Raw genomic sequence first — 108,202 nt, forward strand, 5'->3', positions numbered from 1 at the left:
TACGTGGCGACGCCCCGCCGAGGCGGGCGTCGCCTCTGGTGGTGGCCTTTCGAGGAGTTCATCGATATGGTAACCCGAGCAGCGTGGACGGCCCTCGCGGTGCGTCGGGCCGTCCCCGCAAATCGGCCACCTGATGATCGGTTCCACCGGTAATCAGTGACGGAGTTAGCCCCCCGCTCGGAGTGGCAACGCTGTCGAGTCGGCGGCTGACCGCCGCCGACAGCGACAGCTCTCTATTGGTTCGTCCAAGATTCTCACATCGAGACCGCCGGTGCAACCGCTCCGCCACAGAATTCAGGCTTCAGAAACAGCTAGCCGAGGATGCTTTGTGAGGTACTGAGTGTGAATTCGAGGTCGTCGCCTCCGTCGAACCGCGTGAGATCCGCCGGCGGTTGTTCGAGAAAGCCAACGAGCGCTATCCGATCGTCCGGCAGCCGACGCTCGGCGAGGACACTCAGAAACTGGAGGTGTACAGCGCGGTCGCTGACGACCTTGGGGTGTCGCTCGAGGAGTGCTATCGAGGGATGTACGCCGATCTCGAAGACAACAAGCGACTCGTCCGAATCGGCACGCGGACGGCCGACCAGTACGCCAGTGATGAAGATGCGTCGACGTCGACGACCAACCTGACCGGCAGCAGCGACGCGGCGTACGAACACACGGACCTCACCGTGGACTGGCTGTTGACGCGCTACAACCTCGCGCTCGCTCAGGCGGTGCTCTACGACGCCACAGAAATGCGGATTCGGGTGTGGGACCACTTCGGGACGGTGTTCAGCTACGTGAAGCTGTTCGGGTTGATGCATCGCATCTATCCGATCGACGCCGACGGTGAGCGCGTCGCGAGCACGGACCAGGCCGTAGGATATGAGGCCGTACTGGACGGCCCGGCGTCGCTGTTCTCGAAGTCGCAGAAGTACGGGATCCGGATGGCGAACTTCCTGCCGGCGCTGCCCCTCTGTGACCGGTGGGGGATGACGGCGAAGATTCTCGTCGACGAAACGGCCGGCGCGACGCGACAGTTCGCACTCGATCACACAGAGGGCCTCGATTCGCACTACAGTGTTGGCAAGCGGTTCGATAGCGACGTGGAGCGGACGCTCGCCGATAAATGGGAGCGAGCGAATACGGACTGGGAGTTGGTGCGGGAAGACGACGTCTTCGATCTGGGTGCTGAGGTGATGATTCCCGACTTCGCGATCGAGCATCCCGATGGCAGGCGTGCGATTCTCGAGATCGTCGGCTTCTGGACACCCGAGTATCTAGACGCGAAGCTGGAGAAGATTCGAAAGGTGGAGGCCGACAATTTCGTGCTGGCTGTCTCAGAGCGGCTGGATTGTGCAAGCGAGGAGTTCGGGAGCGCCGCCGATCGAGTGCTGTGGTTCAAAACTGGAATTCACGTCTACGACGTAGTCGATTTAGCTGAACAATACGCGACAGAGATGCCACAGAGTCAAGAGCAGGCTTGAAAGGGCTGTGTTGAATCGCTGTAAGGCGGAGAGATTCACTGTTTGACGAAGCGTTTGATGTTATAGACGACACACATCAGCGCGATTTCGCGGAATTCACGGAACCATGACCGCGCTCGCACGGCGAAGCCGAGCGAGCGCTTCACAGCCGAGTTCACGGTTTCGGTCATAGAGCGTTGATTGTAGCGGTTATCGTCGATTCTGGCGTTGTGTGCGTGGTCGTACGGAGCGAAGATGCGGTGCTTGATCAGCGGTCTGATCCCGAGGTCGCGCAATCCTTCACGAAGCGATTGCTTGTCATAGCCTTTATCGGCCGCGAGAGACCGCAGATCGCCCGCGTTCCGGCGGGCGATCTGCTCAGCGAGGTCTGCGTCGCTTCCTTCCCGATTCGTTGAGCAGTGAACGTCAAGGACAGCCTGAGACGCTGTATCGACGAGCTTCGTGACTTTCAGCTTCTGAACGCGGTAGCTGATTCGCTGGCAGTAGTGGCGGCTGGCTGGTGAGCGGTCGTAGAACGTAGCGTCGATGGCAGCGTGTTCAGAGAGACCGTGCAGCTGCGCCGACTGGCGCAGCAGCACTCGACAGACGCTCATGCTGATCCGGTCGAACGCCTTACACAACGTGGAGGACGCGGGGAGATCGGCCGCGTCGAGGCCGATCTCCCCAGTTATTTGTGGCATCTCTTTGAGCAGGTCGATCGTCATGCGGTACGATGTATCGAGGTAAATCCGCAGACAGTGGAGGGAAACGAGTGCGTAGTCGGCGAATCCACCGCCACCGTCCGGGGCGGCGGATTCGCCTCCATCGCCAGTAACTCTTTGAGCAACCGGCACAACTTCCCCGATGAAGCGGGAGATTTGCGTCATAGACAACCGCACTCTCCCGCTTCAACTCCTTTGGTTTAGCGGCCTACCTCGCTGCTGTATGGCGATTCAACACGGCCGATCGAACCGATATTCGACGAGAACTCGATGAAACTCAGGTACGTGGTATCACGGTCTGGACCTGACCAGCCCCCGTTTTTCGAGTTGTAAATGGGATAGGGGTGCGGTGGACACCCCTATTTCGTGTTGTAAGACACCCCTATTTCGAGATGTAAATATGCCGCCTACGCCCTCTACAGCCCATCTATCCGGTATTCCAGCTTCAGGGACGATGTCCACAGTTGCCTACTCGAAATGAAGGCAGCTGCGGATCGCGATGAGCATCCACTTGTGAGTACATCGCAAAAACACACCCCCTATTTCGAGTTGTAACGCGAACGGCCGCTCCCGTATCGAAGATCGATATCCGAGACACACCCCTATTTCGAGTTGTAAACGAAAGGGGGGGTCAAATCGGAAGCCTCAGTCGGGACTCTAGTTCAGAAACCCGTTCATTTTCGATTTCGCGATAGAGCGCATCATCTCTTCTTCTTGTTCCAGGTTAGCAAAACGATCGTCCTCCAGGATTCGTTCCATAATCGACTCAGGGTCTTCAGCGAGGTCGAAGTGCATGTGGATGCCTTTTCCCCGTCCTCGACCACGACGGTCGAACTCAAGGATGCCATAGGTCGCCTGTTCAGTAACATGGTTCACGAAGGTTTCTCGGCCATAGGAATCAGCTCCGAGAGTGTCACAGACGAACTGGTAGAGGCTGTAGGAGGGTCCGGCGGGAATCCAGTCCACACTGGCATTTGAGTAGTGGTCTGTCGCAGCAACGGCGAAGATACAGAGCTTCTTTTGCGTCGAGAGTCCACCGATATGCCGTAATTTCCGATCGGAGTCATATCGGTCCTGGGCAGTCCGGACGTGTGATTCTTCGACACGCTCGTCTCCTTGTTTATCGGCTAATTCCCCGGACCACCGAAGCAGATCGATAGCCTTCCGTGCATCACCGTGTGTCTGAGAGCCGAACGCGGCGACGAGTGGGACGACGTCATCCGCGAGAGCCTCAGGCTTGAAGGCGTCTTCACGATTGCGGAGGATATGTCGAAGCTGCGTTGCGTCGTAATCCTCGAAGAAGATCTCGTCTGGATTGAATGAGCTATTCGCGCGGCTATTGAGATCAGACATGAAATCGACGTAGTTGGTTATCGCAGTGACGGAAACGGGGCCATCAAACCGGCCGAGGTCTCGAGCCCGCGAGAGTTGGTAAAGGAGTGAATTATATTCTGGTTCCGAGTATGGGCCGTCGAGCATGTCGACCTCGTCTAAGACGAAAATTACGCCGTCATAGTGTTCGCGCATGATTTCCCACAGGCGCTCGAGTTTCTGATCTGTCGAGACCCCACTCTCGGGAACACCCGGTTCTTCATCGATATTTGCCGTCGCTTCTTGAATGAGACGATAGACTGCACGACTGGTCGTACCTGGGCCCTCGCAGTTTATTGAAAACACACCGAACCGCATTCCCTGAGCCTCACTCAGCTCGACGATTTTCTTACAGACAGCATGGATAATCAGGGATTTCCCCGTTCCAGACGGCCCAGTCAGCAACATCTCCGGAATGCCGTGGTTCTGGAGAGCGGGTTTGAGATTTGTGATGACGGTCTTCAACTGCTCATCGCGACCAACGATCCGATCTTCGTCGATTATCGTATCCGGACGAACCAAATCCTTGTTTTCGAAGACAGTCTCAACAGATTCAGATTGGAGCTCGTCCATAATCGAGATCCCGCTACCAGAATCGTCGAGCGTAGTTTGACTGCTGGTAGACTCCTCGGAGTTACTCTCTCCGTGCTCTCCGGGAACCTCCGTTATAGATTCAGACTGTTCCGTCTGGTTATCTGTAACCGGCGATTCATCACCCATACCCAATCCTCTGTGGGCCTACTATAAATAGGTAAAGGCAACCTATTTCGATTTGTAATCTCGAAGATTCACCCGGTGGAGTTACTGAGTCGGCAGTCTCCTCATTCTAAGTGTCGAACCGGTTTCGATACAGAGACGCACCCCTATTTCGAGTTGTATAGTCGTGTCAAAGATTAAATTGAATCTAGCCACACACCCCTTTTTCGAGTTGTAACGGATTGGGAGCCTCTAACACGGTTTCGAGATATTCTTGACGCCCGGTCGTGTCATATCAATAGTATTGGTCGGAAGTAGTTCAGCCCACCCGTTGAGAACCCACCCAAGAGAAGTCACGAACCATCCTCGAAGACCAGCTTGACCACTACTCCACGGGAGAGTCCTCACACCCCCACCCCTTTTTCGAGTTGTAACGCACAACAGCGGGAGGGACAGATGAGCTGTTAGACGAGATCGAAACACCACGAAACTGCGGTAGAGAGCTTCAAACAGCGATTCTCACGGTGTTCCTCGAACAAACCCATGTCGATCCTACTACTCACGGATACGTAAGCTTCCTTACGTATCGTTCGTGAGAACCACCTAGTGCGGATGTTGTTTGCTACCATGGGACATAAAGGTTCCCATCTTATAGTCCTATGTAGAATTTCGGGGTAAGGAGGCGTGATACCTCTAAAAACCGGTTATTCGAGTTGTTTGAGCCTTCTTCGGCTTTCTCTCCCCACCCCACCCTTGTTCTGTTACAACTCGAAAAAGGGGTGGGGGTGTCACCCACCTCTCGAGGCAGGACCTCGCTCGAGAATCCATTACCTACCTACGGCCTACACTCCAAGGGGATCGTCCACCAAATATGCTTCTACAGCCCGTTAGGGACGGGGCAGTCACTCATCATCAACGCAGTTTGTCAGCAGGTTCTCGAACCCGCGAATCCACAGAGTGACCGATCTACTACGAGATGTCGGCAGAGTTCGTCTTATTCGTCGGGATTGACTGGCGATTTATATTTTGACTTGATTTTTTCTCCCTCCCGCCACTGCCAGTAGTAGTACCGGTTGTCGTTGATCTCCTTGATCGTGATTGTGGCTTTCGACGGGACGTCGTCCGGGAGGTCATTCGGCCGATCCTCGACTTCGTCGTCATCTGATTGCTCCTCGAGGCGGGCCTCGCGAGCTTTGTGCTCTGCTAGCTCCTCGGCGTAGCGTGCGACCTGCTGGAGCTGATCTGGAGCGTACCCGTTGAGGGAATTGACGATGTCTGTCGGGAGTTCTGCCGGTGGCGTCGGTGGCTCGTAGGGCATTGGCTGTCGCCTCGTGTTAACCAACAGAAGCCATCAATTCATAGCTCTGTTGGTTAATTACGCCTGGTTCGATTCAGTCGGGAGTCGACCGTCCGGGCGAGGAACCCGTCTTTGCTTGATTTCGTGGTCTACCCGGCGGATGTGTTTGCAGCCGCCCTCGGGCTCTCGTTGCTGCCAGTCCGGACAGGTGCAGGATTCGCTAATTACGTCGACCTCGTACCACCTCCCCGAGGCTGACTGCACCTCGTACCGGCCACCCTTTTTGAGCAGCGAGACTGCCATTGTTTCGTCGACGGCCCGTCGAGTTCGCGGTTCGAGGTCTGCACACTGGTTCGAGTGCTTCGTGACGACCATCCGGTCGCGAACATCGCCAGTTCGTCCACCGTCCGACGCCACGGCGCCGGGAGGAGTCTGGAGCTGATCCTGCAGCAGGTCTTCAATCGGATGACCCTCCGGCCACAGATAGTGGACTTCCCGCCGATCGCGATGGTCGTAGGAGCCACAGGCGGCAGCGCTCCCAGTCCAGACACACCACGCCCCGAGTGCTGCCATCACGTCGACGATGACTCGCGGAACAGCGTCGTATTCGTCGGGGTAGAATACCCGGAAGCGAGTACATGCCTCCTGCGGCGGAACCGTCTCCCACCACTCGACGTCGTCGTCCCAGCTGTTGCACATCGCGTCGTCCTCTCCGTAGCCGACAGTCACGCCGTCAATCTGCGGTACCTCCACCGATGTGTCGTCAGCCTCGTCTTCGAGCAGCCGAAGGACGGCGTACCGGAGATACTCGTGTTCCGGATGGTCTGATGATTGGGCGACCTGCTCGTGGTGCTCTGCGACTCGCTCTGCCTCGTCGAGAACGGTCGTTAGATATCGGTCGGTCATAGTTCGTGGAGACGGGACTGCGCCTCCGCCCCTCGGCGGGCGCTGATAGACTTAACCAACAAATAGCGATCAGTCGTATCCTCTGTTGGTTAATTCATTTCTGCTCGAATGCTGCGCCGGATCGGACTACCGGAGCCAAGAATTATATATCTGTATAGAGATAACTCTATAGGAAATACGGGGGACAAGACTAATACCGTTAGATGCGATACCGATAACTAGCAATGATGGAGTACGTCGACGAGACCGCGGCGAAGATCATGGTCGCGGCCCGGCCGGGCGACTCGATCCGTCGAATCGCCCAGAAGATCGACGGCTCCTACTCCTGGGTCTACGACTGGATCGAGCGGTTGGAGGACGCAGGCTTCATCCGGCGTGAGGACGGCGTCTACATCGAGAATTACGCTGTCAGGGATCGCTACTACGATCTCGTCGCCGCTATTTCTCGCGCTGTTCCCCCCTCGATCGACGACGGCTACGTCATTCCGCACTTCGCCGGGATGCCCTTTGCGTACACGAAAATCGACGGCGTCTACGTCTGGACCCACGGCGGCTATCAGATCGCCCGGGGCCACGACGATTATCCGATCTTCATCCAGGTCGCCGACCGGGATGTTGAGCAGTGGACGGCATTCTTTGATGAGTTCGGGATTCCGAGCCGGATCGAAGAGCGGCCGGATGCGAGCGACTACGACGCGACCGTCTCGTACGTGTTGTTCCCGACGAGTGGGGGCATCACTCGCGAGTGGGTCGACGGCAATCCGGTCATTCCGTTGGACGATGCAATCGAGCACATGTTGGAGTACCGGGTGAACTACGAGCCGGCGTTGGAGATGATCGCTGACGAGTACGACCGCGATATTGACGCGTCCCACGAGGATCCGCGTTTGAACGCATGAGTCTCGGTGAACGCGAAGACGAGCTGCTGGATACGCTGGAGGCCGTCATTGACGCTGACCTGCCATACGTCCTCGTCGGTGGGTGGGCGATCGCGGCGTTCAATCAGCGCTTCACCACGGACGTCGACGTCGTCATTCCGGCCCAAGCGGTCGACGACTACACGGACCTTCTCACCGACCGCGGCTACGAGAAAACGGCCGATGTCGAGCGAAACGAGCTCTACGAGGGCCGTACCATCCGGTTTGAGAAGGACATCGGGAATCCGGTTCGGTTCGACGCGATGGTCGACGCGTTGGGCTGTCGCCAGACGGAAGCTGAATGGTCGTATCGCTATCTGACCCAGCACTCCGTCACCCAGGAACTGCGAACCGGGCGCCCGGTAACAGCCAGGATTCCGGAACGGGAGTTGCTGTTTGCCGTGAAACTTCACAGTGGCCGCAAGGCAGACTCCCGGGATCTGGTGGTGCTGGCTGCTGGCGCGGATTTCGACCGGATCGCGACTCATCTGCATCGCGGAGAATCCGAGAAGCTCGCTGGTCGCATCGAGACTGTCCTCAACCGCCTCACGTCGGAGGATTTCGCAGATGCATTCAAAGGAGTCTTCGAACAGCAAACGGTTCCCGAACAGGATATCGATGCCGTCGTTGAGTTCCTTCGTGACCAGCAGCGCCGAATCGATTCTGAACGATAACATCGACTGTCGATGGGTATGTCTCGGGACCGATCGAAACACACGGGGTCGGGATGCCGAACGAATTAACCAACAATGTCGACAGAGTACCCTCCGGCGTTGGTTAACAGCCGGGAAGGGGGTGTTCAGCCCTCTACAACTGTGTCGATGATTTCCTGAGCGGTCGAACTGATCCGGCCGAGACGCTCCTGAATACTCTCCGCATCGTCGTCCTGCCACGCGGCAAGATAGAACGCTGACCCGCTCGTATCCAGGTTGAAATACCGCCCGACGATGTACGCAACGGCTTCCGCTTCGACCTCGCGTTTTGCGCGCTCGGGCTCGTCGTCGCCATCGAAATGAAGCAGCGCGTGGGCGTACTCGTGAACCAATGTCACCGCGAGATCGGCCTGATTTGAGCGGGCTTTCGCTTCGACGACGGGCTGGCCCTCGTGGAGAGTCCGGTGTTTGCAGACGCCTTTCGCGTCGCCATGCTCCCACTCGGCAGCGTCGACGACACGGACGTCGATATCGAGAGTAGTTGCCGCATGGAGGAGCGCTGGCACCAGGTCGTCGGCGTCACCAGCTGCCTCGGTTTCCAGCTCGGGTAGCGGTTCGCCCTCGGTTTGAGACACGTCGAAGACTGCCGTTGGTTTGAATCCAACCAGTCCTTTCGACCACTCCTCGGGCGATGTCTCGTCATAGTCACAGTCGCTTTGCTCGTGGTAGCTCGGTGAGTTCTCGCACTCGGGGCACTGCTTCGTAATAATGGGTGCCCAGATCCAGATCGCCTGTTCGCCCTCTTGGACGTGCCGGTCGAACTCCGATCTCCACGTATTGTAGCCCGCCACGCGGGTCGCCTCGGGACACTGGAGTTTGATCAGGAGGGTGTTACGATGAGAATAGTCGTGGAATCGGGACTGGACATCGAGCCACTCCTGGAACTGTTGGCTGGCTTTTGCCTCGTCGACGTCTGCGACGAGATCGTCGATCCAGTCTTCGATCGTACTGTGCATCTTGTCGTGTCGGGTGTCGGTCTCCTCGAACGAGACCCCCGACTCACTGGCTGTCATCATGGATTGCATCACATCGAGTACGACGACGTCTCCGAGAAGTCAGGACGCGCCGCACCCCTCGGGGGCGCACGATAAACATCGGCGCGACTTCGGGGGGTTTAGATCGGAGCTGCTATCGGAGCGCTGCTTTCTCGTCAGCGAAGCCGACCGTGACGAGGTACTCAAGGAACGCGTCGAACTGGTCGACATCGCTCGGCGTGTCCGTCGCGAGGTGTCGTGCCCACTCGATGGCCCACTGGAACGCAGGATCGGTCCCGCCCTTACCATGTATATACCACCAGCGGGCGGCCTTCAGGACGACGAGCGGATTCGTCGGCGGTTGCTCGCTTGCGAGTCCACGAGTGATCGACCGAATCTCCTCGGGTACCTCGGCGGGGTCGACCTCGCCTGATTGGGTGTTCGATACGTCGACTGGAATGTCGTCAATCGAGACATCGTTCGGACGCTGTTGTTGACTCACGGAAAATCACCTTCTCGGAGGACTTTTTGGATCGAGCCCTCGCCCCCTCCGGGGCGCGAAAAACCACTCGTAGCGTCACGCCGGTGGAATGTACACGCTCTGCTCGCTGGCGATCTCCTCCAGGTTGTTCCGATGGCGATGTGAGAAGTAGCACTCGTAGCTGCAGTAGCCACAGAGCACGCCGGTATCATACTCAGCGATGAAGGGACCGCGTCGAGTCGTCCAGACGTTCGCTTCGCATTCGGTACACACAGCGCTATCGAGATTGGTCGGTGACGGACCCTCGTACTCGATTTCGAGGATGTCGCTATGTGGCGTTGAGTCGGGCCAGACGCCGTGAGACTGCCAGAAGGCCTTGATGCGGGCGAGACTGTGTCGGACTGTCTTCCGAACTGTGACGTGGGAGGCGTCACGACCGCTATCATCCCAGCCGTCAGCCGTCCAGAACTCCCCGAACTGCGCGCCGCGATGCAGCCCGTTCCAGTCGAGGCCGACGATGTCGGCCGGTGGGTCGTCCGTGAGTGTCGGTCGGGTCAACTGCTGGATGACGTCCCACTGTTTCGGTGGGCTGCCCCCCAAGATGTGAACACGACGGCCACGCCAGTCGGTCGGCTCGGAGAACTCGTGGGCCAATCGGTCGGCGTACCCCCGCGAGTAGCCGAGCACGAGGTCGTTCGGGATCGTGTCGATCACCTCGCGGCACTTTGGGACGATGACGAGTTCTGCGTCGGGATAGCTCGCCTGGATTTCGCGAGCCGCGGCCACGTACTCGTAGACGTCGTCGGGCTCGTATGCATCCCCAATCACGCCGACTCGGGGCTCGTGTTCGAAAAATCGGGAGACGTACCGGTCAAGATCGGGATTCCGAAAATCGTTATCGAGCATCCCGACGGGGATGTTCAAGTGCTGAAACTGCGTCTGCTGATAACTACAATCTTCCCGAAAGCCGGGCAAGAAGCCGAGTTTGAAGGCGTCAAACACAAACGGAGCGCGATGCAGGAACGCCACGACGTCGGCTTGTCTGGCAGCTGCAATCTCTCGTGCAGTGCTGCTGCTAGTGCTGGTATCAAGCGACATGAGTAGGGCCTGGCGCGACCGTCTCTGGCCGCCCCGCACCCTCTCCGGGGGAGAAAAAACGACCGGCGGTCAGCTGTTAACCAACGATAACTAACGATACAGTGCTGTGTTGGTTAACGGGGCACTCATTCAAGTCTTCTCGTAACTCGGCCGCCTTCCACTCGAATCGTTTCAGTATCTGTGTCCGATTCTGGTGGGCGTTCTCATAGGCGACACACTCTCGGGGCATCACCATGTCTGGGATAGTGGCGATGGCTGCGTTGATAAGTGGGTATTCGGTGCTTTGAGCCGTTTTCTCCGGTAGACCCTCATCTGCTGATTCGGATTGGCTTGACGAGTCACCCATTGTGGGCGCCTCACCGTTTGATGGAGCAAAAAAGGGACGCGATCCAGACACTTACTGGTCTTGAGATGCAGCTACGACCATATCCATAGTTGGATAGAAGAGGCGGCGTTGAAGAACTTCAATCGGCCCTCGATCTCTGGTTTCTTCAAATAATTCGTGCCGGCGGCGAAACTCCTCAGTGCCTAACTCGTGAACAACGTTCAGCTCCGCGTGTAGCTCTTCGTTCCGAATAACGCGAAGATATCCTTTTCCGGTTAGCGTGGCGAAAACGATGCCGATTAAGACTGCAATGGCACCCTGAACCAATGAATAAATCGGATCCAGTACGCCGATCACACCGACGGCGATGGTGAGACAGATGAAACCTACAGTGAGCGACGCGAGGCTGACTGTGAGGACTATGAATTTGAGTCGGGCGGTAGGGCTTCGGCTGGCGTGGCCGTGTTCGTGGAGGAATAGATACTCAACAAGCTCGGTCGACAGGTCGCATTTAACCCGCTCGTTTAGCCAAATTGTATTGAATATTGTCGTTTTCCCGGGGGCGCCGATAACTTCGTCTGGCATCCAGCAAACAGTCGCCGATGTTCCACCAACGCTGTATTCATCGGTGTCGCCGACAGACTGTCCTGGAACCGGAAACAGCCTTATGAGGGACCTTGTAACAAGATTCACGGACTTATGGGGTTGGAGGCAGGCCGGTGGAATAAATCAGATGGTAGCAGGTGCGGTATCGTTGTGTCCAGCCTAGCGCAAGGTCCTTGAATCCCATACTAACGCACTTGTGAACCTCTTGGCGAGGTGCACTCGTAACAGTTCAAATATCTTAATCGAATCGGTATCGGACTCGTCCGCCGTCACTTACCCACGACCTCTGGCTGGCTTGATTAGGAAGTTGAATTGCCCCGTTTCGACCCACTTGCCGGTGTCGAAAGTTTGGCTCTTTCATTGTGATTACCTCGAATTGGATTCATCATCGACTTTATGCTCTCATCACGTTCCTTGCGCTCCTTTTACAGACTCAAAAATAGCTTACGCTCATCTCGATAGGTCGTAACATCTGGTTTTGCGATGGATTTTCGTTCCAGAGGACGGCTCTCACGGCTATCGAGTTGCTTCAGCGGTCGCAGAGAATCTCATCGTCTCCCGTGTTACGAAGTATTGGGATAAGCCAATAGCTTATTGGGAGACCTGGAATCACTCCCTATTTTTCAATTTGACCTCTGGGAGGTATAGCTCCATCATGTCCTTATGTTGCTCGATTTTTTCTTCTGGGTAATTTGTAATATGGGAGTTCCTCTTGCTATATTCAAAGTAGGACTCCAGTTTCTTACGGAGCTCGTTCGCCAATTCCCTATTGCTTGGATTGAACCATTTGTACCACTGGTATTGGAAATCATTAGGGGTGAAAGAACGGGCAGAATCATGGATTGCAATTCCAAATGGTGGCGCATCTTCTTCAACACCATATGCTTCCACCATTGGCGGACCAATTAGGAGAGACTCAATATTTTGGCTGTACTCCTCGTCGTCAAATTCAATCGGAAAATCTTTACCCTCAACTATCGGACCAAATGAGATTCCTCCACGGATAATGAACATACCCTCTGTGTCCCTTTCAAGTACCTGATGTGCTGCATTTTCGAAAGCAACCTCGATAAATTCAGTTAGATCTTGAATGTCCTCTGAAACTATATAAACTCCGTCCATCATTGGGTATATCGTGAGCCCATCGCTCTCAACCTCTTTAGCTAAAATTTGGAAATTCAAAATCTTCTGTGCGGCTACAGAGATATTCTGATACATATTATTACCAGTACCCATGATATCCATCCAACAAACATAGGAATATTTGGGCTCAGGTGACGGTAAACTGTCGTCGTAGCTATTGGTCATAAGTTCTCCCCATTAACTGGGTCTCGTTGAGTTGTACAGGTGTGCATAGCTTGTATTGTCATCCAAAGTTTCTTATTCCCTCCTAAAGTTACTCTAGATAGGGCGGTGCCCCACAGGGGCGCTTCCTGGTTCCTATTCATACTCCATTTCCTCCAAGAAGTCATCGCTACTCAGTATGTGAATATCCTTGGAGGGATTAAGATCCCTGAGCAGTTTTGGGACGTCGGCATCGGTTCCCCTAGTATAGACAATATGGTCACCGCTCCTAACGACAGAGGGCAACCGATGTGGTTCCATTTTCACCACACAGCCTGCATTGTCTTGAGCCCATTTTCGGGCGTAAGCATGGAAATCTGTTTGAGGCAGTACACGTTGATCAAAGCCTGAGAAAATATCGTCATATATGAACATAGCTGGATGAGGGAAATGAAGTTCGCTCTGGATCGAATAACGATGGGTAGGGACAATATGATCTGAGTTTTCATGATTTTCGCTAACAGACTCCGCATTTACCCTTGGCCCTGAACTGTCGATATATTCGCCAGTGACTGTACCATGTGCGGCCGAGGGCAATTCATCGTAATCTTTGTTCTTAGGCAGAGTTCTAGCTAAGTTGTTAGAAATGAGATCAGCTGTAGACAATGATGGGTAGGTTGAGTCGCCATGAGGCACGATTTTCAGATCAAATTGGTTTCCAACATATTTCCACGCCTTCGTAATCTTCCCTTGAACATTGTCTAACCAAGCCTCATCAGGGACATCATCCCAATCAGCAGTATTTCGGTGGAAATCCCATAACGTAATTATGGGGAAAAATTGGCTTAGATAATCGTCGGTATAACGAATACCCGATATTTCTTTTCCACCTTCTCCAATAACCACATCATCTTTGAACCATCCGACGGTAATGTGGATATTCTTTATTGCTGGATTGTTCGCTAACCGTTCTATAATATCATCTACGGCTTTAGTAATCTCGAAAGTGGGCACTCTGTTTTGAACATCACTTGATTTAATAGTATTATGACCTAGCTCTATATCATATTCATCTACGAAATCAGAGACTTGTTCAAAATAATACTCGTCGAAATTAGAACCGCTACTTACCTCTAATGCAACGCCAACGAGATAGACTCCATCATCATCTTGATGTTTTGAGGCATCGACTGCCACGAACTCCGCCATTGTTGAAAGTCGTATTTTTATCCCGCAGCATTATACTTTCCGTTATATTGAGTTTGAGCACCGCGAAAACGTCGCCTACTCCTGATCCCGATCTATCTGACATCCCCCTCTTTGGGATCAACGAGGTCGTTGCTCTCAGCCACGAGTTCCTGAACAGCGGGCGCAGGGTCATCCTCGACCGGGAGCGTTCGCACGTCGAGCGGGGCGGGATACGCTCGGTCGCCCTGAGCGCAGAGTAGAATGAGCCATTCCTCGCTCCCGTCGCCGAGAACGACGTAGTGGTCGATGTCCCGGCGTTGGAAGACCGTCTGGACTGACCGGCTCACGGCGCTCCAATTCGCCGGCAGCGATGGCGACGGTTCCCCACCATCTGGAGTGAGGGGATGGTTGTCCTGGAACTCGGCACGTGCGGCTTCAATGTCGTCGCCGGTGAGATGCCAGCAGTCAGCCGGGCCATCGCACGCTAGTTGGCTCACCACCGCGTTGCGGAACTGGATGTAGTGCTGGTGGGCGCCGCTCTCGTAGTAGTAGTAGTAGTAGTAGTCGAGCAGGAGCGCGCAGGCGAGTTGCGCCGGACCGCTCCCTGTGTAGCCCCAGTCGAATCCTGATGGGCTATGTCGCGCGAGCTCGAGGCTTCGGTCGGGGGAGAGGCGCTCGTGCTCTGTGAGCTTCAGCACCACCGGAGTTCCGTCGACGCGCATGCCTACGTACTCGACGTGGTCTGCGTTTGCCTGGCACCGTTCACTATCATCCTGTACTGCCGCTCGTGGGTGGTTGGTCGAATTCGTCTTCATAGGTCGAACGCGGGTCTTCGAATTCCCCGCACCCCTCTGTGGGGTCGAAAAACCCATGCCAGACGAGCGTACTCGAGGAGACTAATGCGCTCTCGCTGAATGTTCAGTGGATATAGAAGATTATCTTGTCCGGGCTCTCACCCATACTGAGGCCTGTACCGACGCAGTAGCTATCCGCATCTTCGATGGCTTTGATGATGGGCAAGAGGTCTTCGGTGCCGTTCTTCGCCTCGACGTGTTCCTTAATCTCATCCGCGTACTGATCCAACTGGGTGACCTTGGACTTTGATGGGTCAACCTTCGCTGTTCCGTGCTCAAGGATTGTTTCAGGAACATCGAGATCCTTTGTTTCGTCGACCGGTTCACCGCACTCTGTACAATCCATGGTGGATCTCACGACGCCGGTTTTCTAAGGCTTTGTCTGTTCTACTAGGGGAATTAGCGCTCGGCGCCGTAGACGATTGCTGAGCGGCTTTCGTAGCCGCAGTCTCGACACTCGAACCACCGTTGTACCTTCGCGCCGTCAGCACTCTTCTGGACGACGACGACGTCTTCGTTAGGACACTCTGGACAGGGTAGTTCAGGCTGAGGGCGCTTTCGGAGTTCGTCACGAAGTGATGTGGCTTCCTTCGTCGCGAATCCGCGCGACCATACGGGATAGCCGTCGACGAGAATCGCGGCCCGCCACTTATGCACGTACGAGTCCGGCGCTCGGTGCAGGGCTGCTCGAACGTTGATCTCTGTATTTCGGTACGCCAGGATTGGAGTACGGCTCTCTCGCGTCCAATTGGTGAGTCGTGTCATCGTTGTTCCTCGAAAAGACAGCGAGCGGCCGCATCGTCGCCGGCGAGCGTCTGCTGGTCCTCGGCTGTATCGGCGAAGAGACTGGACTGTTCACCCTCGGATGGTTGCTCAACTTCAGGCCGGTCGTCGACGCCGAACTCACTCGACTCGGGCCGATCGAGACGTGAATCCCGGTCGCGATGATCCACGTCAGCGCCGAAGTCCTCGAGTGAGGTTTCGACGCTCGTCTCTGTGACTTCGAGCTGGCCATCATCACCGAACGCGGTCTGCTGTTGAATCTCGATTTCGGGTCGCTCGCTCATTTGGATTGAGCCTCCACCCACCGAGGCTCCGACAGACACCTCCGAGTGTCGCGTCAGTCGCCCTGGGAGCGGATCTCGGTAGCCCGCTGTTTGAGTCGGCGGAGGATCTGGACCCGTTGCTGATTCGCGTTCTCGTAGGCGACGCAGGCTCGCAGCGTCTCCATGTCGTTGATCGTCACGATACCGGCGTTGATGAGTCGCGTGCTTGGTGGGTCGAGCCGTTGCTCCGGTGTGAGACCATCTGGTTCTGCAGCTTGGTCTGACGAGTCACTCACGTATGTTCGCCTCCGCCTTTTCAAGGCGGCAACAAACCGCTCTAACTCGCTTTCCGTCTTCCGTAGCTACGGGAACGGATTCGCAGCTACCGGTACTGCTGCTGTCGCGGTGACCGCTGTCTCACTTCTGTTGTCGCTTGAGAAACTCGAGGAGGATCTCGATGTCCTCAGCCGATGCCGACGATTGGCCGAACAAGCTCTTGAATCGGTGATCGAGTCCGCCCTCTTCGATGAACGCTTGTGCGTCACTGAGCTGTTCCCGAAGGGCATCAGCATCGCCGCGATGCAGATGTGTCTCGACTAGATCTAAGTCGATCGAGGGGATCGCAGCAAGGACATCTGCGAGATCCGTTTTCCGGCCACTATGGAGCTTGGCGGCAACGAGCACTTCCCCATCAGCGGCTCGTGCAGTCGTCGACCGAGTCCCGCCTGAAATCGTCGTCGGGGAGCTGTGCGTGCATAGATAGTCGAACGACCACTCTGCTTCGGTTTGTCGACACCCAAGTCCGTTCACGAGAATGTCCACACCGACCGGATGGGGCAGTCCTTCGGTTCGTTCGAAGCAGTCGATTTCCCGGTTGTAGATTGTCTCTTCTGCTGGGACTTCGAACTCGGTTGTCCGTTCGAAGCCATGTTGTTCCAGAAACGCCACGACGTCCTTGTAGTCATCTGGTGCAATGACGAGGTCGAGGTCGGTCGAGAACCGCGTCTCGAACTGACTGATCGCGTATCCACCAACGAGGACGAATCCAATGTTTGACTGCTCCAGTTCATCGAGGACTTGGATGAGCGCGTCACTGCGGTCTTCCTGGCTCATGCTCAGGCGGGCTCTCGGCGATAATTCGCATCGGTGTCGACGTCGTCGTACATTCGGCCGAGCATGTCGAGGGCAGACTGAAAGGTTGCGTAGTACTCGTTCGCGAATGCCACGGTTTCCTGAAGCGGAATGACAGGCCGTCCGTCGACCATCTCGGCATCGATCTGTGGCCGGGGCTCGAGGACAACCTGAATGGCGCAATCAAGGTCTTCAGCGGGCTGGCGTTCTTCCGCAGTCGGGATTCCGAACCGATCGAAGAATGTCTCCCAGGCGTCGACGTCCTGCTCGCGAACAGCGATGAACAGGGGATAATCCTCCGGGTCGCGAGCGACTTGGTAGCCGCCCTGGGTCCAGACGTATACTGCATCGATGGATGTGAATGCATAGTCCAGGCCGGCGAACTGCGGGATGACGTACGCCTCCGAGATGGATGGTGGTGAGATGTCTGCTGCCGTCGTCAGGAACTCGAGACCGGCGTCTCGGAGCGTCTGATCGACGAGCTGGAGGCCATCATCGTACGCGACGTATCCCGCTTCTTCGATGCGGTTCATGACGCGCCGAATCGTCTCTCGGTTCTCGTCGATCTTTCGCGCGACGCCGGAGATGGAATCGCCTTGGTCAAGCGCGAGGATGACCTTGAGTTCCTTCTCACCGCATACTTCGTACATCCTATGGTTACACAATTCTGTGCAACACCTAAAAGAATTACTCTTCGTGTGGGGCTGCTGGCTGGATCTGGCGAGCGTCCTCAGCGAGATCGTGAATGTACTCCCGGAGGATTTCCATGTCCTCGCGGGCATCTTCGAGCGTCTTGCCTTTCGCTTTGGCCACGATTTTGTCCTGATCGCGGGTGCCAGTGCCGCGAGTGAGCTTCACGGTGAGTGAGACGCCGACGTCGCTTCGCTCGACGTACTCGGTTGGTGCCTGTCGCTCAGTGTTCTCCGTCGATTCGGCGGACATGTGCGACTGCTGAGTGGGTTCTGCCATGGATTGCTCTCTAGAATGGATTTCAGGCGGACAGCGCAACCGGTTCGTCGGCGAGCTCGCGACGGGCTGCGTCGATCTCGCGTCCAGTGAGCCGCCAGCACCCATCGGGTCCTGTACACTCTAGCTGGCTCACGACGTCTGTCTTGAATTCCATGTATTCAGCGAGGGCGACGTCCTCGTCGTCGGTGTAATCGAGCAGGAGTGCAAGCGCGAGTTGGGCCGGTCCACTGCCACAATACCCAACCTCGAATCCGCTTGGACTGTGATTTACTAGTTCAAGACTTCGCTCCGGTGTCAGCTGTTCTTCGCCGGGTCGTTTCTCGACGATAACGCGGCCTTGACGACGGTAACCGACGTAGACGACATCGGAATTATCCGAGATCCGTGACTGTTCGTGCGAGTGTGGGTTGCTTATTCCACTCATCGGTTGGTCCGCGGAGGCTCCTTCGAACACCCCCCGCACCCCTCGGGGGGCGACAAACAACAACTGCGGACGAAGTACCAGTTCACCGGCGTCGAACCGTCTCGCCGTCGCGCTCGAGAATCTGCTTGGTGACCAGTCGGTCAATTGCGTCATCGACGGCATTTTCCTGGTGGTCCGACAGCGCCCGCACATTCGCGAGGACGCGCTCTCGGATCGTGTCGACGTCGTCGATCCCATCGTCCACTGCTCCAAGAACGGTGTATTCGATTTCGAATTCTGTCGCAAATTCTTCGATACGGGCGGTGAACGTGTTTGGGAGTCCCGAGAGGGAGTTCACCGCCATCTCGATTGCGAACAGCGGATGCGAGCGGTCGCGGATCTGCTGTGCTTCAGTCGCGCCGGTGTTGAACGGTCGCTGCTCGTTGATCTCGTTCAGAATCACCTCGTAGTTTACCCCTCGCTGGGCGTACGTCCGTATATCCTCGATGTCGCGTCGCCGGCCACTTGCTAGGTCACCACCGGAAACCGCTTTGAGCAAGAACATATCCTCATCGGAGAGGACGAATGCTGTCGCGTGGGTCCCGACCCAGAACTCCGCGGCCCGGTCGTGCATCCGGTCGGTGATCCAGACTTTTCCGACGATCTGCCGTTCGAAGAGATCGATCCGAAACCCGCGATCTTCGTGATGTAGTTCGACGGTTTTTCCGACGCCCTCGAACGACTCCGTCGGTTCATCGACAACCGTGAATCCCTGCGACGTGAGCGTCTGGTGGACGTGCTCGAACTCGGACACCACACCCACTGCGAGATCGATATCTTCGGTCTGGTCTTTCAATCCCCGCACTGTCATCGCAGATCCGCCGAGGAGATACACCGTCACGGACTCCGAGAGCCAACTGTCGAACTCCTCGAGGAACGCTTTGATCGCCTCGCCACCCTTGAATACAGTCATACGACTCCGTACTGCTCTTTGAGCGCCATAAATTCTGATTCACTTGGAAGGACGACAGGGAGCTCGTCCGCGTCCTCAACCCCTTCCTGCAGTGCCTGGTACATCGCAGCGATCGTGGATTCCAGATCGTACCACGCTGCAGTGTCTGTGAGCGTCTCTTGGTCGATGTCCAACTTTTCGATCAACAGCATTGCATAGCTAACGCGACGGGAGCCGCTATCGAGAACGAGCGTGTGACACACTACGTCGGCGGGCGTGAGTTCCTCGTCGGGTGCATACCAGAACGCGGGTTCGCCCGCGAGGAAGAACTGTAGCCCGTATTCCTCGAATCGACCGAGTCCAGTAACCTGCCACTCAGGGGCGTCCAGGAGCGTGTCCGCATCCTCGGTGGTCTGCACGCGGACGAGTGCGCGTTTCGGGTCGCACCACTCGACGGTTGCACTCGGCGCGAGCTCCCGGGCTCGTGTTCGGTGCTCGTGGGTCACGACGGCCTGCGCGAACGCCAGCAGCGGTGCGAGGTCCTCGCTCACCGCATACTCGGGGCCGGACGGGGACAGCATCACCCGATGTTTGAGCGGCGACAGCGCCTTATGAACGCCTTGTCGAGTAATCTCGAGTCGCTCTGCAATCTCGGATACTCGGCGGGGCTCGTCGAGAAACCAGCACACCTGGAGGGTAGCAGGCGAGAGGAGGTCGGCCCATTCAACGTGGCTGAGTTCCGACTGCAACGTCCGGTATGCTTCAATGACCGGGTGGTCCGCGACACGGACTTGCCGCTGGTTGTTGGGCCCGCGGCGTTCGACCAAGAGCCCCGCGTCCAGCAAGTCATCGAGCACCTCGTAGATGTGTGCCTGTGAATACCCGGTTTCCGTTGCGAGGTCTACTGGCGTCGCCTCGCGACCGGTACTCAGCGCGTCAATCACGGCGAGTCCGGCCTTTGAAATCATCTGTGTATACCCTAACACCCACTCGTATAAATACGCTTCTGGATTTAGGTTGACGAACTAGCTATCCAGTAACCAGGTTTGTGAGTGCATCCTCGAGCGACCCGTGGAACTGCCAGCTCGCCCGCTCGAAGGCCTCGTCGGTCGGACCGTCCCAGCGGGGGAACGCGGAGTGACCGCTCACTTTGACGGTCCACTCGGTCGGCTCGTCGAACGGGTTCTCTGTCGGGAGTTCCACGACGTAGAGGTATTCCTCGTCGCCGTGGATGCCGTCGGCCGGATTCTCGACGCCGTGGCCCAGCAGGAACAGCGGCTGGTCCAAGTGCTCCATATTGGACGGCTCAAGGAGATCCGCTGGCTGAGCCGCGTCGATCGTTCGCTCTGGGTCGCCATCCAGATAGAGGTCGACCGTCGAGAGCTTGTCGAGGAACACGAACGTCGCCGCCGTGTAGCCCGGTCCCCGCTCTGCGCGGGTCGCATCGAGAAGCTCTTTCAGCTGTACGAGCTCCCGGAGGACGCTCCCCGGGTAGCCGTCCGAATGCCGGTACACCTGCGCGACGCGGTCGGCGCTGCCATCTGTCTCACCGGTCTGTTCGACTCGTTGGACGAATCGGAGTTGGCTCCGTGTCGACATCGGTACTCGCCGGCGCGTGTGCGCCGGCACCCATCGCCGGCGCTGAAACAACACCACACAGTCGTAGCGGGATTGCAATCCGCTACGCGAGATGTGACACCTCGTCTGGTTCCTCCATGTCGTCGAATTCACCACGCTCGACCGGCTCCCAATCCTCCCCAGGTGCTGGACTCCACCAGTCGGTTTTGTAGGCCCCCGGTGCACCGAGGATTTTCACCCGTGCCGAGCCGTCAGGCAGGTCGCGACGGAGCTTCTCGTCGACGTGGAGGTTCCACGTCGAGTGGGTGTCGAAGCAGGCGAGGACGGCCTCCTCGTAGCCGCGTGTCTCCCGTGACTCTTGCAGTTTGACCTGCGTATTGCAATTCTTGCAGAACACCCCCTCAAAGGGAATGTGACTGAATACCTCGTGCCCGCAGACGGGGCACCAGAGGAACTCGAACAGTGCTTCGCTGTGACGGTCGATGCCTTCCAGACTCATCTGTGGATCTGGCCCGATTGAGACGGGCCACCCATCCCGGCCCAAAATAAACGTCACCGCAGATACGTTCCAATCAATCAGCGCTCGGCGCCGTACACGATTCTCGAGGATGCTTCGTACCCACAGCTCCGACACTCGAACCAGCGCTGAACCTTCGCGCCGTCAGCCGTTTTTCCACCGATTGCTATATCGCTGTTCGGACACTCGGGACAACTCAGTTCGGGCGCTGGCCGGTCACGGAGCTCGTCACGGAACGATTTCGCGTCCTTCGTCTCGTACCCCCGCGACCACACTGGGTAGCCGTCGACGAGGATTACGCCACGCCACTTGTAGCGGTATGAATCCGGCGCTCGGTGTAAGACCGCCCGAGCGCCGGTCTCGGTATTCCGGTATGCGAGTGTGGGCGTGCGGCTCTCGCGCTTCCAGTTTGTGATCCGGGACATCTGTTAGAAGTGGACGTCGGCGGGCACGATCCAGAGCTCCTCGCTCTCCTCCAGCACTCGATCCAGCTGCTCACGGTGACGGATCCCGTTCGCATATTCGTTGTACAGGAAGATCGTTGGCCCGTCGTAGGCGCCAACCTGGTGGAAGGCGTGCCGAGCGAGATCTTCGTCGCGCATGATCTCCTCATCGGAGAGCTCGTCGATGGCCTCTTTCACCCGGTCGAGATTCCGCTCGAACTCCTCTTTCGTCGCCTCCCAGCCACGCTCAAGCAGGTCTTGGCCGGCATCGGAGTCGACGGGGGCTGCAGTCGGCAATTCACCCCATCGCGCCTTCCCCGCAACGGACGTGTCCTCCTCATCGAACGTCACGTGGTAGTCGAAGACTGCGCCGGCGTGTGGGTCCGCGCCGACCAGGCGGTCGAACACCGACTTTCCGCTGGCCAGTGCGTCGTCGTGGGTCGATTCTTCTACCAGAGCGTAAATTACCATGTGCATCTCGAACACCTCGAAACGCCGACGCACCGGGAGTGGTTGATCGTTCGCTCCTGCTGCGCCGGCACCCATCGCCGGCGCTCGAAAAACCCTGATCTAGCGGTCGATTCTTAGGACTCGTTCGTTCGATCGACTGTGATGGTCAGGTTTCCGGACTCGTAGTCAGCTTCGAAGTCGACGGTGAACGCATCCGAGTCATATGCGGCGTGGTAGGCGCGGTGACGCCTTAGCGAGCCCGTCGCCTTGAAGTGGAAGAACGCAGCCGACGTGTAGGGCTTACTCTGCGTCTCGATTTGCGTCTCAACTGACGCCGGAAGTGCAATCTGTGGCGTGTCGGTGTCAATACTCGCAGCGAACTCCTTCGCTTCCTCGACGGTCGCCTGTGAATGTGCGGGCGTCTCGCCAGTGAGCACGTTCACCGGTGTCTCCGTCTCATCGGTGAACAGGACATCGTGGAAGGTGCGCGTCCCGAGGACTGCGTCGGGATCTAACTCGCAATCGTGGAATGGATCGTCGTCTGAATTCTCGGGCATCAAATCACGAGCCAACGGTGGGGCTCAGTCCTTTCTGCCCCAGACAAACCACAACTAGTCTCGATGTAGCGGAGGTAAGTCCCGAAAGAAGAGCGTCCTGCCCGCACTTCCCGCCGCAGAATCAGGCGTCGATGATTCGATCGGGCTCGATTCGTGACAACCGCATCGCGTTCCCGGTGACGCCGAGGCTCATCCCCATATCTCCGACAACGACTGCCAGCGCAACGCTGACCAGGCCCAGCGGCACGCCTAACGCGAGCAGAAGCTTCACGCCGAGGCTCGCCCAGATGTTCTGCCGGATCACGCCGTTGGCCGTATGCGACAGGTCGTACAGGTACGGGAGTTTCCCGATGTCGTCGCCCATCAACGCAATATCAGCCGTTTCGAGGGCGGTGTCGGTGCCCGCCGCGCCCATCGCGATGCCGACCTCCGCAGTGGCCAGCGCGGGGGCGTCATTGATGCCGTCGCCGACCATCGCGACCTCCCCGTACTCCGCCTGTAACTCCTCGACTGCGTCGACCTTCTCGTCGGGTAGGAGTTCGGCGCGATATTCATCGACACCGACCTGCTCGGCGATGGCGCGGGCGGTGCCCTCGTTGTCCCCGGTCAGCATCACCACGCGCTCGACGCCCAGCTCGTGCAGGCGTTCGACAGCCCGCTTCGAGGCCGGGCGCACCTCGTCGGCGATGGCGATTGCACCCAGCAGTTCCGACTCCGTCCCGACGATAACGACCGTCTTGCCCTCCCGCTCCAGTGAGGTGAGCGCGTCCTCGGCGAACGCCCCGTCGTCGGCCTCGGTCGCCTCTTCCGCCACGACGCCGCCGTCTGTCTCGCGGCGTGCTCGAGCGAGGTCGAAGCCCAGCTCCTCGAAGAGCGCGGGCTTGCCCGCATAGTACGTCTCGCCGTCGATCTCGCCCCGGATGCCCTTCCCCGTGAGGCTCTCGAAGCCACTCGGGTCGGGCAGGTCGCCCACGCCCGCCTCCTCAGCACGGGCGAGAATCGCCGCAGCGATGGGGTGCTCACTGCGCCGCTCCAGCCCGGCGGCGCGACGGAGCAGATCATCCTCAGTGGTGTCGCCGACCGGGACGACATCGGTGACGGCGAGTTCGCCCTTCGTGAGCGTCCCCGTCTTGTCGAGCGCGACGGCATCGACTTCGCCCATCGCTTCGAGGTAGTTGCCGCCCTTGATCAGGACGCCGTTCTTCGCGGCGCTGGTGATGCCCGACACCACCGAGACGGGTGTGGAGATGACGAACGCACAGGGGCAGGCGATTACCAGCAGGGTGAGCCCGCGGATGAACCAGGTCTGCCAGTCGCCGGCGAAAGTGAACCCGTACCCGGCCACGTCCACCGAGATGGGGTCGGCGATAACCAGCGGCGGGATAGCGGCGGTCAGGATTGCCAGCACGACGACGAGGGGTGTGTAGTAGCCGGAGAAGCGGTCGACGAACTGCTCAGACTCGGTCTTCTTCGCCTGTGCGCCCTGTACCATCTCGATGATGCGCGAGAGCGTCGAATCGCCAGCGGTCGAGGTGACCTCTACCTCGAGGTACCCCTCTTCGTTGATCGCGCCGGCGTAGACCTCGTCGCCGGCAGTCTTGTCGACGGGGACGCTCTCGCCCGTGATCGGCGACTGGTCGACTGCACTCTCGCCGTCGATGACCGTTCCGTCGAGCGGAATCTTGTCGCCGGGGCGGACGACGACGGTCTCGCCAACGTCGACCTCCTCGGCGGGAACGGTCACTTCCTCACCATCGCGAAGGACGGTCGCCTCGTCGGGCGAGAGTTCCATCAGCTCGCGCAGGGAGTCCCGTGCCCTGTCCATCGCGTAGTCCTCGAGCAGCTCGGCGATGCTGAATAGGACGGCCAGCGTGGCGGCCTCGACGAAGTAGCCGATACCGGTCGCCGCGATGATCGCCGTCCCCATCAGCAGGTCGATGTCGAGGCTTCGGTTCTTCGCGGAGTAGTACCCGCTACGGACGACGGGGATGCCGCTGGCGGCGACGGCGCCGAGGAACAGGACATCTGCGATGTGGAGCGGGTACTCGAGGACGCTCGCCACCGTGACGTTCTGTCCGGTGAGGAGGAATTCGAAGAGGAGGCCGAGCGTGACGAACGCCGCGCCGAGCCACGTCTTCTTCGCGCGAGGACTCGTCCAGACCTCCGATGGTGGCGCGATGTCGACGCCGTCGGTCGCCTGGTTGTCCTCATCATCGCCCTCAGCGTCCGAGCCCCCGACGACCTCGTAGCCGGCGCCTTCAATCGCCTTGATTACGTCGGCTTCGCTAGTCCGATCAGGGTCGTACGTGACGTTGGCCGTGCCGGTGGTCGGCTGGAGCGTGGCGTCAGTAATGCCGTCGACACGCTGGAGGCTCTTGTCCACCTTTTGGGCGCAAGAGGGACAGTCCATCTCGGGAACGGCGAGGCGGGCGGTCAGCTCACGTCGCTGTCCGCCGCCGCTCGTTCCTCCTGCTGCGTCCGGATTCTCTGTCATCACGTCACGGTAGGAGCGGGAGTTCGATATGTCTTTGTTGGAATATTCCAACTACGGCCCTCAGTGGGATGCCAGCCGTTCTTCCGCTACCCGCTCGCCGGCGACATGTTGCTTCGCCAAATGTTCTTCCGCCCGACGGAGTCGGTAGGTGAGTGTTGACCGTGGCACGTCGAGATGCTCTGCGAGTTCTCCAACATCGACCTCGCGGGGTGATTCGTAGTAGCCGTGTTCGACGGCGGCCTGGAGAGCAGCCTCTTGGGCTGGAGGCAATCCACTTGGTGTTCCGTCGCTTCCCCTAGCTGATGTTGTGTCCGCTGTGCGGAGCATCTCCATCTGGGCGCACTCCCCGACGGCGACTTTGAGAGCGTCGAAGAACGCCGCCACGTCGCCATCGCCGGAGTGGATGAGTCGCCACGTGTAGTGGCGGCCCTCGTGACGAGTCTCGAACAGCACGCCGTCGCCGAGGTGGTCGCGAGCGATGTGGGGGACTGAGGCGCAGGTCGGAGTGCGCTCCCAATCTGAGTAGAGGATGAGCGCGTCGTCCGTGCGGTCGAGGACGCGGGTGGTCTGTGTGGCGTTGCAGTCCTCGGTGGCGAGACAGTCAGCGTAGTAGTCGCCGTTGAGAAAGGCGTCCTCGATGGCGTTGAGCGCCTCAGGCGTACCGGTGGCATGGTCGACCCGCCAGAGACGCTCGGCAGTGGCGTGCAGCGAGAGCGAGCGAACGCGAGCGTCGGGGTGGTCGGCGAGGGCGTCCGCCACCCTGTTGCAGCCGGGCTCGTATTCGAGAGCGAAGACGAGTTCGCGCATACCCCGTCTAAGGCCTGCTACGACATAACCCATGGCCTGCAGCGTTGTCGACCAGTAGATCTCAGATTACGTCGTCAGGGTCGTGAACTTCCTGCATTCGCTGTGCTTCGGCCGCGTATTGCTCCTGGAGGTCGGGGTCATCGACCATGCCAAGATTGCCGGGTTCAGCATCGACTGCTGCTGTCGTATCTCGGACGTCGGTGAAGGACGTGAGTGCGCGTTCCTTCCGATAGTACTGTTCTCCATCGGGTGTTGCGTAGGTGAGGATGATCAGGTTCTGCTCGTCATCGGAGTACGTCCGTTCGACAAGCCAAACACGAACGTCATCTTCAGACTGATTTGACATACTTAGACATCCCCCGATATCCACTAAGGGATTGGTGTTACGGCTTGCCGAGACTCGCTGTCTCGAAGGGTGATTCTCCGGTCGGAATGAGCAGCTCCTGTCGGTCTCCGACCCGCTCAGCGAGCTTCCGTTTCAGATACTGTATCGCCGTTGACGGCGTGAAGACGCCCTTATCGAGCATGTCGCCGACGACGTCTTTGAGGGCCGCGAACTGTCCCTGTAGGTGGCCGTCGCCGACCGGCTTGCCGTCGTACCAGCGCACCGTCGCGAGCGCGCCGTTCCCGACCGTCTCTCCCTGTTCGACCGTCTCCGAGTCGTACTGCAGCCCGAACCACAGCGTCCGATAGGCGGTCACCTCGAAGGTGGGTGACACCACGAAGATCGCCTCGTGGTGGAGATAGTCGAGGTGGTCCGCGACGATCTCGTCGAGGGTGAGCCCGGTGGCACGGGGCTTCGGCTTGACGACCGACGACGGACGATCCTCGCCGGCGAGGTAGCCGTCGACGCCATCTGCTTCGAGGCCATCGGCCAGTTCCGCCAGCAGCTGTTTCGCCCACTTCGAGTCGGTGTCGTCGCCACCGAACGGTGTTTCGGCCGAGATTCGGTGCTTGAGCTTGAGATTCGCTGCACCCCAATGGCTGTAGTGGAGCGTGTACTGTCCGTCTGTGCGTTCGTACGCAACGAGTGCGCGGTGGCCCATTGAACAATCTCCTTGCAGGACGACCCACGACTGGATCGCCCCGCACCCCTCCCGGGGGACGAACAACGCTACTCGTCGATCGGGTCGGGGGAACTGAGGTCCGCGTGGAGGACTTCGCCGTCGCGAACGACGTACCGTTTCGCCAGCACGGGAAACCGGCACTTGGTAAATCCGGCTGTCTGGATGTCGAATTCTTCGTTCGGTTCGAGATACTCCGCGAGCGACCGGAGGAACTCGTGAGTGACGATGCCACCGTCGTAGTCAGGAAGACCGTTCTCACGGGCCTCGTACACTTCGAAGCTGTCGTAGCCCCAGATAACGAGTTCGCCGTCGTCGTCCACTTCCCAGTTGAGCGTCCCGAAGCAGTGGTTCTCACAGAGCTCGCGGACTGCCTGTGGATCCGATACGAGCGCGCCGGTCGATGTCGTTGCGGCTTGCAATGTTGCCATGGATTGTTCTCGGGAGCGGTCTCGCGCCCCCGCACCCTTTCAGGGGGCGAGCAACTGCTCACGCTGTGACGGCCACATGACGTTGCGCTGCCGATGCGTCGAGCTGTCAGGATTCTCTGTTGATGTCACCGTCCCTCGTCGTATTCGGTTGGGTGAGAAAATCTACCTGCTCGAGGAGCGTCGTCGCGGTGCTAATTCGCTCTCGATCAGCGGGCTCCAATTGGTCGCTGTCGATACTGGTGAGGCTACTGAGCGCGCGGTGGAGTCGATAGCCGGGGGTGTCTCGTGGATCCATGTGTGCGCCTCCGCCAATTCTCGGCGCCGAAAAACACCGGCGGGCAGTCAGCAGGTGTGGTATCGTCGGGTGGTCGCGAGCTGGCTTCTGTTAACCAACAACTCCGAGCCGACACCAGAATTGTTGGTTAATTTGACGTCGTCTTTACTGATCGGCTTCGGGTTCGGGCCCGTAGCGTGGCGTGCCGCACCGCTGACAGCCCCACATTGGCTGCCCGGTCCACTCGTCATCGGGGACAGCCTCGAATTCGCGGAATCGATGCTTAGTCTCCCGATCACACTCTCGACACTCGAGGTGAGTTCTGTTTGGGCGCTCGCGTCGTGGCTGTTCGGTATCGGTCTTGTCAACGGATTTCTGGAGCGCAATCGCTGGCACCAGCCAGAGGTCGTTGTCTGCGTCCTCACGTAGGCTTGCAAGACGAGCTTCGGTGCGAACCTCGCTCCCGGTTTCGTCGTAGAGGAACGTCGTGTGCTCGCCGTCGTGACAGGACTGCGTCGTCTCTGTCCACGCCGTCCGCTCACGAGCAGCCGCGAGCAGCTGATTACCACATTCAGACGTGACCCGTGTCGCCGAGGGGAGCGAGGGCCACTGATCGACAAGCTGTGGGGCCGGTTCCTCGTCGAGATCATAGATTAGCTTGCAGTCATCGACTACTGGGTCATCGTCTGCCTTCGCGAGGAGGGTGGCCGCAGCAGATCCCTTCCCGACGGCGCCGTAGAACGTCGACGCCTCAACGAGCAGCTGGATGACGTGGCGGTGAGTCCGTTCGGCAGTCGATGTGTCCTGATCGTCGGCTGCTTCGAGATGGTTCGTGAGACAGAACCGGCACTTCGACTGGCCAGCGGGGATCGACGCTCCACAGGAATCGCACTCGGTCTCACCTTCTGTCGGGTCGTCTGGATAGCCCGCGTCGACGCCACCAGAGCGTTGCCGCCGGGGCTCGCCACTACTACTGGCGAGTTGATCGTCGGGAACGTGGGTCGCTTCGCCGAGCGGTCGGAGGGCTTCGTAGTCGGCGTACTGGTCGGTCATAGAGTGATCTGGCCGTATCATGCTTCGTCTTCGGGTTTAAATAATGGCTCTCACATCAATCAGCCTACAGACATACAATCGAAAATCAGCAGTGTGGGCGTTAGACAGCCAGTTCGTCCAGTGTGTCGCGGTGGGTCCGCACGGTGACCACCGAGACGTTCGCAACGTCAGCGACGTCCGACTGGGTGAGCCATTGCCCGTCTTCGCGTCCGGCTTTGTACAGACAGGCTGCAGCGAACCCGGACGGCCGAACCCCGGTGGTTGCCCCAGTCGATTCGGATGCTTCCGCCAACTGCCGAGCCCGCTGCCGGATTTGATCGGAGACGTCGAGCTCCGAGGCCAACCGCGGAACGAACGCACTGGGCGTCACGGGTTGGGCTGGCAGGCCAAGTTCCGTATTCAGCGTCGTGTATGCGTTCGTCACCCGCGATTGCTCGACGCGCGCCGACTCGGTGATGTCGTCGAGCGTTCGTGGTCGCCCGTTACACCGACACGCTCCGTAGACACTCGCGGCGGCCATCGCCTCAATCGACCGGCCCTGCAGGAGTTCCTCGTTCTGAGCGCTGCGGAAGAGCTGGCAGGCCTGGTCACGGATCGTCTCGGATAGTTCGAGCGTACTACTGATCCGGCGGACTTCACTAAGCCCGTGTGCGAGGTTGCGTTCGGCTTTCGACTGAAACCGCCCACGCGTCTGTTCACGGCGCATCCGAGCGAGCCGCCGTCGCTTCTGTCCTGAGAGTTCGTTCCCGTTCGCATCGGTCCCGTGGCCGATCTCCGTCGACAACCCACGATCGTGCCGCGCCGCTGTCAACGGAGCACCCGTGCGCTCCCGTTCGTCTTCGTCGAACCCTCGCCACTCTGGCCCGTGGTCGATCCGCTGCTCGTCGACGACGAGTCCACAGTCCTCGCAGACGGTTTCAACCGCGTTGGTTGTAACTTGCCCGTTACACTCGGGACACTGCGTAGCATTCGAGTCGGTCTGGACGTCTTCGTCGAACGTCGTTTCGTAGATCTCTCTGGTTGCCATGGATACTCACGAGGGGACTCACGCGGATCGCGTCTCTCGGAGTGCCCCTCACCCATCAGGGGCACATACACACCACACGGAACAGCGCTGACACTGGAGGGCTGCGGTGGCGAAAGCCCGGCCGCGAAACGGCGCGTGAGCGCCGTGAGCAGCCCGGACCGTGGAGGTGGTGGGAGGTGGCGGTGACCGCGTACACACCAGCAAAAAAGGGGTGCGCCGACCGGCTATTCCCACCACCGACCGCGCTCAGGGAACATAATGGTGCTCCACCCAGTGACAGCCAGTGAGACGCGCCCCTCGTACCAGTTCCGGGCTACCTTGTGAATACGCACCTGCTCGCCCTCTTCAATCCACGGCGCATCTGATTTCTCCCAGATCGTCACCTTCGTTTTTCCACTGTCGTCTGCGATCAGCCCGACTTGAGCGATGGCCGGCGAGTCCGCATCCCAGAGTACTTCGACTCGACCCTCGATGCTCACCTCTTTGCGATTGACGTCCTCGAGCTTCCCAATGGGGATCACCGTCCCAGGCGCCGTCTGCAACTCCTCGAACACCCCGACGACTGCACTCGTTAGGTCTTTCCCACCGACGACGGCTTCACCCAACCGCCGGCCAATCGCTGCTCGCGACCAGCCATCCAGTTTTTCCGCCAACCGCATCGACTGCTTGTTCACCGCCGCCAACTGCTCCTGCGTGAGCTCTGCACGAGGATCGTCTCGCTCCGGGTCAGCCATCGGATTCACGCTCGCTGCCCGCTTCTGGAACTTCACACGCCGCTCAGCGCTTCGCTTCGCTGCGATGTCTCGCGTCCGCTTCGCACGCCCCTCCTGCTGACTGAGTTCTGCCTGGGCACTGATGTGTTCCAACTCGGCCTCTCGTGCCTTGATGCGCTCTTCCTGTTCGAGGGTCTTCCCGAACAGGTGATCCGGGCCTTCCTCGACGCGCGCGTCTGGGTGGTTGGAATCGACTTTGGCCTGGACTTCCATGTCGACCGTCGCCCGGAACTCCGGGGTCTCGTCGACGACTTCGAAGCCATCCTCGTCGACCTCGCCTTCATCGTGTTTCTCGAAAGCCTGTTCATCGACCGAAACTACATCCGTGGTGACGTTGTTACTAGACATTGGAATCTACCCTGATTCCTGAAGGCGCTCAGCGCCCGACACCGCGATGCTACAACATCGCGGATTTCCTCGACGACAACGACCGACAGACTCGTCTGCGCGCTCTCGCTCGCGCCTTCGCGAGCGCCCCTTGGGGCGCGAGCGAGAGCGCGCCATAGGGAGGCCACTCAACCAGCACCGCGCGCCGACCCGCCCGGAGCGAGCGGCCAGCGGGATATGCCCGCTCGTGTCCGGCCCGATGTGCGGGTCCGTGTCCAGGGCGACTGTCGCCGAGAACGCGCGCCGCGGTGTGGCGCGCGACAGCGCAGGCGGCACCAAGCGCTGGAACGCGAAAGCCCGCAAGGGGCGCAACCGACGGGGATACCCGCTGGCGCCGAGGGCACATGCATTTTAGCCCGGAACGGGCGCGGGCGGTGCGGAGAGCGCCCGCACGCCCGGAATGGTCGGTCGCGAGCGACGCGGAGGGCGGAACGCGGCGAGCGGTGCGGGCCATAACGGACACACCTGTCCACCCAGCCGCGACACTCAGCGACCCAACTACTGCCCTGGCGGACTCAGAAAGGGCGAGGCCGTCTCGGTCACCGGGAAAGCAGGCTCTCCCGAGCTAACGGGCGGCGCGCCGCCCGTGAACGGCCGAGGGCCTTCATCGTGTTGCTCACCCAGCAACCTCAGCTGAGTCAGTCATACTCGTTGCGAGATAGCGAAGTTATTTAAATATCGGTTCGTATCTACGCAACAGATGCTTACCGAAGGCGAGGTTCGCGCGCTCACCGTCCTTCACGGTGAGCAGACAGTCTCCGAATTTGCGACCCAGCTGGACCGCAGTCTCAGCTACACGTCTGAACTTGTCGATCGTCTCGAAGCGACCGGACTCGTCGAGACGCGTCGACAAGGGAAAACAAAGCAGATCCGGCCATCGGACGCGAAAGCACTCGAACTCCTCGCAGACATCACCCAAGAGTATTCGCACATCGACTGGCCTGAACTGTTGTCGGGTGCGACGCTCCGCGTTCTCTACTATCTTGAAACACCGCGGGTCGTAATGGAGCTCGCACGCCGGGCCAACATTCACAGGAGTACCGTCCATCGCGCCCTCGATCCACTTCAGCATCGAGGGATCATCTACGAAACTGACGAGGATGCATATGTGCTGAACGAGGGATTCGAACAACTGAGTACGCTTGCTCGGGAACTCGTTCACCACGACCATCGCCAGACCGTCGAACAACACACCGACACCTACACGATTCTCTGGGAGTCACTCGACGAGTTCCTCGTCCAGACCGCAGATGAGATTACCGCCGAGGACTTCCTTTCGACGGGGCCAGAGCGTTTCCAGACCTACGACCTGCCCCTTCTGGCCCGCGACCGTCGGTACTATTTCCATTCAGAGACGATGAATGATCTCTCGCCGGCGATGCTGTGCTGTCATATGCTCGTAATCGATTCGGGCGCACGTACCCAGTCATACTGTCTGCTCCTGCTCAGCCACGTTGACGTCGACCGTGACGAACTGCGTGACCAGGCCACAAAGTACGGCGTCGACGATCTCGTCGAGGACTTGCTCACGTATCTCGACACGAGTGGCGAGGAGCGGGCATCTCGACTTCCCGAGTGGGAAGAGTTCCAAGAATTGGCTGCGGACTACGGGGTGTCAGCATGAGGGCGCGATTCGACAGTTCGTACATTCGGTCGGAACTCGAGCGCATCGGCGAGCAGCTAGACGACCCACTCACTGTCTTCTTGATCGGCGGTGGGGCAATGGCGTTCCAGGATCTCAAGACCACTACCAAGGATATCGATCTCATCGTCGCATCCGGTGATGACCTCGGGCAGCTCCAAGCAGTACTGCTCGAACTTGGTTACGATATCGTTCGGGAACCGGACGAAGAATACGAAGCGCTCGGTGCTCAGCGAATCCTCGAGAACGATGATGGGTGTCGAATCGACATCTTTCACCAGCAGGTAATCGATAAACTGGTTCTTTCTGACGGGATTCGGAAGCGTAGCGAGCGGTACCTCAACCCCAGCAACTTGGTGGTCGAACTCGTGAGCCCAGAGGACATCTTCCTATTCAAGGCGGTCGCCGGACGGGTGGACGATATCGAAGATATGTTTTCGCTGCTGCAGACTGACCTCGATTTCGACGTCGTCGAAGCAGAACTCGCCGCGCAGATCGACCTCTTGGATCAAGAGCTATTCGTAACATACGTGAACGAGGCGTTGGCCGATCTCACCGAGCAACACAACGTGAGGACACCCCTGCATGAGCCGGTCGCGGAGATTACAGAGCGCGTATACGAGGAACTCGAAGTGCTTCACGCCCTCGACGAACCGAAATCTATGCCTGCCCTCCAGCAGGAACTCGATTACACCACGGTTGAATTACAGGATATCGTGAGTCGTCTCGAGGAGAAAGACGCAGTCAAGGAAACCGCTGATCGCATCGAGCGTCTTTCGACGACGATCTGACGGCGAGGGATACCGGAATCTATGGCGTAATGCCAAGCGGTGCGGCTTATTGGATACTTTCCCTATCCATGGATAGGGAGACTCCCCATTAGTCGCGGTCAAGCGCGACGTCGACTTCGTCAACGAGGTCCTCCATGGAAACGGTGTAAGCGTCGGCAACATGTCTCACTCAACGAGATGCTCATCGAGGTCGTGCGTCCAGTACGTCGCGGGCCCGCCAGGACTACATCGCGCACACAGCTGCAGCGGCCCCTCGAGATGGCCGAGTTCCACACGGAAGCGCGTGAGCGCCGCGAGAGCGTCGACGACGAGCCCACAGCCATCGCAGGCGTCGCGATCGCGCTCGTCGGGATCCGGCTCCATCTGGATCGCGCAGTCGACGCAGATAGGGTGGGTGACCCGCTCATCTTCCCCCCAGGTGTGGGCGTCGCCAGTCTCGGTGCTGGGCGGAGCGTCGCAGAACGCACACCCTGTAAGCGTCTGCTGCATTACTCCGCCTCCGCGTCGGCGTCGCGGCCGGCCGTCCAGCCACGGTGGAAGACGGCCAATTGCGTCGTCGAGTCGAAGGTAGTAACACTCGGCTCGTGAACGAGAACGCGATCCTCGGGAACGGGTGTGACGACGTCCGCGTCGATGAGGTCGTCGACTAGGCTGCGGGCCGTTGCGTCGTCGACGTCCGCGGTCGCGACGCTCGCGGCGTCACGGTCCTGTGCGAGGAGTTCGGTTTCGAGCTGTTCGTGGTCGGCACTCGTGTCGTCGTGAGGATCGGGACCAGCCATGGTGAATCACGCCGCGCACGCTCTCGCGCGCTGCACGCCTCCCGGCGCCGATAAACAGCCCAGTCGGAGGGCGTCAGTCCGACCCTGGGTCGCGATACTCGAAAACGGCAACGTCGCGGAGGGATAGGGCGGTGGGCGGGGGTTGAGGGCATGAATTCTGGCAACGTCGTTAACCAACACTTCGACAGAACTGGTCCCGAGTGTTGGTTAAGAGTGTGGCCTATGGAGTCCGGAGTTCCTGAACCGGCTTCACGTTGAACGTGTCCGGCTCGCTGGCTGCTGCTTCTCGTGTGCGTTCCGCTTGTGAGGCTGCCGACCGGGTGAGCTGGGTGACGAGTTCGTCGCGAACGATCTCCCGAGGAACGGTTGTCTCGTGCCAGCCCAGCCGGGCGTCGAAGTGCCGCTTTTGGAACTGCTCGCTGACGTCGTCGACGGCGACGTACTGCGTGCGGTTTGTCCCCCGGACCTGGTGGGTGACGACGACTGCCCCCACGTGCTCGTGCGTCAGCTCGATTAGGGCACACTCCACGAGCGCGACGAGCGACGCGTGATCGCGGTCGTTCGGGATCGCCACCTCGAGGTCTGCCCACGGAGCCTCCCCGTCGGAGTTGGTTGCTGCTTGCTGTACCGTCTGCGTTTGGGTCGTACGTTCCGAAGCCATCGTCTATCGGGGGCACGTGATGTACCCCGCCGCCCCCTGGCGGGGGTGACAGACGTGCCGCTGCGGTCGCAACGCTACTTGGACCGACCGCCGAATAACCGACCCAACAGTGAGGATGACTCTGACTCACTACTGTTCTCACTCGTAGTAGCGGCGTGCTCGCCCTGGCACTCCTCCTCCTGGCCACGGGTGGCGAGTTCGTCAGTGAGTCGCTTGACCTCCGCTTCGAGAGCGTCGATGCGCTCGGTTTTCTCCGTGAGTGTCGCCTCGAGCTCGTCGACGCGGTCGCTCAAGATCTGGTTCTTCTCGGCGAGATACGCGCGACTCCGCTCCGAGTCAGCAGCGCCGACGTCTGGCGACGATGTGGCGGGGATCTCGTCCGCGGTATCGTCGCCGGCGTCCGGGTCGTAGAACTCCGAAGTAGTCGCAATTGCTCGCTCGATGGTCTTCTCCCCATACGTCGACCCATCAGCGTAGTGGACCTCGTCCCACTTCTCCCGAAGCAATCCTGACTGGCGAAACAGGTGATCCATCTGCGTCCGGTCGCCGCCGGTCCAGAACGCCAGCAGACAGCACAGCGCCATGTCGGCCTCGGACTGGCTGTCGTAGCCGGCTGTGTTCCCGTTCCAGAGCCGCTCGAACTTCTCGCCGTTCGATGCATTCCGCGCTTTCTCGAGGAGGTCCTCGTCTTCGAGGTCGACGTCAACGCCGGCTGCACCGGTCGTCGGTGACTCGTCGTCAGCGCTACCACGCTGTTCGGACTCTGCTGCCGTGTCACGCTCTGTCTCCTGAACGTACTCACGGTGAATCGCTCTGAGCGCGTCCTGTCGACGTGCGACGCACGTTGGTGTCCGCTCGACGTGATCGCCAGTGACGGTGAAAAATCGTGCCGTGTCGTACAGTTCGATGCTCCCGCGACGGTTCCGCCCCTCGGGAAGTTCGCCCCTGATGAGGACGTGATAGCCGGTGCCGGACGGTGACACCTCCGTATAGGAGTCGAGGCGCTCGATGATGTCTAGTGCCGCGTCGTCGACGTCGCCGGTTTCAGGATCACGGCAGTCGTCCAGGTCGACACCGACGATGGGATCGTCGTCGGTAAACACGAACCCAACGCCATCGGCGTGTGCCGTCTCGGTGTAGTCGAGCGCTGTCTCGAAGCTCGCCCAGGTCTCCGACTCTGTTGATGACGCGAACCCCCCACCTCCCGGCGTCACCGGAATCTTCGTCGACTTGCCGTCCCGCTCCTCTTCGCGCCAGCACACCCACTGGTCCCGTTCGCGTAGCGTCTCCGGAATCGCCTCCGATTCGTCGATACTACTCTCACTCATCCTCACATAGCACCTCGCATGGCTCTCACTGGCTCTGAGCCAGCACAGACTTCACGCTGCTCTGCGTGTCGATCCAATCCCTTGGTCCCAACGGGGAACCCCCGTTCTATCCTAGTTGGTTTTTGCCGTAACAGATCATTCAAATCAGTGAAATCCTGGGTCTGAGGCTCCCGATACGTGCATACAGCAAAATCTCTCCAGAATGCTTGTGTTACGGCATTTCGGTTGGTTGCCGTAACCCCTCTCCGTCTGCTGATTTCGGTGCTGCGGAGACGATATGCCTCGATGTTTCCGTAACGCGAGAGGCATTTCCTGTTATGCAAACTCAAATTTACATTTACGATATATTTGGCGCTGAGTGTGGATTGCATTGTATTCCCCTCCAGATCTATTCTGATTTGAGTGCAAGCCCCTCGTAGTATCGAACAGAGTCGCCGTTCTCATTGTCTGTGTTCCGCTCGAACGTGACATAGTTCCCGAGGCGACGGCCGAACCAGGGTTTGCTATCTGTATCAATCCCGTGAGCCTCAGCCCACTGCTCGTAGATTTCGTAGACATCTCCGGCGGCTACTCTGCTTTCCGGATCTTCGACGAGGTGTGTCTCTGCGAATCGCTCAACAACCGCCTCTGGATCCTCAGCAATATCGTCAATCGATGGCTGAGGCGCCTGCTGAATATGGTCTGCCTGTTCTCCTGTCGTTTCTTCGCACCCACTTGTGGTGACGGTATCGAGTAAGGTGTCCATCGAGTACGTACCGTCAGTATCGTACACGACCGGGTTGCCTTCTTCAGGGAGAATGACGATAGCGTACGACGTGGGGCTATAATCGGGTGTCTGGAGTTCGGCTTCGGGGACGAATGGCTTCTTGATACGCACCCAGTCGCCCTCGAACGCCGATTTCGTCTCGTAGATGTGTTGCTCACCGTGCTCGTATACGACGTACTCGTCGGCAGCGTGGTCGTAGCTGTAGATGGCCGGAACACGATCTTTCGAGAGTTTTCCAAGCGACGGGAGGCGGATGTGTTCCGTCCCGCTGGCATCACGAAGGATGATCTCATCGCCATCACGCTGCCAGATGTTCTGAGTCCCGTTCTCGTCGTCGGTCGCCGGTCGGACGGCCGTCACTCCACCTTCTTCGGTCGCTCCACCGTTGAACGTGAGATTCGAGTCAGTCGTGTAGAACCGTGTCTCACCATTCTGGAGTGTGCGAACGGGTGGTGTGAGAATGCCGTCGACACGCTCGGCCCACTCAGTTTCGTCGTTTCCTGGTCGAACGACAAACAGCGGGATATCCCCTGCTTCTTGGGCTTTCCGGAGATTCGTGAGCACCTTCGCGGGATTCTCGGGTGTCGTCGTTTCGACTTCGATGGCGAATCGGTCGGAAACGTCGGGGTGGCTCGCCCTCGCGTCAGGTTTCTCGCTGCCATCCTGTGCGAGGATCGAGACGGTGAAACCGAGTGCAGTGAGTTCTTCTTCGATCTGAAGGAGTGCTGCGTCGTGGGCACTCCCACCGGCGGCCTGCACGCCACCAGTATCGGGTGTCGCGACCTTTTCTCCGGCGTCAGTGAGCCGGATGCGGAGCTCGTCGGCGTCGATATCGACGGTCGTATCGAGGTATCGTGATCGTTCGCGAATGTCCGCGAGTGCATCATACGATGGCGGCTCGGCGTCGACGTCGTCAAAGAGGCGTCTGAGTTCGTCGTCAACCGCTTCAACGGCCACCCAACCGTTCTCCTCACGGCATCCTTCTCGAAGCTGGAGACTCCGGACCACCGTCGCAATCGCGACGTCCAGGTCGTCGCTCGCGATATCGAGCACTCCGTGTCCGTCGGTCGGTGTTCTCGTTGTTGAGGCGTCTGTTGCAGCCGGCACGCCGTGTTCCTCGCTGATGTTCTCGTGCATCGAGGAGAGTGTCTCAGTGAACTGCTCCTCTTCACGCTCTGTGAGCGGAGATTCGCTCTCGGGGTGGCCCGGTGGAATCGGGAGTGGTTCGAGACTGAACGGATACGGCCCCGTTTCACCGAACGTCGGGCTTGGCAGGCTGGCGATCCACTCCCCTCGTGGCAACGAACGAATCCGATTGGCGAAATCCGCGGGGTCCATCTCTTCGTGGGCCATCGCTCGCGCCAGTTCCCGGTCGACGTTGATTTTCCCGATGAGTGAACTGCCGATGTTGTTCAGAGCATTCAGGTAGATCTTCCGCCCACCTTCAGCCTCCATCTGTTCGGGGAACTGCATCGACAGGCCAACAGAGAGCCGGAATCCCCGGCCTTTCTCGAGGAGATCATTCATGATGTCGGAGACTACGACCGACGCTGCCTCGTCGACGAGCAAGTTCACGACGTAGTCGTCCGAGTGCTGGGAGAGGGCCTGTTTGCGGTCCTTGAGAGCTGCATCGAGATTGGTCAGGATCACACCAGTCATGATCCGGGCAGCGTCGTCGCGGAGATCTCCGAGGTCGAAGAGGATGACCGTATCCTCGTCGAGGACATCCCGAAAGTCGAACTGGTTCTCGGTATTGTTGAAGATCTGCCGCAGGTGCGTATCCTGTGAGATGTAGGCGAGACGGTTTCCGACACCCCCCATCACGTTCGCGAAGGTGTTCGAATCTAACTGGAGTTGCCGTCGAATCGTCCGCGTGACTTCCTCGTCGCTCGACCGTGGGGCGTCGCCGATGTTCTCGTTCGGTGGCCCGGCCTCCCAGAGCTGGTCGACGACGTGTTCGAGCTGTCGGTGGGCAAAGTAATCCGTCGACGCTCGGTAGAGCCCGTTCTCACGCCCGTATTCCTCGTCGAACAGTGTCTTGATGAGTGTCTTGATGAGAGTTGGGGCCACAGTCGCCCGCTCGTAGCGGTCGGTTCCCATCACGAGCTTCAAAATCTCTTCGTAGTGGTCGGCCTTCCGTTGGACGGCGTCTTCGCGGCGCCGTCCGCTCTCCATCGACGGTTCGAGATCGAAAAACGAGAACCCGGGGAGGACGTCCGGGATCGGGAAGTGGACGACGTTCTCTTGGAGGTCGGTCATTCCGAACCGACGCGCGTGAGCCCGCATATAATTCTGGGCCATGTCGTCGTTCTTCGGGATGATGAGGATCGTCGGCCCCTCGGTGTTGGCGTACAGCGACAGCATATCGTTGATGAGGGCTTTCGACTTCCCAGAGCCGGTTGTTCCGAACCGGCCGTAATGAGTGGGCAGCAGTCCGGGTGGAATGTGTGTCGGCTCGTCTTCGGCCTCGCCGGTGTCGTCGAGGGCATACCCGATTGCCATCCCGTCGCGGAATTCACTCATGAGGTCCTGGTGGGGGCGTGGCAATGGATTCCGACTCTGCTGTTCCGCACGCGTCCCACGTGCCCCCTCGACAGTCAGCTGTTCCGAGGAGGGCACGAGTACGAAATTCGCGAGTTCTCGGCCACTCAGGACGAACTCGGGTCGGGTCGTCCCACGGCCGGTCGTGATCTCACGATCCAAGAGCCGCTGCAGCGCCGCTCGTGCGTTCCGTTCTTTCGTGGCTGCCCGGAAGCCGCTGTCGCGTACCCGTTCGGCCGCAACCTCGTAGTACGGTCCGTCAAGCGGGTCGAATACCGGGACAAGTGATTGCATCCGATCATCGAGATCATCGCGACCGTCGTCCCCGGACGGAATCCCGATCGCTCGGATGTTCGCGGTGAACGACCGCTTCGGATTTTTCGCCTCGATTGCCGCGACACGTTTTGCAACGGCGTCGCTCAGCTGGTTTCTGTCCCGGCTCTCCGACTGATCGTCGAGTTCGAAAAGGGAGCCAATAATCTCCTGAGCGAGTGTGTCTCGGCCGTCGATGACGTCCTCCTTGCGAAGGTCGGCATCGGACTGCCAGCTCTCGCGTCGCTGGAAGACGGCCTGGAACGCTACTGGTGCTGTCGCCTCCATCAGGTGGTCGACAAGCGACGCGAGCGCACCACCTGGCTGATCGACGGCTGGGAGTTCTGCTTCGTCGTCGGCAGTGAATGGCGAGAGTGAGGTCATCCAGTCCTGTTTCCGAGTGGCCGACCCCTGCCACCGCACGCCGAGTGGGGAGACGGTCTTGGTCGCTGGCCGGGCGAGTATCGTCCCCTCTGTTGTCACCGTTGGTTTGGCAAGCGTCGTGAGTGGCTCATCCTCGGGAATCGCATCTGGTGGGGCGAGTTCGAGGGCGGTGTCTCCGATCTCGATGATGTGGTCGGCAGACAGGTCGCCGACCGTCCCTCCTTCCGCGACTGATTGGGCGTCTGCTTGCCTCGCTTGACTGTCTTCGTCAGTCCCACGTTCGTATTGCTCGTCAGGACCGAACTCGTACGTGAGATCGCCCGACTCATAGTGATCGACGAATGTCTCTCGGTCGAATTCCACAGGCTGCACGAGTCGGGATGCGACGTCGACTTTGGTACGCTCGATGTCGAACGTCTCGGGATAGATCGACCGGAGACGTTTCTCAAGCGTATCCAGATGGTCGTCAGCACCGTAGTAGAATTCGACGGGGTCGTCTGCACCCTCGCTGAGCGCGAGGAATTCGAATCGTAGCGGTGTTTTGCTGTGTAGCGGATTGAGTTTGTCAGCTAGCCCTGTCGAGTTCGTTAAGGTCAGTTTGTGGAGACTCTCCAGTGCCTGCGGCAGCCGCTCCGGATTGAGGCGTTCGGAGGTAGGCGTCACGCGGAGGTACTCACGCATCGTCGTCACCTCCCGCTGCGCCACCATCAGTCTCTGCTGGCGTCTGCTCAGGTGGGCGTTGTCCATTGTCGGTCGCTCGGCTTTCAATATCGTCTTGGAACGCCTGCACGTCCGCGTCCACGGCGTTCTCACCAGTCCCGGGGAGTGAGGCTCGCCGTTGCTCGGTTGGCTCGAAGTCGATGACCTGCTTCTCCTTGGGCATCGCTTTGACCTGGATCCCACGCCACTCGCCGTCGACGCCAACCAGTGCTTCGGAGAAGCCGGCGTCCTCGTTGCCGGGGACGGCGTCCTGGACGAACCGCATCTGTGCGTAGTTCAGCCCGAACTCGTCGGCCCACTCCTTGTCCATCCCGTCGAGGCGGTGGAACTGCTTGACGGCACACTGATCGAGGATCGCCTCGCTTTCGGCGTGCTCGAAGAACTCGTCGACGGTCTGGGTGACCAGCCGGATCGAGAGGTCGTGGTGGCGGTGGTGCCGGAACACCGTCTCGAGGAACGCCAGACTTGCGGCGTCCTGCATGATGTAGCGCGCCTCGTCGATGTAGAACACGACCTCCTTCTCCGAGACCTTCGCCCGTTCGTACACCAGCGAGATGAGTAGCTGCATCGTCAGTGCCGTGCTGCTGTCGACGCTGCCCTCCTGCTGGGCCAGATCGAGGTAGATGACCTTCTCGTCCCGGATGTCGAAATCCGATTCTTGGCCGAGGTTGGCGTGGCGACCGTCGTCCTCGAAGGGGCGCAGCTGATCGAGGAGCCACGTCGCGTCCTCTTTGATCTTCCCTGCCTCTTCGTCGGATCGAACGACGAACTCCTCAGGGTCGTCGACCATGTCCTCGAAGACGTCCATCATATCACGGATGGTCGGACTCGGATTGCTGTGCGTCGAGATGTCGTCGGTGATGCCGTTGCGCTGGTAGGCACGTTTGAGGGCGAGTTCGAGCGTAGTGCGCCGGTCTCCCAGTGAGATGCCCCGGAGGGCAAAGAAGTTCGTCAGGAAGCTCATCGCGTCGTCGAGTTTCTCGTTGAACGGGCTCGCGTCCTCGCCCATCGCCCGCTGGACGTGTTCGGGCGTCTCCCGAATCTCCAAGGGGTTCAGCCCGAGCGTCCCGCCGACTGTGATCCGCTTGGCGTCGAGCGCCTCCGAGACACCGGCCCAGTTGTTCAGCGGCTCGAGGATGATGCCGATACGGTCCTTACTCTGCTCGATGGAGCGGATGAAGTTCTGCTTCGAACTGAACGACTTCCCCGACCCCGTGTCGCCCACGGTGAACATCGCGTACCCGTTGTCCCGCGCGAACGGGTCGATGACCACGGGACTCTGGTTATCTTTGTGAATCCCGAACTCGACGCCGCCCTCCTCGAGAATCGTCGCGTTGTGCGGCGAGGACAGCAACGCGCCGACGGCGCCGCCGAGCGCAATCGATGTCCGCCCGAATTCGTTGTCACCAATGGGCGCGGCGGATTGGAGGGCGAGATCCTGCCGACAGATAGCCGTCTTCGGCGTGAGGTTCGCCGGGTCGTCGCGGAGCGCGCTCTTGACCGTCTGGACGGCATCTCTGAGTTCGTCTTTCTCGTCGGCCCGCACGGTGATGAACATCCCTTGGTCGAAGACGTTCGCGCCGTTCTCGACGGCCTTGTACGTCGCTGCGGCCTCGTTGGCGCGCTCTTGGAGATAGGCGCTCCGGATACTCTGTTCGAGGTCAGCATCGACCTGGAGGTCGTCAGCGATGTCCTGCAGTTCGTTCCGGGCCCGCTCCTGATTTTTCGGCGTGATGTGGGCCGTCAAATCGAACTGGACATCGGTCATCTCGAAGAGGTCGCTCAGATACCCGTCGTTGGGATAGTCGGCATAGTTAGCGATGTAGAGTGTCGTCGTCCACTGTTCGCCGACCCGTGCGGCTCGCGTTTCCCACTCGACAGCTCCGGGAGCGGTGACGGTCTTGTGCGACTCGGAGATGTCGTCGAGGAGCTTGCGTTCGGCCTCGCCTTCTTCGAGTGTCTCCTCGTCGAGGACATCGGTAAAGTCCACGTCTGGTTCATCATCCGCAGTGAAGCGGTCCCAGAGGTACATACTCCCGACGCCAAGGCCGAGACCCACCACAAGGGCAAGTACTGCACTCTCTGCTGGTGTCAGGTTCTGAAGCCACCCGGCGACGGAGCCAAGCCCGCCACCACCAGTCTGGAGGATCACGTTACGCATCGTGTGGGTCCTCCCGGCGCGAGTGGCCGATGATCGATTGGTCGCGAACGACACGTTCCGCCTCGTCGTAGTCATGTTCGCGGCCGTTCCAGAAGTCCATATTCAGGACGAACAGCTCGACCGTGCTGAGTCGACGTGCGGACCACCCCGACGCCTGCTGGATGAACTCGGAGCGAACATCATTCACGCGACTGTCGAGCTTCTCGAACATCTGCGCACGACGTTCGACGTCGGTGAGGTCCTCGCGGCGGGTGACGAACGGGTTGAACAGGAATCCGATGACCGGGAACTGGGTCAGCTTCTCGGCGGGGGTGCCCTCGTCACGGAAGCGGTCGTACACTTCTATCGGGCTGACTTCAACGCCGATGTAGTACCGGACCTGCTGAATGCCCCGGTCACGCATCTCCTTCGGCCGTGTTTCCCGATATTCTTCGAGGAGTTCCCGGAAGATCGGGTTCTCCGTGACGTCTTCGTCAGTGAGGCGCTCCTCAATGGTCTCGGTGATCTGCTCGACCGGGAAGGAACGGGTTGTGGCGTGGAGTTTGAGCTTCGAGTCCAGCTCTTTGTTGGCGAACTCTTCGCCAGCATCCTGGAGCTGCGCCCAGTCGTCGGACATCGCGAAGTCCATGTTGGCCGGATCGATCTCGATGAATGCCTCCATCGCGCCGTCTTCACGCTGGATAGCACCAGCGCCCGGCCACGCCCGCTTGATGTTCGTGAGGTCCTGTGTCCGCTCGTCCGGCTTGAACGGCGTGTAGTTCGCGAGTCCGCCTTCGTTCCGCTCCGACTCGTTGGTACTCGTGTCGGCGTCGGCGGGCGCACTGAACGTGACCTGAGGTCGTTTGAGGTACCGATAGACGTCTTTCGTCCACGTCCAGGCGTTCAGGTGGGTTGGTGAGACGTAGATGACGGCGACGCCAAAGCCAAGCCCGCCAGCAACGAACGGGAGGGCCAGTGATTCGATCCCGGTGAGGCCCGCGATAAACAGCCCAATAATGGGGAAGGCGATGACCATGCCAACGTCTCCTTCCTCGATATTGAGATACGGGATGCGGCTCTCCTCGCCGAACTGATCCATGATACGCCGTGCGGCTGCGTCTTGATCTGCTGACATTGTTAGTGGATTCCTCGATCAAACTCCATCCCACGGTCGTCACTCGCCGATTCCGCTGTCGCTCCACCAGGGTCATTCTCTGTTCGACGGTACGATGGCGTCCCGCCATCGTCTCCTCCATGCCCACCGCGGGCAGCCGCTTTTTGCGCGACGGCGTGGCCAGCGGCGGCTTTCGGCCCCCACCGAGCGGCGGTCGTCGCGACGCCGGCGCCACCGACGTAGGCTCCAGCGGCGACACCGCCAACGAGTGCTGCGCCTTTCGTTGCACCGCCGACGACTTTGGCCGTCAACGGGGTCGCGTATTTGAACGTCTTCCACGTGATGTAGAGGGCGACCAGCGGGAGGGACGCAGCAACGAGATATTTGAGAAACGCTGTTCCTGGTGTGAGAGTCCCACCGCCGTAGATCAAGTCGTACCCCTTGAGGACCATCGCTGCCGGGAGCGGGAGGACAGCCAACGGGACAAACCGTTTGCAGAACCCCATCGCGATATCGGATACGACCGGAATATTTCCGTAGGCCAGTGCAAATGCAATCGGCATTCCGTACAGGTAGACATACAGCAGAATCATCCGGATGTAGAACAGCGCCTCCAGCGCCCACATCGAGATTCCACCAATCACGGCAAACAATAGCCCCAGTCCGGGGTTTGTGATAGATACCTCCAAGAATCCAATCATCGCCTCCGTAACCGAGGAAAGCTCCGGCATCAGGGCGATAGTGAATCCGTCAACGAGGTAGAGTGCAAGAGTTCCAACCCAATACCACGTAATGATTAGAAAAGCACCGACCCAGGCCGTCTTCTTCGTTTTTCGGGCTTCGTAGGTACTTCCAATATTGAAGATCCGAACCGTGTGACGGCCCTGAACGCTCATCACGAGGAGCAAGAGGGCAACCAGCATGATTTCGCCGCCGATGAGAGCATCGTGAATCGCTGGCCAGGGTGCATTGGTTGGTTCACCGAAGACAAAAGCTCCGTTCGTCTCTGGAGTAGGTGTCCCGAACATTCCCTCAGTCAGAGTTTCATACCCTGATCTGAGACCGTCCATGAACAGCCCAATGAACCACTCAACGACGCCCTTGATACCCTCAAGGACGACATCAATGAGATCGACCATCGTTATACCTCAGTGATCGTGACCTCACAATCAGTCATATCGCCGGAACCAGTGTATTGAACGTTGTAGGTGCTTGAGACCTGATTTCCACCGACCCCTGTCTCAACGATAACAGTAAACTGGCCACTATTCCCGTCTGGGGAGCATCCCATCCCGTCCTCAGTTTCTGTACCGAACGGAAACGAACTACTGAACAGGTCGGCCGTCTCACCAGGGGAGACTACTACCCGGTCGGTTTCGTGCATTCCACTGCCTCTGGGGTTCTCAATTGGATTGGGAACGTCCCCGGAGAAGATTAGTTCAGTTATCGCTTCCGGACCGCTTCCTGTGTTCTCTACCGTGACGAATGCCTCGCCATTCTTGATCCGGTCTGTCTCGGATTCACCATAGACTTCGTCCCACGGCTTATCTGGATTATTCCGATAAAGTCCAACATCCTGTATCTGAATCTCGGGATGGAGTTCAGTCGTGATCTCAACTACTGTCTCCTCGCCTTTCAACGCGAGTACGCGGTACTCACCGGGGGCATACGCGGTGCCAATCTCGAATGAGACCTGCTGAGCACCTGCGGCTACGTCACGCTTTCCGAATAGCTCGCCGTTCGGCTGGATGAGGTTGACTTGGTCGATGTCGGTCTCTTCGGAGAGTTCGACGACGAGTGTTGTCCCCTCGACAGCGACACGTGTGAGTGGGCCGTTGCCATCTGGAGAGGTCGTTCCGTCACTAGGCGTCCCAGAACCGCCATTGTCGTTCAGACAGCCAGCGACGCTCACGAGGGCGGCACCTGCGACTGTTCGGAGGGCGGTTCGCCGACTGATGTGTGGGTGGTTTCTAGTCATGACTATGGGTTCCGTTGGAAGATGTCTTCTGGACCAAGCATTCGGAGGAGTCGCTTGCCTGCGTAGAACATCACAATAAACGGGATGAGCTGCCAGCCGACCTCGAAAATGAACGCGAACCAACCGTCAATGGTGCCGAGCGGATGCCACCGAGCAGTTGCCGTCGCACTCACATACGCGGGGTCGTGCCCGAGCCACGAACCCGGATGGTACCGAGCCGTGTAGATACCCGGCTTGTCGATCGTCACAATCGCTACCCCGGAGGCGTTGGTCTCAACACGTTGCTCCGCGATGGTGATGTACCCGTTGCGAGTGTTCCCGCCGATTGGATATCGTCGGTCGGGATCGCTGAGCACGATTGGTGCGCCGGTCTCGTTATCCCGGAGCTCGATGCGGAGTGTGGCCTGGCTTTCGTTCTGCTGGAGCACCTCAACAGTCAGATTACTGCGCCGGAGCTGCCGCTCTGAGCCAGCGTCAGGTGCCACAATCGAGGCGTTCACACCCCGCACGATCCCCGCTACTTGGAGGGCGTTGCGGTCGACGTTCTCCGCGCGAACCGCAACACCGTACGTTGTCGTGTACGACTGGTTGACGATGTCGATGTTGATGTTCTCACCGAGCGTGCCGACCGGAGACGGTCGGTCAGTGCCCCAGGTGTCGATGATCTCTGGGCCATCGCGAACTGGTTCAGCACGCGGGCCGATTCGCGACGGATACGCGTGAACATAGACCGGAATCGCGTCAGACTCGACGGTGGCGCTGTCGGTCCGGTTCGACCTGACGAGTGTATCCCAGTTGGTGTTCCGAGCGGTGTAGAACCGCCAGACGCCACGCACTCGTGCGCTTCCATTCTCCGTGAGCGTGTACCCCTGCCACGGTCTGGACTGGAAGATAGCCACACCAGCGTCACCATTGGGGTACTCGGCGTAGTAGGGGTACGCCGAGAGGTCGTAAATCTCGACGGCGATCGAATCCGAGACGTTGAGCGATTCGGTTCGGTACGTGACCTCGACATCGGTCTCGTCGCCTCGGTCGATTCGCGTGGTCTTCTTCAACCGGACGCTGATCTCGGCTTCGAGCGTGAGGTTTGCACTCCAGTCGTCCTCGATCTGGTAGTCGAGGGCCGGCGTGTGCGAGCCGTCGCTCTCGACGATGGTTTCGCCGTCCTTCTGCAATCGAACCTCCTCGACCTCGTTGCTCGTGAGCGACCACTCGATCGTCGTGTTCCCCGAAGAGCTTCCGTTCGGGACGCGAACACGATAGTCAACGAACCCCCGCATCGTGCCGTTCGGCGCGATATAGAGCGGGGTTTCACCCGACTCCAAGTGACCTCGCGTCGACGGCTGCACTGCGAACACCGTGGCGTGGGCGTCCTCGATGAACACCCCGTCTTCGAGCGACGCGTGGCGCGGATACACGGACGTATCCGACCCACCGGCTTCGAGATCAGCGAAGTCGTTTTGCGTCCACGTTGCAGCTGTCGCCGGCGGGCGCGTGAACGTGATGTCCGTCCCGTTTGCGAGTTGGTGCATCGCGGTCCGGCTCTCGCCGTAGCGCTGCTGATACTCCTCCTGGCTGATGTATTTGTCCGCGTCGCGAGACCACAGCGTCGCTGATTCATTCTCAGTGAGCCCATTCCCCTCCGTGCCTGGCCGTGGCGGGCTTGCAGTGACGAGACCCGTGACTAAACTCGTCACGAACAGGGCGGCCATTAGCACGGAGAGCTCTCGTTGTTTCATGGGGGCTCGCGACGGGGGTGGTAGTCACCTACCAAGGGGCGAGGTCGACGCACTGCGCCAGCGGGAGGTTCATCATCGACCCAGCGACGGTGTAGAGTGGTCCGAGGGCGACGAGGACGACCGCGGACTTCATCGCCGACCGTTTGTGGCGCTTGAGGCCCTTCTTCTGCTCGGGCGTAATCGTGAACATCTCGATAAGGGAGTCGGCCTGCCACACGACTGCGAGGCCGACAATGCCCAGCGCCGTGGTAAGCTGGAAGAAGCCCTCGATCATGCTGGGGAGGTTGTCCGCACTACAGACGGCATTCGTCTGTGCGGCGGCGGGTTCCACAGCGAACAGGCTCAGGGCGACGACGATGAACATAGCTTGCCTGGGAAGCCTACTCGATGCCGTGGACTGGCTGTCGGGGCGATTCGAAGCCGTCTCGGAGGGCGTATTGTCCTGTGACATAGCGGGTTACTCCTCTGCGTCGTCGACGAGTGCTTTCAGATCAGCGTAGCGGTTGGTCTCGTCGACGAGTGCTTTCAGATCAGCGTAGCGGTTGGTCTCGTCGACGATCTCGTCTTTCGTGTAGCCCTGTTCGCGGGCCCGTTCGAAGAGATCTCGAAGCTCGTCGGGGTCGACGTCGCGAAGCTCCATCTCATCTCGGAGGGCGCGGCGATAGAGGGCGGAACCGTTGATATGGCTGTTCCACGTCAGGTACAGATCATCGATGTCTTCGATGGTGACTGCCCGTGTGATCATATGTGCGGGGTGGGTATGCACCGGTTGAGCCCCGGTCCATGGTGGTGCGTTAGCTAGAAGATCGGTATATGCTTTCTGGCCACCAACTGGCGCAAAAATCTAAAGTAAATTATAACCGGAGAGCTCGTTCACCTCGCAAGGGCACAGTTAACCAACAATGGGGCTAGATACCGTTGTCTGTTGGTTAAGGTTAGGATGGCACTCTACTCGAGTTCCACGACCTCTCCACGCCCGTTGTCGAGGATTTCTCGCACCTCGGCCAAGAGTTCCTGACCCTCCTCGTGGAGCCTTGTCCCTTCATCAAGGTCACACTCGTCCGCATCGAGCTGTTTAATGATTTCTTCGACACGGGCCAGCCGGTCGTGGATCTCTTGGTCGTTTGCCACGCTTAGATCACCCCCAACCAAAGCCCAGTGATGGCCAACAACAGCAACAGCAGCACAGCGATTGCGGCCTTGTAGTAGACCGGCGGGAGCCCCTCGGGTGCGGCCGCCTCGTCGACTGCTTCGGCAAGTTCTTGTTCGTGTTCGTGCTCCTGCTGGAAGGTTTCGTACGCGGCGTCGAGTTGCTGGGCCAGCGGCTTGACCTCGCCCGCGAAGAACTCCTCGCGGGAATTCACGATATACTCGCCAGCGGCCGTCGGCGTGATCGTCGCCACATCCGCGACTTGATCGGCGATTAACCGGTCGTCAGTATGCCCGATCGCCGTGACGGTCGGGGTGTTCGCGGTGAAGATAGCTTCCGCGACCCGCTCGGTGTTGAACGCCTGGAGGTTCGAATCACTCCCGCCACCGCGACCGACGATAATCGCGTCAACGTCCTCGGAGCGGTCCAGATGGTGGATGCCGTTCGCGATGGACGTGGGTGCCTCCGACCCCTGGACGGTGGCGTCCTTCACCAGGATGTCGACGGTAGGGTCCTGTTCGTGGATCGCGTTCTGGATGTCATAGCGGGCATCGCCACGGAGGGAGGTTACGACACCAACCCGCTCTGGGAACGCCGGCGGGCGCTGTTTCTGCTCGTCGTCGAACCAACCACGTTCTTCGAGTTCGCTTCGCAGTCGCTCGACGGCGGCCGCCTGGTCGCCGTCGCCGACGACGATCACCTCCCACGGCTTGAGATCGATTTTCCCACCCTCAGTCCAGTAGTCGATATCGCCTTCGAGGATGACTTCGGTGCCGTCCTCAAGGTCGGCGTCCATTCCCCGGTAGCGGTTCGCCCAGAGCATACAGGGGAGCTCGGCGTCGCCGTCGGTCAGGGTGAAATAGAGGGCGGTACTGTTCTGATGGAGATCCGTGACCTCGCCAATACAGCGGACGCCGTTGAGGGCAGGCGTGTCCTGGACGACTGATGCAATTCGGTCGTTCAGCTCTTGGACTGAAAGAACATTCCCGGACAGGGCATCATCTACCTCCCGTTCGGCATCAGCCATCGCACTAACTTAAGACGGGGAGAGCAGATTCAAAAATGTACCCCTCAGTGCCAGTGTACCCTGCCAACTGTTCTGTGTCCTTGAATTACTCTAGTAACCCGAGATCAGTAAGCCGATTTTCGATCACTGTAAGCGCTTGTTCAGCATCGTCAAGCTGTTTTCCGCCCGTGATGACGAGCTTGCCACTCCCGAAGAGGAGTGCGACGACGTCCGGGTCGTCAAGCCGGTAGACGAGCCCCGGGAACTGCTCCGGTTCGTATTCGATGTGTTCGAGACCTAGGCCGATCGCAATCGCATTCAAATTGAGTGTGTGGTCGAGGTCCCCACTTGAGACAATATTTTGGATTTCGATATCTGGGGTGGTAGCGACATCGACACCCAATTCACGGAGCTCGTCGAAGACGTATTCCAACGCAGTCGTCACATTGTCGACGCTTTTTGCACCCGTACAGACGACTTTCCCCGAGCGGAAAATGAGCGCTGCGGCTTTGGGATCATGCATCCGATACACGAGTCCAGGGAAGTTATCGGGATCGTAGTCGGTGGCCCCTAAATCCTCAGAAAGTGTTTCGAGATCGAGTTCTTGACCGATATCGGACGACGCAACCACATTCTCGACTTGAATTGATTCGGCTGTGACACTCATGGGAGTACCTTCCTGTCACAACCCCCTTAAAACGGGGAGTGACTTCGAGCGTTGGTGTAGTTCCTTCCGAATTAGAGGTCGCGGGGCTGGACCGTCTTCCGGTCGTTGGCCTCAGCACGCTTTGCGGCGTCGTCGAGCAGTTCGGCGACCTCTTCGTTGAGGGCGTCGTAGAAATCTGCCGAGACGTTGTGGTCCGAGAGCGCATCCTTCACGGCTGCTTTGACGATCAGGTCAGACATTCCATCGCGGAGTTCTCCTGTCCGCCATATAAAGGTTCGAAGCCCTCACTGCAATATAGCCGGCCGTAGCTATTATCCTATCCAACAGATTTTAATAACTATTGTTAATAAATTGCCGCTATATAGCAGTCGATTTAATAAGTCTGTGGAGCTACGACCTACATAATGACTCCACCACCAGAAGACGGTGGGCATGACCACGAGCACGACCATGACCAGGACCATGATACCAATGAACAAGAAACTGAGAACGTAACCACGGATTCATCGAGTCGTGGCGACGTCGCCCAGTTCTCTGTGCCCGAAATGGACTGTCCGTCGTGCGCGGGGAAGGTCGAAAACAGTGTGCAGAAACTCGACGGCGTCGAGACTATCGACCCACAGGTGACGACAGGAACGCTCTCCGTCTCCTACGAGGGAGACCAGACCTCCCTGGACGAGATTGCAGAACGCGTCGAGAAAGCCGGATACACTGTCGAAGATCGAGCCGAGAGGACAGCATCGTTCGCCGTCCCAGACATGGACTGTGCGTCCTGTGCGGGGAAAGTCGAAAACGCACTGGACGACGTCCCGGGCATCAGAAGCTACGAAACGCGACCCACGACAGGGGAGGTCGTCGCGACGTACGACGATGCGACGACGTCGTCGGAGGTCGTCGCTGCGATCGAAGGTGCAGGCTACGATGTGACAGACTCCCCAGCGGACGAAACGGACGCTGCCGCAAGCGCTACCGAGGAGCGCGAGAGTGTCTGGCGGAGTTCGCGCGCTATCAAGACGTGGATCAGCGGCGGGTTCGTCGCACTCGGCCTACTCTTCGAGTTCTTCCTCACGAGCCAGAACGTCCTCGTGGCCGAGCTCGTCGGCCGCGAATTACTCGCTGCTGATATCCTCTTCCTCGTCGCAGTCGGGGTTGCTGGCCAAATCATCTTCCGGAACGGCTACTACTCCGCGCTGAATCGCAACCTCGACATCGACCTGTTGATGAGCATCGCCATCAGTGGCGCGATTATCGCCAGCCTCGTCTTCGGAGAAGCGCTATACTTCGAGGCCGCCACGCTCGCGTTCCTGTTCAGCATCGCCGAGCTCCTCGAGCGCTACTCGATGGACCGGGCGCGGAACTCACTCCAGGAGCTGATGGACCTCTCGCCGGACGAGGCGACGGTCAAACGCGACGGCGAAGAGGTGACCGTTCCCGTCGACGACGTGACCGTCGGCGACATCGTCGTCGTGCGGCCGGGCGAGAAGATCCCCATGGACGGCGAGGTTCTCGACGGTGAGAGTGCCGTCAATCAGGCCCCGATTACGGGCGAGAGCGTCCCCGTGGACAAGACACCGGGCGACGAGGTGTACGCCGGCACAATCAACGAGCAAGGCTACCTTGAAATCGAGGTCACCTCCGAAGCGGGCGACAACACGCTCTCGCGCATCGTCCAGATGGTCGAAGACGCCCAGTCCAACAAGACCGAGCGCGAGCAGTTCGTCAACCGCTTCTCCTCGTACTACACGCCGATCGTCGTCGGCTTCGCGGTCCTGGTAGCGGGTGTCCCGCCGCTGGTGCTCGGGGCGTCCTGGCCGACGTTCATCGTCTACGGGCTCACGCTACTCGTCCTCGCCTGCCCGTGTGCGTTCGTCATCTCGACGCCGGTGTCCGTGGTGTCGGGAATCACCAGCGCCGCGAAGAACGGCGTCCTCATCAAGGGCGGCAACCACCTCGAAGCGATGGGGGCGGTCGAGGCTATCGCGATGGACAAGACCGGCACAATCACCAAGGGCGAACTCACGGTCACGGATGTCGTCCCGCTGAACGACAACAGCGAGGACGACGTCCTCCGGTGCGCACGCGGGTTGGAGTTGCGGTCCGAACACCCCATCGGCGACGCAATCGTCGAATACGCGGAGGAGATCGACATTGGGGCACCGACCGTCGATGACTTCGAGAGTGTCACCGGGAAAGGCGTCGAGGCCTCTCTCGACGGCAAGAAACACTACGCAGGAAAACCCGGATTCTTCTCAGAACTCGGGTTCAATCTCGAACACGTCCACGCGACGACCGACGGCGGTATCGTCACGACGAAGAGCCGGCAGATGTGCGAACGCAACGACTGCCTCGACCTCCTCGAGGGAACGGTTCCCGACCTCCAGTCCGAGGGGAAGACTGTCGTCCTCGTCGGTACGGAGGACGAGATCGAGGGTGTGATCGCCGTGGCCGACGAGATTCGGCCCGGGGCGAAGCAGGCGATCCAGCAGCTCCACGATCTCGGTGTCGAGCAGATCGTCATGCTCACGGGTGACAACGAGCGGACCGCCCGAGCGATTGCCGAGCAGGTCGGCGTCGACGAGTATCGCGCCGAACTCCTGCCGGACGAGAAGGTCGAGGCGATCAAAGAACTCGACGAACAGCACGACGGGGTCGCGATGATCGGTGACGGCGTCAACGACGCACCCGCGCTCGCGACTGCGACTGTGGGAATCGCGATGGGCGCCGCTGGGACAGATACCGCCCTCGAAACCGCCGACATCGCACTGATGAGTGACGATCTGTCGAAGCTGCCGTATCTCTACGAACTCTCGCACGACGCGAACAGCGTCATCCAGCAGAACATCTGGACGAGTCTAGGTGCGAAGGCCGTACTCGCACTCGGCGTGCCGTTCGGATTCGTCCCGATTTGGATGGCTGTCCTCGTTGGCGACGCCGGCATGACGCTCGGCGTCACCGGAAACGCCATGCGGCTCTCCCGCATCACGCCAGCTGAGATAGATACTGACGAGGTGGCCCCATGAGTGACGCCGGCTTGAGTGACGCCTATCCCCGCGCGAGCCCCTGGCCACCACTGGTAGCGCTCGCGCTCGTTACGTCCGAGATCGGTGTCGTGTTCGGACTACGACCGGTAACTATCGGCGGCCTGCTACTGTTTATTGGCTCTGTTGCAGGAATTCTCACAGAGTCCCAACACGTTACGCGACCACTTCGTGTGATTGCTGTGCTGAGTACACTCGCAGCGGTGGGCGGACTGCTTCTCCTTCGCTACGAAGCGAGCTTCCGCGGTGTTTCACTGTTGATAGCTGGTGGTATCGGCATTACAACCGGGATTGTTGGCCGTCAACTGGTTCGATGGCGAGGTGTCGCCTAATGGACCTCGACGACCGGGTCGTATTCGGAGCGATCGTCTTCGCGGGTATCGCTATCCCCGGGGTGACTAGCTACTTCCTCTCTGAGATGGGTGCAGATACGCTCGGCCAGGTTGTCTGGGCAGCGGGATACGGTGGGATGGTACTGTTTGTGTGGTATCATTGGCTCCGGCCAATGGACATGCAAGGAGCGTAACACACCAACGCCGTACCTTCGAACGCGAACCGTGCGCAGCAAACTTCAGCGTAGTTAGTACGGGAAGGAAACCAGTCGTGTGGAGGTGTGGTTTTCTCGCAAGGCTACCGTTCCCGTGGACATCGTGGTTACGTCGCTGACGGCACCAGCTCTTCAGTCGAATAGATGAGTGTTGCAGTGAAGATGACCACCGTCGCCACTATAAACAACACGCTGAGTGGGGAAGATGAATCGACGAAGACCCAGTATAGTGGAGCTGCAACGGACGGGCCGGCTGCGAGTACAGCGATCTTCGCGACGAGCGGCCCGCAGCAACCACACGTGCAAGCACCAATTACAGACCCTGTGCCGGCTGTTCCTTGCATCATCCCCGCCTTCTCCTCAAGCCGCCACTGCCAAGCAATTAGTAGGGCGTTCACTCCAATTAGGACACTCAGCAGCCCTACTATCGTGACGACACCAATTGAGAGTGCAACGGTCAAGGGAAACTGCGGGAGCACAATTTCGAGCGTATCCCACTGGACAAGCTGATAATTGACTGGTAGAACTGTGACAACGCGCTCACGTGGCAGCCCCTCTTCCCAGAAGAAGGAGAGATACCCGCTCGACGTGAGGAAAAACAGCCCAGAGAGAAGCGTGACGGTCGCCCCGAACCGTCGCGCAACACGGTCCCGGAACGCTGTCCGGACGACGTCTCCTCGGTCCGTCCAGACAATATATCCGACGAGAATCGGCGTGCCTAGTACGATGAGATACCCCAGCGGGTGGGTGTAGCTTGCGGATCCGCGGATTATGTATGGGTACGAGATCCACAAGCCCATGAGAATACCGAGGAATGTGTATCGTGGGCGAGTCGGCCACCGACGTAATCCGATACCAAAACTCGCTACCACAACACTGACCCCGATACCGAGCCCGAACAATTCGTACCACGACCGGGGGAACGGCATCGAACTGGCTGCATAGGCCGGATCTGGTGTAACCCCGTCAAAAATGATGATGCCGAGGATAGCGACGAATAATCCCACTCCAATTCCATACAGTGCCGTTGTCGGTGAGACGTATTCCCGACGCTTCAATAATGCACAGCCAGCGACGAGGCCAACTCCGCCGAGAAATACGGCGATACTCGCCTGTTTGGAGATGACAAGAGGTCCGTCGCCGCCATGGGCTGACGCAACCGGAACCTGTGCGAGAACCACGACTACGACCAACACGAGAAGGAAGTCGAAGCGAGCACTCCCACGATTGCCTTTGCTTTGTGCGGGAATTGAGATGCGTTCGTTCAGGTTTTGTACGGCTGCGGCGGTTCGTCCGATTTGATGTCGGGGATATCCTTGGAGCATGAGTGTGTGTGAACGTGTTGTCAGTCTTGTACATACAGCGAATACAGAATCACCGCGAGACCAGCGGCCACGAAGGTGCTGTTAACGAGGACGCCGAGAGGGAGCGATACGGAATAGAACATATTGATAGCACCAGTGAACAGTGCACCGAACGTCACAATCCCGAAGCCAACCCGCAGCAGTCCGAGTGAGGGGTCGCCCGTCCGATGATACGCTCTGTGCGCGATATACGTAATTCCCCCGCCAAGCCCCAGTATGAGGGCTTTCACAGCGACAATCGCAGCCATGATCTCATTCATAGTTCGTCACCCATCTTCGACCAGATATCTCGAAGCCGCTCATCAGTTCCTTGCTGTCTGTGGTCGATTGTCACTGAAAACGTGTCATCCTCGTCAATCGTGATGTTCACGTTCTCAAAATTCCGCTGATAGTACGCCGTTCGCCCACCGTCGGGGTTTATCTTGTCGTGTTCTCGCAGGAGTGCGGCATCACTGAGTTGGTCAAGCTTTCGGTACAGCGTCGAACGAGGAATGTCACACGCTTCAGTGAGTTCGGTAGCAGTCATTGGCTCGGCGGTTTTGCGGAGTATTGATTGGCAATCGGGGTCATCTAGCGCGTCAAGGACAAGTTCCGGGGGCGGCTGGTCGTCCGGCGTCGTTGCATCATCCGCCATGTTGCACGCCTCGGTTTTTCGCGGGATACTTCGTGTGATTCCTGCCTGTCATTCCAGGTGACAACGTTCAGCTGTTCGCCGAGTGTTGGCTGTTGGGCCTCTTCGTCGGAGTCTGGTTGATACGCCTTCTGGTGGTGCACCTTCAATTGAAATCTGAGTCACTGCCATCTGAACTGCTGGGGGCTATCATCGGCGAGTTCGTAGAATCCGCGTCGGCTCGAGTTGAGGATTCCTTGTTCGCAAAGCTGGATGCATACTCGTTCAACGTGTACTGGATGTCGATGTATTGTGGCCGCAATCTCGACCGTGTGAATCGGTGATTCGCCGGCGAGTGCCTCTAGAATGTCTCTTTCGATCTGGCTCGGGTACTGGTACATCACTTGTGCTCAGCGTATACGTCCAACAGTTCCTGATAGCGAGTTCGAATCGTGACCTTGCTCACGCTTGCCGCTGAACTCACGGTCTCCTGGGTGAGTTTCTCGTTCGTCAAATACGTCGCCGCATACAGCGCGGATGCCGCCATTCCGACCGGGCTTTTGCCACTATGGATGCCGTTCTGCTGGGCAACGTCGAGCAGGTCTCGCGCACGGCGAAGTGCCTCGTCAGTTACGTCAAGTGTTGATGCGAGCCGCGGTAGATGCTGGTCCGGAGATTCCGGTTCGATTTCAAGCTTGAGCTCCCGAGAGAGATACCGGTATGCCCGCTGAAAGCGTTTCTTTTCGACTCTGCTTACCGTCTCGACTACGAACGGAGATCTCGGTGTTTGATGTTGCCGCGCGCTCGCGTACAGTGCAGCCGTTGCCATCCCTTCGATAGAACGACCCGGAAGTAACCCTTCCTCGACGGCACACCGATAGAGGACCCCCGCTGTCTCACGGACTGCCTCAGGCAAGCCCAGTGCCGACGCCATCCGATCAATCTCGTCGAATGCCTGTTTGAGGTTCCGCTCTGCGGCATCTTTCGTGCGGAATCGTTCGTCCCACCGGCGGAGCCGTCGTAGTCGCTCCCGTTTTCTGCTTGACAGATGTTGGCCGCGCGCATCCTTGTCCTGCCAGCTGATAGTCGTGCTGAGTCCCTTATCGTGCATCAGTGGCGTCGTCGGTGCGCCGACTCGGCTCTTTTTCTGGCGTTGTTCGTCAGTAAACGACCGCCACTCTGGCCCATGGTCGATAGTTTCCTCTTCGATGACCAACCCACACTGTTGACATGCTGCCTCACTCTGTGAATTATTGTACCGAATCTGTCCCCCACACTCCGGGCAATTTGTTCGATCTTTTGGACTGCGGTTTTCTTGTGGTTCCGTCATATATTTTTGAGGATTCGGCTCTACACTACCACACGGATAGCCCGGTTGACAATCGGGTGGCTCTGATTTAGAAGCAAGCAGTCCCAGCTAATGAGTTTGAAGCGGATTCCCAAAATTCGGGACACCGGCTCAGACATTTCCACCCCTCTTCCCAATCGGCATTTGAATATGAGAAAGAGGCTGGGAGATGCGATGGTCGTCACGATGTTGGTTCTACTCGTAGCAATTACGATTATACATATCGTGAACCCCGGATACACCGAAGGTGGGTTGGCCAGTATGTTCGTCGTGGCCAGCATCGTCGCAATACTGGGTTTGCTTGTCGCTCTGCTAGTGATGGTGACTCGGGATTTAGCTACGAAATCGACCGGTCGCCAAGCGTAACTACGACAGTTCTGCTTCATTCTTCGAGACTGCGGAAGCCACTGAATGCCTGAATTACCGGAAAAAACAGAGTTCTTCCGACGGCGACCGACGGTGGAGGTCCTCCTGGTCACTACGCCGACCACGGGATTACTCGTAGCTGGCTGGATGCTCTTCGCGAGTCCAATTCGACTGCTCGGGTGGGCAGTTGTCGCGGTAGCAGGGCTTATTGGTGTACTAAGGTTCGGTCAGAACAACAGTCAGCGGTTTGACGTGGTCATTTGGCCGCGGGAGCAGATGGGAATTGTCGTCAGCACCATTGCGTATAATGGTGTGTTGTTCCCGAGTATCGCTATCGCGGAGGTCGCTTGGGGTGGGACCGGCAGTCCCGCAGTTGGCGCGTTGCTTGCATTACTCATCCCGATTTGGTTCCTCAAGCACATCGCTTTCGTCCTTACGCTACCGACGCGTGCGACACGGTAATATCCGGCTTTCGGAGAGGGTGAATGTCCCCGGAGACCCTTTGCGCTTGGTATCTGTGGCTGAGCGATATTGGAAAACGAGCGATTGTTGCATCTGGAGTTCACTGATACGCCTAGACGAATGACAGACAGACAGGTGACCAACGGGCGCGGAGTCGTACTATGGATGTATCTCAGCGCCGTTGCTGTCGCAGGCATCTTCGGGTACGTGCTGGGAATTATTGTCTATGGAAACGGTGGGCCGTCGGGGCCGCTTACCGACGGTGGGCCGGCAGTGCAGTACGGTAAAATCGGCCCAATCGTTTTCGAACTGAATCCGCCAAATTTAGCGATTTTCGGCTTAGTGGCAGTAGGTGGACTTCTCGGACTCGGATTGCTCGCCATTTCGCATGCCAGCCGATACGACGACGCTACCGCCTGACAACGACAGAATTACGAGCCGATATCAGTAGTTACCAATCTAGGTTAACGACTTAATCCGTCCAGTCACAACGTGGCGTATGGAGTTTGACTTCCCGCGCTCGGTAGTCCCGCTCGTCGCGATCGCTACGGTCGCCCTTACGTCAGTGATGACTACCTCGACAGTCTTCATGATGGTTCTTCCTTCGATGATTGCCTTCTCGGTCATCGCGTTCTTCTTCGGGATGAAACACGGCGAATACCGTACTAGTTTGTAGTGTTCCGGCTCTTCTCTAAACGGATCAGGAATGAGCTCTATTCCTCGCCGCGTCGATAGGCGGTTTCCCTGCGCACATCTTTGCAAGCCGCTTTAGCGATTCCCCTCGTACAACAGCAAAAACGGCTCGGTTTTCACCATTTCGGAAGGAAGAGATACATGGAGACCTAACCACCGGCTGTGAATGATAAATTCCTCATGATGGTGGTTCTCGGAGGGATCGTCTTCGCACTATTCCTCACCGGATTCGTCCTCCGACTCGCCTGACGAAGAATGAGTGAAATGAATACTGAGCGGAAGTGCTACCGGAAAACGAGGTAGCCCTCGTCTTGTGAAACGACAGTACGCGCACTCAGTTGGGGTTGTACTTGCTGGGATCGGACTAATCGGGACGTTCCTCTCGTGGCCTGCACCAACAGACTTCACGGCACAAGCTACTCGTGTGTTCGGAGTGGTCGCCGTTCTGGCTTTCACTGTCCGACGTCACGGACTTGCTCCGCCGTGGGTCGACACTGCCGCAACGGCGGCCACCGCTGGACTGACGATCGGAGCAGCGGCTGCGGTCATCGAGCTTCAAACAGCAACAGTACTCGGACCGATTGTCTCGCTGCTGGCTGGCTTCAGTGCGCTGGGAGTGGGTGGTGCTGTCATCACCGAATTGAACCAGTCGGGAGGCAAAATACGGGAGCGTCGAACTCTCCTCGCACTCGCCGTCTCCGCGCTCGCACTCCTTATTGGGGGCCTCCTCAATAGTATAGCCGTCTCTCTTGTCCCCTCAACACCAATAGTCCGCGTTTCAGTGTCCACTGCTGTCGCCAGTATCGCCTATGCGATAGTTGGTGTCGTGTTCATTAAATCCACCAACAGTAGTATCGACGTGAGTACGGTAACCCGCCGCGACCTTATCGTGGCAGCAGCGGGAATTCTCGCGATTTTCACGCTCCACGTACTGATGGCTGCCGCGGTCGCTGTATTCTCACTGCCACAAACGTCGCACTCTCTCATCGAGGCAGCCAAAACAACTCCCGAGATCCTGCTTCCGCTAATCGTCCTTTCGTTCGTCGTTGTCGCCCCGGGTGAGGAACTACTCGCGCGAAATGCGCTCCAGAAGTACCTATACGGTGCGTATTCGCGTCGGAGTGCTGTGATCACCGCGTCGTTCGTGTTTGCTGCCAGCCACATCCTCGCGTACGGCGGGACGGGTGCCACACCGGGCGCTATCCTCGTCACGCTCGCCCGAGTTTTCGGAGTCGCACTCGTACTCGGAGCTACGTACGAGCAGACAGACGACCTCTTCGCGCCGGTCGTCGTTCACGGCACGTACAACGCTGTTCAGTTCGCTATCGCGTATCTCACGTTCACATGACCCCACCACAGCTACTGCTCACGAAGGCTTTGTTGACGCGACTTCGTACAACAGTTCGGCGGTCACTCAATCCCAGTCAGACCTGCGGCAGTGAGGAGGGAAAGCGACGTCCATACAGCCAGCGAAAACACGCTTGCAATTGGTGAGGCTGCACGAACCGGCATCGTCACTGCCGGTTCGACAGCGGACGTCATCACAAGGCCACGGTAGGCGCTTAATGGACTCGCGGCAAGCGCTTCGCTTAGCCCTCGTTCGACAATCCAGCCCTGTCCAACTCCGGCAATTATCACGAGGTCGAATCCGACCACAAGCACGAGTAATAGGCCGACCGCCGACACGAGCCCGCGACGCGCAGACCGAGCCACCGACGAGATCAATAGCGTGATGGCGAGGACGACGCCTGTGAAGAGAATTGTCAACGCGACAAACCGCGCGTAGTATACCGGTGAGTCTAGTCCGCCCGGTTGTGCGAGCACGTTCGGCGTCCCCCCCGAGAGTGGTACAACGAACCCTGCTGCGAGCAGCGTCACGACGAGAATCCCGAGTGCGACTGCGAGTCGGCCACAGTAGACGCCGAGCCCGTACCGAATGGGCGTTATCGGGAACGTATCGAGGACTTTCAGTTCGCCTCGTAACCGGTCGCCGAGAATCGCCCGATACCCGAGTGCAACCACCAGTACCGGTACTAAAACCTCGATTGGCGTAAGGAGCGCCAGCACGAGCGGGACGTAGCCGGCCTGCCCGCCGAGCGCCGCAATCGCCACAACCAGTGCGAAGAACCCGATTGCGAGCAGCCAAACTGACCGAGACCGAGAGAGTGCTCGCACCTCCCGTTCGACGACGGCAGTAAACTGCTGGGTGGCGTCACTCACGATTACCGCCTCCCGCGGATGTGACCGTACGACCGCTTACTGCTGTCTCGAACGCGTCCTCTAGGGTCTCCGTCTCCGTGTCTGCAAGCACAGCGGCCGGGGACCCGGCCGAGACGATGTTGCCATCAGACATTACAAGGATGTAATCGGCGTCTGCTGCGCGCGAAAGGTCGTGGGTCGTCAACACGACGGCTTGGTCGCGCTCGGTCAACCCCGCGATCACGTCATACACGTGGCGAGTCATCTCCGGGTCGAGACCGCTCGTCGGTTCGTCGAGCACGACTAGGTCTGGTGCCCCCAGAAGGCTCACCGCAATTCCCAGGAGGCGGCGCATACCTCCGGAGAGTGCGTCCGTTCGGCGGTCGGCCGCGGCTTCGAGGCCGACCCGAGCGAGTGCGGCGTCGACATCGGTCTCGCTAGTGAGCAGTGCTGCGTAGAACGCAACCGTCTCTCGGACCGTGGCCGAGGGCTGGAACCGCGGGTCTTGGGGAAGATACCCGACAGGTCGCTCACCCTCAGCATGGAGCGCGAGTTCGCCAGCTGTCGGGCTCTCTACGCCCGTAACGAGTTCTGCGAGCGTGGTCTTTCCGGAGCCATTCGGCCCAATAATCGCCGTAACTGCATCATCTGGAATTGAGAAGGAGAGTTCCGAGAGAACCTCGACGTCACCGAATGATTTCGAGAGTTCCGACGCTTCGACGACGGCTGACGCGGCCGTCGCAGCATCGTTGTCACCGCGGTTAGGAGCCTCACGACTACCCATTACGTATTATGGTTTCCGTGCCACTCGAAAAAGTGTACTGCCCCAGCATTCTTTGTGGCTCCTCCCGTATCGCCATCTATGGAATTCTGGCACGTGGCTGCTGCTGGCCTCCTCGTGTTCGCGGCGGTCGTCGGGCCATTCGCCGTGAGCGGGGGTGGCCAGCAGGCGGCTGCGGTCCCGATGTCAGATACGAAGTCAACGGGTGTTCCAGAAAGCGTCGTCGTCCAAGCCGCCGACTCGACGATTGCGTTGCCGACCGGGCAGGTATCGTTCTCTCAGTTCAAATTCACCGTTGGCTACTACGGCATCACGTCCATGGTCGCGGGATTGCAAGAGAGCACGGAACGTGAATTTGGGCGGGCGATGGCAGTGTACGTCTCGGATTTCTCTGGCACCGGCGTCTACGTTGGCGACGATGGATTACTCAGAACACCGCAAGACGCAGATCCAGAGTGGGTACCAGCTGATGCGGCGTACTTCGTCGTCAACAGTACGGCCAGTATCCCCACGCGGAAGCAAGCAATCGTGCCGTTCTCGAACCGGAACGATGCAACGGCATTCGCTCAACAGTACGGTGGTCGCATCGAACAATGGGACGCAGTCAAACAACTCGATGTCCGAAGTGCGGCCCGGACGACCGCTGAATGGGAGCGCACCAGTGATGCACGAAGCGAGCAGGCGAACGAGACGAGCGCACGTGCCCGCTCGCTACTCGAACGCCCAGTTTCGACGACGGTAGAACCGAACGAGTCACTGACCGCAGCAATCCAGCGCGCCCCGCCCAATACGACCATCCAGCTGGCAGCCGGGAACCATACTATCTCCGACGTCACGGTAGACAAGCCCCTGACGATCAGCGGCAGTGGCGTAAACCAGACGCGCATCATCGGTGACGGGAATCGCAGCGTCGTCTCCGTGAACGCCTCACGCGTCGCAATTACGGACGTTTCGCTGTCCGGTATCGGTACAGTGCGAACTCGCGGCCAAGCGAACATTACGAGTGTCCCCGTCCGCAACGGGTCGTTCCGGGAACGCTACTGGACGACGCACGGCTACGGCGACGCAGGTATCGTCTTCGAGGCGTCCACGCGGTCGCTGGTTGCCGACGTTCAAATCCAAACGCGCGCGAATGGAATTATCGCGCGGAATAGCCCGAATCTCACCGTCACGAACCTCACAGTTCGGGGAACGCGAGACTGGGAGGATGGATTCCTCGGGGTCTCGATTCTCGGCGCGCCCGCACTAGTTCAGAACTCGACGTTCTACGGCGGGAAAGTTGGTGTCTTCGCACACGACACGCAGTCGTTCACCGTCCGCGACTCCTCGATGGAGGGGATGATGATCGGCGTGTTCAGCGTGTTCGCTCAGGGCGCGTTCGCCGCTGACAACGATATCGAGGACACGTACGTTGGCGTCTACATCCACGACCGATCGAACCGAAACATTGTGACAGGGAATACCGTCACGAACAGCAAGAACGGCGTTCTTGTGTTCGGGCGGTCGAGCTACGTCGCGGAGAATGTTGTGACGCATAACCAGCACGGCGTCGTCGTGCAAGGCCAATATTCAGTGTATGAGGAAAACGTCGCGGCATTCAACCGGGTCGGCATTCGAGCGATGTCGTTGTTCCCGACGAACCGCGTCAACGACAACGACATCGCGTATAACCGGCGGTACGCCGCGACAGCACGGTTCAACGTGTTACACGTCTGGAAGGGGAACTACTGGCGGGGCGCACCCGGTATCGATACCGACGGCGACGGCTCACTTTCACGGTCGTTCCGTGCGACAGGACCGGTCGGGATGGTCGCAGACGGGGGTGCTGGGACACCGACGTTGGCACGAGCACCGGCACTCAGCTTGATACGGCAATTACAGCAGACGATGCCGGGGATTCGGTTCGGAGGCGTCGTGGATGAAGCCCCCCGAGCAAGTCCGGTCCGTCCAGCTGTATTGGCGAAGCTTAAAGACACCCAGCATCCGCCGGGGCAATTCGACGACGAAGACGAGTGGGATTACACATTCTAGCCGCCGAGGTCACTCTGGTTTGATTCGGCTGGCACGTTACCCAACGGACCCCGCTGATGTTGCTGCTTCCCCGGGATTCAGCACTTCTGGGAGCTCTATTCGCACGTGAACTAAACAACCGCGGGTCAGGTGACCCGTGGAACTCTCGCTGTCTTCTTTATATCAAGGGATGATTACGACGGCCTAACGAAAATCGCAACACCTACTCAACCTCCAAGAGCATTCCAAAACATGGACCGGCGGCGGTTTCTGAAAACCACGAGTGGGCTGGTCGGCGTGGCTGGCGTCTCCGGGTGTCTTCAGCGACTCGGATTCGAGACACAGTCCGCGTGGCGAGATCCACCGCTCGTCGAAAACCGACCAGACGGTGTCTACTATCCGGCGATTGTTGAGGGGATGGACGTCTACGAAACTACGACCGTCGAGGGTATCGGCGTCGCGTTGATGCACTCGTTCCCCCACCGATTCTGGACGGTGACCGGGACGAACAAAACAAAAGTCGTTGTCTCGTCGAATGACTCGCTGCATTTGATGGCGAGCGTCTGGGATGCCGAATCCGAAACGGTGCTCCCGACAGCGGTGTCAGTGGATATCCAGAATGAGGAGGGGAATGTCTCAACGACGAATCTGTGGTCGATGCTCTCCCCAAATATGGGGTTCCACTACGGGGACAACGTGGCACTGTCGGGGAGCGGCGAGTATGAGGCAACGGTTCGGATTACGCCCGTTCAGGCAGCACGAACCCGCCCGTTCAAACGTCGGTTTACAGAGACGCGGACCGCACAGTTCCAATTTACCTTCGAGCCGTCTGAAACGTACGACCTTCCGATTCGCCGTCTCGATGAGAAGGCAGGCACGCGGGGGACGGTAGACCTGATGCAGATGGACGGCGTGCCAGCTCCAGTCGCCCCGCCCAAGGAACAACTCCCCGGAAGATTGCTCGGCGAGCAGTCCGCTGACGGTGCCGTGTTCTGCGCGAGTCTCGTCTCCACAGCACGACGATTCCCGGGGACGGACGGACCGTATCTCGTTGTCTCTCCGCGTACGCCCTATAATCGCGTTCTACTCCCTGGAATGTCGCTCTCGATGGTCGTCAAGCGTAACGGGGACACTGTATTGGAAACGGGACTTGACGGTACAATCGACCCCGACCTCGGCTACTACTACGGAACGACCGCAAAGACCATCAGGCGGGATGATACCATTGTGGTTCGCGTTGAGACACCACCCCAGGTGTCGCGCCACGACGGTTACGAAACCGCATTCATGCAGATGCCCACTGTTGAGTTCACTGTTTGATTCCGCCGAGCACTCACTCACTCGTCTACTTGCATCCCAGCATTCCTGTCCACTAAGAGTGAGGACAGGAGTAGCGCCGTCACCAGTACGAACGCAATCAGCGAGAGGTTCGGAATGGTCACTCTGAGTATTGGCGAGCGCCACTGAACCACGGCACAGGCTCCTTCAAAGCCACATGTTGTGGTTGTCGCCTGTAAGTAAGATTGATACGCAGCGATGATGATTCCGGCTGCTGACAACGGCAAAACAGTCCGCCAGACGTTGAGTCGTGATTCGAGCGTCGCCACCCCCAGAATAACTACTTGTGGGTACATCAGGATGCGTTGATACCAGCAGAGGTCACAGGGGACTAACCCCAACCCGAGACTGAACCAGAGGCTCCCCAACGTAGCGATCGTGGCAACCAGTGTCGCCACACCGAGTACAACTCGGTCCCGGTCAAGAGGCATCCGTGAGGCCTTCAATCAGTGTTCGAGCCCGTGACTCGTCGCTTAACGGGTTGACCGTTTCGCCGTCGATGACGAGCGTGGGTGTTCCGGAGACTCCCGCTGATGCAGCCGCGTCAGTGGTGTTCTGAACTTCGGATTCGTACATTCCCTCGTCGAGTTGCTCTCGGACGCGATCGAGATCACTCACGCCCGCGGATTCAGCGAACGAGAGGAGCTTTTCAGCCGTCGCCCACGTTTCACCTTCAGGAGGCTGATTTGCGAAGACGTACTCATGGTAGCGCCAGTACGTCTTGGGGTTCACGTTCCAAACTGCCAGCCCGGCACGCGCAGCTCGAGGAGAATCGGCCCCGAGGAACGGTTCGCCGTTGATGTATGCGAGCGCTCGAAACTGGATATTGACGTTCCCGTTCTCGACGTAGTCGGTGACGAAGTCGCCGAGAGTGCCGGTACTGAACTCGGCACAGTAGGGGCATTTCCAGTTTCCATAGTAGGTTATCGTCGGTCCGTCACTCGACCCCATCGTCGCGTACGTCAACGAATCTGGCGAGTTCGAGAGAGGCGCATTCGCAACGTCTTCGTTCACGTTCCCGTCAGTCGAGCTATTCGAACCACCACCAAGACAGCCACTCAGAGCAACGATGCTCCCCGTTGCGAGGACCTGTCGCCGCGACATTCGAGACGACAACGCCTCAGTAGCGTTAGAAGAGCGCATGATAATTATCCGTTTGGTTCTTCACAGTAAGATTGCTTTGGTGCTGTCGCGTTCGTTTGGAGTGTGTTCTCTCAGGAGTCCCGTGAGGGTCGAAGCTTTGGGGTCTCTATTGCACTGTCTCGACTCTTCTACGAGGCGAGAATCCGACCGTCTATGGTGGGGATTCGGTTACCCAAGATACGGTGGTGTCGCGCCAGCGAGGGAGAGAATCCAGAGACTGATCACCGTATATCCGATCATCACAACAATAAACGGGTACTGGCTACGAATCGCGACGAGACGGCTCGGGAACAGATCGTACGCGGCCGCATGTGCTTCCCAGATGGCGAGCAGGTGCCCGATCAGTACGAACGCGATGCTGAGGCCGGTGAACCAGCCAGGAGGAGCGAGCACTAATGGATTTGCAGGCGGGGTGAGTGGGGAAACGACTGCAATCGCAAGTGCGGGACTCAACGAGACGACCAGATTGGCGTAGTGGGCGAGGTGATAGCCAGCTGCGATAGCCAACAGTGGTGGAGCGAGTCGCAACGCAATCGAACGGCTGGTGACGTACGTGTTTGTCAGTCGTCGAGCGGCCTTTCCAGCATACCAATAGGCTGAGAGGAACAGGACGTATCCCGCGAGGAACAGAACTGTATAGACGAGTATAGCCATCGGTACAGTCGGAAGTACTGCGCCGAGTGGCGTCTCCACAACGGCGCTAATCGTCTGCGCGCCAGCGGTCGTCGTGATGAATCCACTGTACGTGAGTTCCCAAACGAGGGCGATGATAAAGGCGACGTCGGACTCGTCAGTTACGATGGCTGAATCTGCGAGGTTGTTCCCGGGAAGCGACACCTCTAACGAGCCGTCTACGATTTGAATTGGTGCAACCGTCCCGTAGCACCGGAACAAAACAGCCAGCGGGTCGGCGTGCTTGAACCACGCATCAGAGCCGAAGACGATTGCCCCAGTAACCGTGTACAGTGAATAACCGAGGATCGCACTCGCCAGCACGCGCGGGACGGTACTGACCGGGAAGATTACCTCCACCCAAACAAGCGCAAGGACGCCCACGACTGCTGGCCAGCGAGCGAACGAGTCGGGATATTCGATGAAGCCTTCTGGAAGGAACGTCGTGAGAGCACGCCACGGGTTAATCGCAGGCCAGAGATTCCCGATCAGATACGCGACGACCGGCAGTCCACCACGAACCCCGACAAACGTTACGAGAACTGTGAGACTCGCAGCTGGGAGTTGGGGGCCACTGTACCCGACATAGACCATGAGACCGAGCGTAGCGAGGGCAAGTAGCTGGCCGAGTCTGGAGGCTCCACGCCGGATAGCTGGGACGCCAGGCAGCTGAACGGACCACGAGTGCAGCGCGTAGATGAATGCGCGGTCGGTGACGAAGCTAGCAAGGAGTGCCGAGGCACCGATTGTAGCTCCCCCTGTTGCCAGATACAGCCAGCGAGGGACAGCTAACGTTTCCCGGGGCTGTTTGGAGAGCGTCATTCCGTTAGCGGCGGTGACACTCTCGACGAGAACAATCAATATTGCTGCCCACGCAAGGGCCTGCACTCCGACGCGGAGAGCGGAACCGCTCACGCTGCTTGAACGGCTCTCCTTCCGGTCGGTTGTCTTTGCCGTGGACTCGTCAGTCTCGGGGCTCTCGGTGTTAAATGGCGAAGATAGCATAGAGAAATAGGAACCCGAAGTATACTGCGACGAGGCAGGCAAGCGCCCGCAGCCGAAACGAACTCAAGGCATCTTGTTCGTCTGCTCGTGCATCGTGGAAGGCTGTTCGTTCTGCCTCATCGATGTCAGGCCAATGTTCGAGGCCCCGATGAAGGGTGAGACGTTCCACAGTGGGGAAGGGGTCACCGCAGTACTGGCAAATCTCTGGCGAGTCGTTCGGTGGGACTGAAGTCTGGATAGTTGTCATGACCCTCAGCCAGTTATCTCGTACTATTGTTGGGCGGTTTGAAACGGTTCTGATTCTTCGATTGCAGTAAGAACTGCGTCTTCGCGCTTTATTAGAAATGCGGCACTGTCTAGTTGAGTACGGGGCTGATTCCCAACAAGTAGGAACCCGCCGATACGGTTTACCGAGTCAGATGAAAAAGGATGACACGGTAACAACGCACGGCTCACTTCAAGATACTATGCAGGTATCCTCAATCGTCACGCGAGTTCGATACGGCTTCCGGGAGTCCCCCGTCACATATACGCATCTATCAGGGGTCACACTCGTCGTAACCTATGCCGTGATGCTCCTCGGCGCATATACGAGCGCAATCGGCGCTGGATTATCGTGCCCAGACTGGCCAACGTGCTACGGAACGTGGGTCCCCTTTCTCCACTCCGGGATCGTTGCCAGTTCCTCGTATTCCGCACTCCAAATCTTCGCGGAGTGGGCACACCGTGGACTGGCGATGACAGCCGGCTTCATCATCTTGGGGACGACGATCGGAGGGTGGCTTGCGTATCCCAACAATCGACTCGTCACATGGTCCGCGACGGGAGCACTGGTCCTCCTTCCGACACAGGTCCTCCTGGGTGGATTAACGGTGACGGAAAACCTCCAACCGTTCGTCGTCACTACGCATCTTGGCGTCGCAACGCTCATTCTGCTCTGCCTGCTAACCACATTCCTCACCGGCTGGCTTTCCAGCCGAGAAAAAATGCAGTACGAGCAGGTACCATGAGTTCGTGTGTGTGTGAGACGATCCCGGTGACTAAGCTTCACCGGCTCACTTCGAAGACGGGACGTATAACGCAGTGCAGTTCGCAGCAGTCTATCTGACGGCGATAGGGGGGGACTCTATGCGCCTGACCACTTTGTAATCAGAAACCTACCTAGGCGGGGGCTTGAGGATCCGGATTCACAATCGGCTGGACGACAAGTGCCGTTGAGCGATTCGTGTGTCACCGTGTCACGCGCCGCTTATTGCCGTAAGCGAAGTAGGAAGTCTATGTTCGTCGGGCACGGCCTCGGGGCATTCGCCCTCGTCGCGTTTCTAGCGACGGTGATGGGTTGTAGCCGTGAGCGAGCGATACGAGTGGGCATCATCGCCGGCCTGTTCGCATTCGTTCCCGACGTGGATATCGTGTACGCCCCTATCGGGTTGCTCGCACGGTCCATACAGACGGTGTCTCCTGATGTGTTCTGGGGGACTGCGAATACGATTCATCGAGGAGCGACGCACTCGCTTGTTGTCGGAGCGATTCTCGCTGCCGCTGTCGCGGCATGGAATGTCCCGGCACGACGTAGCCGGATTGTTGCTGTCGGCGGCTTCCTGTCCATCATCGCGATCGGAGCGGTCGTCGATGGCCTCGTGAACGCGGGAGTCTTAGTCGTGTACGTAGCTTCAGGGCTTGGAATCGGGGAATGGGGCCCGCCGAAACGGAGCTGCAACACGCTGGCTGTTTGGTGCGGCGCTGATTGGTCTGGTATCACATCCGTTCGGCGACCTCTTTACCGGCGGACCTGCTGACTTTCTCTATCCGTTCGACGTTGTCTTGGTGACCAGTCGAGTCGCGCTGCATCCGGACCCGACGGCCCACTTGCTAGCGGCATTCCTCCTCGAACTTGGAACGATTTGGTTTGCTATATTCGCGTACACGTGGTTGCAGCAGATTCCAATCCGTGGCCTGCTTCGTCCGCGTGCCGTAGCTGGAAGCGGGTACGCGGCTGCGGTCCTCGTCATTCCGACACCAACGATTCACACGGCCCCTCCATTCGTCTTCAGTATTCTCGTGCTCGCTATAGTCGGAGTCGGGATTCCGACACGGCCATTCAATCACCACAGACGCGGTGAAACGCTCGTCACAGGGCTCGCCGCCGTCACAGCTGGTGCTATCGCGTACGCAGCGGCTTACGGTACACTCGGTTAACGCAACGGCTCGCTGGTGCCGTGATTACTGTCGACACCTCAAGGTGCCGATTTATTCGATAGCGGTAACGCGGTGGAAGACGACTACACCGACGATCAAGACGACGGTGAAGTATCCCACGGCGCCGATGAAGTTCCAGAGGTCCAGCCCTTGAGTGAAGGCTGCGTCCATCGTCGCCTTCGTCGTAAAGTACCCCGGAAGCGCCTTCGTCCAGGCTGTGGAGTCGGTCGCCATCGGGTTCTGGAACAGCAGCATATCCACGTACGGGAAGAAGAGCATGACATACACCCCAGCCAAGCGACTCAGAGAAACACCGATAATCACACCCAAGACGCCGTAAATCAGAGCCGTCAGCACAGTTGCGGCGACGAAGGCAGGTATCGACACCGGAGAAAATCCGACTAGGACGATTGCCAGCGAGACAGCACTGACGATTAGGCCACCAGCAGCGAGCAGACTCACACGGGAGACGACGAGGTCACGCGAGCGATACCCAGCCAGACGAAGCCGGTCGTCGGCGGCCTTCGAGGACTGCATTAGGAACAGTCCGACGATACCCGACAGCAGCCCGGCGGTGACGGGCGTCACCAGCGCTGCGACGAATTCCGAGAGCGTAACCGTCACTGACTCACCGCTAATCGGGATAGTCAACGTCGCTTCCGGGACGATGTACATGAATCCCCCGATGAAGTACAGCGGGAGGGCGATCAGTAATCCGATCAGGGCCGGCGTTCGACGAAATTCCCGCAGCCCCATCGTCACAGCCGTTGTGATGCGGGTATTCATTGCACGACACCCCCCGAAACGATAGGTTCGACAGTGTGTGTGTAGGCCAGTATTGCGAGGCCGCCCAGAACTGCGACGATTGTCAGCGCCGGTAGCAACTCACCTGTCGCGAGTTCCCCGTCGAGGACAGCGCGGGTGACCACCTCGTGGCCGTACGAGGTCGGCGACAATTGCGTGATTCGGTCCTGAATCGGGAAAATGCCACTGGCAATGACGTTGTCCATATCCGCGAGGATGACCAGGGCGAGCGAGCCCTCTAGCGCTCGAGGGAGGACTGCTCCGACCAGGATTCCCAGCATCGCGTAAATGACACCAACGAGCGTGAGGCCCATGAAGACGAACAACGGCGAGGCGACGGGTTCGGACAACAGTCCAACTAGCGTCAGCGTGGAGACGCCCGCAATCACCAAGCTGATTACGACGAGCGTCGCAAATCGGGCGACGAGCAAATCTAGCGCGGGAAACCCACAGATAGAGAGGCGGTGATCGGCATCACGTGCGCTGATGAGTTGGAAGAGCCCGAGCACTCCCGCCAGAGCCCCGGTCGCAAACGTTGCGCCCGTGATTCTGGCGGTGGCATCAAGCGACGCGGGGAGGTTCAGAAATCCGAACTCGGGGAACTGACCGTACGCGACGCCGAAGATCTGAATGGAGGCGGCCGGGAGCACGACTAAGAGCACGAGGTTCAGGGGTTCGCGAAAGAACGACAGTGCGCTCGCCCGGATGCCCGCGGCGTATCGGCTGAGTAGACTCATTCGGACTTGCCTCCGGTGGTATCGGGTTGTTCGCAGTCGATTTTTTCTTCGGTTGGCGTGGATGCCGGACCGCCTTCCTCATCGACGACCTCCCTGTGGAGGTGGCCGTCGTGAAGTTCGTAGATCACGTCGAAGCGGTCACGTTCGTTGATGATGTGGGAGATAATGGCGATACCGACACCGCGGTCACGGAGGTCTTCGGTGAGGTTCCAGAATGCTTGGAATGTCTCCCAGTCGAAGCCTGTATATGGTTCGTCAAGCAGCAGAAGGTCGGGTTCGTGCATCAGCGCGACACTGAGATTGAGCTTTTGTTTGTTCCCACCGCTCAAATTCCGAACCTGCCGGTCCCGGAACCGCTCGAAATCAAGTTCTGTCAGCAACCACGACCGCGCCGCGTCGACTTCGCTGGGGGACATCTCGTAGGCCTCGCCGAATAATTCGAATGTTTCGTCGACGGTCAGCCGGTCGTAGAGCCGCGGCTCCTGGGGACACCAACCGATACGTCCCGACCGAGCGACGGTGCCGTCGTCGTAGTCCAGCACACCAGCCAGAATCTGCATCAACGTCGACTTGCCGCTGCCGTTTTCGCCCATAATGCCGACGATTTCACCACTACCGATCTCTAATGTCGCTCCGTCAAGAACGTCGACAGAGCGAGAGAACGGCAGCCAGGAGTCGTATGTCTTTTGGATGTTGATTGCTTCGACGACAGTATTTCCTGATTGACTACTTTGTGTGCTCCGCTGTGGGCTGCTCATGTCTTGCTTGAAATGTGAACACGCACTTTTGTTAAATTAGCTGCTAAAAAACGAACTATCTTATTCTATCTATAATAATATATTCTTGTTTTATTAATAATATGGGTTGCTACCAGCCCCCGACAGCTGATTCCCGGGCAATCCGTTCGATAGTCGGGCTAACCATTCACACGACTACCCCAGAAGAGTGGACTCTACGGAATGGCGGCTCTCATACTCACTCATAGAATCTTCCACTACGAGGACGGCCTATTGCCACGGACCACATACAAGTTATCGCCCCACCGTTGCTGGGATTAAAGGCACTCCGGGCTCTCACATGAAATATAACAAGATGAGTTCAGCGGGGCACAGCCATGAGCACAACGAGGACAGCAGTGTTCGTACGCTCGGAGCAGTAGCAGCTATTAATCTCGCCGGCTTCGTCATCGAGCTTGTGGGGGGGCTGACGTTCGGGTCTGTCGCACTTATCGGGGACGCGTTCCACATGCTGTTCGACTCGCTGGCATACGTGATCGCTCTGGGCGCGGCCTACATCGGAACTAATTCGAATCCCGGGGAGTACTGGAGTTACGGCTTGAGCCGGGTAGAGCCGTTTGCAGCGTTCTTGAACGGCGTGTTACTCGTCCCGATGGTGGTGTTCCTGGTCTGGGAATCCTATCAGCGCTACCTCGCACCCGTCGATATCAATCCCCAGATGACCATCCTCCTCGGAACTGGGGGATTGGTCATAAATCTCCTGTCAGTATACGTTGTTCAGGGTGGTGAAATGTCGCTGAACGAGCGTGGCGCGTTCTATCACCTTCTCGGGGATGCAGGTGCGTCGGTCGCTGTCATCGTCTCGATGCTGTTCGTGGAGTTCGGTGGGTACTACATCGCGGACCCGATTACGGCAGTCCTCATCGCTGCCATCATCATTTGGTCGGCAGTCAAGCTGCTCCGGGAGAGTGGCGCAATTTTCTTTCAGCGCAGCCCCATCTCGGTCGAAGATCTGGAAGCACGCATCGAAGCTTTCGACGACGTAACTGCGGTTTTGGACATTCACGTCTGGTCGCTGTCGAGTCGACTCGATGTGGCGACAGTCCACGTGACTAGTGACGTAGCTACCGTTGAGGAACGTGACGAACTTAAGCGGACGATCACTGAGCTGCTCCATGACGAATTCGGCATCGAGCATGTTACAGTGGATGTCCTTGGAGCGGATTCGCACACTCGGCCGACCGAGCACAGCGACTGAGACTGGTTTTACGGGCTGTGCTGGTCTACCGATGGGCGAAGACGCGGATGTCAGCACTCTAGGGCGTACCTGCTAGAGGTGCGTGTTTTCGTTTGGTTTGTCTGGACTGGATTCATAGGAAGTCGCGTCCGCGGACTGTGACTCATGTGGGTTGTGTCGAACATCATCGGTCCTTGTCTCGCGGGGCGAGACATCGCCGTCCCCCTATGTATAGGTAGTCCAAAATCCGGGTTGTTCCATGACAAAACGCTTTGGCGCTCCCGGATCTGGGCTATTGCGTCGAGAATTTCTCGCAGCAACTGGCGCCACCAGCTTTTCAGCCATCGCGGGCTGTACTGGAGACAACGGAGGCCAGCCAGTCGCCACCACAGCGACAGAGACTAGTAGCCAATCTACGTCGGCTCCTCTTCCGTTTACGAGTCCGCCGACAGTCGTCGACGTTGACGAACAGGGCGGCGAAGTAACGATGCGAACGCAGCGAGCTCGCCATGCTGTCCACCCGCTCGAAACGATGGGTGGACCAGTCGAATTCCCCCGCGTCTGGGCGTGGCAAGCCGACGACAACGACCCCAGTGTACCCGGTCCGATCCTCCGGACCACCGAGGGTAATGCCATGGAAGTAACGCTCGACAACACGGACGGCCGTCGGCCCCACACGATTCACTTCCATGGTGTTCGAAAAACCTGGAAAAATGACGGTGTCCCGACGACAACCGGGATTCAGGTCCCCGCAGGTGAGAAACACACCTACAAAATTCCGGCGAACGTGCCGGGGACGCATTTTTACCACTGCCACTTCCAGACTCATCGGCATATCGATATGGGGATGTATGGTATCTTCCGCGTCGATCCGGAAGGCTATGAGCCGGCAGATCGCGAGTACTTCATGACGGTCAAAGACTGGGATTCCCGAGTCCCGAGGAAGTGGGCTGGGAATGCGGACTTTACCTATGACGCTGCCAGTCGAAATCCAGACGTATTTACCGTCAACGGGAAGAGCGCACCCCGAACGCTGCACCCCGAAGAAGGGGCGCCGATCATCGTCGACGAGGGCGACTCAGTTCGTATCCACCTCGTCAACGGCGGGTATATGTCGCACCCGATGCACATCCATAACCACCGCTTCCAGCGCGTCGAAAAGGACGGCGGGACGATTCCGGAGGCTGCCCGCCACGACATGGACGTCACGAACGTCGCCCCTGCTGAACGACACACGATCGAATTTACTGCCGATGCAGACCCCGGCATCTACCTGATGCACTGCCACAAGGTCAACCACGTCATGAACGGCACGTTCTACCCCGGCGGGATGCTTACTGGTGTGGTCTATCGATCCGTCATGGATACGGACATCTTCAACCAGCTTATGGAGTACGCCGGTTACTCCACGTAGAGACCCTCTACACGAGGACCAGGACTGGATATAACTGAACGATAGGGGTTACCCGGCTCTGGTGGACTCCTTTTGGTTCGACACCGCCCCGTTGAAACAGCCGTCGCTAGGACTGCGAATCGGTCATCGAAATGATTCGGAATCAACACATCTGGGGGCTCGCATGGACCGCAATCTGGCGGATTTCGGCTACTGGGTCGGCCTGTTACGGACTGGCGCGGAACTCGCCGTGTTTCATCCCGAAGAAGAACGCGATGACCGAGAAGACAATCATCGAGGGCAGAACCATCATGAAGACTGTCGAGGAGGTCATGACGGTCGTGAGCGCAATCGCCGCGACGGCGACAATTACGACAAGGGGAGCCACCGAGCGCACAAAGTCGGATTCCATATGTACTGTTGTGACCGGATAGACAAAACCGTTAACAAAGTGAACCGCCTCGGGGTCAAGCCCCGAGGCACTCGGCCTGCTCCGCCTGTAGATTTGCTGGAAACCGGCACTGACGACTGGGTAAGAGGTGAAACGGGGGACTACTCATACTGGGAGATAATCTCCAAGATATCGACAAACGTCGCCAACACCGGATAATCAACCTCCAGACCCTCATAGAGATACGAACAGAGGTCAGTGTGGGCATCCCCGTCTGCCGACCGATCGATTCGATGAGCGTGGATTTCCTCCTGCCGTTGCTGGATCCAGCTCTGACATTTATCATTCAACGTGTGAAGCGTGTCGTATCGGTCGGTCAGTTCAGTATCTGAGATCCCCTGTAATTCCGTCGAATCAAGTTCTGCTATCGCCTCTCGAATCTCGTGAACTGTAGATTGCACGTCTTTGAGCGTAGTGAATTCATCCTGGAGAGTCTCCAGAAAGACCCGGCGATTGTCAATACACTGTTGTGCGGCCTCGAGGAGTCGTTGTTTGATGACTGGTGAGAACGTAGTCGCTTCCGAGATTAGAACCAACACATCGACCCCGAACTCGGCACTGAGGCTCGCCTCGAACGAATCACCGTACACGTCGCCGTAGTGGTCGACTGCCATCACAGTCTCACGATACAATGGCTCGATGGGCACTGTCTAGTTGAGCGGATTCTGGCGACTTAGTGTCTCACACCGGGTATACTAGAATCGAAACGGGTTCGTTTCTTGCTCGTGCTTCTGAGACACTCTCCGTTTCGTTCGTACGCGGTTCAGAAGTGAACTCTCTCTAGGACCACAGCTATCTTTCAGACAATCGAAATCAGCCGGTTTGCCTGAACTAGACAGTGCCGCTCGATGATATCGCGAACCGACTTCTCTGCGGATGTAAGGCTCTGATTCACTCCAACAACTGACGGTTCGAACCGAGGAGCCTGTGTGTCGACGGTCTGAATACGCTGGCGAAACCGTTGGAAAGCTTGACACTCGCGCTCGACCTCGCGTCGTTCCTGCCGAACACTATCGAGGGCAGCATCCGGGTATGTCGGCCACGAGCCTTGTGCAAGCGTCATCGGCAGCGTGTGTCTCCATACTGGTGGTCCGAAGCACAGTCAGTGTCGGCCAAATGGTGTACGAGCGATTCCGGAGCGCACAGCTCGCAGTGTACGCGGCCGCCTACCCTGAGAACGAGCTGTACGAGACGCTGCCTTGATCGACGATGGTCTGGCTTTCGGGAACGTCTCCGTCCGGCGGCATACTCCCCTCCGCGGGACCGCCTGGTTCGCCGACGACGATTCGACCAACCATCCCCAGGGACTTGTGCGGGATACAGAAATAATCGTACGTGCCCGTGGTCTCGAACGTATGCTCGTACGTTGCGCCTTGTTCACTCAGAACCTCGCTGTTGAACGCTTCCGCTCCGTCGGGAATCCGCGTCACCTCTGCTGAACTCGTTCCCTCTTTGTAGGCGGTTGCCGAGTGACTTCCACTCTGGATTTCGAACGTCACTGTCTCCCCGGATTCGACGAACAGCCCGATGGGATCGAAATAGTACTCGCTCCCTTCGGTGACCATCATAACGGTATTTGAGTCTCCTGACCCACCAGCTGTCTCCTGCGTTTCAGTCGTGGTCGGCTCACCGCCACCATCTCCGTTCCCCGAACTACTGCATCCAGCGAGACCAGTTACGCCACCTGTAGCGAGAATTCCAGCCGTCTTGAGAACCTGTCGACGCTCCATACCACTTTATCAAATGCCTCAACATAAGGGGAAACGGCGGATTCCCACTGAGCAGGACACCGGCCTTATTTGAAGTACTGAGACCCCAAGCTAGAGGTGCTCCGTTGGTGTAGCTCGGCCAATCATCTCGGCATCTCACGTCGAGGACCGAGGTTCAAATCCTCGACGGAGCATTCTCGACCGATTTTCCAAACGAGGAGAAGAAAGTCTCCCGAGAACGAAGTGAGATAGCCGCTTGACCGATGTACTGATCTGAAGTAAGGTATGCTGACTCCTCTGCGAACTAACCTTACTCGAAGCAATGTTGTCGGACTCGCCACTATCACATTTCCAGTCGGAGCCTGTCTGGTGTTGGGAGTTAACTTATTTCCAATCCCGATAGTGCCTCCTCTAGGCCAAGTGCCGCGACTGTGGACTGGACAACAACGGCGACAAGAATGGTGGAACAAACATCGGCAAACAAGCCGTCGGAAGGACATTCGAATCCCGCTATCGACGGGTGAAGTAGTTATGACTCAGCCGAAAACGCAGGTTGTACTCAAGGGAACCAAAGGTGAGATGGAGCCTGCGACTTCCCCAGACGACGTAGTCCTAACACTCCAGAGAGGAAGCCTGCGGCTTTAGTCGTAGGAGAAGTTACCTTTCACTCTCAACGCACCGTGAAAGGTTTCGATTGAATCAAAAACTCGATTATACGCGCCTAATGAGGTCTCTTATGTGGATGTAGCAGGATCCATATATTATGGCGGATTCACGTGTAACCTTTCTCAAAGTCTCCTGGGCTAATGTGCTATTAAATGCCCTCAAAATCGGTGTCGAGGGGACACTCGGACTGCTCACCGGAAGCCTCGCACTCACCGCTGACGCAGCGCACTCCGTCGCTGACCTTCTCGCGAGCGGCGTCGTCTTGATCTGGGGCCGGTCCGTCTATGAGGATGCAGACCAGTCACACCCCCACGGACACAACCGATTCGAACCCCTCTCCGCGCTCTTCGTCGGTGGCATGCTCGTTCTCCTCGGACTCAAACTGCTGTACGATGCGGGTCACTCAATTCTAACTGGAGTGACCGCTGAGTACAGTATTTGGCTTATTATCGGGCTCCTGTTTGCACTCGGTGATATGTACGTCTGTTACTGGTATACCCAATACAAGAATCAGGAACTCCAGCTCCCGAGCCTCCGCGCGCTTGCTGCGGACAGTCTTAACGATCTCTATACGACTGGTGCGGCTCTGGTGGGTGTCCTCGGTATGGCAGTTGGTTACCCAGTTTTTGACCCGATTGCAGGCGGCATCGTGAGTCTACTCGTCATCCACCAAGGCGTAGATATCTCGCGAGAGAATATTCAGTATCTCGCCGATAGCGCTCCTCCGGAATCAGAACAGGAAGAGATCAAGGAGCGCATCCGGGAACACTCTGCTGTTCATGGTATTCACGATTTTGTCGCGTACTACTCTGGGCACATGATCGAAGTCGAGTTTCACGCCGAAGTCGATCAAGAACTATCGGTGGTCGAAGCACATGACGTAGAATCTGAACTCCGCCGGCGCGTCCGTGAAATCGAGCCAGTCGCTGATGTCCACGTCCACCTGGATCCGGCAGGGCTCGGAGAGTGGAAAGACGCGGATGAATCAACCACCTCTCCCGCATGAACGACCCTCGATACGGCAAACTGCAGGCTCTCTTCCTGAACTAAAACACTTGACATCCTCCTCCGGCTAAAGCCGGAGGAATCCCGAGCGTTGGGATATTAGGGTTTGCAGACTCCCTGTTCTCTCGGTGTGAACCGGCCGCTCTCGCGGTCGAACAGGAAGACTCCGGGCTGTGCCAACCAGCCGTTACTCATATCCCCCAACGGGGGACTCTGAGTTATCTTTCGTCGGATATTCACCGCACCATTCACGTCTGCGTTCATCGTCGTCTCACACGACGAACAGACGTACAAACCACGCTCCACACGGTTGCTATCCCGAATCTGCCCGCAACACGAACACGTCTTACTCGTGTTCTCCTCATCTACACGGTCAACAAGGATTCCGTGTTCATCGGCCTTGTATTCAAGTAGATTCGTGAAGCGGTCGAACTCCCAGCCGTGCAACTTCTTGTTCCCCGACGCACCCCAATTCCGCGAGTCACCGTTCTCATCCTCGCGGATGTCACTGAGGTCGCCAACCGCGATTTTCGCCACACCTTCTTCGACACACCGCTCAACGATGTGCTTCGAGAGGGTATGGAGGAAGTGGTCTTTGCGTCGGGAGAGTTTCTGCCGAGCCTTCAACGCACGCTTCGACGGCCCGCTCTCGCCTTCGGTCTGGTACTCCTCGCGGGTGAAGTAGTGCTTGTCCTCTTTCAGCACGTTCCCCGGATACAACTCACTCGCGCCGTCTTCGTAGTCGATGGCGAGATAGTTGCTGATTCCGAGGTCGATACCCGCTGTCTTGTCACCGGGTGCGTCTTCGACGGGAATCTCTTTCTTACAGACGAGGTGGAGTTCCCACTCGTCGCCGTTCCAGACGCCACGCACCTGCTGGATGTTCTCAACATCCACGTCGGGGCGAGTTTCGTACTCCACGAGGATGAAGTCAGACCGACTCTCTTTCAGATTGAAGCCTTCCGAGAGGCGAAGTTGGCCGTGTTTGTCGTCGTGCTTGATGGCCCGTTTCTTCCACGTCACGGTGGAGCGTGGGTGGTCGTCGCCACGTTTCCGGTATCCCGGTGGGTTGTTGCCGTTGTCGGAGTTGTACCAGCCGGTGAACGCCTCAGCAAGTTCTTCAAGAACTCGCTGACTTGACTGCGAATGCAGGTCACTGTAGCGTTCGTGGTCTTTCAACTCCGATTTCAGTTCGGCTTCGTCGGGTATCTCACCGTCTTCGTCCCACCGTTGTTGGATGTAGTAGCGTCCGACGTTCCACAGTTTGGATGCTGAGAACCCGCATTGGTCGAGATCGTCACGAACCTGCTGGTGGTTCGTGATTCGGGCGACGTAGGTGCGGGTTGTTTCCAACATCGAACTGCCTTTATAACACGTTATGAGAGTTCTTATTAAAACCAACGACCGGGTATGGAATATCCGGCTGGAATGTCGTCGGTGGGTTGTCGGTCAGAATGTCGGATTTATCCCGCGCCTAAAGGCGCGGGTATTCTCCTTGTTCTTTATAACCCGGTCCCCGATCCAGCAGACGACTCAGTCGCTCTATTCCGTGGAGAGTTCCGGTTGGAGGAACATGACGTTCACGCGGCCGACGGCGTCGAAATCTCGGAGTCGGTACACTAACTCCCGGATTCGAGCTGCGGGTCCCTGACAGAAAACCGTCTCAAGACACCACTCCCCGTGGTGCATATGTTGTGTGGTGCCGATGACATCCTCGAAGTCATGCTGGACGGTATGGAGTTCGCCGATGACGAGTGTGTGCTCGTAATCGAATGCCAGTGCTGCGACTGCGGGGCCTTCTAATCCTTCGAGCTCTGTGTGGCGCTCGATGTATTCGTGAATCGCCTCGCGGACGGCACGGGAGCGTGATTCCAATCCTTCGTCTTGCCACGTCGTATCGAACGACTCGAGAACCTCTTGCGGAATGTTCAAACTCGTTCGCATACGTGAGCCATAGACGGCGCTCCTCAAGAGTGTCATTATTACGAACTCCCGAATCGGGTCATAACAACCCGTATAAGCGATCTCACTCTGCTATCGAGTAGATGGCCAACGGAGTTCTCGGACTCGCACTCGGGGCAAGTGCTCTCGGTCTCACTCACGGGCTCGCCCCAGGGCACGGATGGGCGATTGCAGCGAGTTACGCGCTCGACAAACAGAACAAATGGTTCTATGCCGCCGCATCGAGCCTCATTCTCGGTATCGGACATCTTATTAGTAGTATCGCGATGGTGGTCGTGTACTTCTGGGCACTCTCGTACTTCGACCTCACCCAGATTAGTTGGATGAACTACGTCGCCGGAGCGTTACTCATCACCCTCGGGATCTGGCAATACTTCAATGGACATAACCACACCGCGTCAAATCACGATGGCGACCACAGTGGTCACCACGGCCATGACGACCACGATCACGCCCACAACAGCCACGATCATTCCCACAGCACCGACGGTAATCAGGGGTGGATCGCTCGAGTTCGGCGGACCGTCCCGTTTACCGGCCAGTCCGACCATTCACACTCTCACGATCACCTCGACGAGACGCCAGATCGCGGGCTCTACGGCATGGCAGCCCTCGCGTTCGCCCTCGGATTCACCCACAACGAGGAGTTCGATATTATTGCGATCTGCACCGGCTCGACCTATTGCCTCGAACTGATGCTCATCTACTCGCTGGCCGTCATTACGTCACTCGTCGGTGTGACCCTGGTACTCGTGGCTGGCTACCAGCGTTACGAAGATCGGCTTGAAGACTACGCGGAGTATCTGCCAGCATTCACGGCGACGATCCTCATCGTGATGGGTACGGGATTCATTTTGGGCATCTTCTAAGTCGTAAAAACGGCCTCCTAGTGCCAGAAATAATTATCTATCCGAAAGATTCAGCCTTACGTGAATGACGAGAAAGCACTTCTCAGTCAGCAGATTGAGCGTCAGTAGGTGAAGTCGCACTTGGGAGCTCGGGGAGGGATAGATCGACGCGCCGGAGCAACTGCGCGTTAATCGCGACGATTACTGTACTCAACGACATCAGGAGGGCGCCCACGGCAGGAGACAGCAGAATCCCGATCGGTGCCAACACGCCTGCTGCAAGCGGAATCGCGAATACGTTGTACCCCGCCGCCCAGACGATGTTCTCCTGCATCTTCCGATAGCTCGCCTTGCTCAGCTTTACGAGCCGAACGACGTCCATCGGATTGTTCTGGACAAGAATAACATCCGCCGACTGGACCGCAACGTCGGTGCCGCTTCCAATGGCGATGCCGACGTCGGCTCGCGTCAGCGCCGGCGCGTCGTTCACACCGTCACCGACCATCCCCACCAGCTTCCCCTGGTCTTGGAGCTCCTGGACTTTCTCGTCTTTGTCTTCGGGGAGTACCTCCGCGAACACCGTGTCGATGCCTAGTTCGTCGGCGACAGCGTCGGCAACGTCCTGAGAATCGCCAGTCAGCATTGCCACCTCAATACCTAGCTCGTGGAGGGCGTCGACGACGCGGAAACTCTCCTCGCGGATCACGTCGGCCATCGCGAACGCGGCGATCAACTCTCCTTCGCGAACGAGGTACACCACGGTCTGGGCGTTCTGGCCGGCCTCGTCAGCGAAGCACTGGAGGTAATCGGGAATTTCGCTATCGAGTTGGGCCAACAGGTTCGGGCCGCCGACGTACACCTCGTTGCCGTCGACGTTCGCCCGGACCCCTCGCCCTTTGATTGCCTCGAAGCTGGATGCATCAGGAGCGCTGAGATCACGCTCGTCAGCTGCCTCGCGGATGGCTCGGGCGATCATATGTTCAGAGTCACTCTCGACGGCCGCCGCCAGCGCGAGCGCGTCATCGTCGTCGACGACGTCGATGGTCGCCATATCCACGACGCCGTGTTCGCCCTCGGTGAGCGTCCCCGTCTTGTCGAAGATGATAGCGTCCAGATTCCGTGCGTCCTCCATCGCGATCCGGTCGCGAACGAGCATCCCGTTCCGAGCGGCGAGCGACGTGTTGATCGCGACGACCAGGGGGATTGCGAGCCCGAGGGCGTGCGGACAGGCGATGACGAGTACCGTCACGACGCGCTCGATGACCGTCGCGTCGAACGAGACCGTGAGTGTCCACGCAATCGCCGTCACGACTGCCGCCCCGAGCGCGACGTAGAACAGCCAGCCGGCCGCGCGGTCGGCCAGCACCTGGGTCTTCGACTTGCTTTGCTGGGCTTCCTCGACGAGCCGCATGATGCCCGCCAGCGTCGTCTCCTCGCCCGTCGCACCGACGTGGACACGGAGACTGCCGTCGCCGTTGATGGTGCCGCCGATGACCTCGTCGCCGGGCTTCTTCGAAACCGGTTTCGATTCACCCGTGATCATCGACTCGTTGACGTCCGAATCGCCATCCTCGATGACGCCATCCGCCGGGATGCTCGCGCCCGGCCGGACGAGTACGAGGTCGCCCTCAGAGAGTTCACTGACGGGGACCTCCTCGGTCTCCCCGTCGTCGGTGATACGCTCGGCGGTGTCGGGCATCAGCTTCGCCAGTTCGTCGAGCGCGCTGGAGGCCCGCCGGACCGACCGCATCTCGATCCAGTGGCCGAGCAGCATGATGTCGATCAGTGTGACGAGTTCCCAGAAGAACGCCGACTGTGTGGGGAAAATCACGCTCGCGAGGCTGTAGACGAACGCGACGGTGATCGCCATAGAGATCAACGTCATCATCCCCGGCGACCGGTCTTTCAGCTCCGGGAGTGCCATCTGGAGGAATGGAACGCCACCGTACGCGAAGACGATGACCGCGAAGACAGGGTTGATCCACTCGCTGCCCGGGAATACAGGGACGGAGAAGCCGAGCCACTCCTGTAGCATTTCGCTGTACAGGAGAACGGGAATCGACAGGAGCGTCGAAATGAAGAAACGCCGGCGGAACATCTGTTCATGGCCTTCGTGCATCCCGCCATGGCCCTCGCCGTGTCCCTCGTGGGAACCGTGGCCGTGCCCGTCGCCCTCGTGGCCGGCGTGTTCGTGCTGTTCGTGGGACGCCATCTCACCTGCCGCAGCAGGGTGAGCCTCCTCCTCCAGTAGCTCCTGTTCTACCCCTTCCCCGCCTGATTCAGCGACCGCTTCATCGTGGTCGCCGTGTTCGTGCTGGTGACTGCTGGTGTCCTGCTGGTCCTCTCCTCCCGGGGAATTCTCAGCTGTATCTTTGTGGTCGTCCATGGGTCATGTTCTCAATTGAGGTGGTTCCGCCGGCTTCCTGAATCTTCGGCCCTAAAATCATACAGCAGGTCCAGCACAGGCAAACTCTGAAGACAGCGGTTAGCCGTCGTCTCGGAGCGACCCGTGCTATCTACAGCGCACGATACTCAGGCGTGAGCGGTGTATCCCGCGTCTTCGACGGCCGCCACGAGGGCCGTGACCTCTGCCTCACCGTCGATGCTTGCCTGTTCACTCTCCCTGTCGACGGTCACGGAAGTCACGCCAAAGACCTCTTCAAGGGCCTCTTCGACCGTCTGCTCACAGTGACCGCACGTCATTCCCTCTACGGTGATGGTCGTCGTCATACAGGGGTACATACGGTCCCCTGTCTTTAGCAGATTTCCCCTTTGATGATGCTGATGTCCCATAGGGAAAACTTTGGATTCGAAATCTCATCCACAGCCCTCACGAACCCGTTCTTCGGTTCGCCAACTGTCGACCCCAAGGATATCCAGCTGAGATATGAGACATTCAGCCGTTCACTAGTGGTCGTGTCCCTCCATCACCATCGGATGCCCGGTGGCGTATTCGTCGGGATCCTCCTCGAAGGTCTCCTTACAGGTCTGCGAGCAGAAGTAGTACGTCTCACCGTCGTGGGTCGCCGATGGCTCGCTATCGTCAGTCCGCATCCCACAGACGGGATCACGGTACTGGCCAGGCGCACCGAGGCCGCGACGATACACGTACAGGAGAAAGCCGGAAAGCGCGAACGCAATGAGGTTGAGGTAGAACGTGTAGTTGAGCTCGAAGTACGTTTGCTCGGTCGCCGTCTCGCCGCCCGCCAGATCAGGGACGATGCCGAGCGCGTCGAACAGCAGCTCCATGAGGAAGCCCGTGAACGCCATCGTCACGAAAAAGACGCCAAGGATGTACAGCATGATCTTCCAGCCGTAGTACTTCCGGTAGACGTTCAGCACGGGAATCGTGATGAGGTCGGCGTAGACGAACGCGATGACGCCGGCGAAGCTGATGCCGCCGCCCCACAGCGCGACGGCGAACGGGACATTACCCATGCTGCCGACGAAGCTGATAACGGCGATGGCGACGCCCATAATCGCGTTCTCGGCCGTCACAAGCAGCCCGTCGCCCTGGATGAACAGGGTGTTCCACACCCACTGGGGGACGAAGACGATGACGAACCCCGATATCAGGAAGCCGGCGATGACGTCCTTCCAGATCATCGACCACTCCTTGCGGTACTGGTTCCCGACTTTGTACCAGCCACCCCACGACAGTAATTCGTCACGCCACCCGCCGCGGCTCGACATCTCCTGGCGGTAGGTCTCCATACAGCCCTCCGAGCAGAACTTGAGCGTTTCACCGCCGTCAGTCCTAAGCGTGTACTCGTCTTTGCCTTCCATCCCGCAGGTCGGATCCTCGGTGACGCCCGCCTCACGGTCGCGCTCGTTGAGCGCCTCTCGCACCTCATCGAAGAGGTTCTCCGGAAGCGTGAGGTGAACGATGACGGCCATCACGGCGATGAGAATGAGTCCGCCGAGTAACTCTGCGACTAGGAACTCCCAGCCCAACAGAATCAGGATTATCAACCCGAGTTCGACGATGAGGTTCGTCGACGCGAACATGAACGCGAGGAAGTTCACCGCGTGCGCCCCCTTCTTGAACAACCCCTTCCCGATGGCGACGGCACCGAAACTACAGCCACTACTGGCCGCGCCGAACGCAGTCGCCTTGGTGAGCCCGCTCAGATCGCCATCACCGAGGACCTGCGCCATCCGCTCCTTGGAGACGTAGACTTGGACAAGGCTCGTGATCGTGAGGCCCATGATGATCGCCCACGCCGCCGTCCAGAGGAAGCCCACTCCGATACGTAGAGCTTCGGAGATGCCATCAATCATCGTCGCTACCATAGGTATCAGTTCGAAGGGATCATCTATTGCAGTTTTCCTTCAGATAGTTCGGGTCAGAGCCGTGGTGAGTAGGTATTCAAAAGAATTGTGTCGGGTGGAACGGTAGTGTTCAGATAAGGATTGAAAGGTGAGGCGGAGCGTTTTCTGAGGGATCTATGCCCGAAAACACCCGCCTTAGCGGTTGTTTAGACCAGATCGAGTTAGAGTTTGTTGAACGAGAAGCGACACCGCAACTGCTGATGAAGCTCAGTATTCAGCGCCATCTTGCTGAAGTCTATATTTCGAATACTGTGTTAATTCTTTAGATATTCGATGTCGAACGCGCACGCTCCACCGTTCATAACTGGGTTCATAAGGCTGACCTACAGCCCGAGTCTGGACGGACTCCGGATCACGTCGCGGTTGACGAAACTGTGATTCGACTCGATAACGAACAGTACTAGCTGTACGCTGCTGTCGATCCAGAAACGAACGAATCACTCCATACAGAGCTTGAACCGACGCGTACGAACGTGATTGCTCGCTCGTTTTCGCCAAACTCCGCGAGAAACATGACATCGATGATGCTCTGTTTCTCGTTGATGGCGCACCCCCGCTGAAAGACGCCTGTCAACGACACGGTCTCCGGTTCCAGTATGAAAAACATGGGAATCGGAATGCTGTCGAACGTGTCTTTCGAAAAATAAAACGACGTACTTCCTCGTTCTCAAACTGTTTCAGCAACGCCGCAGCAAGCACCGCCGACGATTGGCTCAGATCGTTCAGCTTCGCATGGAATCAGCTTATCTGAACACTACCCACTACCGTCAAAGGCACAACCGCATTAAATAGTTATTGCGTAGTATAATCTGAGAACCCAAACTCACGGAGGAATCACAATATGCCGACAAATTCAGACGACACGCAACTTATTACGCTCCTCCTCGTTATCATCGGCGCCGTATTCATCTTCCCGTTGTTCTTCATAGGCTTCGGAATGATGGGATTCGGTCCGATGATGAGCGGGATGTGGGGTGGTCACATGTGGGGCGACGGGACGATACCTGGCTGGATGTTCATCGTGGGCATCCTGATGCAGCTGCTGTTCCTCGCCGCCCTCGTCGGTGGTGGGTACCTCGTCTATCGCGCGGTCACGGGGGGTGCAAGTGACTCAGACCAAGCACTGGAAGAGCTTCGGCTCGCCTACGCCCGCGGGGAACTGACCGACGAGGAATACGAACAGCGACGCGAAGCACTCGAACGAGATACCTGATTACCCTCGATGCACGATTGCCAAGTCGCAGTCAACCGCCTGAATTCGTTCGAACGTCGGTGTGGAAACGAAACGTGAGACAGCACCTCGATCGGTACTCGCTCCGATCACGGCCAGATCGTAGAGAGACGTATTTCGTTCGAGGAACTTTTCGACTGAGCCGGTGGCAACCCGCGTCTCGATTGGATTTGGGAACGACTCGATGAGATTCTCCAGGGTTATCTCGGCCATCCGTCGGTCACGTTGCTGTGACACACAGGTACACGCACTTACTGTTCCGTCGCCGGGGATGAGTCGGTGGGCAAAGTCAAGCATCGCGTTAGCGAGTTCGCCCGACGTGCGGACCATCACCAAGATGCGTTCCCATTCTGTGCGGCCGTTCGATGACCGAAAGACAACAGCATCCGTGTTGCCGTTCAAAATCGTCCGCACGAACGGGCTGGGATCCTCCTCCTCAGTTTCGTATCCACAGACGATCAAATCACAATTCTCTGCTTTCGCAGTCGAGAGAACGGTCTCACCGGCAGACTCATCCTCAACGGCGACGACGAACTCGCAGGGGACGTCGACGACGGAAGTAATTCGGTCCTGAAGCCGCTCAAGGTCTTGGAGTTGCTCTTCGGTGAGGCGTTCTTCAGCTAGTTCAGTGACGGGCTCTGATGACTCTTCACGGTCTTCGGTGATTGCCTCCCCATCGGTAGCTTCTAGTGCTGCTGCTGTTTCCTCTATCGTCTCCGAACGTACTGTTCTCATGAGGACGATTTTCCCGGCGTCGTGAGCGGATGCTAGGCGTGCCGCGAACAGAACGACCGATTCATCGGTATCGTCGCGAATGGGGACGAGAATCTGGTCGTCACTCTGGGTTGAACGGAACAGATAGCGCGCGCGTTCGTGATAGACATTCCGTCGCCAGAGCAGGAATACGCCGGCGATAAGCAGGCTCGATACCACGATTCCGCCGACGTAAGTCAACCGCTCGGCACCGGTGACGAGTACGAGAAGTGCCGTCGAGAATGCCGTTGGTTCTTCCAGCGACAGTCCCCACGTTGCGACCCCAGTGAGAAAGATCCCCAGCGCGGCTGCCCCCGCGTGAACGTGGAACTGTTCAGGCGTAGTTGGATACCAGAATCGTGCGCTCACCTCGAGGGCGATCCAGCCACAGATCGCTCCTGCGGTCATCCCACCGACGAACTTACGTGGCGACGAGTAGCGTCCCTCGGGGTCAGCAAACAAGGTGTACGCACCCGAAGCAAGTGGCGGATACACCAGAAAGGAGACGATCGGTGAGACGTTTGAGAGCCACGTCACGACGCCGATGAGAAACGGAACGATAACGAGTGCAGTCAGATGCAGGAGGTTTTCGGTATCTTCCAGCCAGCTGCGGAGGTCCCGTACTTCCCGGCGTTCGACTCGACGCACTCGACGACGAATCGAGTGATACCGGTAGCGTACCGAATCGAGCATACTTCATCGTACTTGCGAGGAATAATTTGTGTGTCGCCTTCGTGTCGGCGTGAGACAGAAGGAGAGGAAGAAAATCCAGCGATGAAGCGTAAGGTTAGTCCGTCTGGTTTGAGAAACGCCACCAGATGACTGACAATAGCGACGTATCGGCGACGGGTGACTCGGGGGACACGAGCGGCGAGGTCGAAACGGAACTGTCCCGAGACATGAGCCTGTTCGATATCACGTTCATCGGTGTAGGTGCGATGATCGGCGCTGGGGTCTTCGCCCTCACCGGCTTCGCTGCTGGACTCGCTGGTCCAGCACTCACGATCGCATTCCTACTGAATGGATTCGTCGCGGTGTTCACGGCGGTATCATACGCCGAACTCGGCGCTGCCTTCCCGGAAGCAGGCGGAGGGTATCTCTGGGTAAAGGAAGCGCTCGTCGATCCGAACGGCTTCTACGCTGGCTGGATGAGCTGGTTCGCCCACGCCGTCGCCTGTTCACTCTATGCAGTGACCTTCGGTGTATTCCTTACCGAGTTCTTAGTCTACGGTGGTGTCCTCGCGGAAGGATTCCAGCTCTTCGGGTTCCTCGGCCGAGGACTCCTGGATAAGGTACTCGCGGTACTAATGGTGAGTCTGTTCGCCTACATCAATTATCGTGGTGCCGAAGAGACCGGGAAGGCAGGTGTGATCGTGACTGCCATCAAGGTAGTCATTCTCGGTATTTTCGTCGCATTCGGTATCCTCGCGACGGTCAATACCCCGAACTGGCCGGCGAAGTTCCTCAGCAGTCCGAGATTCGCCCCAAATGGAGCTATTGGAATTATCGGCGCAATGGGGTTCACGTATATCGCATTCGAGGGCTACGAGATCATCGTCCAGTCCGGCGAGGAAGTGGTGAACCCCGGGAAGAATATTCCGAAGGCAGTCTTCTATTCGTTAGCTATCGTCGTTCCCATCTACATTCTCGTCGCCTTCGCTGCGATCGGCGGTATTAGCGTCGTTCCCGAGCTTGCACAGCGCGCAGGACTTGCCGCTGACGCACCTACTTGGCAGCTGCTTGGGAATCTCGGCGAGCTAGGTATCATCGAAGCGGCGGGGCAGTTCGTCCCGTACGGGGTGCCGCTGTTGCTGATTGCTGGCCTTACAGCCACGATGAGCGCCCTGAACGCGACCGTGTACTCCTCCTCGCGGGTGTCCTTCGCGATGGGTCGTGATCGGGCGCTACCCGGGATCTTCGACCGGATTCATCCCGAGAAACGGACGCCCCACTGGGCGATTCTCCTGTCTGCGATACTCATCATAGTGATGGCAGTGACGTTACCGATCGAATCCGTCGCCGCCTCTGCGGACATCATGTTCATTCTGCTGTTCGTGCAGGTCAACTGGACGGTCATCAAGATGCGCAAGACCCATCCAGACCTACCGCGCACCTTCAAAGTCCCCTATATGCCGTGGCCGCCACTGATCGGCATCGTCCTCCAGTTCCTGCTGACGCCGTTTCTCCTCTCGGCACTGGGAATGGAGATCGGTCTCGGACCGGATTCCCACGGGTTCATTGCGCTCGTTACGACCGTGCTGTGGATGGGTCTTGGAATCGCCGTCTACTACGGCTATTCCCAACCAAAAGAGGAGGAAAAACTCGAGGAGGAAACACCGACAGTCGCCACCGAGCAGGCCACAGCCGAGGAACGGACCGAGCGCGAACAGCGGATTCTCGTTCCGATTGCCAATCCCGAGAGCGTCCAGCAGCTGATGCGGACGGCACTCGACTTGGCTGAGGAACGGAACGCCGATATTGAGGTTGTGAGCGTCGTCTCTGTTCCACAACAAACCCCGTTGTCCGAGGGCCGGAAGTTCGTGAGTGAAGAACGAGCCGTCATCGACAGCGCGATCGAGTTCGCGGAGACGGAACATCCAGAGGTCCCGGTGAGTGGAAAGATCCGAATCGGACATGATGTCTCCGAAGCGATTTTGAATACGGTCGAACAGGACGATGCAGACCTCGTCTTGATGGGCTGGCGGGGCCGTAGTCGACGTCGGGACTACGTCTTGGGCAGTAACGTCGACGAGGTGGTGAAGAAGGCTCGCTGTGACGTCTTGGTCGAACGAATCGGCCCCAGCAGTGACGAGGAGTCCCTCGGCACGGTTGATTCGATATTACTCCCTACTGCAGGCGGTGCGCACGCCGAACTCGCAGCAGAAATCGCTCGGTCGATCGCCAGACAGAACAACGCCTCAGTGAAGGTAGTGCATGTCCTCTCGGGCGAGACGGCGCGAGAGAAGGCGGAATCCATCATCGAGTCTACGCTCGCCGACCTCGAGGACCTCGAGACGACAAGCGAGATCATCGAAAGTGGTGACATAACGGGCGCCATCGTCGGAGAGACTGCCGATCACGACCTCACGGTCATCGGGGCAACACGAGAAGGACTGCTCCAGCAGCTGGTCTTCGGAGCAATTCCGGAAAACGTCGGCGAACGAGCCAAGAGTACGGTGATCATGGCGAAACGCGATCTCGGAATAACGTCGCGGCTCAAACGGTGGTTCAAGTCACGAAGGTCGTAATTTCCACTTCATTGGAGGTGCCCTCCTCACCCCGTCGTTTGAGGTGTGGCGTACACCGAAAGTGTCGTCACCTGTTTTGTTATCACCGACGGAACGTTAGTGACGTGGGGGAGGGTGATGGCGCGCTTCTCGGATTGCGAGTGCGAGAATCGAGGGGACGATGACGATTCCGATGAAGAACTCGATTGCCGGTAGCGCTCCAGTATTCAGCCAGATGAGGATATCTTCGATACCCCTCAGAAGAAAGACCAGAACGAGCAGAATCACCCCATGTTTCCCGATATCAAACGAAAAACAGCGCGAGTTCCCCGCCCCACCGTGGGTGGGGGTGAAGCGCGTCACTCCGGCGCGTGTTCCGTCTCTTCGATATACCGTTCAACCACTTCTTCCGACACCGCTCCCGTCGTTCCCACGTAGTACCCAACCTTCCAGAATCCGCCACCCCAGAAATACGACTCCTGAATTTCGGGATACCGCTCCAGCAAGTGCTTACCCGAGTACGACTTGAATTGCCGAGCGATGTCCGCCGGACTGTGCTTCGGGTCTGTTTGTACGAACAGGTGTACATGGTCGTCTGCAATCTCCAACGCCAGAATCTTGTGCCCAAAGTGGTCGGCAGTCTCACCAAACAACTCTCGCACATCGTTCTCCACTACACCGAGAACAGGGTGACGATACTGAGCGGGATCGGAGATCCCGCGAGGTACGCAAAGCTTCGCTTTGCTTGACTTCGGACACCAGACGAAGTGATACTTGCAGGAACTAACCGAATGCGCGTGACTACGGGACCCCTCCATCCCGAATCCCTACAATTATGACCAATCGGAACAACCGTCAAAGTCTGGGTGAGGAAGCCACGAAGACGATTCAGACGCGCCTTCACATAGCGTCTGGTGAACGGTCGTGGCTTCACGACGCCCGCCTCGCCTCACGCGAGATATTCAACCAAACCATCCGCCTCAAACAGCAAGGGGACACTCGCACCGAGATACAGAAGGAGGTTGACCGCGACAACTTCTTGCGGAACAACAAGTGCGCGGTCGTCGGCAAAGCCCTCCAAACGTGGGACTCCTACCAATTACTCAAAGAGTGGTGGGAGAATCAAGACGACCCTGATGGCGGCAAGCCGACGACGCCGAGTACGGACAAGAACGATGCGTACCCGCTCGTGATGGCGCACACGGAAGGCTACCGCCTCACCGTGGACGACGACACGAACCGCGTCCAGTTCCGCATCAGTCCGAAATCCTACAAGAAGGTAAAAGGCCACCTGCGCGGCGAGCCGGACGCGATGGACGAACTCCGAGACGCTATCACGTCGGATGAGGTGGAGGTGGGGCAGGCCGAACTCCTGTACCGCGATGGCGTGTACTATCTACACGTCACGGTCACACGTGAGTTCGACGTGCCTGAACCCGACACTGCCGATACTGTGGTTGGCGTGGACATCAATGAGCGTAACGTCGCTCTCACCACTCTTGACCGCGAGACAATGCGGACGAAGGGAACACTCGTCCTCGACTACGGACGGGTAAAGCAGGAACGCCAACGCTATCACACCATCACCACTCGCTGTCAAGAACACGGCAAGACGAGCATCCACCGGAAACTCGGTGACAAGGAAGAGCGATTCACCGAGTGGGTGTTGCATCGTCTCTCCCGTGCTGTCGTGGAGTTTGCAGAACAGTTCTCGGACCCGGTTATCGTGTTCGAGGATATGAGCGGTATCCGCGAGGAAATGCAATACGGTTCGTATATAAACCGCCGATTGCACAAACTACCGTTCCACAAATTCGAGAAATTCGTCTCGTACAAGGCGACGTGGCGAGAGATTCCGACGGATACAGTGGATGCGTACTACAACTCGAAGACGTGTTCGTGCTGTGGTGAGCGTAGTGGTCGGCAGGGACGGCGGTTCCGGTGTATGAACAGTGAGTGTGACGTGGTGCAAGACCACGCTGACCGGAATGCATCGGTAAACATCGCGTGGCGCGAGAGGACGAAACTCGACGATAACGAATCGAATTACCGGACTCACAAAACCCAACCGCAGGTACGGTTGGTGCGTCTGTCCGGGTCGGGGCGTGTAAGCCGCCCAACCTCATCCCGCTCGCTTGCCGAGCAGGGAGTGCTAGCGCACGGCTGAGGGAATTACAAAAGCCTCGGTCCACCGCGCCCGAGGCTGTTTACTTCGACCATGCTGTCACTATTCGTTGGACTGGTACTTCGGTCTGTTGGAGACTGGCCCTCGAACCCTTCCGTGACGTTGCTGCCCATATGACTCTCGATTCAAACAAGGCTCACCAGAAACTCGATAGCTTGGGGAAGAAGGAATCGAAGTGATCCGAATAGGGCGACGAAAAACCATCCTGACGCTGCGATCATCATCCCGTGGAGCCGTCCTGGTTCTGCGGCGGTTCGGTACCGGTGAGCGAGTACGCCACCGATACTGAGAGTAATGAGGCCCGCAAGGAGGAAGGCGGGGATAGCATAGTATTCTCCCCAGACGACAGGAACGAGGATCGAGAGGAACATGAGACCAGAGAGGGCCTGTAACATACGCCCCAGGCCGCGAGCAATCGTCCCAACCTTCTGAACCATCTACTCCGAACGTTTCGAGATGTGCGTCAGATATTGTTGTGATTTCGCTCCGAAGCTTGTGATATCAGGCGTCTTCCGAAATCTTCCGTCCGATGAGAACCCAATGGAGTTTCTCATCACCATTCGGATGACGTTCTCGGGTCACGTGATAGACGTATGGGCCGTGAGGGCAGTCCGCGCACTCATTTCCACACGGCTGGCGTTTCACGACCTCAGTGTACCCTTGATGTTCAGTCAATTCTACGATCTCTTCACCCGGTGTCGGTTCGATCTGATCAGTCGGTACGTGATGAAATTGGAGAAGTTCCTGCGCGTAGATAATCGTCTCCCGGAGATCGTGAACACTTAGCTCTTGGAGCGTCGACGCAACATTCTCCGGATAATCGGCTGGAGGATTCGGCATGTCCGTTGGGTCGCTCATACCCACATTCAGCGAGGCTGCATCTTATATTTCCCGCCGAGACATCCCAAGATACGACCATCGAAATTAATGTCCAAATCGACTGTGCTTATTGATTGACATCCTCCTCCGCGCAAACGCGGAGGAATCCCGAGCGGTGGGAGTTTCAGGTGTGCAGTCCAATCACCGGACTACCAGCCCTTTCGGGCACGGGTAGTCCCACGGTATCGGACTGGTGGACTCCTGACGGTGCCAAGCCGCCGGTACCCCTATCCTCAACCGTGTACGGTGTCCCTGTGTTGTTTTTGCCACGGGGACGCCGGCAAGCGTCAACGGACTTGGGGGTATCGTCTGGTTTGCTTTGAGCAGTCGGCACAGGCACACGCTTCTACATGTGTGTTCACCAGCTGCCCTTTCGGATACTGCCTCGTTACGTGGGTGGACAGGCCACCTCCGAAGGACGGTTCGGAATCCGCTCCGTCCCGACCGATTCCTACTCCTCAGTAGGCCGGCCTATCACTTAAACGTCACTGTGGGAAACTCGGGGAAAGCGTTTGAACGGCGGGCTGTTAGCACAAGTGACGGCGCGTATCCACGGCCTGAAGGCCGTGGTATTGCGCCTGTTCAGCGTATAAGAGCGCTCAGAATAGATGGGTGGTTCAAAAGGATCTTGATCTGATAACAACCACTTAGACGTTGTCACGAGGACGAGGAGGGAGACGTTTGGATGTTGAGCGTCTTCTGGATGATCTGCCGCGACGCCATCGAACAGAGGAAATACCAGACGATCCACGTCCGCATCGGTCCAAGCAACGGCTCTTGCCAGGAGACGGCGCCCGCAAGCGGCAATATCATCCCAGTCTCGCCGACACCGAGGTGACCGCCACGAACCTTCCAGCGGAGCCAGAGGAACACGGGGATCGTCAGAAGCATGATCCAGACCATCGGCCGGAACTGTAGTTTGAACATCCCAAGCTGGTCGCCGGCCGCCTCCATCTGTTCCTCCTGGATCTGTTCGAGCGCTTCGTCATCCCCGCGTTCTTTAGCCTCCTCTTTCCGTTCTTTCAGTTCGTTCATCCGCTCCTGATACGCCTGCATCTTCTCGTGGTCCATGAGACGTGCCTGCAACACGGTCGAATACAAGCCTGTGACAATCGCAAGGAGGATGATGACCGCGTAGAACGGGAGCATGTCAACAATCGGTGCGAGAAGTAGATTATCGACGGACGCGATGATATTACGGATTCCAGTATTCCAGTACCCCGCAAAGAGGACGAGGGCTGTTACACCAGCTGCTTTGTCGTACCAGGCCCACGACTCGGATTCGATCTCATCTACCCCCTCTGCTGTATCTGAGAGCGGGCCGTGCTCCTCAAGCGTCTGCTGGACGCGGTCGGGGTTCGCAAGCGTGAATCCAGTACCACCGCTCACGAGAACTCCCGATTCGATCAATCGGCCCCATTGCCCGCTTGACAGCGCATCGCTGACGTCGGCCCATTGGACTTCATCGGTTCCCTCTTCGCTCCGCTCGAACACGATCGACAGGGCCTCACGCATCGCTGGATTATCGAGAAACGACTCTAACTGCTCTGCTGGCATACCATTATCTGGGGATTGAACTAGACAGTTATCAACCCTTCTGTTCGGGTACTATCCTTGTCTCCAGACGTCGTCGATCCCGGGGCGAAGTACCCGCCGTTGGTGACAAGAGTAGACCCCGGAGTCGGTAGGGCTCGTGTTCACATCTCCACTGGCGATTCGTCTAACAATCGCTAAGTGATTGTTAGATGTCCCACGGTGCCGTTCCGAGTTCTGTTGTCCGAGGAACAGAAATGCCAGCTATTTCGACTGCAGTTCGTGCCAAAATCGAACGGCTTACCTCAAGTCATTCCAATTCTCCAGTATGACCGCGGCAGTTACTGCCGAAGGTATCTCCAAGCGATACGGCGATACAATCGCGCTCGAGGACGTCTCGTTGTCAGTCGATAGCGGTGACGTTTTTGCACTCGTAGGGCCGAATGGGGCCGGAAAAACGACGCTCGTTCGTACACTCACAGGGACCACGATGCCAGACGCGGGATCGGTTACTGTGTTAGGGCGGTCACCGAACCAGGTCAAAAAAGAGCGGATCGGACTCCTCCCGCAATCGTTTACACCACCGGAGCGGTTGTCAGCACGTGAGTTGCTGGGCTATTATGCAGGGCTCTATGACGATCCGCGACCCGTCGACGACGTACTTACCGACGTCGGGCTGGAAACAACCGACGAAACGTGGTATACGAACCTGTCCGGTGGCCAGCAACGGCGCGTCTGTGTCGGCATCGCTCTGATCAACGACCCCGATCTCCTCTTTCTCGACGAACCGACGACAGGGATCGATCCAGCTGGGCGGCAATCACTCTGGTCGCTCATCACTGACCTTGCAGACGACGGAACAACGGTCTTCCTCACGACCCATTACATGGAAGAAGCCGAACAGCTGGCGGATCAAGTAGCTCTACTCGATTCTGGTTCACTTGTCGAAGTCGGCCGGCCGACTGCCCTCATCGAGCGATATGGCGGCGGAACACACCTCCGCATCGAAACAGAGCATTCTCTACACCAGATCGAGTCGCTCGGTGTCGACGTCGAGACAACCGAAACGGGACTGCGAATACCAGACGTTGCACCGGCGGAGATCGGAGAGATAGTCAGTCGGCTGGAAGCACAGGGAATCGACTACGAGACGCTTACCTGGACCGAGCCGTCGCTTGAAGACGTCTATTTGCACCTCACCAGCGAAACGATCGACGAACAACAACCATCAGAACCTGCTGTGAATCCCGTGGGGGAATCACAATGACTTGGATCACGCGTGTCGGTGCCGAGGCTGGGACGGCTTGGCGGTCGTTCCTCCGGCGGCGGACGGCGGTCTTCTTCACGTTCGGCTTCCCGCTCATCCTCGTCGGGATCTTCGGGGCTGTCGTCCAGACGAATCCCACCGGCGGCGGCCTCTTCGGACATCCGACCGGATTTTACGTCCCAGGCTATCTCGCAATCATTGTACTGTTTACTCCCCTCTCCCGGATCGGGAGTTCTATCGCCCGGTATCAAGAGGGGAATCGATTCGAGAAGCTGGCGACGACACCTCTCAATCAGGGCGAATGGCTGGCAGCACACACGCTGGTAAACATCGGGATAATCCTGCTCGCCAGCGCGATCGTACTGGGTGTACTTGAGCTTGTGACTGGCGGAAGTTTCAGTCTCTCCCCGCTCCTACTCCCGTTCATCGTACTGGCTGTCGTGGTGTTCTGTGGGATTGGGGCACTAATAGGCCGGGTCGCGGACTCACAGGATGGCGTTATCGCCGCGAGCAACGCAGTTGCCCTCCCACTCGTGTTCCTGTCCGAGACGTTCATTACCCCGGATATGCTCCCTGGATGGTTCCGACCGGCTATCGGCCTCTCACCACTCACGTACTTCGCTCGCGGCGTTCGAAACGCAACCTATCTGCACCAGTCAGCAGGAAGCGAGTTAGTCGTCCTGGCAGTGTTAGCAGTGGTATTCTTCGGTCTCGGTGCCTATGCCGTCCCTCAAACAGAGTAGGAAGTACGGCCCACACTCTCGCTCGATATCTCCGTGATAATCGCTCGACTAGGGTCGAAACAGATAATATCGAGTGTAGACCACGAGTGACTATGGGCCACAACATGAGACTCGACTATGCAAAGTACGCCAAACGTGGGTTCTTGCTGGGGCTAGGGCTCTTTCTTCTCGGTGCTCTCGGAGCTACTGCTGGTCCAAGCCTCGCAGGGGAACTCCCCGGATGGGAACGAACAGTCTTGTTCGATTCTATGGTGCTCGGGATTGCAGTTGGGTTCTTCTCTGTCTTCGGCTTCGGTATCTTCCTCCCGCTCACAGACTGAGCGGTCGTAGCCGATTGATAGTATCAAGTAGCCATCTTAGGAATTGAGCTCATCGCAACCCTCATGGAAGACCGATAGCTCCGCCGGACGGATATCGACCAGTATTTTATCATTCGTGGGAACATTCGAGCAGAGAGATGAGCAGTCCATCAGATACGCTTGCGGTTGAGAACGTTGTCGCATCTACCAGTATCGGCCAAGAACTCGACCTCGAGACACTCGCCGACGACCTTCCGACAACCGAGTATGCACCCGACCACTTCCCAGGTTTGGTCTATCGAACACAGAACCCGCAGGCCGCGGCACTCATCTTCCGGTCGGGAAAAGTCGTCTGTACCGGGGCCCAAAGTGCGACCGCTGTCGAAAACGCACTCGAGATCTTCTTTCAAGAATTGCGTCATCTCGGGATCCACGTCGACGAATCACCGGAGTTCACCATCGAGAACATGGTGACCAGTGGCGATCTCGACGAACGATTGAATCTCAATGCAATCGCAATTGGTCTCGGCCTGGCGAACATCGAGTACGAACCAGAACAGTTCCCCGGACTCGTCTACCGACTCGACGACCCCCCTGTCGTCGTCCTGCTCTTCGGGAGTGGCAAACTGGTGATTACAGGTGCACAGACAGTTGAGGACGCTGAGACAGCGCTCGGCACAGTTCAGTCTCGGCTCAAAAATCTCGACCTGCTTCAACAGAGGTGATCAAATATCGATTTCGACGATTTCAGTCGAGTCGCAATCCGGGCACGTGAGTTTGTATTTGATATGGCCGGACTTCGGCGTCGTCTCGACGTGCGTCTTCCACTCACTATGAAGAACACCATCCTCAAATCCACAGTTGGTACACGTCTTCTGCTTGTGTTCCAGACTCTCGGTAAATGCACGGACTCCCTTCTCGTGCTGCTCGGTAAACCGACTCATCACAATCTCCATAGATGAACTCTGTACTTAACTCTGGCGAGAGACTGTCACATTGTACCACAGTAATATAAGTGGTGCAAGGGTTCGATACGGGCTGGAGGTCAGGAGACCGAGACGACTAAAGAACGATTAGGCGATGATCCTCCTACGCTGCACCGACGTCCGGTTCGTGCGACACGACCTGCCACTCGGACGGCGACAGTTCGTTTCCGTCGAAGCCCTCGTTTTCGGGATACGTCGTGAGGACGAGGTACTCCGTTCGCGCAGCCAGATATTCAACCAAGATTTGTAGATTGTCGCTGGCGAGTCCGCCAAGACCATCGAGAAGCATCACTGGGACACGCTGGCTCACCTCGAAGGCCTCATAGCCCGCAAGTGCTGCGACGATGCCAAGAAGCTCTCGTTCCCCTTCACTCAATGCGTCCAACTGGGCTTCTCGCCCCTCACGTGCGACGACGAGATCGAACGTACTTGTGAGACGGGCCGTCTCGAACCCCGTGTCGAACTGTTCGAGCAGATCAGCGAGTGCTGACGAAAATGCCTCGCGCGTTCGTTGCTTGACATCTTCTTTCCGAGTGCGGAGGTCCGTGATTTCGTCAGTCAGTGAGTCGTACTCCTCATCGAGCATCTCGCGTTGTTCTGCGAGGGTCTCGGTTTCCTCGAGTTCCTCACGTGCGTCTGTCAACTCTGCCTCGGTGTATTTGATCTCGCTTTCGAGATCCGTAACCCGGTCTTCAGTCGAATCGACTTCTGCTTCGAGGTCAGCTATACGAGATTCGAGCTCGTCTCGGCGGTCGCGCGCTGTCTCAAGGCTCTCCTCAGTCTCTGCGAGGCGGGATTCCAGATCGCCGATGCGATCGGTCAAGTCTGTTTCTTTCCGGCGTGCCTGCTTGATCTCATCGCGCCGCGCTTCGAGGTCCTCCACACGATCACGGGTCTCGGCAGCCTGCGATCGGAGGTCTGCAATCCGGTCATCGAGCGCCGTCAGCTGTGCCTCGATATCGTCACGTGTCGAGTCGGTCCCACAGAGCCAACACGTCACCGAATCCGACAGCATATCGTGCGAAACCTCGGTCAGCAGTTCCACACGCCCTTCGTCGAGTACCCGTTTGTTGGCTTCGTAGACCGACTGCAATAGCTCTCTGTCGCGCTCAATGTCACGGAGGTCGGCATGAAGATTCTCGAGTTCGTCCTCAACGTCAGCATCCGATGGAACGGTAAGCGACTCCAGTTCGGCCCGCTTTTCGGCCAACGTCTCCCGAACGCGCTCGGCAGTCGCCTCCAAGCGCTCGATTTTCGTGGTTACCTGGTCACGTTCCGCGCGAAGGTCACTCAGCTGGTCGCGAGCGTCGCTCTCACCACCGCTGTCGTCATCGATAGCATCCCGTTCTGCACGCAGCTCCTCGAGATCGTCTTCGAGACTCGTGACCCGTTGCTGGAGTTGTGGGAGGCGTTCGGCCGCCTGGTCGGCTCGTTCGAGTTCGCGCTCGACTTGCTCACGTTCGGTCCGTAAGTCCGCAATCTGCTCGTCGATGTTCTCGAAATCAAGCGGCCGGGTGAGCATTGTCTCCAGGTTCTCGCCGGTTCGCACCGCCTGGCGGATGTCGTTGTCCTCGTCGAGGAACGCAAACAACTCCGCACAGATACGATCGTATTCGTCCTCCAGGTACGGCTGTCCGGAGCGCGACACGGACCCGTTGGTCCGTTCTAATTCGACTGTGATCTCCTCATCATCCGTTTGCAAGACAACTCGACCGGTCGACTGCCCTTCGGTCAGCGGCATCGCAGTTCCGAACGCGGTCTTGATGCCCGCGAGGAAACTTGATTTTCCCTGCCAGTTGCTCGCCCGGACAGCATTGACGCCCGGCTCGATATCAGCGTCACCCTGCCGGATGCCTGCAATATTCTCGAGAGAGAGGTGCCACGTCATACTTAGAGAGCGGCAATCGTGGCGGCTTCGAGGAGGAACGGTTCACCGAAGAAAGCAGTCTGGACTGCATCGACAACCACGTACGGAAGGGCGATAGCGGACGACTGGTTGCCAACGCGTTCGAGCACCGGGTCCTCGGACTCGGTCTCGGCGTGCGTCTCACAAACGTAGCCCCGTTCGACGGCATCCTCGAACGGCACCCGGACTGAACAGTCTGGGCAACTTAGTTTGACTTGCACATCCACCTGTGCGCGATCCGCGTCCCGAAGTCGGCCCTTCGATGTAAGCGACGACAGGACCGATCGGGCTTTTTCTGCGGCCCGTTCTCGGGTCATCTGGACGGTATTGGTTTCCCAGTCCGTTTCCGCGGGGGTCGTGTCCTTCTCGGCGTCGAGACAGCCCTTGAGGTGATGGCGCATCGTACTCCACGACACCAGCTCGTCAGCAATGTCGTCGATATCGAGCCCATCGGTCGCAAGGTCGGCGGCGAGTTCGTCACGCTGGATATCCTGGTCGCCAGTGATAATCTCGTACTCGCGGTCTAGGTGGACGTTCACCGTGCCACGATCGTGTTCGTCGTAGATTCGTTTCAGCAGTCGTTTGTTGAACCATTCAGTGAGTGCCTTGTAGCCAACGGCTGAGCGACCGTCCGAGCCGGTCCACCGCGCCACGAGATACTCATCGACCGACTCGTACCCGGCGTCGGGCACGGTCAGGGCGTGGCGTTCGATGAGGGAATCGACCTTGCATCCCATTTTTTGTTCTACTGGGAAGGTGGGTCTGCCCGCTAATAAACGTGATTACTGGCGCGCACACCGACGGTACGAGAATTGTCACCGCCGTCTCGGCACCCAATAGACCGAGAGGACCACCGCCCAGATGACCGCTACAGTCACGAGAACGTCCGGATCAGTTCGGTGCAGGTTCCATCCAAGTGCGAGCAGTGCCGATACAGAACCAACGACACCTACCGTAGGGATGATCGTACTCACCAGCGAGTTACGCTTCGTGAACGCGAGCCAGCTCACGAGTCCAAAGATCGTCATAAACGCTCCGGAGGCGAATGAGGTGATGCTGTTCAGGTTCCCGTACAGCGTGAAAATCGACGTGAGCATGCTGATTACCACGATGGTTCGCACAGGCGGGGCGGACTCGGTCGTGGCACCGGGGGAACGGTGCGTCGGCGTGGACGCACCATATCCTGACGGGTTACGCCCACCATCCGTGGTCGCTGATTTAGTCTGTTGCTGTTCGTTGCCGGCGGTTGTCTGAGATATTTTGGCCGACAAGCGCGATGCACTGAACAGAGTCGCGTTCAGTGCGCTCGCCGTCGAGAGGACCGCGGCGATCGCGATGAGAGTGAATCCGAGATGGCCGAGGAGCGGCTCTGCCGCGATTGCCAGTGCTGTCTCGGGGTGCTCTTTAATTGTCGCGAGGGAGACGAGGTTCGTCGTGACGACGGCGACGAGTGCATAGAGTATCGTCGTTCCGACGAGCGAGATGTAGATCGCTTTGGCGACTGTCTCTGACGGGTTGCGGATGCTATCCTGGTCGAACATCAGGAGTTCCCAGCCCTCAAAGGCGACGAACGCGATGGCCGCAGCAGTAAGCGCGTTGATACTGATAGCATCAAAGCCCGATGCGATCGTGTTGTGGACGGTGCCGTAGTAGAGGCCACCCCCGGCAAACAACAGGAGAAGGACAACCTTTGCAGCGACGAGTGCATCCTCGGATTTACCGGATGCATGCGCGCCGAGGAGATTCAGACCGCCAAAGAGGACGACACCACCGACTGAAAACACGGGACGAGTCGGGATGGTGAGTACGTGCTGAACTCCAACCAGTTCAGCCAGATAGCTCCCGAACGCGAAGGCGTACATCGCCATGGTGCCCACGTAGCCGAACGTCAACAGCCATCCAACGAGCCCGGCAAGCTGGCGGCTGTCGGAGATCTCCTCGATCTGCCCGATCGGGCTACGTAGCTCCGAACACAGGGTGTTCAGGCGAACGAACGAATAGCCCGCACACAGGGCGATCAGGCCGGATAGCGTAAACGCGATCCACGCTGCGGTTCCTGCCCCGGCGGCAACGACACCCAGAACCGCGAAAATACCGCCCCCGACCATTCCACCGACAGCGATAGAAACTGCTTCGGGAAGACCGATTTTCTCACTCATGATCAGCAAGCCGGGGAGCAAGCTCGGTCATCCTGTGTCTCATACAGGTGCCCTACGAACAGATGCTATAAAAATACGGTTACCGGGGGATCGACAGTGACGAAGAAGAGAATCCGCCGTAGGCCAGGGCGGGGTTAGTTCAGTGAGTGCCAACGACGCTAACTCTGAGATAGAAGATATGATATAAAACAACGTCGATGAACAATAGATACAACAGACCACCAATGAGAAACGGGAGCGGATTCATATCTGTCTCTCCCGCTGACCAAGCCCGAGCGTAGAGTATCCCGCCACCGACGAGTGCTAATACCGTCGATAACGCGTTCAGAAATCCCGTCGTTCCCCACGTTAGGGAGAGGTTCCACGATGTGAACAGAATTTCGAGCGTCACCGGAACAGTACTCTAAAAGGCCATTACGCCCGTTATATTACCGATCGCGAGCGTATCTTTATCCCGCGAAATCCAGATGATACTGTTGAACTTCTCGGGTAGCTCCGTCGCCAGAGGGGCAATCAGCAATGCAAGCACAGCCGTCGGAAAATGCAGTACTTCCACCGAAAAATACCGAACCTCGGTAACGAAGAGTTGTGCATCCCCAAGATCGATGAATGGGGCGCGTTCGAAGGGCTAGTGACGGTGGTGGACGTCGTCGAGGAGATCGTCGGAGACATTCTTGATCAGTTCGACCTCAATGAATCCAATCCCTCAATCGGGCGGCTCGATACCGGTGGGTACACAATCGACGGGAACGTCCCATTAACAGCGGTGAACGAGGCGCTAAACACGTCCTTCGAGAGTGCAAACTTCGATACGCTTGGTGGATTCGTGTTGAGTCGATTGGGGCGTGCTCCTGAACCCGACGATACCCTCGAGGAAGGAGACCATCAATTGCACGTGGATGAGGTCGATGGAGGAGGATTTCAACCGTCACTGCGTCCATCGAGAAATGGGTAGCTTCGATAGATGTTCGTGGCCTTTACTGAGTTCAAGAACAGACATCCACTATGGACCTTCAGGTTGCCGGGCTGGAGGATCTACATAACCGAGTAGGGACGGCACTCGATAGAATCGGCGAATTACAGGCCGGAACGCGAGTCCAGTCGGATGCATTCTTCTCACACCCGTTTATGGAGGACCACACAGAGTTCGAGTCGTTCACTGCCTTCTGCGAGCAGAGTCCCTGGGTGCTCGACAACAGAAGTGACATTCAGAACGTTCCTCGCGAGCAACTCAACGACTACGTCGCCGCCACAACCGACTTCGAATCGTGGGAGGGAATGAAAACACAGGCCGCAGAAGAGGAGATAATTGATCAGATTATCTCGTAGGCTATCCGATTCCAAGAAGCGCGTTCAAGAGGTGATAGAGCGTATAGCTAATGAGACCTGCTCCGAACATCGAGCCGACCCACGAGCCGACCGTGTAACCCACCTTCCGAGGCGAGACACCATTTCCACTTGACGATTCCGCTGCGAGACCGCTTCCAACGATGCTCGCGATCATTACTTTATTGAACGAAATTGGGATGCCGAAGACGATTGCAAGCTGCGCTATTAGGAATGCCGGGATGAGCGCCGCGATAGATCGTCTCGGTCCTAACGAGGCGTACTCGTTCGAGACAGCTTGGACGAGTCGCGGCCCCCGAATCCACGCGCCCAAGAGAATCCCCCCACCTCCGAGGGCGAGCAGATAGATCGAAGGAAGCCGGAGTTCCGATTCAAAGATCGTTTCGAGGGGCCCGGTTGCCAGTCCGACCTGCGTACCACCGCTCGTGAACACGACGATGAGCCCCAGGGCAATGAGGAATTGATTGATGCCTGCGGTTTCGTCCCGTTGGAGGAGCGCCCGGGTAACAAGAAGCGCGACGAGACCGCCGATCACGCTCACGAGGACCATCCCAAGCGTGTACGTCCCGCCGATCGTCATTGGCAGAAGTTGCGACTGCGTCGCAATATATCGTGCGGCTGACCCCTGGCTGCCGGATGCCGTTGGAATAATCGTGAGCTGGATATTAGCGAGTGCATACCCGACCGCTCCGCCGAGAAGCGGAATTCCTACGGTTTCGGGTACGGATTCGCTTCGAAGGCCACGTGCGAGCCCGTATGCGAGAACGCCTTCGACAACTGGAATCGCAAACCAGAACCCGAGAATGACGACGTACTCATGGTAAGCAAAGCCGCCGCCTAATGCAATTCCGGCGCCGATCATCGCTCCGGTAACGGTGAACGCGGACGGAATCGGATAACCGTATGAGTTCCCGATCGTGATGAGCGTCGCCGCTGTAAGTAGGGCAGCCGCCGCTGCAAGCGGCGTAATCGTGACACCAGTAATGAGATCCTTTCCGATCGTCTCGGAAATGCTCCCCCCTTGGAGGATCGCACCTAGACCAGCGACGATCCCAACCAGCAGTGCAGCCCGGAGGACGGAGAGTGCGTTTGCACCGACGGCTGGAGCGACGGGGGCGGAGTTACTATTGGCCCCGACTGTGAACGACATAAACAGGGCCGCTATGAGAGCGATACTCAGCACCAAGAGTACTGAAGCCATTAATGAAATCTACCTCGTAATCGTTGTCTGATTAAACCTGTATTCGGAAGGCTGCGCTCGAAACCGAGTCAAAATCGGGGTATGAATTGGATGAAAGCTTCGGTTTTAACCATATATGCGCCTGCTGCACTGATGTTCGATGTAAGTTATACGAATAGTCAGTATCGTCGGTGAACATACCGTTTTGCTTCCACGTCACGGTCGAACGCAGGTGTTCTTCGCGAACGCGGCGGCCCTGTTGGTCGTAGTAGTTTTCTTTACGATAGCCGGGCGGATTGTCCCTGTCGTTATCACGGGAATACCACGAGTTGAAGCTTCAGCGGGTTCCCCTAGAACCCGCTGACTGGACTGACTGTACAGCCCCTCGTACTTTGGATGTGTCTTCAACTCCTTATGGTCGGGACCTTCCCGGTGTCCTCCCAGACTTGCTGGGAGTGGTAGTTAGCGACGTTCCAGAGCTTGCTGGCCGACCATCCGTGCCGGTGAAGCGGCTCCGCCACCTGTGAGTGGTTGCAGATTTTCGCTCGATGGGTGCAGTGGACTTCCAGCATCGTGAAACGCCCGCATAATCGCTTATACGTATGTATCTTGTAATACTGGGTTTGAGAACGGTGGAATATCCGGCCCCGTCGGAGTCGGTGGAACAGGGGACTGAGTGACGGCGCGTATCCACGGCCTGAAGGCCGTGGTATTGCGCCTGCTCAGCGTATTCGGGGATCAGCCGATTCCGTTATCTACGTTTTCAAGAGCCTCCGTCGCGACATCACCCAATTCACCAGCTTCAATATGCGAATAGCGCTCACGAACCATCTCCTCAGAGTTGTCTAAGTACCGAGCAGCGACAGTGTACCCAAACGCGCGGACAAGTACCTCTCCCATCCCACGTCGACCACCGTGCGGCGCGAGATAATCGTGTTTCGGATGGTCGATATCGATCTCTGCGGTCTTAGAGAGCCGTTGGAGAATCGACCGTGCGCCGTCCGTCGTGATCGACGGCGGCCGGATATCCTCATCGAGCGCTAGCAGCAGGTCACGGGCGTACTCATCACGTCGCTCAGCAATTGCCTCTGGGTGTTCCCCTCGTTCGGCTAGCTCCTCCTGAACGAGGCCTGCGAGCGTCCGTTGGTCGAACGTCGGAAACACCGGCCACCGCTCCGTCGGCGGATCCATCAGCTGGCGGTAGCTTCGCAGCGGGGAAATCACTGGATCGGGGAGACTCGCGGCGTCCCACTGCTGTTTCTTCCGGTAGACGTCCATACTCCCATCGTCGAGGGAGAGATCCTCCCAGCGAACGCCGCGCCGGCGCGGGTCGTTCGGATCCCGGAGGAGTTCCCCAACGCGGACAGCAGTGTACGCGAGAACGAACACTAGAGCCCGGTCACGAGCCGCCTTCAGCGCCGCGTAGCGCGCACGCTGCTTGTCAAGGGGGCCAGTATCCTCCGGAAGTGTCGTGTAGGCCTCGACGGCGTCGCGGACCCGTTCGTCGACGTAGCGAGTGAGGGCGTGGCGCTGTTCGGATGTCCAGGCCTGCTGGTCACCGGGCTTGCGGCCGTCGTCCTCGGGGAGGGGAGCCATCGCACTCGCCCGCTGCGCGAAGTGCGCTTCAAGGTACCCCTCGTTGACGCACCAGCCACACCATGCAGAGATATAGCGATAATAGGTTTGTACAGTATTCTGCTTAAGTCCACGATCACCAGCAAGATGCCGAGCGTACTCCCTGAAAACCCGTTCATTCAGGTCCTCAAAGATAGGTTCAGTACCTCACAAAGCATCCTCAGCTAGCTGTTTCTGAAGCCTGAGTTCTGTGGCGGAGCGGTTGTGCTGGGTGGTCTTGACGAGAAGATCGTCGACGAACCGACGGAGAGCTGTCGCTGTC

The 108,202-nt window shown here is 58.2% G+C and carries 111 protein-coding genes, 1 tRNA gene and 6 pseudogenes; 33 read left to right on the top strand and 85 right to left on the bottom strand.

What is annotated here, in order from left to right; all coding sequences use genetic code 11:
• Nucleotides 1–153, top strand: a pseudogene (locus tag LPA44_RS12020) (ISH3 family transposase); the annotation flags it as partial.
• 185 nt (nt 154–338) lie between these two features.
• A pseudogene (locus tag LPA44_RS12025) lies at nt 339–1,469 on the top strand (DUF790 family protein); the annotation flags it as partial.
• A gap of 35 nt (nt 1,470–1,504) precedes the next feature.
• Here the strand turns inward: LPA44_RS12025 and LPA44_RS12030 are convergent.
• Both LPA44_RS12030 and LPA44_RS12035 read right to left on the bottom strand, forming a co-directional pair.
• Nucleotides 1,505–2,335 (bottom strand): IS5 family transposase, encoded by an 831-nt coding sequence (locus LPA44_RS12030; protein ID WP_230889827.1) that lies wholly within the window; start codon nt 2,333–2,335, stop codon nt 1,505–1,507.
• 492 nt (nt 2,336–2,827) lie between these two features.
• Nucleotides 2,828–4,261, bottom strand: coding sequence for a Cdc6/Cdc18 family protein (locus tag LPA44_RS12035; RefSeq protein WP_222609070.1), 1,434 nt, complete (start codon nt 4,259–4,261; stop codon nt 2,828–2,830).
• A 799-nt stretch (nt 4,262–5,060) separates the two neighbouring features.
• Here LPA44_RS12035 and LPA44_RS18370 point away from each other — a divergent pair.
• Nucleotides 5,061–5,202: pseudogene (locus LPA44_RS18370) on the top strand (cell division control protein Cdc6); the annotation flags it as partial.
• 29 nt (nt 5,203–5,231) lie between these two features.
• Here the strand turns inward: LPA44_RS18370 and LPA44_RS12040 are convergent.
• Both LPA44_RS12040 and LPA44_RS12045 read right to left on the bottom strand, forming a co-directional pair.
• Nucleotides 5,232–5,555: a hypothetical protein gene (locus tag LPA44_RS12040; RefSeq protein WP_230889828.1), complete on the bottom strand. Its 324-nt coding sequence runs from the start codon at nt 5,553–5,555 to the stop codon at nt 5,232–5,234.
• 57 nt (nt 5,556–5,612) lie between these two features.
• Nucleotides 5,613–6,440 (bottom strand): hypothetical protein, encoded by an 828-nt coding sequence (locus tag LPA44_RS12045; protein WP_230889829.1) that lies wholly within the window; start codon nt 6,438–6,440, stop codon nt 5,613–5,615.
• 227 nt (nt 6,441–6,667) lie between these two features.
• On the opposite strand from LPA44_RS12045, the gene LPA44_RS12050 reads away from it, so the two are divergent.
• Together LPA44_RS12050 and LPA44_RS12055 are read left to right on the top strand one after the other, a co-directional pair.
• Entirely contained in the window at nt 6,668–7,339 is a 672-nt protein-coding gene (locus LPA44_RS12050; RefSeq protein WP_137685141.1) for a helix-turn-helix domain-containing protein, read from the top strand.
• The gene (locus LPA44_RS12055) at nt 7,336–8,031 is read left to right on the top strand and encodes a nucleotidyltransferase domain-containing protein (RefSeq protein WP_137685133.1); all 696 of its coding nucleotides are present in this window, start codon (nt 7,336–7,338) and stop codon (nt 8,029–8,031) included. Before LPA44_RS12050 ends, LPA44_RS12055 begins: the two co-directional genes overlap by 4 nt.
• 125 nt (nt 8,032–8,156) lie before the next feature.
• Here LPA44_RS12055 and LPA44_RS12060 read toward each other — a convergent pair whose 3' ends face one another.
• From LPA44_RS12060 to LPA44_RS12220, 32 genes are all read right to left on the bottom strand, one after another.
• Entirely contained in the window at nt 8,157–9,086 is a 930-nt protein-coding gene (locus LPA44_RS12060; RefSeq protein WP_137685132.1) for an ArdC-like ssDNA-binding domain-containing protein, read from the bottom strand.
• 112 nt (nt 9,087–9,198) lie between these two features.
• Nucleotides 9,199–9,546: a hypothetical protein gene (locus LPA44_RS12065; RefSeq protein ID WP_006184811.1), complete on the bottom strand. Its 348-nt coding sequence runs from the start codon at nt 9,544–9,546 to the stop codon at nt 9,199–9,201.
• A gap of 75 nt (nt 9,547–9,621) precedes the next feature.
• Nucleotides 9,622–10,623 (bottom strand): DUF6610 family protein, encoded by a 1,002-nt coding sequence (locus tag LPA44_RS12070; RefSeq protein WP_269070071.1) that lies wholly within the window; start codon nt 10,621–10,623, stop codon nt 9,622–9,624.
• 76 nt (nt 10,624–10,699) lie between these two features.
• Nucleotides 10,700–10,969: a hypothetical protein gene (locus LPA44_RS18375; RefSeq protein ID WP_230889830.1), complete on the bottom strand. Its 270-nt coding sequence runs from the start codon at nt 10,967–10,969 to the stop codon at nt 10,700–10,702.
• A 51-nt stretch (nt 10,970–11,020) separates the two neighbouring features.
• On the bottom strand, nt 11,021–11,533 hold the full coding sequence (locus LPA44_RS12085) for a hypothetical protein (RefSeq protein WP_230889831.1): 513 nt from the start codon (nt 11,531–11,533) through the stop codon (nt 11,021–11,023).
• A gap of 630 nt (nt 11,534–12,163) precedes the next feature.
• Complete coding sequence (locus tag LPA44_RS12090; RefSeq protein WP_230889832.1) at nt 12,164–12,862, bottom strand: hypothetical protein; 699 nt, start codon at nt 12,860–12,862, stop codon at nt 12,164–12,166.
• A 132-nt stretch (nt 12,863–12,994) separates the two neighbouring features.
• Nucleotides 12,995–14,047, bottom strand: coding sequence for a hypothetical protein (locus tag LPA44_RS12095; RefSeq protein WP_230889833.1), 1,053 nt, complete (start codon nt 14,045–14,047; stop codon nt 12,995–12,997).
• Between the two features lie 92 nt (nt 14,048–14,139).
• A complete protein-coding gene (locus LPA44_RS12100; RefSeq protein WP_442903383.1) occupies nt 14,140–14,841 on the bottom strand; it encodes a DUF6166 domain-containing protein in 702 nt (233 codons plus the stop codon).
• A 103-nt stretch (nt 14,842–14,944) separates the two neighbouring features.
• Nucleotides 14,945–15,226, bottom strand: coding sequence for a hypothetical protein (locus tag LPA44_RS12105; protein ID WP_123115070.1), 282 nt, complete (start codon nt 15,224–15,226; stop codon nt 14,945–14,947).
• A 53-nt stretch (nt 15,227–15,279) separates the two neighbouring features.
• Nucleotides 15,280–15,645, bottom strand: coding sequence for a DUF7568 family protein (locus LPA44_RS12110; protein WP_230889835.1), 366 nt, complete (start codon nt 15,643–15,645; stop codon nt 15,280–15,282).
• Nucleotides 15,642–15,947, bottom strand: a complete 306-nt coding sequence (locus tag LPA44_RS12115; RefSeq protein WP_058365830.1) for a hypothetical protein — start codon at nt 15,945–15,947, stop codon at nt 15,642–15,644. The genes LPA44_RS12110 and LPA44_RS12115 overlap by 4 nt, the downstream gene beginning before the upstream one ends.
• 53 nt (nt 15,948–16,000) lie before the next feature.
• A complete protein-coding gene (locus tag LPA44_RS12120) occupies nt 16,001–16,222 on the bottom strand; it encodes a hypothetical protein (RefSeq protein WP_058365829.1) in 222 nt (73 codons plus the stop codon).
• A gap of 121 nt (nt 16,223–16,343) precedes the next feature.
• Complete coding sequence (locus LPA44_RS12125) at nt 16,344–17,039, bottom strand: nucleotidyltransferase family protein (RefSeq protein WP_058365828.1); 696 nt, start codon at nt 17,037–17,039, stop codon at nt 16,344–16,346.
• 2 nt (nt 17,040–17,041) lie between these two features.
• Nucleotides 17,042–17,707 (bottom strand): helix-turn-helix domain-containing protein, encoded by a 666-nt coding sequence (locus LPA44_RS12130; protein WP_058365827.1) that lies wholly within the window; start codon nt 17,705–17,707, stop codon nt 17,042–17,044.
• Between the two features lie 37 nt (nt 17,708–17,744).
• Nucleotides 17,745–18,026, bottom strand: coding sequence for a DUF7389 domain-containing protein (locus tag LPA44_RS12135; protein WP_123115072.1), 282 nt, complete (start codon nt 18,024–18,026; stop codon nt 17,745–17,747).
• A gap of 22 nt (nt 18,027–18,048) precedes the next feature.
• A complete protein-coding gene (locus LPA44_RS12140) occupies nt 18,049–18,450 on the bottom strand; it encodes a DUF6166 domain-containing protein (RefSeq protein WP_123115219.1) in 402 nt (133 codons plus the stop codon).
• An 82-nt stretch (nt 18,451–18,532) separates the two neighbouring features.
• Nucleotides 18,533–19,402: a hypothetical protein gene (locus tag LPA44_RS12145; RefSeq protein ID WP_123115073.1), complete on the bottom strand. Its 870-nt coding sequence runs from the start codon at nt 19,400–19,402 to the stop codon at nt 18,533–18,535.
• A complete protein-coding gene (locus tag LPA44_RS12150; RefSeq protein ID WP_123115074.1) occupies nt 19,399–20,349 on the bottom strand; it encodes a winged helix DNA-binding protein in 951 nt (316 codons plus the stop codon). Before LPA44_RS12150 ends, LPA44_RS12145 begins: the two co-directional genes overlap by 4 nt.
• A 61-nt stretch (nt 20,350–20,410) precedes the next feature.
• Nucleotides 20,411–20,980, bottom strand: a complete 570-nt coding sequence (locus tag LPA44_RS12155) for a hypothetical protein (protein WP_123115075.1) — start codon at nt 20,978–20,980, stop codon at nt 20,411–20,413.
• A gap of 82 nt (nt 20,981–21,062) precedes the next feature.
• Complete coding sequence (locus LPA44_RS12160; protein ID WP_123115076.1) at nt 21,063–21,458, bottom strand: DUF7567 family protein; 396 nt, start codon at nt 21,456–21,458, stop codon at nt 21,063–21,065.
• Between the two features lie 77 nt (nt 21,459–21,535).
• Nucleotides 21,536–21,901 (bottom strand): DUF7568 family protein, encoded by a 366-nt coding sequence (locus LPA44_RS12165; RefSeq protein ID WP_230889836.1) that lies wholly within the window; start codon nt 21,899–21,901, stop codon nt 21,536–21,538.
• A gap of 3 nt (nt 21,902–21,904) precedes the next feature.
• Nucleotides 21,905–22,396: a hypothetical protein gene (locus LPA44_RS12170; RefSeq protein WP_006183446.1), complete on the bottom strand. Its 492-nt coding sequence runs from the start codon at nt 22,394–22,396 to the stop codon at nt 21,905–21,907.
• A 107-nt stretch (nt 22,397–22,503) separates the two neighbouring features.
• The gene (locus tag LPA44_RS12175) at nt 22,504–22,926 is read right to left on the bottom strand and encodes a hypothetical protein (protein WP_006183447.1); all 423 of its coding nucleotides are present in this window, start codon (nt 22,924–22,926) and stop codon (nt 22,504–22,506) included.
• Nucleotides 22,927–23,047: 121 nt separating this feature from the next.
• On the bottom strand, nt 23,048–25,420 hold the full coding sequence (locus LPA44_RS12180) for a heavy metal translocating P-type ATPase (RefSeq protein WP_230889837.1): 2,373 nt from the start codon (nt 25,418–25,420) through the stop codon (nt 23,048–23,050).
• Between the two features lie 60 nt (nt 25,421–25,480).
• A complete protein-coding gene (locus LPA44_RS12185) occupies nt 25,481–26,227 on the bottom strand; it encodes a helix-turn-helix domain-containing protein (protein WP_050051691.1) in 747 nt (248 codons plus the stop codon).
• Between the two features lie 61 nt (nt 26,228–26,288).
• Nucleotides 26,289–26,573, bottom strand: a complete 285-nt coding sequence (locus LPA44_RS12190; protein ID WP_006183450.1) for a hypothetical protein — start codon at nt 26,571–26,573, stop codon at nt 26,289–26,291.
• 37 nt (nt 26,574–26,610) lie between these two features.
• Nucleotides 26,611–27,273 carry a DUF6735 family protein gene (locus tag LPA44_RS12195; RefSeq protein WP_006183451.1) on the bottom strand — a complete coding sequence of 221 codons (663 nt, stop codon included), beginning with the start codon at nt 27,271–27,273 and terminating at the stop codon, nt 26,611–26,613.
• A gap of 68 nt (nt 27,274–27,341) precedes the next feature.
• Nucleotides 27,342–27,722 carry a hypothetical protein gene (locus LPA44_RS12200; protein WP_006183452.1) on the bottom strand — a complete coding sequence of 127 codons (381 nt, stop codon included), beginning with the start codon at nt 27,720–27,722 and terminating at the stop codon, nt 27,342–27,344.
• 106 nt (nt 27,723–27,828) lie between these two features.
• Nucleotides 27,829–28,017 carry a hypothetical protein gene (locus tag LPA44_RS12205; RefSeq protein WP_096396460.1) on the bottom strand — a complete coding sequence of 63 codons (189 nt, stop codon included), beginning with the start codon at nt 28,015–28,017 and terminating at the stop codon, nt 27,829–27,831.
• A gap of 144 nt (nt 28,018–28,161) precedes the next feature.
• Nucleotides 28,162–29,049, bottom strand: coding sequence for a biosurfactant protein 1 (locus LPA44_RS12210; protein ID WP_442903388.1), 888 nt, complete (start codon nt 29,047–29,049; stop codon nt 28,162–28,164).
• 100 nt (nt 29,050–29,149) lie between these two features.
• Nucleotides 29,150–30,076 (bottom strand): transcription initiation factor IIB, encoded by a 927-nt coding sequence (locus tag LPA44_RS12215; protein ID WP_049983730.1) that lies wholly within the window; start codon nt 30,074–30,076, stop codon nt 29,150–29,152.
• Nucleotides 30,077–30,300: 224 nt separating this feature from the next.
• Nucleotides 30,301–31,197, bottom strand: coding sequence for a DNA-binding protein (locus LPA44_RS12220; protein ID WP_049983729.1), 897 nt, complete (start codon nt 31,195–31,197; stop codon nt 30,301–30,303).
• A gap of 739 nt (nt 31,198–31,936) precedes the next feature.
• On the opposite strand from LPA44_RS12220, the gene LPA44_RS12225 reads away from it, so the two are divergent.
• Both LPA44_RS12225 and LPA44_RS12230 read left to right on the top strand, forming a co-directional pair.
• A complete protein-coding gene (locus LPA44_RS12225; protein WP_049983728.1) occupies nt 31,937–32,860 on the top strand; it encodes a winged helix-turn-helix domain-containing protein in 924 nt (307 codons plus the stop codon).
• Nucleotides 32,857–33,669, top strand: a complete 813-nt coding sequence (locus tag LPA44_RS12230; RefSeq protein ID WP_049983727.1) for a DUF6036 family nucleotidyltransferase — start codon at nt 32,857–32,859, stop codon at nt 33,667–33,669. Before LPA44_RS12225 ends, LPA44_RS12230 begins: the two co-directional genes overlap by 4 nt.
• 165 nt (nt 33,670–33,834) lie before the next feature.
• Here LPA44_RS12230 and LPA44_RS12235 read toward each other — a convergent pair whose 3' ends face one another.
• The 16 genes from LPA44_RS12235 to LPA44_RS12310 form a co-directional block, all read right to left on the bottom strand.
• A complete protein-coding gene (locus LPA44_RS12235) occupies nt 33,835–34,158 on the bottom strand; it encodes a DUF7558 family protein (protein WP_227262449.1) in 324 nt (107 codons plus the stop codon).
• Entirely contained in the window at nt 34,158–34,448 is a 291-nt protein-coding gene (locus LPA44_RS12240) for a hypothetical protein (RefSeq protein WP_135806889.1), read from the bottom strand. The genes LPA44_RS12235 and LPA44_RS12240 overlap by 1 nt, the downstream gene beginning before the upstream one ends.
• Before the next feature lie 220 nt (nt 34,449–34,668).
• A complete protein-coding gene (locus LPA44_RS12245) occupies nt 34,669–35,109 on the bottom strand; it encodes a hypothetical protein (RefSeq protein WP_135806890.1) in 441 nt (146 codons plus the stop codon).
• 74 nt (nt 35,110–35,183) lie between these two features.
• On the bottom strand, nt 35,184–36,437 hold the full coding sequence (locus LPA44_RS12250; RefSeq protein ID WP_135806891.1) for a phage NrS-1 polymerase family protein: 1,254 nt from the start codon (nt 36,435–36,437) through the stop codon (nt 35,184–35,186).
• Nucleotides 36,438–36,825: 388 nt separating this feature from the next.
• Nucleotides 36,826–41,148 (bottom strand): conjugal transfer protein, encoded by a 4,323-nt coding sequence (locus LPA44_RS12255; RefSeq protein WP_230889840.1) that lies wholly within the window; start codon nt 41,146–41,148, stop codon nt 36,826–36,828.
• Nucleotides 41,114–43,321: a VirB4 family type IV secretion system protein gene (locus tag LPA44_RS12260; RefSeq protein WP_230889841.1), complete on the bottom strand. Its 2,208-nt coding sequence runs from the start codon at nt 43,319–43,321 to the stop codon at nt 41,114–41,116. Before LPA44_RS12260 ends, LPA44_RS12255 begins: the two co-directional genes overlap by 35 nt.
• Nucleotides 43,314–44,435, bottom strand: a complete 1,122-nt coding sequence (locus tag LPA44_RS12265) for a hypothetical protein (RefSeq protein WP_230889842.1) — start codon at nt 44,433–44,435, stop codon at nt 43,314–43,316. Before LPA44_RS12265 ends, LPA44_RS12260 begins: the two co-directional genes overlap by 8 nt.
• Nucleotides 44,436–44,437: 2 nt before the next feature.
• The gene (locus tag LPA44_RS12270; RefSeq protein WP_096396456.1) at nt 44,438–45,553 is read right to left on the bottom strand and encodes a hypothetical protein; all 1,116 of its coding nucleotides are present in this window, start codon (nt 45,551–45,553) and stop codon (nt 44,438–44,440) included.
• A 2-nt stretch (nt 45,554–45,555) separates the two neighbouring features.
• Complete coding sequence (locus LPA44_RS12275; RefSeq protein ID WP_269070101.1) at nt 45,556–46,392, bottom strand: hypothetical protein; 837 nt, start codon at nt 46,390–46,392, stop codon at nt 45,556–45,558.
• Between the two features lie 2 nt (nt 46,393–46,394).
• Nucleotides 46,395–48,131 (bottom strand): hypothetical protein, encoded by a 1,737-nt coding sequence (locus LPA44_RS12280; RefSeq protein ID WP_230889844.1) that lies wholly within the window; start codon nt 48,129–48,131, stop codon nt 46,395–46,397.
• Nucleotides 48,132–48,159: 28 nt separating this feature from the next.
• Nucleotides 48,160–48,582 carry a hypothetical protein gene (locus LPA44_RS12285; RefSeq protein WP_122106700.1) on the bottom strand — a complete coding sequence of 141 codons (423 nt, stop codon included), beginning with the start codon at nt 48,580–48,582 and terminating at the stop codon, nt 48,160–48,162.
• Between the two features lie 6 nt (nt 48,583–48,588).
• Complete coding sequence (locus LPA44_RS12290) at nt 48,589–48,876, bottom strand: hypothetical protein (protein WP_230889845.1); 288 nt, start codon at nt 48,874–48,876, stop codon at nt 48,589–48,591.
• 203 nt (nt 48,877–49,079) lie between these two features.
• Complete coding sequence (gene xseB / locus LPA44_RS12295) at nt 49,080–49,262, bottom strand: exodeoxyribonuclease VII small subunit (protein ID WP_096396452.1); 183 nt, start codon at nt 49,260–49,262, stop codon at nt 49,080–49,082.
• 2 nt (nt 49,263–49,264) lie between these two features.
• The gene (gene xseA, locus LPA44_RS12300) at nt 49,265–50,308 is read right to left on the bottom strand and encodes an exodeoxyribonuclease VII large subunit (protein WP_230889846.1); all 1,044 of its coding nucleotides are present in this window, start codon (nt 50,306–50,308) and stop codon (nt 49,265–49,267) included.
• An 85-nt stretch (nt 50,309–50,393) separates the two neighbouring features.
• On the bottom strand, nt 50,394–50,954 hold the full coding sequence (locus LPA44_RS12305) for a TATA-box-binding protein (RefSeq protein ID WP_049983712.1): 561 nt from the start codon (nt 50,952–50,954) through the stop codon (nt 50,394–50,396).
• 71 nt (nt 50,955–51,025) lie between these two features.
• Nucleotides 51,026–51,193 carry a DUF1931 domain-containing protein gene (locus LPA44_RS12310; RefSeq protein WP_230889847.1) on the bottom strand — a complete coding sequence of 56 codons (168 nt, stop codon included), beginning with the start codon at nt 51,191–51,193 and terminating at the stop codon, nt 51,026–51,028.
• 165 nt (nt 51,194–51,358) lie between these two features.
• Here LPA44_RS12310 and LPA44_RS12315 point away from each other — a divergent pair, with 165 nt between their 5' ends.
• The 3 genes from LPA44_RS12315 to LPA44_RS12320 are packed head-to-tail and all read left to right on the top strand — an operon-like array spanning nt 51,359 to nt 54,518.
• Nucleotides 51,359–53,974, top strand: coding sequence for a heavy metal translocating P-type ATPase (locus LPA44_RS12315; protein ID WP_269070104.1), 2,616 nt, complete (start codon nt 51,359–51,361; stop codon nt 53,972–53,974).
• The gene (locus LPA44_RS18380) at nt 53,971–54,324 is read left to right on the top strand and encodes a DUF7541 family protein (protein ID WP_082687323.1); all 354 of its coding nucleotides are present in this window, start codon (nt 53,971–53,973) and stop codon (nt 54,322–54,324) included. Before LPA44_RS12315 ends, LPA44_RS18380 begins: the two co-directional genes overlap by 4 nt.
• Complete coding sequence (locus LPA44_RS12320; RefSeq protein ID WP_230889848.1) at nt 54,324–54,518, top strand: hypothetical protein; 195 nt, start codon at nt 54,324–54,326, stop codon at nt 54,516–54,518. Before LPA44_RS18380 ends, LPA44_RS12320 begins: the two co-directional genes overlap by 1 nt.
• Nucleotides 54,519–54,646: 128 nt before the next feature.
• On the opposite strand, the gene LPA44_RS12325 is transcribed toward LPA44_RS12320, so the two are convergent.
• The 4 genes from LPA44_RS12325 to LPA44_RS12340 form a co-directional block, all read right to left on the bottom strand.
• Entirely contained in the window at nt 54,647–55,735 is a 1,089-nt protein-coding gene (locus tag LPA44_RS12325; RefSeq protein WP_230889849.1) for a hypothetical protein, read from the bottom strand.
• Between the two features lie 149 nt (nt 55,736–55,884).
• Nucleotides 55,885–56,163 (bottom strand): DUF7521 family protein, encoded by a 279-nt coding sequence (locus LPA44_RS12330; RefSeq protein ID WP_059059164.1) that lies wholly within the window; start codon nt 56,161–56,163, stop codon nt 55,885–55,887.
• Complete coding sequence (locus tag LPA44_RS12335) at nt 56,160–56,537, bottom strand: winged helix-turn-helix domain-containing protein (protein WP_230889850.1); 378 nt, start codon at nt 56,535–56,537, stop codon at nt 56,160–56,162. The genes LPA44_RS12330 and LPA44_RS12335 overlap by 4 nt, the downstream gene beginning before the upstream one ends.
• A 376-nt stretch (nt 56,538–56,913) precedes the next feature.
• A complete protein-coding gene (locus LPA44_RS12340; protein ID WP_230889851.1) occupies nt 56,914–57,843 on the bottom strand; it encodes a transcription initiation factor IIB in 930 nt (309 codons plus the stop codon).
• A 966-nt stretch (nt 57,844–58,809) separates the two neighbouring features.
• On the opposite strand from LPA44_RS12340, the gene LPA44_RS18385 reads away from it, so the two are divergent.
• From LPA44_RS18385 to LPA44_RS12350, 3 genes are all read left to right on the top strand, one after another.
• Nucleotides 58,810–59,109, top strand: a complete 300-nt coding sequence (locus tag LPA44_RS18385; RefSeq protein WP_442903384.1) for a DUF7520 family protein — start codon at nt 58,810–58,812, stop codon at nt 59,107–59,109.
• 79 nt (nt 59,110–59,188) lie between these two features.
• Nucleotides 59,189–59,365, top strand: coding sequence for a DUF7333 family protein (locus tag LPA44_RS18390; RefSeq protein ID WP_442903385.1), 177 nt, complete (start codon nt 59,189–59,191; stop codon nt 59,363–59,365).
• A gap of 450 nt (nt 59,366–59,815) precedes the next feature.
• Nucleotides 59,816–60,730: a CPBP family intramembrane glutamic endopeptidase gene (locus LPA44_RS12350; RefSeq protein ID WP_230889853.1), complete on the top strand. Its 915-nt coding sequence runs from the start codon at nt 59,816–59,818 to the stop codon at nt 60,728–60,730.
• Between the two features lie 62 nt (nt 60,731–60,792).
• Here the strand turns inward: LPA44_RS12350 and LPA44_RS12355 are convergent, their stop codons facing one another.
• Together LPA44_RS12355 and LPA44_RS12360 are read right to left on the bottom strand one after the other, a co-directional pair.
• Nucleotides 60,793–61,602 (bottom strand): ABC transporter permease, encoded by an 810-nt coding sequence (locus LPA44_RS12355; protein ID WP_230889854.1) that lies wholly within the window; start codon nt 61,600–61,602, stop codon nt 60,793–60,795.
• Nucleotides 61,595–62,365 (bottom strand): ABC transporter ATP-binding protein, encoded by a 771-nt coding sequence (locus LPA44_RS12360; protein WP_230889855.1) that lies wholly within the window; start codon nt 62,363–62,365, stop codon nt 61,595–61,597. Before LPA44_RS12360 ends, LPA44_RS12355 begins: the two co-directional genes overlap by 8 nt.
• 78 nt (nt 62,366–62,443) lie before the next feature.
• Between LPA44_RS12360 and LPA44_RS12365 the strand changes: the two genes are divergently transcribed.
• Together LPA44_RS12365 and LPA44_RS12370 are read left to right on the top strand one after the other, a co-directional pair.
• The gene (locus LPA44_RS12365) at nt 62,444–64,393 is read left to right on the top strand and encodes a NosD domain-containing protein (protein ID WP_230889856.1); all 1,950 of its coding nucleotides are present in this window, start codon (nt 62,444–62,446) and stop codon (nt 64,391–64,393) included.
• A 231-nt stretch (nt 64,394–64,624) separates the two neighbouring features.
• On the top strand, nt 64,625–65,692 hold the full coding sequence (locus tag LPA44_RS12370) for an iron transporter (protein ID WP_230889857.1): 1,068 nt from the start codon (nt 64,625–64,627) through the stop codon (nt 65,690–65,692).
• 17 nt (nt 65,693–65,709) lie between these two features.
• On the opposite strand, the gene LPA44_RS12375 is transcribed toward LPA44_RS12370, so the two are convergent.
• From LPA44_RS12375 to LPA44_RS12385, 3 genes are all read right to left on the bottom strand, one after another.
• On the bottom strand, nt 65,710–66,141 hold the full coding sequence (locus tag LPA44_RS12375; protein ID WP_230889858.1) for a disulfide bond formation protein B: 432 nt from the start codon (nt 66,139–66,141) through the stop codon (nt 65,710–65,712).
• A complete protein-coding gene (locus tag LPA44_RS12380; RefSeq protein WP_230889859.1) occupies nt 66,131–66,724 on the bottom strand; it encodes a DsbA family protein in 594 nt (197 codons plus the stop codon). The genes LPA44_RS12375 and LPA44_RS12380 overlap by 11 nt, the downstream gene beginning before the upstream one ends.
• 297 nt (nt 66,725–67,021) lie before the next feature.
• Nucleotides 67,022–68,530, bottom strand: a complete 1,509-nt coding sequence (locus LPA44_RS12385; RefSeq protein WP_230889860.1) for a hypothetical protein — start codon at nt 68,528–68,530, stop codon at nt 67,022–67,024.
• Nucleotides 68,531–68,997: 467 nt separating this feature from the next.
• Between LPA44_RS12385 and LPA44_RS12390 the strand changes: the two genes are divergently transcribed.
• Nucleotides 68,998–69,540: a COX15/CtaA family protein gene (locus LPA44_RS12390; protein ID WP_269070136.1), complete on the top strand. Its 543-nt coding sequence runs from the start codon at nt 68,998–69,000 to the stop codon at nt 69,538–69,540.
• Nucleotides 69,541–69,807: 267 nt separating this feature from the next.
• The gene (locus LPA44_RS12395; protein WP_230889861.1) at nt 69,808–70,329 is read left to right on the top strand and encodes a metal-dependent hydrolase; all 522 of its coding nucleotides are present in this window, start codon (nt 69,808–69,810) and stop codon (nt 70,327–70,329) included.
• A 451-nt stretch (nt 70,330–70,780) separates the two neighbouring features.
• On the opposite strand, the gene LPA44_RS12400 is transcribed toward LPA44_RS12395, so the two are convergent.
• The 3 genes from LPA44_RS12400 to LPA44_RS12410 are packed head-to-tail and all read right to left on the bottom strand — an operon-like array spanning nt 70,781 to nt 73,028.
• Nucleotides 70,781–71,515 carry a hypothetical protein gene (locus LPA44_RS12400; RefSeq protein WP_230889862.1) on the bottom strand — a complete coding sequence of 245 codons (735 nt, stop codon included), beginning with the start codon at nt 71,513–71,515 and terminating at the stop codon, nt 70,781–70,783.
• Nucleotides 71,512–72,270, bottom strand: coding sequence for a hypothetical protein (locus LPA44_RS12405; protein WP_059059136.1), 759 nt, complete (start codon nt 72,268–72,270; stop codon nt 71,512–71,514). Before LPA44_RS12405 ends, LPA44_RS12400 begins: the two co-directional genes overlap by 4 nt.
• A complete protein-coding gene (locus tag LPA44_RS12410; RefSeq protein ID WP_230889863.1) occupies nt 72,267–73,028 on the bottom strand; it encodes an ABC transporter ATP-binding protein in 762 nt (253 codons plus the stop codon). The genes LPA44_RS12405 and LPA44_RS12410 overlap by 4 nt, the downstream gene beginning before the upstream one ends.
• A gap of 334 nt (nt 73,029–73,362) precedes the next feature.
• Between LPA44_RS12410 and LPA44_RS12415 the strand changes: the two genes are divergently transcribed.
• Nucleotides 73,363–74,265 (top strand): cation diffusion facilitator family transporter, encoded by a 903-nt coding sequence (locus LPA44_RS12415; protein WP_082687328.1) that lies wholly within the window; start codon nt 73,363–73,365, stop codon nt 74,263–74,265.
• 238 nt (nt 74,266–74,503) lie between these two features.
• On the top strand, nt 74,504–75,658 hold the full coding sequence (locus LPA44_RS12420) for a multicopper oxidase domain-containing protein (RefSeq protein WP_230889864.1): 1,155 nt from the start codon (nt 74,504–74,506) through the stop codon (nt 75,656–75,658).
• 205 nt (nt 75,659–75,863) lie between these two features.
• On the opposite strand, the gene LPA44_RS12425 is transcribed toward LPA44_RS12420, so the two are convergent.
• From LPA44_RS12425 to LPA44_RS12435, 4 genes are all read right to left on the bottom strand, one after another.
• Entirely contained in the window at nt 75,864–76,049 is a 186-nt protein-coding gene (locus LPA44_RS12425) for a DUF7333 family protein (RefSeq protein ID WP_230889865.1), read from the bottom strand.
• Nucleotides 76,050–76,189: 140 nt separating this feature from the next.
• Nucleotides 76,190–76,735 (bottom strand): DUF7260 family protein, encoded by a 546-nt coding sequence (locus tag LPA44_RS12430; protein ID WP_442903386.1) that lies wholly within the window; start codon nt 76,733–76,735, stop codon nt 76,190–76,192.
• Nucleotides 76,736–76,887: 152 nt separating this feature from the next.
• Nucleotides 76,888–77,151, bottom strand: coding sequence for a DUF7260 family protein (locus LPA44_RS18395; protein ID WP_442903387.1), 264 nt, complete (start codon nt 77,149–77,151; stop codon nt 76,888–76,890).
• A 103-nt stretch (nt 77,152–77,254) separates the two neighbouring features.
• Nucleotides 77,255–77,656, bottom strand: a complete 402-nt coding sequence (locus LPA44_RS12435) for a plastocyanin/azurin family copper-binding protein (RefSeq protein ID WP_230889867.1) — start codon at nt 77,654–77,656, stop codon at nt 77,255–77,257.
• 260 nt (nt 77,657–77,916) lie between these two features.
• Here LPA44_RS12435 and LPA44_RS12440 point away from each other — a divergent pair.
• Together LPA44_RS12440 and LPA44_RS12445 are read left to right on the top strand one after the other, a co-directional pair.
• Nucleotides 77,917–77,991: transfer RNA gene (locus tag LPA44_RS12440), tRNA-Glu, on the top strand.
• 569 nt (nt 77,992–78,560) lie between these two features.
• Nucleotides 78,561–79,469, top strand: a complete 909-nt coding sequence (locus tag LPA44_RS12445) for a cation diffusion facilitator family transporter (RefSeq protein WP_230889868.1) — start codon at nt 78,561–78,563, stop codon at nt 79,467–79,469.
• 98 nt (nt 79,470–79,567) lie between these two features.
• Here LPA44_RS12445 and LPA44_RS12450 read toward each other — a convergent pair whose 3' ends face one another.
• Together LPA44_RS12450 and LPA44_RS12455 are read right to left on the bottom strand one after the other, a co-directional pair.
• Entirely contained in the window at nt 79,568–80,824 is a 1,257-nt protein-coding gene (locus LPA44_RS12450; protein ID WP_230889869.1) for an RNA-guided endonuclease InsQ/TnpB family protein, read from the bottom strand.
• 186 nt (nt 80,825–81,010) lie between these two features.
• Nucleotides 81,011–81,412, bottom strand: coding sequence for a CopG family ribbon-helix-helix protein (locus LPA44_RS12455; RefSeq protein ID WP_230889870.1), 402 nt, complete (start codon nt 81,410–81,412; stop codon nt 81,011–81,013).
• A 101-nt stretch (nt 81,413–81,513) separates the two neighbouring features.
• Here LPA44_RS12455 and LPA44_RS12460 point away from each other — a divergent pair, with 101 nt between their 5' ends.
• Nucleotides 81,514–82,299, top strand: a complete 786-nt coding sequence (locus LPA44_RS12460) for a hypothetical protein (RefSeq protein WP_230889871.1) — start codon at nt 81,514–81,516, stop codon at nt 82,297–82,299.
• A gap of 82 nt (nt 82,300–82,381) precedes the next feature.
• Here the strand turns inward: LPA44_RS12460 and LPA44_RS12465 are convergent, their stop codons facing one another.
• The 3 genes from LPA44_RS12465 to LPA44_RS12475 all read right to left on the bottom strand — a co-directional run bounded on the left by LPA44_RS12465 (nt 82,382) and on the right by LPA44_RS12475 (nt 86,571).
• Entirely contained in the window at nt 82,382–84,664 is a 2,283-nt protein-coding gene (locus LPA44_RS12465; RefSeq protein WP_230889872.1) for a copper-translocating P-type ATPase, read from the bottom strand.
• Nucleotides 84,665–84,810: 146 nt separating this feature from the next.
• Nucleotides 84,811–85,008, bottom strand: a complete 198-nt coding sequence (locus LPA44_RS12470) for a heavy-metal-associated domain-containing protein (RefSeq protein WP_230889873.1) — start codon at nt 85,006–85,008, stop codon at nt 84,811–84,813.
• 177 nt (nt 85,009–85,185) lie between these two features.
• Nucleotides 85,186–86,571, bottom strand: coding sequence for a permease (locus LPA44_RS12475; protein ID WP_230889874.1), 1,386 nt, complete (start codon nt 86,569–86,571; stop codon nt 85,186–85,188).
• A gap of 155 nt (nt 86,572–86,726) precedes the next feature.
• Between LPA44_RS12475 and LPA44_RS12480 the strand changes: the two are divergent.
• Together LPA44_RS12480 and LPA44_RS12485 are read left to right on the top strand one after the other, a co-directional pair.
• Nucleotides 86,727–87,361: pseudogene (locus tag LPA44_RS12480) on the top strand (IS6 family transposase).
• A 90-nt stretch (nt 87,362–87,451) separates the two neighbouring features.
• Nucleotides 87,452–87,823, top strand: coding sequence for an SHOCT domain-containing protein (locus LPA44_RS12485; RefSeq protein ID WP_230889875.1), 372 nt, complete (start codon nt 87,452–87,454; stop codon nt 87,821–87,823).
• On the opposite strand, the gene LPA44_RS12490 is transcribed toward LPA44_RS12485, so the two are convergent.
• Nucleotides 87,824–89,287: an HPP family protein gene (locus LPA44_RS12490; protein WP_230889876.1), complete on the bottom strand. Its 1,464-nt coding sequence runs from the start codon at nt 89,285–89,287 to the stop codon at nt 87,824–87,826.
• Between the two features lie 125 nt (nt 89,288–89,412).
• On the opposite strand from LPA44_RS12490, the gene LPA44_RS12495 reads away from it, so the two are divergent.
• Nucleotides 89,413–91,842 carry an amino acid permease gene (locus tag LPA44_RS12495; protein ID WP_230889877.1) on the top strand — a complete coding sequence of 810 codons (2,430 nt, stop codon included), beginning with the start codon at nt 89,413–89,415 and terminating at the stop codon, nt 91,840–91,842.
• 338 nt (nt 91,843–92,180) lie between these two features.
• Here LPA44_RS12495 and tnpA read toward each other — a convergent pair whose 3' ends face one another.
• Entirely contained in the window at nt 92,181–92,639 is a 459-nt protein-coding gene (gene tnpA / locus LPA44_RS12500; RefSeq protein WP_230889878.1) for an IS200/IS605 family transposase, read from the bottom strand.
• Nucleotides 92,640–92,683: 44 nt separating this feature from the next.
• Between tnpA and LPA44_RS12505 the strand changes: the two genes are divergently transcribed.
• The gene (locus LPA44_RS12505) at nt 92,684–93,988 is read left to right on the top strand and encodes an RNA-guided endonuclease TnpB family protein (protein WP_442903389.1); all 1,305 of its coding nucleotides are present in this window, start codon (nt 92,684–92,686) and stop codon (nt 93,986–93,988) included.
• Between the two features lie 281 nt (nt 93,989–94,269).
• The gene (locus tag LPA44_RS18105) at nt 94,270–94,398 is read left to right on the top strand and encodes a hypothetical protein (RefSeq protein WP_269070123.1); all 129 of its coding nucleotides are present in this window, start codon (nt 94,270–94,272) and stop codon (nt 94,396–94,398) included.
• 109 nt (nt 94,399–94,507) lie between these two features.
• Here the strand turns inward: LPA44_RS18105 and LPA44_RS12510 are convergent, their stop codons facing one another.
• Together LPA44_RS12510 and LPA44_RS12515 are read right to left on the bottom strand one after the other, a co-directional pair.
• Nucleotides 94,508–94,864 (bottom strand): hypothetical protein, encoded by a 357-nt coding sequence (locus tag LPA44_RS12510; protein ID WP_230889880.1) that lies wholly within the window; start codon nt 94,862–94,864, stop codon nt 94,508–94,510.
• Between the two features lie 678 nt (nt 94,865–95,542).
• Entirely contained in the window at nt 95,543–96,442 is a 900-nt protein-coding gene (locus tag LPA44_RS12515; RefSeq protein ID WP_230889881.1) for a DUF106 domain-containing protein, read from the bottom strand.
• Between the two features lie 304 nt (nt 96,443–96,746).
• Here LPA44_RS12515 and LPA44_RS12520 point away from each other — a divergent pair, with 304 nt between their 5' ends.
• The 4 genes from LPA44_RS12520 to LPA44_RS12535 all read left to right on the top strand — a co-directional run bounded on the left by LPA44_RS12520 (nt 96,747) and on the right by LPA44_RS12535 (nt 99,452).
• Entirely contained in the window at nt 96,747–97,685 is a 939-nt protein-coding gene (locus tag LPA44_RS12520; RefSeq protein WP_230889882.1) for an ABC transporter ATP-binding protein, read from the top strand.
• The gene (locus LPA44_RS12525) at nt 97,682–98,428 is read left to right on the top strand and encodes an ABC transporter permease (RefSeq protein WP_230889883.1); all 747 of its coding nucleotides are present in this window, start codon (nt 97,682–97,684) and stop codon (nt 98,426–98,428) included. Before LPA44_RS12520 ends, LPA44_RS12525 begins: the two co-directional genes overlap by 4 nt.
• A gap of 92 nt (nt 98,429–98,520) precedes the next feature.
• A complete protein-coding gene (locus LPA44_RS12530; protein WP_230889884.1) occupies nt 98,521–98,748 on the top strand; it encodes a DUF7860 family protein in 228 nt (75 codons plus the stop codon).
• 137 nt (nt 98,749–98,885) lie between these two features.
• A complete protein-coding gene (locus LPA44_RS12535; protein WP_230889885.1) occupies nt 98,886–99,452 on the top strand; it encodes a TATA-box-binding protein in 567 nt (188 codons plus the stop codon).
• Here the strand turns inward: LPA44_RS12535 and LPA44_RS12540 are convergent, their stop codons facing one another.
• The 5 genes from LPA44_RS12540 to LPA44_RS12560 form a co-directional block, all read right to left on the bottom strand.
• Nucleotides 99,453–99,671: a hypothetical protein gene (locus tag LPA44_RS12540; protein ID WP_230889886.1), complete on the bottom strand. Its 219-nt coding sequence runs from the start codon at nt 99,669–99,671 to the stop codon at nt 99,453–99,455. It lies immediately after the preceding gene.
• A gap of 145 nt (nt 99,672–99,816) precedes the next feature.
• Entirely contained in the window at nt 99,817–101,601 is a 1,785-nt protein-coding gene (locus tag LPA44_RS12545; protein WP_230889887.1) for an archaea-specific SMC-related protein, read from the bottom strand.
• A 2-nt stretch (nt 101,602–101,603) separates the two neighbouring features.
• Nucleotides 101,604–102,356: a rod-determining factor RdfA gene (rdfA, locus tag LPA44_RS12550; RefSeq protein ID WP_230889888.1), complete on the bottom strand. Its 753-nt coding sequence runs from the start codon at nt 102,354–102,356 to the stop codon at nt 101,604–101,606.
• 78 nt (nt 102,357–102,434) lie between these two features.
• Complete coding sequence (locus LPA44_RS12555; RefSeq protein ID WP_230889889.1) at nt 102,435–103,778, bottom strand: APC family permease; 1,344 nt, start codon at nt 103,776–103,778, stop codon at nt 102,435–102,437.
• A gap of 403 nt (nt 103,779–104,181) precedes the next feature.
• Nucleotides 104,182–104,334 (bottom strand): hypothetical protein, encoded by a 153-nt coding sequence (locus tag LPA44_RS12560; protein ID WP_230889890.1) that lies wholly within the window; start codon nt 104,332–104,334, stop codon nt 104,182–104,184.
• Between LPA44_RS12560 and LPA44_RS12565 the strand changes: the two genes are divergently transcribed.
• Both LPA44_RS12565 and LPA44_RS18400 read left to right on the top strand, forming a co-directional pair.
• Complete coding sequence (locus LPA44_RS12565) at nt 104,320–104,733, top strand: transporter associated domain-containing protein (protein WP_230889891.1); 414 nt, start codon at nt 104,320–104,322, stop codon at nt 104,731–104,733. The two genes, LPA44_RS12560 and LPA44_RS12565, sit on opposite strands and share 15 nt — an antisense overlap.
• 50 nt (nt 104,734–104,783) lie before the next feature.
• Nucleotides 104,784–105,107 carry a hypothetical protein gene (locus tag LPA44_RS18400; protein WP_230892630.1) on the top strand — a complete coding sequence of 108 codons (324 nt, stop codon included), beginning with the start codon at nt 104,784–104,786 and terminating at the stop codon, nt 105,105–105,107.
• Between the two features lies 1 nt (nt 105,108).
• Here the strand turns inward: LPA44_RS18400 and LPA44_RS12575 are convergent, their stop codons facing one another.
• The 3 genes and pseudogenes from LPA44_RS12575 to LPA44_RS12580 all read right to left on the bottom strand — a co-directional run.
• Nucleotides 105,109–106,326, bottom strand: coding sequence for an inorganic phosphate transporter (locus tag LPA44_RS12575; RefSeq protein WP_230889893.1), 1,218 nt, complete (start codon nt 106,324–106,326; stop codon nt 105,109–105,111).
• A 115-nt stretch (nt 106,327–106,441) separates the two neighbouring features.
• Nucleotides 106,442–106,877 (bottom strand): annotated as a pseudogene (locus LPA44_RS18405) (RNA-guided endonuclease InsQ/TnpB family protein); the annotation flags it as partial.
• 166 nt (nt 106,878–107,043) lie between these two features.
• A pseudogene (locus LPA44_RS12580) lies at nt 107,044–108,081 on the bottom strand (phage integrase SAM-like domain-containing protein); the annotation flags it as partial.
• Nucleotides 108,082–108,202 lie beyond the last annotated feature (121 nt).

Origin of the sequence: Halobacterium sp. KA-4, from assembly GCF_021028995.1 — an archaeon.
In the GTDB taxonomy this organism is placed as follows: domain Archaea; phylum Halobacteriota; class Halobacteria; order Halobacteriales; family Halobacteriaceae; genus Halobacterium.

What these genes read in the sequence shown, in the direction of transcription:
- LPA44_RS12185 (WP_050051691.1), bottom strand. Translation starts at nt 26,227, where the DNA reads ATGCGCGAACTCGTCTTCGCTCTCGAATACGAGCCCGGCTGCAACAGG.
- LPA44_RS12445 (WP_230889868.1), top strand. Translation starts at nt 78,561, where the DNA reads ATGGCGGATTCACGTGTAACCTTTCTCAAAGTCTCCTGGGCTAATGTG.
- LPA44_RS12140 (WP_123115219.1), bottom strand. Translation starts at nt 18,450, where the DNA reads ATGAGTGGAATAAGCAACCCACACTCGCACGAACAGTCACGGATCTCG.
- LPA44_RS18375 (WP_230889830.1), bottom strand. Translation starts at nt 10,969, where the DNA reads ATGGGTGACTCGTCAAGCCAATCCGAATCAGCAGATGAGGGTCTACCG.
- LPA44_RS12260 (WP_230889841.1), bottom strand. Translation starts at nt 43,321, where the DNA reads ATGCGTAACGTGATCCTCCAGACTGGTGGTGGCGGGCTTGGCTCCGTC.
- LPA44_RS12320 (WP_230889848.1), top strand. Translation starts at nt 54,324, where the DNA reads ATGGACCTCGACGACCGGGTCGTATTCGGAGCGATCGTCTTCGCGGGT.
- LPA44_RS12540 (WP_230889886.1), bottom strand. Translation starts at nt 99,671, where the DNA reads ATGAGTCGGTTTACCGAGCAGCACGAGAAGGGAGTCCGTGCATTTACC.
- LPA44_RS12495 (WP_230889877.1), top strand. Translation starts at nt 89,413, where the DNA reads ATGACTGACAATAGCGACGTATCGGCGACGGGTGACTCGGGGGACACG.
- LPA44_RS12030 (WP_230889827.1), bottom strand. Translation starts at nt 2,335, where the DNA reads ATGACGCAAATCTCCCGCTTCATCGGGGAAGTTGTGCCGGTTGCTCAA.
- LPA44_RS12215 (WP_049983730.1), bottom strand. Translation starts at nt 30,076, where the DNA reads ATGGCAACCAGAGAGATCTACGAAACGACGTTCGACGAAGACGTCCAG.
- LPA44_RS18385 (WP_442903384.1), top strand. Translation starts at nt 58,810, where the DNA reads ATGACAGACAGACAGGTGACCAACGGGCGCGGAGTCGTACTATGGATG.
- LPA44_RS12365 (WP_230889856.1), top strand. Translation starts at nt 62,444, where the DNA reads ATGGAATTCTGGCACGTGGCTGCTGCTGGCCTCCTCGTGTTCGCGGCG.
- LPA44_RS12085 (WP_230889831.1), bottom strand. Translation starts at nt 11,533, where the DNA reads ATGCCAGACGAAGTTATCGGCGCCCCCGGGAAAACGACAATATTCAAT.
- LPA44_RS12400 (WP_230889862.1), bottom strand. Translation starts at nt 71,515, where the DNA reads ATGAATACCCGCATCACAACGGCTGTGACGATGGGGCTGCGGGAATTT.
- LPA44_RS12195 (WP_006183451.1), bottom strand. Translation starts at nt 27,273, where the DNA reads ATGGGCCACCGCGCACTCGTTGCGTACGAACGCACAGACGGACAGTAC.
- LPA44_RS12360 (WP_230889855.1), bottom strand. Translation starts at nt 62,365, where the DNA reads ATGGGTAGTCGTGAGGCTCCTAACCGCGGTGACAACGATGCTGCGACG.
- LPA44_RS12115 (WP_058365830.1), bottom strand. Translation starts at nt 15,947, where the DNA reads ATGAGCGAGCGACCCGAAATCGAGATTCAACAGCAGACCGCGTTCGGT.
- LPA44_RS12045 (WP_230889829.1), bottom strand. Translation starts at nt 6,440, where the DNA reads ATGACCGACCGATATCTAACGACCGTTCTCGACGAGGCAGAGCGAGTC.
- LPA44_RS18380 (WP_082687323.1), top strand. Translation starts at nt 53,971, where the DNA reads ATGAGTGACGCCGGCTTGAGTGACGCCTATCCCCGCGCGAGCCCCTGG.
- LPA44_RS12170 (WP_006183446.1), bottom strand. Translation starts at nt 22,396, where the DNA reads ATGCACATGGTAATTTACGCTCTGGTAGAAGAATCGACCCACGACGAC.
- LPA44_RS12125 (WP_058365828.1), bottom strand. Translation starts at nt 17,039, where the DNA reads ATGAGCCAGGAAGACCGCAGTGACGCGCTCATCCAAGTCCTCGATGAA.
- LPA44_RS12460 (WP_230889871.1), top strand. Translation starts at nt 81,514, where the DNA reads ATGGCCAACGGAGTTCTCGGACTCGCACTCGGGGCAAGTGCTCTCGGT.
- LPA44_RS12525 (WP_230889883.1), top strand. Translation starts at nt 97,682, where the DNA reads ATGACTTGGATCACGCGTGTCGGTGCCGAGGCTGGGACGGCTTGGCGG.
- LPA44_RS12565 (WP_230889891.1), top strand. Translation starts at nt 104,320, where the DNA reads ATGCAGTACTTCCACCGAAAAATACCGAACCTCGGTAACGAAGAGTTG.
- LPA44_RS12225 (WP_049983728.1), top strand. Translation starts at nt 31,937, where the DNA reads ATGCTTACCGAAGGCGAGGTTCGCGCGCTCACCGTCCTTCACGGTGAG.
- LPA44_RS12510 (WP_230889880.1), bottom strand. Translation starts at nt 94,864, where the DNA reads ATGAGCGACCCAACGGACATGCCGAATCCTCCAGCCGATTATCCGGAG.
- LPA44_RS12515 (WP_230889881.1), bottom strand. Translation starts at nt 96,442, where the DNA reads ATGCCAGCAGAGCAGTTAGAGTCGTTTCTCGATAATCCAGCGATGCGT.
- LPA44_RS12220 (WP_049983729.1), bottom strand. Translation starts at nt 31,197, where the DNA reads ATGTCTAGTAACAACGTCACCACGGATGTAGTTTCGGTCGATGAACAG.
- LPA44_RS12100 (WP_442903383.1), bottom strand. Translation starts at nt 14,841, where the DNA reads ATGAAGACGAATTCGACCAACCACCCACGAGCGGCAGTACAGGATGAT.
- LPA44_RS12485 (WP_230889875.1), top strand. Translation starts at nt 87,452, where the DNA reads ATGCCGACAAATTCAGACGACACGCAACTTATTACGCTCCTCCTCGTT.
- LPA44_RS12230 (WP_049983727.1), top strand. Translation starts at nt 32,857, where the DNA reads ATGAGGGCGCGATTCGACAGTTCGTACATTCGGTCGGAACTCGAGCGC.
- LPA44_RS12470 (WP_230889873.1), bottom strand. Translation starts at nt 85,008, where the DNA reads ATGACGACGACCATCACCGTAGAGGGAATGACGTGCGGTCACTGTGAG.
- LPA44_RS18400 (WP_230892630.1), top strand. Translation starts at nt 104,784, where the DNA reads ATGGACCTTCAGGTTGCCGGGCTGGAGGATCTACATAACCGAGTAGGG.
- LPA44_RS12040 (WP_230889828.1), bottom strand. Translation starts at nt 5,555, where the DNA reads ATGCCCTACGAGCCACCGACGCCACCGGCAGAACTCCCGACAGACATC.
- LPA44_RS12310 (WP_230889847.1), bottom strand. Translation starts at nt 51,193, where the DNA reads ATGTCTGACCTGATCGTCAAAGCAGCCGTGAAGGATGCGCTCTCGGAC.
- LPA44_RS12235 (WP_227262449.1), bottom strand. Translation starts at nt 34,158, where the DNA reads ATGCAGCAGACGCTTACAGGGTGTGCGTTCTGCGACGCTCCGCCCAGC.
- LPA44_RS18395 (WP_442903387.1), bottom strand. Translation starts at nt 77,151, where the DNA reads ATGACGCTTGCACAAGGCTCGTGGCCGACATACCCGGATGCTGCCCTC.
- LPA44_RS12315 (WP_269070104.1), top strand. Translation starts at nt 51,359, where the DNA reads ATGACTCCACCACCAGAAGACGGTGGGCATGACCACGAGCACGACCAT.
- LPA44_RS12475 (WP_230889874.1), bottom strand. Translation starts at nt 86,571, where the DNA reads ATGGTAGCGACGATGATTGATGGCATCTCCGAAGCTCTACGTATCGGA.
- LPA44_RS12070 (WP_269070071.1), bottom strand. Translation starts at nt 10,623, where the DNA reads ATGTCGCTTGATACCAGCACTAGCAGCAGCACTGCACGAGAGATTGCA.
- LPA44_RS12165 (WP_230889836.1), bottom strand. Translation starts at nt 21,901, where the DNA reads ATGTCCCGGATCACAAACTGGAAGCGCGAGAGCCGCACGCCCACACTC.
- LPA44_RS12305 (WP_049983712.1), bottom strand. Translation starts at nt 50,954, where the DNA reads ATGAGTGTCACAGCCGAATCAATTCAAGTCGAGAATGTGGTTGCGTCG.
- LPA44_RS12060 (WP_137685132.1), bottom strand. Translation starts at nt 9,086, where the DNA reads ATGATGACAGCCAGTGAGTCGGGGGTCTCGTTCGAGGAGACCGACACC.
- xseA (WP_230889846.1), bottom strand. Translation starts at nt 50,308, where the DNA reads ATGGCTGATGCCGAACGGGAGGTAGATGATGCCCTGTCCGGGAATGTT.
- LPA44_RS12555 (WP_230889889.1), bottom strand. Translation starts at nt 103,778, where the DNA reads ATGAGTGAGAAAATCGGTCTTCCCGAAGCAGTTTCTATCGCTGTCGGT.
- LPA44_RS12330 (WP_059059164.1), bottom strand. Translation starts at nt 56,163, where the DNA reads ATGAATGAGATCATGGCTGCGATTGTCGCTGTGAAAGCCCTCATACTG.
- LPA44_RS12255 (WP_230889840.1), bottom strand. Translation starts at nt 41,148, where the DNA reads ATGGTGGCGCAGCGGGAGGTGACGACGATGCGTGAGTACCTCCGCGTG.
- LPA44_RS12175 (WP_006183447.1), bottom strand. Translation starts at nt 22,926, where the DNA reads ATGCCCGAGAATTCAGACGACGATCCATTCCACGATTGCGAGTTAGAT.
- LPA44_RS12110 (WP_230889835.1), bottom strand. Translation starts at nt 15,645, where the DNA reads ATGACACGACTCACCAATTGGACGCGAGAGAGCCGTACTCCAATCCTG.
- LPA44_RS12105 (WP_123115070.1), bottom strand. Translation starts at nt 15,226, where the DNA reads ATGGATTGTACAGAGTGCGGTGAACCGGTCGACGAAACAAAGGATCTC.
- LPA44_RS12135 (WP_123115072.1), bottom strand. Translation starts at nt 18,026, where the DNA reads ATGGCAGAACCCACTCAGCAGTCGCACATGTCCGCCGAATCGACGGAG.
- LPA44_RS12095 (WP_230889833.1), bottom strand. Translation starts at nt 14,047, where the DNA reads ATGGCGGAGTTCGTGGCAGTCGATGCCTCAAAACATCAAGATGATGAT.
- LPA44_RS12335 (WP_230889850.1), bottom strand. Translation starts at nt 56,537, where the DNA reads ATGGCGGATGATGCAACGACGCCGGACGACCAGCCGCCCCCGGAACTT.
- LPA44_RS12280 (WP_230889844.1), bottom strand. Translation starts at nt 48,131, where the DNA reads ATGAAACAACGAGAGCTCTCCGTGCTAATGGCCGCCCTGTTCGTGACG.
- LPA44_RS12545 (WP_230889887.1), bottom strand. Translation starts at nt 101,601, where the DNA reads ATGACGTGGCACCTCTCTCTCGAGAATATTGCAGGCATCCGGCAGGGT.
- LPA44_RS12035 (WP_222609070.1), bottom strand. Translation starts at nt 4,261, where the DNA reads ATGGGTGATGAATCGCCGGTTACAGATAACCAGACGGAACAGTCTGAA.
- LPA44_RS12375 (WP_230889858.1), bottom strand. Translation starts at nt 66,141, where the DNA reads ATGCCTCTTGACCGGGACCGAGTTGTACTCGGTGTGGCGACACTGGTT.
- LPA44_RS12285 (WP_122106700.1), bottom strand. Translation starts at nt 48,582, where the DNA reads ATGTCACAGGACAATACGCCCTCCGAGACGGCTTCGAATCGCCCCGAC.
- LPA44_RS12210 (WP_442903388.1), bottom strand. Translation starts at nt 29,049, where the DNA reads ATGACCGACCAGTACGCCGACTACGAAGCCCTCCGACCGCTCGGCGAA.
- LPA44_RS12055 (WP_137685133.1), top strand. Translation starts at nt 7,336, where the DNA reads ATGAGTCTCGGTGAACGCGAAGACGAGCTGCTGGATACGCTGGAGGCC.
- LPA44_RS12530 (WP_230889884.1), top strand. Translation starts at nt 98,521, where the DNA reads ATGGGCCACAACATGAGACTCGACTATGCAAAGTACGCCAAACGTGGG.
- LPA44_RS12370 (WP_230889857.1), top strand. Translation starts at nt 64,625, where the DNA reads ATGGACCGGCGGCGGTTTCTGAAAACCACGAGTGGGCTGGTCGGCGTG.
- LPA44_RS12465 (WP_230889872.1), bottom strand. Translation starts at nt 84,664, where the DNA reads ATGGACGACCACAAAGATACAGCTGAGAATTCCCCGGGAGGAGAGGAC.
- LPA44_RS12455 (WP_230889870.1), bottom strand. Translation starts at nt 81,412, where the DNA reads ATGCGAACGAGTTTGAACATTCCGCAAGAGGTTCTCGAGTCGTTCGAT.
- LPA44_RS12050 (WP_137685141.1), top strand. Translation starts at nt 6,668, where the DNA reads ATGGAGTACGTCGACGAGACCGCGGCGAAGATCATGGTCGCGGCCCGG.
- LPA44_RS12270 (WP_096396456.1), bottom strand. Translation starts at nt 45,553, where the DNA reads ATGGTCGATCTCATTGATGTCGTCCTTGAGGGTATCAAGGGCGTCGTT.
- LPA44_RS12490 (WP_230889876.1), bottom strand. Translation starts at nt 89,287, where the DNA reads ATGCTCGATTCGGTACGCTACCGGTATCACTCGATTCGTCGTCGAGTG.
- LPA44_RS12250 (WP_135806891.1), bottom strand. Translation starts at nt 36,437, where the DNA reads ATGAGTGAGAGTAGTATCGACGAATCGGAGGCGATTCCGGAGACGCTA.
- LPA44_RS12205 (WP_096396460.1), bottom strand. Translation starts at nt 28,017, where the DNA reads ATGGATCCACGAGACACCCCCGGCTATCGACTCCACCGCGCGCTCAGT.
- LPA44_RS12240 (WP_135806889.1), bottom strand. Translation starts at nt 34,448, where the DNA reads ATGGCTGGTCCCGATCCTCACGACGACACGAGTGCCGACCACGAACAG.
- LPA44_RS12290 (WP_230889845.1), bottom strand. Translation starts at nt 48,876, where the DNA reads ATGATCACACGGGCAGTCACCATCGAAGACATCGATGATCTGTACCTG.
- LPA44_RS12535 (WP_230889885.1), top strand. Translation starts at nt 98,886, where the DNA reads ATGAGCAGTCCATCAGATACGCTTGCGGTTGAGAACGTTGTCGCATCT.
- LPA44_RS12180 (WP_230889837.1), bottom strand. Translation starts at nt 25,420, where the DNA reads ATGACAGAGAATCCGGACGCAGCAGGAGGAACGAGCGGCGGCGGACAG.
- LPA44_RS12150 (WP_123115074.1), bottom strand. Translation starts at nt 20,349, where the DNA reads ATGATTTCAAAGGCCGGACTCGCCGTGATTGACGCGCTGAGTACCGGT.
- rdfA (WP_230889888.1), bottom strand. Translation starts at nt 102,356, where the DNA reads ATGGGATGCAAGGTCGATTCCCTCATCGAACGCCACGCCCTGACCGTG.
- LPA44_RS12155 (WP_123115075.1), bottom strand. Translation starts at nt 20,980, where the DNA reads ATGTCGACACGGAGCCAACTCCGATTCGTCCAACGAGTCGAACAGACC.
- LPA44_RS12265 (WP_230889842.1), bottom strand. Translation starts at nt 44,435, where the DNA reads ATGTCAGCAGATCAAGACGCAGCCGCACGGCGTATCATGGATCAGTTC.
- LPA44_RS12190 (WP_006183450.1), bottom strand. Translation starts at nt 26,573, where the DNA reads ATGTCAAATCAGTCTGAAGATGACGTTCGTGTTTGGCTTGTCGAACGG.
- LPA44_RS12385 (WP_230889860.1), bottom strand. Translation starts at nt 68,530, where the DNA reads ATGCTATCTTCGCCATTTAACACCGAGAGCCCCGAGACTGACGAGTCC.
- LPA44_RS12130 (WP_058365827.1), bottom strand. Translation starts at nt 17,707, where the DNA reads ATGTACGAAGTATGCGGTGAGAAGGAACTCAAGGTCATCCTCGCGCTT.
- LPA44_RS18390 (WP_442903385.1), top strand. Translation starts at nt 59,189, where the DNA reads ATGGAGTTTGACTTCCCGCGCTCGGTAGTCCCGCTCGTCGCGATCGCT.
- LPA44_RS12410 (WP_230889863.1), bottom strand. Translation starts at nt 73,028, where the DNA reads ATGAGCAGCCCACAGCGGAGCACACAAAGTAGTCAATCAGGAAATACT.
- LPA44_RS12450 (WP_230889869.1), bottom strand. Translation starts at nt 80,824, where the DNA reads ATGTTGGAAACAACCCGCACCTACGTCGCCCGAATCACGAACCACCAG.
- LPA44_RS12575 (WP_230889893.1), bottom strand. Translation starts at nt 106,326, where the DNA reads ATGGCTTCAGTACTCTTGGTGCTGAGTATCGCTCTCATAGCGGCCCTG.
- tnpA (WP_230889878.1), bottom strand. Translation starts at nt 92,639, where the DNA reads ATGGAGGGGTCCCGTAGTCACGCGCATTCGGTTAGTTCCTGCAAGTAT.
- LPA44_RS12160 (WP_123115076.1), bottom strand. Translation starts at nt 21,458, where the DNA reads ATGAGTCTGGAAGGCATCGACCGTCACAGCGAAGCACTGTTCGAGTTC.
- LPA44_RS12425 (WP_230889865.1), bottom strand. Translation starts at nt 76,049, where the DNA reads ATGGAATCCGACTTTGTGCGCTCGGTGGCTCCCCTTGTCGTAATTGTC.
- LPA44_RS12200 (WP_006183452.1), bottom strand. Translation starts at nt 27,722, where the DNA reads ATGGCAACATTGCAAGCCGCAACGACATCGACCGGCGCGCTCGTATCG.
- LPA44_RS12415 (WP_082687328.1), top strand. Translation starts at nt 73,363, where the DNA reads ATGAGTTCAGCGGGGCACAGCCATGAGCACAACGAGGACAGCAGTGTT.
- LPA44_RS12245 (WP_135806890.1), bottom strand. Translation starts at nt 35,109, where the DNA reads ATGGCTTCGGAACGTACGACCCAAACGCAGACGGTACAGCAAGCAGCA.
- LPA44_RS12145 (WP_123115073.1), bottom strand. Translation starts at nt 19,402, where the DNA reads ATGACTGTATTCAAGGGTGGCGAGGCGATCAAAGCGTTCCTCGAGGAG.
- LPA44_RS12390 (WP_269070136.1), top strand. Translation starts at nt 68,998, where the DNA reads ATGCAGGTATCCTCAATCGTCACGCGAGTTCGATACGGCTTCCGGGAG.
- LPA44_RS12420 (WP_230889864.1), top strand. Translation starts at nt 74,504, where the DNA reads ATGACAAAACGCTTTGGCGCTCCCGGATCTGGGCTATTGCGTCGAGAA.
- LPA44_RS12405 (WP_059059136.1), bottom strand. Translation starts at nt 72,270, where the DNA reads ATGAGTCTACTCAGCCGATACGCCGCGGGCATCCGGGCGAGCGCACTG.
- LPA44_RS12090 (WP_230889832.1), bottom strand. Translation starts at nt 12,862, where the DNA reads ATGACCAATAGCTACGACGACAGTTTACCGTCACCTGAGCCCAAATAT.
- LPA44_RS12520 (WP_230889882.1), top strand. Translation starts at nt 96,747, where the DNA reads ATGACCGCGGCAGTTACTGCCGAAGGTATCTCCAAGCGATACGGCGAT.
- LPA44_RS12340 (WP_230889851.1), bottom strand. Translation starts at nt 57,843, where the DNA reads ATGACGGAACCACAAGAAAACCGCAGTCCAAAAGATCGAACAAATTGC.
- LPA44_RS12395 (WP_230889861.1), top strand. Translation starts at nt 69,808, where the DNA reads ATGTTCGTCGGGCACGGCCTCGGGGCATTCGCCCTCGTCGCGTTTCTA.
- LPA44_RS12275 (WP_269070101.1), bottom strand. Translation starts at nt 46,392, where the DNA reads ATGACTAGAAACCACCCACACATCAGTCGGCGAACCGCCCTCCGAACA.
- LPA44_RS12435 (WP_230889867.1), bottom strand. Translation starts at nt 77,656, where the DNA reads ATGATGGTCACCGAAGGGAGCGAGTACTATTTCGATCCCATCGGGCTG.